This is a genomic window from Thermotalea metallivorans (genome assembly GCF_001562415.1).
Taxonomy (GTDB): domain Bacteria; phylum Bacillota; class Clostridia; order Peptostreptococcales; family Thermotaleaceae; genus Thermotalea; species Thermotalea metallivorans.
Map to the genome: position 1 here is coordinate 1 of NZ_LOEE01000021.1, position 112,350 is coordinate 112,350.

Genomic DNA, 112,350 nt, shown 5'->3' on the forward strand with positions numbered 1-112,350 from the left:
AAAGAATTAATATTTGATACTTTCGTATCCAGCTTCGAAAGTGCCAAAATTTATTCAACCGTTAAAGAAGCTGTGCAGAGCTTCCTTGACAAAGATCAGGTAGCTTAGTCAAACTTGTAAAGTGGTAAATTTGGTATATAATAAATGTAAATGATCAATTCTGGAGGAATCGCCTTGAGAGTAACCATTAATGGAGAATTGTTGGAAGCAGTATTTATCAAAAGATTAAATCGTTTTCTGGCAGAGATAGAAGTACAGGGCAATTTGCATAAAGCCCATGTGCCCAATACAGGGCGAATGAAGGAATTGCTTGTGGAAGGAGCAAGGGTTATCGTCAGATGCATAAGCGATGGGAACAGAAAAACAAAATATGACCTGATCATGGTATATAAGGGTCAAGATTTGGTGGCGATAGATGCTAAGCTTCCCAATGTGCTCCTTGAAAAAGCTTTGAAAGAAAACGGCATTCATCCGCTGGAAGGCTTCTCCCATGTTCAACGGGAAGTACGTTTTGGAAAGAGCCGGTTTGATTTAGCCCTGAGCAATGGCAGCAATCTGGCTTTTGTAGAAGCAAAATGTGTAACCTATGTGGGGGAGGATCAAGCAGCTTCTTTCCCTGATGCTCCCACGGAAAGGGGAAGAAAACATGTATTGGAATTAATAGATGTTGTAAAGGAGAATATGCGTGGGGCCGTTGTTTTTATCGTCCAAAGGGAAGATGCCTTATATTTTACACCCAATAGAAACATAGATCCTAAATTTGCCGATGCCGTAACAGAGGCGGCAAAGGCGGGGGTTGAGTTTTATGCCTTTCTTTGCAAAGTTGCGCCAAGGGAGATAAAGCTTTGGAAACCCATCCCCGTCATCCTGTAATCATTGACAATAGAAAAATAAAATGTTAGCATATAATTGAGAATAAATGTCACTCTAAATTAGGAGGACCAAGGTATGGAACGGAAAGAGAAAAAGGTGAGTATAATTTGCAAAACTTGTGGCAATAAAATAGAAGATCCTCATGTTCAAAGATGCCCAAGATGCTATTCAATGCTGAAAGAGCTGCCAAAATGTGAAAACTGTAAAGGATGTGGCTTAAAGACGACATCTTGCAATAAATAATAGATATTGCAAAATTTCTATCTATCCGTGATAGTTTCTACAGATTATTCCTTGACTTTACTGTTTTTTACAATTAAACTATTAATAAAAAGAATTTATTCATTGAAAAAGAAGGTGTTATCGTGACGGATATGATGGAAAATTTAAAAGATAAGCTCAAGGAAAAAGGCTATAAGCTCACACCTCAAAGACGGGCCACCTTAGACACCATTATGGAAAATCAGGGAAAGCATATGAGCACGGAAGAAATTTACGATTTGGTAAAGGAAAAGTGCCCGGAGATTGGTTTGGCCACTGTCTATAGAACGTTACAGCTTCTTGATGAATTAGGTGTAATTTCAAAAATTAATTTTGACGATGGCTGCAGCAGATACGAGCTAAACACCCATGAAGATGACCATCAGCATCATCATTTGATTTGCTTAAAATGCGGAAAAGTGATTGAGGTTGAAATGGACTTGTTGGAAGTGCTGGAGGAAGAAATCGAAAAAAATTACAATTTTGAAATTGAAGATCACAAAGTTAAATTTTTTGGATATTGTGATGCCTGCAAAAAAATCCTGTAACACGGTGTTCAGGATTTTTTTATTTAGACATATAGAAATTTCAATAAGAAAATCAAATCATATTTTCCTCCAAACCAGGTTTACTTATAATAAAAATAGTCATAATAAATGATAAAGGCATGAAGGTAGCTTGTGAAACGGTTATATGTTGCTAAGATATACCAAATGCAGTATAATAAACTTAATGCAACTTGTTCGTATGAATTGGTTTGTGGGATTATGCTTGGGTCGGATTAACATATACAGTAAAAATAGGGAGAGTGATCATGTGGCAAGAAAGCTTGCAAAAATCAAGGTAATTCCTTTAGGAGGACTAAACGAAATCGGAAAAAATATGATGGCCTTTGAATATAAAGATGATATCATCGTAATAGATTGCGGTTTAAGTTTCCCGGAGGATGAAATGTTGGGAATTGATATTGTGATTCCTGACATAACATACTTAATGAAAAACAAAGAAAAAGTGAGAGGAATTGTACTTACCCATGGACATGAAGATCATATTGGCGCATTGCCTTATGTTCTGAAAAAACTCAATGTTCCTGTCTATGGAACCAAATTAACATTAGGCCTGGTAGAAAACAAACTGAAAGAACATAAGATGAACGGCAGTGTGCACATGCAGGTAGTGAAACCTGGTGATGTGATCAAGTTGGGAGAATTCAAGGTAGAAATTATTAGAACCAGCCATAGCATTGCAGATTCTGTTTGTTTGGCAATCCATACATCCTTAGGCACCATTGTGCATACGGGCGATTTTAAAATTGATTATACACCTATCGATGGAGATGTCATCGATTTTCACAGGCTGGCAGAGTTGGGGCAAAAAGGTGTGCTGCTGCTGTTGGCCGATAGTACCAATGTGGAGCGACAGGGGTATACCATGTCTGAACGGACGGTTGGTGCTACTTTTGAAAATATTTTTCGAAATGCGACCCAGAGAATTATTGTTGCTACCTTTGCATCCAATGTGCACAGGGTTCAGCAGGTTGTCAATGCAGCCCACAAATTCAATCGAAAAGTATCTTTTTCAGGCAGAAGCATGGTGAATGTTGTCAACGTAGCCATGGAGTTGGGATATTTAAATGTTCCGGAGGATATATTGATCGATATCAATGATATCAATAAGTACCCGGATCATGAAATTGTGATTGTAACTACCGGAAGTCAGGGGGAACCCATGTCTGCCCTAGCTAGGATGGCTACTTCTGAGCATAAGAAACTGGAAATACAGCCGGGAGATATGGTCATTCTTTCTGCTACTCCGATACCGGGCAATGAAAAAACCGTGGCCCGCGTAGTAAATCAACTCTTTGAAAAAGGGGCCAATGTTATTTATGAGGCATTAGCCGATGTGCATGTGTCAGGCCATGCTTGCCAGGAAGAATTAAAGCTGATGCATTCCTTGATCAAGCCCCAGTTTTTTATACCTGTTCATGGGGAATACAGGCATTTAAAACAGCATGCAAAGTTGGCACAAAGCCTAGGAATGAACAGTGAGAACATTTTTACCATAGAAAACGGCCAAGTTGTTGAAATTTCTAAAGAAGGTGCCAAAATAGCAGGCAACGTCACTGCCGGCAACATTCTTGTAGACGGTTTGGGTGTTGGCGATGTGGGCAATATTGTCTTGAGAGATCGAAAACATTTGTCGGAAGATGGTTTGATGGTAGTAGTAGTAACCATCACCAAGGAAAATGGCCAAGTCATTGCAGGACCGGATATTATCTCCAGGGGCTTTGTGTATGTAAGAGAATCTGAGGATTTAATGGAAGAAGCAAAAACTGTTGTAAAAAATGCATTACAAACATGTCAAGTAAATAATGTACGGGAATGGGCTTCTTTAAAATCTGCCATTAAAGATAGTCTAAAATCTTTCCTGTACGAAAAGACAAAGAGAAGCCCTATGATTTTGCCGATTATTATGGAGATATAGTAAAAAAGATTATGCTGATCTGGCATAATCTTTTTTATGAAACTCTTTGCATTTTATATGAGGGGGGATACCATGCGCATCTTACTTTATATTTTTATAATTTCTATAGGCATCATCATTGGATATAAAGATATTTTGACAGAAAAATGGATGAGGAGCATATCAAAAATTCAAATGCTATGCTTGCTTTTTCTATTGTTTGTCATGGGATTGAACATCGGGGTAAACCGCAACATCGTCAATATTTTCATGAAATTAGGATACCAAGCTTTGGTTTTATCCACTTTTTCAATTATATTCAGTATCATAGGCGTCAAGTTGGTTTCGAAGAGACTGGGAAATATAAAAAGGGGAGAACGGGGACATGACAATTAGTATTTTATTATCGGTGATATCGGGAATCGCATTTGGATTGTTTATTTTTCCTCAAGCATATGTATCTTCCATAGGAATTATTGTTGATATCGGCCTTTGTGCACTCTTGTTTTTTGTAGGAATCGACATTGGCAGGAACAAAGATATTTTGCATCAGATCAAGCAAACGGGCATCAAAGTACTGCTGGTGCCTTTGATGGTTGCCGGGGGCAGTATTTTAGGCAGCATTGTAGGAGGAGAATTGCTCAACCTGCCTTTCAATGAGTCCAGTGCCGTTGGTGCAGGATTTGGCTGGTACAGTCTGTCCGCCATAGAGCTGTCAAAATATAGTGCGGAAACAGGCGCCTTGGCGTTTATTACAAATGTATGCAGAGAAATTATTGCCATTTTGACGATACCTTTTGTAGCAAAATATATCGGAACTTTAGAGGCGATTGCCCCTGCGGGCGCTACGGCAATGGATACCTCGCTGCCTGTGATTTCAAAATCAACCGATGGAAATACGGCCATCATCTCTTTTATTACAGGTTTAACCCTTTCGGTGTTGGTGCCGATTTTGGTACCACTGTTGATTGCCATGGGATAAAATATAAATTTTCAGGATTGTTGTAAAGTCCTGTTGAGAATTGTATAATTATATCATAAAATTTATTTTCGGAGGCAGTATGATGAAAACAACGATATCCAAGGAAAGTTTTGCGAAAAAAGCAACAAGAGGATTTGTCGTCACCATCGCTGCCCTAGCCATCTTTGCTATGGCTGCCGCCTTCTATTATCAACAATCTATAGGTCCTGTCAATGTACAAGAGAGCAAAACTATTCTTGTGGAGATCCCTAAAGGGGCTTCTACAATAAAGATTGCCCAAATTCTGAAGGAAAAAGGTTTGATAAAAAATAATTTGAGCTTTCGAATGCTTAGCAAACTTTCAAAGGTCGAAGGGAAAATGCAGGCCGGCATATATCAGCTAAAAAACAGCATGGATGCTAGGGAGATTATAAAAGTTTTAACCAGCGGGGATGTGGTAAAGGATACAGTGAAATTTACAATTCCGGAAGGCTTTGAGTTGCGCCAGATTGTAGATCGATTAGAAGGCATGGGGCTCATTGATAGGAAAAGATTCATAGAGCTGGTTCAACACGGAGAGTTTCATTATAAATTTCTGGAGGGTGTCCCCCAAGGGGAGAACAGGCTAGAGGGCTTTTTATTTCCAGATACCTATGAAATTTCAAAAAATGCCTTTGAAGAAGAAATTATTAAAAAAATGTTGGAGCGATTTGATGCCGTATTTAAGGAAGAATACTACCAGAGAGCAAAACAATTGAATATGTCGGTGCATGAAGTAGTGACATTGGCATCCATTATTGAAAGGGAAGCAAAATTGGACAAAGAAAGACCCTTGGTTTCCAGTGTATTTCATAACAGGCTTAAAAAGGGTATGCTGCTGCAGTCCTGCGCTACAGTTCAGTATGTACTGGGCGAAAGAAAAGAAAATCTGAGTCTTAAAGATATTGATATTGATTCACCTTATAATACCTATAAAAATATCGGCCTGCCGCCGGCTCCCATTGCATCACCGGGGAAGGCATCCATAGAAGCTGCATTATATCCTGCGCAAACAGATTATTATTATTTTGTAGCAAAAACCAATGGAGAACATGCTTTTAGCAAGACTTATGAAGAACATTTGAGGGCAAAGAATGCGAATGACCCCATAGGGAAAAAATAATACGTGGATAGATGCCACGTATTCATTTTTGTGTTATAGACTTGATAAAAGGAGTTGCTGGGTTTGAATAATATTGTAAATCAAGCTGTTGAAGCCTATATCAGGGATGTGTTGCCCAAAAACGAAGGACTGCTGGCAGAAATGGAAAATTTTGCAGCCCTCCATCATATTCCCATTGTTCATCGGGAAGTAGCAAAATTATTGGAGGTAATCACGAAAATCAATCATACAAAGGCAGTTTTAGAAGTAGGGACAGCCATCGGATATTCTTCCATCATTATGTGTAATGCCATGGAAGATGGCAGGGTTTTGACCATAGAAAAAAGAAAGGATATGGTGGAAAAAGCAAGGGATTATATTCAAAAGGCAGGTTTGGAGGAACGAATTGATATTTTGCATGGAAACGCCGAAGAAATACTGCCCCAACTTCATAGAAAATTTGATTTAATTTTTTTAGATGCTGCAAAAGGTCAGTACATGGAATTTTTGTCATCTTGTATTCATCTTTTGGAAGAAGAGGGCGTTTTGATATCGGACAATGTATTATATAAAGGAATGGTTGCCTCCAATGCGTATGTGATCAGAAGAAAAAAGACGATTGTAAAAAGAATGAGGACCTATTTAGACCATATTATGCACCATCCCAGTCTTACGTCTTGTTTGTTGCCTATAGGAGATGGTGTAGCCATCAGTTATAAAGGCAAGGAGGTAAAAACGTGGAAAAAGTAGAGTTATTGGCACCGGCAGGAGATCTGGAAAAATTAAAAATGGCCATTATTTATGGTGCAGATGCAGTCTATGTGGGAGGCCAGACTTTTGGATTGCGGGCAAGCGCAAAAAATTTTTCTTTTGAAGATATGAAAGAAGGAATCAGCTTTGCCCACGGACGGGGGAAAAAGGTATATGTTACGTTAAATATTATTCCCCACAATGAAGATTTAAAAGAACTGCCTCACTACCTCAAAAAATTGAAGGAAATAAACGTTGATGCAGTGATTTTATCGGATCCTGGAACCCTTCTGTATGTGAAAGAGTATGCGCCGGAGCTGGAAGTACATTTGAGTACGCAAGCAAACAATACAAATTTCGCTAGTGCTCAATTTTGGTACAGGCAGGGAATTAAAAGGATTATTCTGGCCAGAGAGCTTTCTTTTCAAGAAATTAGAGAGATCAGGGAAAATACTCCCGAAGACTTAGAACTGGAAGCCTTTGTTCATGGAGCCATGTGCATCTCCTATTCCGGAAGATGTCTTCTGAGCAATTATATGGTAAACAGGGATGCAAATCGGGGAGAATGTGCCCATCCTTGCCGGTGGAAATATTATTTGATGGAGGAAAAAAGACCCGGTGAATATATGCCTGTTTTTGAGGACGAAAAAGGCACTTATTTCTTTAATTCAAAGGATTTGTGCATGATTGAATATATTTCTGAATTGATTGAATCCGGATTATCCAGCTTAAAAATAGAAGGCAGAATGAAGAGTGTTTACTATGTAGCCAATATTGTGAGGGTGTATCGCAAGGCAATTGATACCTATTATGAAAAGGGAAAAGATTATCAATTTCACCCGGAGTGGATGGAGGAAATACGAAAGGCAAGTCATAGAGACTTTACCACCGGTTTTTATTTGGGGAAACCGGGACACCAGGAACAGATTTATTCAACCAGCGCCTATGTGCGGGAGTATGATTTTGTAGGGATTGTTTTGGATTATGATGCCCATCGACAAATTGCAACCGTTGAGCAGAGAAGCAGGATTTTTCAAGGCGATGTGATTGAAGTAATTGGACCGGACATGAAGATGTTCACACAAAAAATTGATCAGATGTGGAATGAAAATGATGAAGAAATCGAAGTGGCACCCCATGCCCAACAGGTTATTAAAATCAAGATGTCCAATCCCGTAAAAAAATATGATATATTCAGAAAAGATAGGAAGGATGATCGGGTTGAGTAAACCTATTTTGATTGGAATTACCGGCGGTACAGGCTCGGGAAAAAGCACCATTGCAAAAGCAATATTCGAATGCCTTCCCGAAAAGAACATTACCATCATTGAACAAGACTCTTATTATAAAAACCAAAATCATATGACCTTGGAGGAAAGGGTCCGTATCAACTATGATCATCCTTTAGCCTTTGATACGGAATTGTTGATTTCCCATCTAAAAGACTTATTGTCAGGAAAAAGCATACAAAAACCGATTTATAATTTTTCCATACATACAAGGGAACAAGAAACCGTCTTGGTGGAGCCCAAAGACATCATTATCCTGGAAGGAATTATGATTTTGGATGATGAAAGACTGAGAGATTTGATGGATATAAAAATATTTGTTGATACCGATGCGGATGTGAGAATCATCAGAAGGATTTTGAGAGATATAAAGGAAAGGGGTAGAACGCTGGATTCTGTGATTGAACAATATTTAAATACCGTCAGACCTGCCCATCAACAATTCATCGAGCCCTATAAAAAATATGCAGATATCATTATACCCGAAGGGGGCTACAACAAAGTTGCTATTGATATCATGGTGGCGAAGGTAAAATCCATTATATATGAGAAACAAAAGGGCGGCATCATCAATATCTTATAATCTATCATGTATATACCTTCCTGAAATTGGAGAAAATGAAGACATCCAATGGATTCAGGGAAGGTGTTTTTTTTGCAAACGAGAGCGGAGAGAAAAAAACGGGAGCTTTGGCCGGAGTTGCAGGATCACTATCAAAAAAGACTGATGCTGATGGGTGTCAGTTTTACATGCATTCTTTTTTTGCTAATCGGCAGATTGGCCTACATCCAGCTAATGAAGGGGCATGATTACAAGAATCGGGCCATGCGGCAATGGTTCAAGGAATTGCCCGCAGGGATCAATAGGGGAAAAATCTATGATAGAAATATGATTCCTTTGACCAATAGAAATAAATCAAGTTATCTTATCCTATATCCCGATATTTTTCAAAGATCCCAAGAAAACCTTGAAATCATCAGCGAATTAACGAAAATATCTCCTTATGTTTTAAAGTACGAAGTCTTGGCAAGCCATCGACCTATTCAGCTGGAAGTAAAGAATTATGATATCAACTTCATAAAAAAAGTTTTCACAATGAGAGGCGTATATCCCATCGACAGGGAAGAACGTTATAGTCGGAATGGATTGGCTTCCCATGTCATCGGATATATTAATAAAATTGATAATGTGGGGAGCAAAGGAATTGAAAAGCAATTGGATGATATATTAACTGAAAATCAATCCGATATGTTGGGTGCCATCGTAGACGCCCAGAAGCGAATGATCCCCGGCTTGGGGTATAAGACCATTGAAAGTAATCCGGGAAAAATAAAAAAGAATATTGTGCTTACCATCGATTACAGAGTTCAGAGAATTATAGAAGAAGCGTTTGATAAATATCATCAAAAGGGCAGTGTGGTTGTATTGGATGCACAAAATGGCGATATTTTGGGAATGGTGAGTAGACCTAATTATGATCAAAACAACGTAGCTGCCTATTTGGAAAGCAATAATAAAGAATTGTATAATAGAGCCGTTCAGATGGCATATCCTCCTGGATCTGTTTTTAAGATCGTTGTTGCAGCTGCTGCCCTTGAATATGGTTTGGTAGATCTGAAGGACACTTTTTATTGTAAAGGTTATGAAAAAATAGACGGTGTTGTCATGAAATGCAACAGCTATGAAGACGGAGGACACGGAGAAATCAATTTGGAAAAGGCATTTGCAGTCTCTTGCAATTCAGCTTTCATACAACTGGGCCAGCAGGTCGGCGGTAAAAAGGTGATGGAAATGGCTAAAAATTTAGGATTCGGTTCTCCAACGAATATAGAATTGCCGGAGGAAACAAAGGGTAATCTTCCTTCGGAAGATTACATGAAGGGTGCAGGAATCGGAAATATATCCATAGGTCAGGGAACGCTGGAAGCAACGCCCCTGCAGATTGCAAAATTAACTTCGGTGATTGCAAATGACGGCGTCATGAGAGATATACGGCTTTTAAAGAAAATTGTAGATGAAAAGGGAAATGTATTACAAGAGAATTTCCCTGAGAAATCCTCCCGTGTACTATCGGAAGGTACAGCCCGAAAAATTCAACAGATGATGGAAAAGGTTGTAAAAGAGGGAACGGGATCTAAGATACATTTAGATGATTTTGGCGGTGCTGCAGGAAAAACTGGATCTGCGGAGGCATTCTCCGAAGGCAGACCTGTGGTTCATGCATGGTTTACCGGCTACTTTCCTTTAAAGACACCCAAATATATTATCACCATTATCATAGAAGGTGGCGGTGGTGGCGGAAAGGTGGCCGCCCCCTTGTTTCACGAAATAGGAGAAAGAATCGCCTTATTAGAAAAATAATAGAGATATGGTTTTTATTTAGAGAGATATGGTTTTTATTTAGAGAGATGGGCATCTTTTGCAAAGACATGCACATTTCTCTTTTTTTTTACATATAATTTTAAATGACCTGAAAAAGGAGGTGGGCATTTTCATGTGGACTACCGTATTCACATTGTCAGTAGTACTCGCCAAGCCTATATTATCACTTGTATCCTATGTTTCTACAAATAACTCGTTTCCCAAACCCCTTACACCGGAGGAAGAAAATTACTACTTGGAATTGTATGAGCAAGGGGACGAGGAAGCAAAAAATATTCTGGTTGAAAGAAATCTAAGACTTGTTGCCCATATTGTAAAAAAATATCATAATACAGGAAGAGAAGTGGACGACTTGATATCCATAGGAACCATTGGCTTGATTAAAGCCATTACAACCTTTGACCGGCATAAGGGTACCAGACTGGCCACCTATGCGGCTCGATGTATTGAAAATGAAATTCTCATGACAATTCGTTCCAGTAAAAAAATCAAGAGTGAAGTATCCCTGCAGGATCCTATCGGTGTGGACAAAGAAGGAAATGAGATATCCCTGATTGATATTTTGGGTACGGAAGCGGATGAAGTTTTGGATGAGGTGGAATTAAAGATTCAAGTGAAAAAGTTATATCAAAAGATGGCCAAAATACTGAAGAATAGAGAACGGACGGTCCTTGAGCTAAGATATGGCCTTGCCAGCGGAGGAAGCAAGACCCAGAGGGAAATCGCCAAATTATTGGGAATATCTCGCTCCTATGTATCAAGAATAGAAAAAAGAGCCATCAGCAAATTGAGCAAAGCATTTAATGCAAACATCAAAATGGACATAGACGATGAAGAGGATCAGGAAGAGGATCAAGAAGAATAAAGAAATGCAAATGAATGGAATTATTCTTGACTACATTTACAATGCCTGCGAAATCGTGTATCATTAAAGCTAGACAATTTGCGAAAAATACAAAATTGGGAGGATTTCGATGAAAAAATATCTTATAGTGGCAGGCAATATATTCAAATATACTTTCATATACTTGGTCTTGCAAATGGCAGCCGGTATCATCATGGGAATTGTCTATACAATAAAATATATCGACACGTTAACAGAAGCCCAAATACAGGAAAAACTGATGGAGGATATATTTATTGGCGTAGGAATCTCTGCCATATGCGCACTGTTGATTTATATGCTGCTGTTCAGAAACAAAGAAGAAAATTTATGGGAACGGTGTAAATTTAAAAAAATACATCTTCGGCAATTCTTTTTTACAATGTTGGCGGCCTTGGGATTATCGGCAATCTCCAGCAGTTTTGTGCTAATCACTTATGAAAAATTTGAAAGTTACGCAGAAGTATCGAGGAATATTCATGCAGGGTTAAATACCCTTATCGGGACCATCTGCATTATTGTATTGATACCGATTTTTGAGGAAATTTTATTTAGAGGCCTAGTCCTAAATGAGTTAAAAAGATGCTTTGGCATTGCCATCAGTGTAGGGATTCAATCTGCCATTTTTGCTTTATATCATGGCAACCTGCTCCAAGGCATCTATACTTTTGCATTGGGAATTATGCTAGGATTGGTTTATATCTGGTTTGAAAATATCTGGATTCCTGTTTTAATGCATGTAAGTTATAATTTTTTAGGAACCCTTGTTTTCCCTGTACTTCTTTATTATACAGAAAAGTTTGTGGCTTTCTATATTTTGACGGGTATTTTGGCGCTCAGCTTATCTCTGTTCTACTTATATCGCAGAAGAATGCATGATCTATGGTCTGAAGAAGCCAATGCATAAAACAGTATCCTGTCTCTTGGTGACGACGAAGGTTGGAAAATGTTGAAACTTCACTATTTCCAAGGAAATAATCTATATAGAGAATACAGCAGGATGCATCTTTCTTTCATATAAAATAATTTTTTCAAGCAGTCAAATGATTTCTAGAAGGATTTTACAACTTATCGTCGAATTTTTCCTATAAAATAATAGGACAAAAGTCACAAAAATAGATATTTGTTAGGGCAGGAGAAGCATGACTATATGTGGACGCTTACGTCATGTGGATGCAGTGGCGTAACCGACTAACTATGGCGATTGTAGTTAGTTTTTTTATGTTTTTTTACGTTGAATGGAATTCTTATATGACAGAATGGGAGAAATCATATATGCTCAACCAAAATAGAAAAAGACTGGGAGATTTACTTGTTGATGCTGGTTTAATCACCAAAGAACAATTAAATATTGCCTTAGAGCTTCAAAAAAAGACAGGAAAAAAACTGGGTGAACTGCTGATAGAAGAAAACTATGTACAGGAAAAAGAGATCATCGAAGTATTGGAATTTCAGTTGGGAATCCCCCATATGGATTTGGAAAAATATTATATTGATCCGGATATACCAAAGCTGATCAGCGAAGTATTAGCCCGAAGACATGTTTTAATTCCTATTAAAAAAGATAGAGGCAAAATTGTCGTCGCAATGGCAGATCCATTAAATATATTTGCCATGGATGACATAAAAATCGCAACGGGATTAGATGTTGAACCTGTCATTGCTTCCAAGAAAGATATCTTAAATGCAATCGAGCAGTACTATGGTCAGCAGTATGCTGAAAAAGCCATTGAAGATTTTAAAAAACAATATAATATGGATGATATTTCTGTTCTGGATGATGATGTGCTGAATGAGATCAATAACGCACCCATTGTGAGATTGATAAATTCTATTATACAGCAGGCAGTGAAGGCAAAAGCCAGTGATATTCATATTGAACCCTTTGAAGAAATTGTAAGGGTACGATTTCGTGTGGATGGCGAGCTGCAAGAGATCATGACTCCTTCAAAATCTGCTCATTCCGCCATCATTACCAGAATCAAAATCATGGGAAAAATGAATATTGCTGAAAAAAGAGTTCCACAGGATGGCCGGATAGAAACCGTAGTAGATGGAAAAGAAGTAGATCTGCGTATTTCTATACTTCCCACCGTACATGGCGAAAAAATCGTTATTCGTCTTTTGGATCGGAGTGGGTTTTTGGTTAGCAAAAGCCAATTAGGATTTACCGATGATAATTTGGCCTTATTTGATAAAATTATTAGAAATCCAAGTGGAATGATCCTTGTAACAGGTCCTACAGGCAGTGGAAAAACAACAACTTTATATACAATTTTAAGTGAACTGAATAAACCCAATATAAATGTGATTACCATAGAAGATCCTGTGGAGTATAGATTGCACGGAACAAATCAAGTTCAAGTAAATATCAAGGCAGGGTTGACATTTGCCTCTGGACTGCGATCCATTCTTCGACAAGACCCAGACGTAATTATGATCGGTGAAATTAGGGATGCTGAGACCGCTCAGATTGCCACCCGTGCTGCTATCACAGGACATTTGGTGCTGAGTACCATGCATACCAATGATACGGCTTCTACTGTAGCCAGATTAGTAGATATGGGCATTGAACCTTACCTTGTTTCTTCTTCTGTAGTGGGCGTCGTTGCCCAGCGGCTAGTGAAAAGGGTCTGTCCCCAATGTGCCGTCCCTTATGAACCAACAAATGCCGAAAGAAAGCTTTTAGAGCTAACCTATGAAGTCACTTTATATAAGGGGAAAGGATGCAGTGCTTGTAATTTTACCGGATATAAAGGCAGAACGGCTATTCATGAAGTGATGCCTGTCCAACGTGAGATTAGGGCATTGATTGACAGTAGAGCAGCCATTGATGAAATTCGAAGGACAGCCATAAAGCATGGAACGACCCCTTTGAAGGAAAACTGTAAACAATTGATTTTTCATGGCATTACTACTACGGAAGAATTATTAAGAGTAGCATACAGCATTGACTAGGCGGTGACATAATGATGAATTTATTGGAGTTGCTTGATACAACCGTAAAAGCGAAAGCATCTGACCTACATATTACTGTAGCAGTACCTCCCGTTTTGCGTATCAATGGAAAATTGGAGCAATTGGATTTTCCTTCATTAACCCCTAAGGACACGGATGCCCTCGTTCAACAGCTGCTTACCGAAAAACAGTTGTGGGAACTGGACGAAAATGGAGAGATAGATTTATCCTATTCTAATGCAGGTTTGGGAAGGTTTCGCGTAAATGTGTACAAACAGCGGGGAAGTTATGGTATGGCTTTTCGTGTCGTTGCATTAACCATTCCTACCATGGAGTCTCTGGGACTTCCGCTTGTCCTTCAGGATTTGGCCCTTAAAAAACGAGGGATGGTTTTGGTTACCGGTCCCACGGGCAGTGGGAAATCAACCACATTGGCAACGATGATTGATTATATCAACAGGACAAGAAAATGCCACATTTTGACCTTAGAAGATCCTATTGAATATTTACATAAACATAATCAAAGTATTGTAAACCAAAGAGAAATCGGAAATGATTCAAAAAGCTTTGCAAAGGCCCTTCGGGCAGCACTAAGACAAGACCCCGATGTTATTTTGGTAGGAGAAATGCGTGATCTCGAAACCATCAGCATTGCTTTAACTGCAGCAGAAACAGGTCATCTTGTACTATCTACGCTGCATACCTTAGGAGCTGCGAAAACTGTTGACAGAATTATTGATGTGTTTCCGCCGGAGCAACAGCAGCAGATTAGGATACAACTGGCAACAGTTTTAGAAGGCATCATATCTCAGCAGTTATTGCCTAACATTTCAGGGAAAGGCCGTGTAGCCGCTTTGGAAATCATGATAGCGACGCCCGCTATCCGAAATCTAATCCGTGAGGGAAAAACCTATCAGATCAACACATCCATTCAAACCGGCATGAAGTTTGGCATGCAAACCATGGACAATGCCCTAAAAGATTTGTATATCAAAGGGGTTATCTCGAGGGACACAGCATTAAGCAGTGCTATCGATCGGGAAATGCTGGAAAGATTCATAAGCTTTTAGTACGGGGATAAGATGTACATCCTTTGCCACCAATATTCTTGAATCTGATGATAGAGGTGATTGATTTGCCGGTATATAAATATAAGGCAGTAGCCGGTACAACGGGAGAGAGCATTGAAGGTGTTTATACTGGAAAATCAAAAGAAGAAGTTATCCAAATGCTCCGTGAAAGACAGCATTATCCTGTTTTCGTCAAAAACCTGGACGAAAGAAAGGATATTCAGATAACTCAACTGCTTCACCGAGTTACGTCAAAGGATATTGCTGTGTTTTGCAGGCAGTTTTATACCATGCTGAATGCCGGAATATCTATTGTCAACTGTTTAGATATACTTTGCCGCCAGACGGAAAATAAAAAATTGAAGAAAGCTGTAGAGGATGTATATGAAGAAGTACAAAAAGGGATGGGATTGTCAGAAACCCTGAGAAAACAAAAAAATATTTTTCCAGATCTGCTGATCAATATGGTGGAAGCAGGGGAAATTAGCGGAACTCTGGATGTCATTATGGATCGCATGGCAACCCACTATGAAAAGGAAAACAAAATTAACAATAAGATCAAGGGGGCCATGATTTATCCTATTGTGCTGAGTATCGTAGCCATGGGCGTTGTGGCATTTTTATTGACTTTTGTTATGCCAACCTTTGTCGGTATGTTTCAATCCGGCGGCGTGGAACTTCCTTTCCCAACGAGAATACTGCTCTTCATCAGCGACAGCATTCGAAAATATTGGTATCTGTTGATATTGGCCTTCTTAGGCGTGGTATATGGATTAATATCCTTTGTCAGATCCGACAAAGGCAAATGGCTGATTGATAATTTCTTGTTTCGTATTCCTGTTGTAAAAGGCACAATACAGAAAATTGTAACTGCCCGTTTTACCAGGACGCTATCCACTTTATTGTCCAGCGGCATACCCCTTTTGCAGGCATTGGATGTGGTAGCCAAGATTGTTGGCAATAAAGTAGTAGAAAAGGGTATCCAAACGGCAAAAGAAGAAGTAAGGAAAGGCACAGGCTTAGCAGGGCCTATAAAAAAAATCGGTATATTTCCACCTATGGTGGATTCTATGATTGCTGTAGGGGAAGAATCCGGTTTCTTAGATGAGATCTTGGAGAAGACAGCTAATTTTTATGATGAGGAAGTGGAAGCAGCATTGACAAAAATGACTGCATTGATAGAACCGCTGATGATTGTTGTCATGGCATTCATTGTTGGCGCAATTGTGATCGCCATGGTATTGCCAATGTTTGATATGATGAATACGATAAAAATCTAGCCTTGGTTATTCAAGCAAAGTTAATCTACGGCTTATGAAGTCTTTATATAGCATTTTAGACTTTAAAGCTGTATGAGGATAATGCATGTTCATTTGAAATAAAGGGGGTATGGGAGATATAAGGAAGATGTTTTCTATCTTTAATCTTTATCTTTTAAAATTTTTATAAAAAGGAGGACACGAAATGATTGGAAAAATTAGTAAATTATTGAGAAGCAGAAAAGGCTTTACGCTCATTGAACTTATCGTTGTGATGGCTATTCTGGGGATTTTAGCAGCGATTGCCGTACCTAAATTTAGTGGATTTACTGACAGAGCCAAAAAAGCTGCCGATGAGCAACTGGCCTCAATTATAGGCAATGCTATAAATCTTGCGTTATCTACAAATGAGTTTAAACATATTACGACTGGTCAGTCTACTATTGTTGTCACAAATGATACAACGAATAACGTATTGAATTTTGATGGTACAGGTATTAAGGATAGTGATGGAATTACAGATTTATCTGATGCCAATTTAGGTAATAAAATGAAAAACTATGTAGATAATAAAAAGCTATTGCAATATTACAAAAAGATAACTTATACCATTGAATCTAATGGAGATGTTAGCTTTACCTTTTCTACTACACTACCATAATCCACAAAAATGCTTCTCTTGTTCTGTTTCAAAAACATTCAATGAATTTACTAAAGGGGAATTTGTTCATGACAGCATTATGGCATAGCACAATTTTATTATTTGGAATACTGATTGGCTCTTTTTTGAACGTATGCATTTATCGCATACCCAGGGGGGCATCTGTGGCATTCCCCCCTTCCCATTGCACAAAATGCAATCACCCATTGAAAATACGAGATATAATTCCAATGATCAGTTATATAATTCTTCAGGGCAAATGCAGATACTGCGGAGAAACCATTTCTCCACAGTATCCCTTGATTGAGGTTTTGAACGGTTTGTTTTATGTTTTTCTTTTTAATATATTTAGTTTTTCTTTTCTTTTTATCAGTTATGCCATATTAATCAGCTTACTTATTGTAGTTACGTGGATTGATTTACGGCATCAAGTGATTCCTGATGAAGTGATGATTTTCGGATTTATTTTTTCTTTATTTCTTCACTTGTTTCATGAGGCCCGTTTCATTTTTAACCACGGAATCCCTGGTTTCTTTATAGGAGGAGGAGTTCTTTTACTGATTGCACTGCTGACCAATGGTGCCATGGGTGGGGGAGATATCAAACTGATGGCGATGCTAGGCTTTTGGTTGGGGTGGAAGAATATTATCCTGATCATTTTTTTCTCTTTTTTTATCGGAGCAGTAGTATCTGTAACGTTGATCCTTACGAAAACAAAAAGGAGAAAGGACTATATCCCTTTTGGTCCCTTTATTGCTTTAGCAACCGTAACTACCGTATTTTGGGGTGAGTCTATGGTGAAGTGGTACTTTCATGCTTTTTAGCTTTTGAACAATAAAGACATAAACAATACAATGAACATTGAAAATAAGCTTCTCTTAAGATAAAAATAGATGGGGTGAAAGGAATGGGCAAGCAGCAGGTATTATCGATGGATATAGGTTCCGATACCATCAAGTTTGTTATGGGCAAAATCTCTAAAAAGTATGTGGAAATTGATGATTTCTTTATGATTAAGACACCGAAAGAATCTTATCAGGATGGAAGGATACTGGATATGCACAGGTTGAGTACAGCTATTCGTCATATATTGAATGACAAAAAGCGAAGGGGCAAAGATGCCGTGATTACCATCCAGAGTACTTCTGTCATTACAAGGGAAATTATTCTTCCTTCCGTACATGAAGAGGAATTGAAGGGCATGATACAGTTTGAAATCCAACAATATTTTCCCATTCATCTTGAGGATTATATTGTGGAATATAAGATCATAGAAGAATATTGGCAAGAGGGTGTGCAAAAGGTAAAAATTTTAGCGGCTGCATTGCCAAAAACCATTGCAGAAGATTTTTTAGCAATGATGAAAGAATTGAAATTGAAGCCATTGGCATTAGATATTCATTCCAATGCCATCGCAAAACTTTTTTATCCGGACACCATCATCAATGATGAAAAATCCTGTGCTCAAAAAACTATTTCAGTCATTGATATCGGCAATGAGCAGATGAATGTAAACATCATTTCAAATGGCGTCGTCCAATTCAGCAGGTTGGTTCCTATGGGCGGAAGGCTTATGAATATAAATCTGGTCAATGCCTTGAATCTGTCTTATGAAGAGGCAGAAAAGAAAAAGACGGCCTATGGATTACAGAAAGATGAACATTCTGAGCAAATAGCCGATGACATAATCCAAAGCATGATCTGGACCAGTGTAGATAGCTGGATACAGGAAATCCAGAGAATCTTCCAGTACTATACTACAAGGGGATTAGGCAATCGCGTGGATGAAGTATATATATGCGGTGGAAGCTCTCATTTGCACGGCATTGACCAGTATTTGGAGAAAGCGTTGAATATTCCTACTGCAAGAATCCATGCATTAAACAATATAAAAATAAAACAGCATGCAGTGCCGGCAGCGCTTCATCTTTATTTAAATGCTGCGGGTGCTCTGATTAGGAAGTAGGAGGCTGAAAATATGCGGGACTTCAACTTTTTTTCGCCATATATGACGGTGGAGAAAGCATCGAAGGGAAAGGAGCGGATGATTGCTGCAGTTGTTTGTACTATTGCTGCAGTTGTCATCAGTTTTTCCATCAGCAATATAACAAAAGTAAAAAAACTGGAAAATGAAATTGCTCAGCTGGAATCCTTTATGACGGCCCCTGCCACTACAAAAAAGCTAAAAGAATTAAATAACAAGAAGGAAAAAATCATCGTTATGGAAAAGTACCATCAAGGCATCAAACAGTTGAATGAACAAATCGAAGGAACGAATCCAATCGACAGTTTATTATTGGAACAGATTGCCTTATCTTTTCCTCAAGATATTTTTATCGACATGATGTCGATATCCCAAAATGATGTTCAACTCCGGGGCGTATCAAGAAGCCATACTGCCATAGCGGAATTAGTATATAATCTGAAACAATTAGATGTGTTCAAGAGCGTACACGTTTATATGATGAATGCAGAAAGTGCGGAATCAGAAAATCAAATCTATATGTTGAAATGTATATTAAAGTAAGGGTGTGAATTTTCATGAAGCTGATATTAAACAAAAAATCTGGGACAAGTTCATTGAAAGGATCTATTGTGCAGATTGTAGAGAAGTTTCGTTCCAGCCTTACCAAAAGAGAAAAAATACTATTAGGAATCCTTGCTGTATCTATATTTTTTTTAGGATATTACTATTTGATTCTAAAACCGGATTTGGAAAAAATCAGCTTTCTGCAGGAAAAAGCTGAAAAATATAAACAGCAGTATAATCAAATCATGATGGACACTTCCTCAGATAATCCTATCCATAAAGAATTCAAAATTTTAAAAGCAAAAATTCTTATGGCTGCAGAGAGATTGTTTCCAGAAATGAAACAGGAAAAAATCATCGTCGTATTAGATCATATGATAAAAGAGAGCAATATTCGTGTATCCAGTATAAGCTTTACAGAGCCTGCCATAGATACTGTTGAAACCGTAAAAGAAAATCAAACAAATCCCCCGTATATTTTATATGATTTAGCAAAGCAGTATCGGGGAGAAATCGATCCTGTACCTCCATCCCAAGAAAAACCTGGAGGAGAAAATGGGCCGGATCAGAGTCAAAACAAAGGGAACAGCGTACAAGCTGAAAAAATGGAAGCAACTCTTCAATTTGAAGGTTCTTATTCTAATCTTATGAAATTCATCAAAGCCCTTGAGAACTATGAAAAAAATATTATTATTAAGAATTTGTCTGTTATTGGTAAAAACGATGATCATACATTAAAAGGAAACATTACCATTGTTTTTTATGCAATACCAAAACTGTTTCATGAAGATGATGCTTTCTTAAATTGGAATTTTGATAATTTCTATGGGAAAGAAAATCCTTTTGATCCTTTTGGCGGATACGAAGTCCATGCTGCCACTAAATCTGATAAAAGTGAAAATGCAACAGCCGTTGCAGTAGACTTTTTCTTAGCAGTCAATGCAATTACTTCCGATATTCCTACCGTAGTAATGGGAAAATCTGATGACAATAGGGCTGAGACCTATGTATATGCCGATAATGCAGACTTTGAAGACGTAGAATTGCAGATTTATAAAGTTGATCATACATATTATTATAAATATAAAACTCAAAGAGAAAGTTATCCGAAAGACTATGAAAATAATGGAGTAGAATTTCAGCCAAAGGGAAGTAAAATTTATTTCAAAATTTATTCAAATAAACGGAACAGTGATAATGATAAAAACGGCGTTTATTTAAAGCTGATAAATAAGACCGATATGGAGTTGATTGTGGATATTGATGAGGATGATATAGAAAGGCCGAGAGTTTCCGTAAAAGAAAAATTAGGCCATGTTCTTATAAAGAAATGATATGGAGGAATTGCTTTGTTGAAATATGTAAAAAACACAAAGGGCATGACATTGGTAGAAGTAATTGCAAGTATAGCAATACTCAGTATCATTGTCATTCCCATATCCAATATGTTTCTGACAACCGTAAAGATCAACCGTCATTCTCAAGATTTGCTTATTGCCAACAAATACGCTCAAAAAATCATAGAAGAACAGCGGCTTTCTGGCAATGGGAGCGGTAACGTCTCCTTTTCTTTTCCCGACGGGGGACATGTGAACGTAAATTATGTTTCTGTGGATGACCCTTCTCCCATGCCTCACCTTTTAGAAGAGCAAAATATGCCTCTGTTTCATGCATTCATGGTCCTCGAAAAAAACAGCAACTATGGCCAGGTGGAATTATATCAGTTGGATGCCAGCAATAATTACCAATTGGCAGCAATATTCAATAATGTTGCCAATCTCAAAGTCGATGTATTTTCTGACCCTGATTCCATCATTACAGTTACAGACGGTACTTTTGTTTGGGATATTCCCTATTCAAAAAATGCCGGTGAACCTGTATTGATTGGTATTGAGTGTTATCATAACTTAAACATTGCTGTAAATATTTATAATCATATTGAAGATTATACTCAAATTTATACAATCAGCCGCATCGATTCTGCTACCGGTAATTTTGCTACCAGCAATGTAGAAGTCATAAATCGATACGGTAAAGTGGGGATTATCAAAAAAGAAAATGATCAAGCAGAATATATCGACAAATATTTATACAAACGAAACAGCAAAGAATCTTTGCTAAAAAAGATCGATGTTACTTCTCAAAAAAATAATCAATCAACAAACCTGACAACTTATAAGTTGAAAGATTAGAGGGATATTAATGAGAAAAATTTTAAAGTCCAACAAAGGCTCGATATTCATGATGGTTTTAATCGTTTTTTCCGTACTGTCTATACTTGGTATGGCCATGATTCCCTTAGCTGTTGCAAATTATAAAATGAAGGTAATAGATAAACGGGAAACCATGGCATTTTATAAGGCGGAAGGAATTCTGGAAGAAGTCCATGCCGTTATCTTAAAAGAGGTGCAAAAAGCGGTTGCAAAAGCTAATCAGCATGTGGCAGATAATTTAGATACTTTGATCACTCAACATAAAAATCCCAACACTGGAAAGATAGATGACAAAAATCTGCAAGATGCCATGGGAAGAATCTTTGTACAGAAATATAAAGAATATATAAACACCCAACTGAAAGACGCTATAAAAAATAATACTTATAAAATCAGTGGAACGTATCTTTATGATTCTGCAATTGATATTATAGACGTGTTTGATACCAATGACTATACGGATAATGACGTTTTTTCTGTTGTCATTACCGGTTCCTATGTGGAAAATCATATAACCAAAGCTGTGTGTAAGAAGTTTACCATTAAAGCAGACAGGAACCTTATCAAAACAGATAATTTCAAATATGAATATCCCGAGCCCTATTTCATCAATACTGCCAATTATAACTTAAAAGAAAATACTTTGTTAAATACAAAGGCAATAACAGCAGAGAATGGAATTGAAATCAACGGCAACGTTGGCATCTACGGCAATATATTTTCAGGTGCTGCCATTCAAATAAAACAAGGTGCAACTGTAAATATACAGGATGGTGCAATTGCAACGAAAGGTGATATTATTATTGAAAGCAATACAGTCTTCAACAGTAAAGGAGATGTTTATTGTGACTCTTTTCTCGTTCCAAAGAGTACAAGTTATGCAAACATAACTATCGGAGAAGAGACAGGAGATCCGAATACAAGATTCCGGCTAATTACCAAGGACGATTTAGAGCTGAACGGGACTAAGTCCCATATCACCATTCATGGTAGCTATTATGGTTTTACTTCAGACGATGGCGGTGTTGCGAATACGGGTAATCCTAAAAATAAAAGGAGCAGTGCGATCATTATTAATAGTCGAGACATTGGAAATGGGTCAAGTTTGTTTATTTCAGGCAAACCCTCAGCAAATGATTTTGAAATAACGTATGAAGACGGCACGCCGATGTTCAAAAAGTCCAATGGTATCTATGTAGGAGGAACATCCTATATCGATGTAGAAGAAGAAAAGGACGGGGTGTACATTGGCAGCGAATATCAGACGGGAGAAAGTGTATCACTTCCGGGGAATTATATCGCATATACGGATCAGGTAGAACTTGACGGTGACTATGCTGAGCTTGATTACAAGAAACACAGATATTCCATAGACGGGAGTTATTATGGTTTTCACCTTGCCACCAATAAGCGTGGCGAATCTGCGGAATTGTCTTTGGCAGATAAAAAGAAAATGCTTTCGAATGCTTATTCAAAGTACAAAGATATACTTTTTTTCAATACAGCCAATGCCACTGCCCTTCGGTTAGAAAATTTTGAATATTCTACAGGCAACTTTGTATCGGAAGGGTTGATCAAGGATGCAATTGGGGGCATTGAAAAATATCTTAACGTGAAAAGAATAATAAAAAAAGATTACGAGGAAAAAACATATTCTGTTGATATATCGACCGTAAAACCTACGCCTCCTGTAAAAATAGGGCGAGGAAACGCAGTCGCAAGCAGGAATGAAATTTGTTATATTGGAGACAAAGTGGGAGATAAGGGCGTTGTCATCAGGGGGCCTCACGCTCCTGCAATATCGGGCGATTACTATGTATTTGATTTCAATACAAGTCCATATGATACATTCCACGGCATCATTGTTACCGATGGAGATGTAATCTTGGCAGGAAAAATTGATTTTAAAGGAATTATTGCATCCGGTGGAAAAGTAGTATTTTATAATGATGGAGAAAGAAAAACCGTAAAACATGAAAATATTGAGATTTATGATGATCAATCGGCTTCCATCGACGGCATTGTTTTGGATTATCGCAAATATCAGCATTTGGTGGAGGTATCCGATTGGAAGATTAAAAGATAGATGCAAGGGTATATAATGAACGTTAGAAATTCATAAAATCTGCATAGGAAAACTACTTTACGCTAAGCAGTTTATACATGCTAACATGACAAGAATAATAAAGGATATGCCTTAATAGACATAATCATCTGTTTAAAAGGGAGGGTGTGTTGAATGAAAAGAAACTCATGTCAAAAAAGATTTATTTTAAAATTTCTTGTATTCCTGATGATTTTTGCACTTTTATTTCATTCTTTTGAACTAAGTGCCCTTGCAGGAAATGAGAACAAAAATAATGACTTTGACTTTCAAAGCGCGTGGAACAGTGCCCATGATATGTCCCAAAATTTTTTTACGGTACTGCCGCCCATATACAACAATGGTAATACGATTATTAAAATTCAATGGAAAAATAATGGAAAAAACCACAAAGAAGCCTGGTTTTCTCTTGATAAAAACAACATTAAGCATTATAAAGAACGGACACACGGAAATTCCGATACTGATTTCACAGATGAAATCCTTTTGACAAGTGCAGAAGTGCGCAACTATCCTTATCTTTATATATTATTAAAAGAAGGGAACGGAAATGGAAGCAGTTACAAAAAAGCACAAATTACAATTGAAGAATTCATCTTGGAAAATAGTACAAAAGCACCTTTGAATATGCTAAAGACAGTTTCGAAGAATCAATTTTTAGTGAATGAAGAATTTACAATCAACTATAAAATTCAACCCCTTCCCATACCGATAGAAAAAATCATCCCCGAGTCATATTTGAAAGATAAGGAAATCGTCTTAGTGATCGATGTCTCCGGCAGTATGAATTGGGATCTTTCAGGTCATGCTACCAATAATCATGCTTCCAAGAGAATGACCATCACAAAAAACGCAGTAAAGCTTTTTGTTGACAAGTTAAAAAACGACCCTAGGGTAAAAATTGGAGTGGTTGCATACAGTTCAAAAGCAGATGGTATGAAAGTATCAGGAAATGATTTTATTCGTCTTACAAACCAAAGCCATTATAACGGATTAATCAATACTATCAATGGATTGACTGCTGAAGGTGGTACAAATATTGGAGACGGTTTAAGACGAGCTTATTATTTATTGAAAAATTCAAGTGATCATCAAGCAAGGAAGTATATTGTTTTAATGACAGACGGACAACCTACCGCTTTTTCCTATGATCAAATCAATAAAGCAAATGCCTGGTGGAACTGGGAAGTTATAGGATACACCAAAGAAGGATATTCTACGTCATATGTAAGGGATATATATTCTACAACTTTTAAGACTGCCGATGGAGATGGGAATAAATATTATGTAAATTATGGTGACTATGATCATAAGGGGCTTGCCTTGGATTATGCCTGTGAATTAGGCAAAAAAATATCATCGGAGGATTTCCGCATAGATTCATTCATCGTGGGATTCAGCAATGATATTCATAAGAATAAGCTGCAAAAAATTGCTGATGTTACAAAAGGCTTTTATAGAGAAGCAAAAACAGCCGAAGATATCAATTTTGTGTATGAGCAGCTGGCTGATCAGATACAAAGTGATCTTCCGATACACGGCATCAAATTTCAAGAGACTTTTCCAGACGGTATTCAAATTGTGGAAGTATCTAACGGTCTTGCGTTGAATGGACAGACCGTTACCGGTGATATCGGAAACATTTTATATAAATTAAATAAGCAAACAAATCAGTTTGAAGCTCAGCCTTTTGAATTTTCCATTAAAGTGAAAGGAATGAAAGCCGGTAATTATATTTTGGGAAGGGATACATCCTATATTGATTATATTGATATTGACGGAACAGAAAGTAAAAAAGCATTTCCCGAGATTGCAGTATCAATCTATGGCGGTCAACCATTAATTACACTAACGAATATTATGGGAGAAAAAGACGTATTTCGGATTGGAAGGGCCAATCCCAAGTTTACATTTGATATTACGGAAGCGGATGCCGAAAGAGTGGAGTTTGTATTTGAAATCGACGAAATTGCCCAGTCCATACTTGAAGGATATTATCAAATTCAAACAATACCTAGCTCTGCTGTTTTAAGAAAAAATAATATTGTACTGAGAAGCAGCAATACTGCACAGCCCATCATTATTCATCCTATCACATCAAATCGTTTTTCTATTGTTATACCCGACGGATTGCCTTTGGGAAATAATTATCAAATAGAATTTGGACTAAAAATTAACGCAAGCAATCCGGGCAGTATAAAGGTAAAAGTTATACAGTATCGAGTTGTAAAAGCATCGGAAGTCTATGTTGAATATGGTACACCGGAAGTGTATGATATAAATTTAGTGGATATGCCTGTATTACAATAATATACGGTGAAGCAAGGAAGGCATTTGTTTCATCAAATGTCTTCTTTCTTCAAATTTTTATTTGCAGGTGATTGCTTATGAAAGGAAAATGAACAATAAAGGTTTTACATTCATAGAAATCATTATCGTCAGCGCTTTCATTGCTTTACTTTTCAGCATTGCAATCAGCAAGGGAGATTATTCAAATTACCATTTGCGAATCCAGTCACAACAGCTATGCGCAGATATTCGAAATATCCGGATTTTAAAAATGACCGAAGGCGGTTTGTATAATATTTTGTTGAGCAATGATCATTATAAAGTTTTAAACGGTTCGAAAATATTAAAAACTGTTCAACTGTTATCCCAGCATGAATTGCTTTACGGAAAAAATGAAATCATCTTTAGTTATCAAGGAGTGCCGGTTCATGGGGGGGATACAATTCGGGTGAGAAATAAGAAAAATAATAGGTATATGGAAATCACAATTGTTCCGGCCAGTGGGAGAGTGTTGTTGAAAGATGAGATATATTCACCTTGACAATAAAGGTTATACGCTGATGGAATTGCTTTTGGTTCTGGCCCTCGTGGGAATCATCATGATCCCCATCGGTTCTTTTCTGATCATGCATGTGAAAACTTTTCACCAGTCAAATCAACAAATGGAAGTACAATATCAAGCCCAGATTGCCATGAATGAATTGATCAATAAGGCCATAGAGGCAAAAAAAATTGTGGCAGTCTATGACAAAAATAATAACAATGTGATCAACTCGTCTCAAATCCATGAAATTAGCAAAATTATTTTCGAAAGAAACGGTGATAAATTATGCATTGAGCATAAAACGTCACAGGAAGGCGATAGGGCTCTATATTATGGCACGGGAAATTGGAACAGCGGGCAATATTCCACTGCCTATGCCAATGTAGTCTATGCCAATTATATTGAATCATTGAAGATAAAACCCACCGACGGAACCTATAGTTCCTGCAGAGGCATTGAAATTATCATTCAAAGCAAAAAAGGGAATGCTGAAATCACCATAAAAAACCAGATCTACTTTAGAAATTAAAGAATCGTCCTCGACGATTTTTCAGTCTGTAGAAAAAGTAATAGAATAACTAAGAACCCTTGAGATTTAGGCTTCGTCGCGAATCAGCAAGCCGCTTTTTTCCTTGTTTTTTTATTTTTTAGAAAAGCAGCACAGGTCTGAGCAGGAAGCCAAATCTCAAGGATTTGTCTATAGGCTAAAAAATCATCCTTGACGATTCTTTTTTCCAATGCAGGAATTTAGCATATCATGTTGAATTGTATAAGTATTAGCCTTAAAAAGGAGGTTTCGTTATGTTAAAAAACTTTATGGAGATTGTGGTGGATCACGTGTTGCCAAACATGTTGAAGGCATTTCCCCATACATGCCAGTGCGAACAATGTCTAAACGATATCAGGGCCATTGCTTTAAATCACCTAAAACCCCATTATATTGTAACGGAAAAGGGAGAACTTTTCTCAAGAATTCAAGAAATGGATATTCAATTTGAAACGGACGTAATGAAAGCCATTATCGATGCCATTGCCATTGTTTCGAAAAACCCAAGACACAAGTAGCTGCAAGCAAAAAGAAGAATATGGATATAATAATTTAGGAATCAATAAAAATTCTATCCAAATGCATCAAATTATGATATCATATTAAAGGATTGGCATTAGCATGGTTTGGCAGTTATGGAAACATATGAACGCTATGATTTGGAGGGAATCTTTCGTGGATACAAGAATTGTTAGACTTCGGGAAATACTCAAAAAAAAAGGAATGGACGGAGCTATTATCTATAAACCTGAAAACCGGAGATATATCAGCGGATTTACTGGAAGCTCCGGATATGCGGTGATTACTTTAGAACATGCCTATTTTATAACGGATTTTCGATATGTAGAGCAGGCTTCAAAGCAGTGTACGGAATATGAGATTCTTGAGTATACCAACGAAAAACCCCTTCATGCTGTTTTGAAGGGGTTGCCTCTAAAAACCCTTGGTTTTGAGGAAGATTTTGTTACATATGCCCAATATAGAGAATTTTCAGAAAAGCTTGATGATGTAAAAATGCTGCCTTTGGAAGGGGCCATAAGTACTCTCAGAAAAATTAAATACCCGGATGAAATTGAAAATATCGAAAAGGCAGCAAGTATCGCCGATGATGCTTTCCGGTATATTTGCCAATATATTAAACCCGGCGTTACGGAACGGGAAGTTGCTTTGGAAATAGAAAATTTTATGAAAAAGAAAGGTGCTGCCGGCACTTCCTTTGAGAGCATTGTGGCTTCAGGTGTCCGTTCTTCTTTGCCCCATGGCGTGGCCTCCGACAAGGTGATTGAAGAGGGCGATTTTGTAACATTGGACTTTGGCTGCATCTATAACGGCTACTGTTCGGATATGACAAGGACAGTTGTGGTAGGGAAAGCTAGTGAAAAACAAAAAGAAATTTATTGTATTGTATTGGAAGCCCAAAAGCAAGCCTTGGAAGCGATCAAACCGGGTGTAGCCGGCTTGGAAGTTGACAAAGTTGCCAGGGACTTTATCGGAGAAAAGGGTTATGGTAAATATTTCGGCCATGGATTGGGCCATGGTGTAGGATTGGAAGTCCACGAAGCACCTAGGCTTTCTCCCTTAGGACATGACCTACTGCAACCAGGCATGGTTGTTACCGATGAACCGGGCATTTATATTCCCGGTTTTGGTGGAGTAAGGATAGAAGACCTGGTGCTGGTAACCGAAACGGGTTATAAGGTGCTTTCCCAATCACCAAAGGAACTGATAGAGCTATAGTATGTATACAACTACTGGCTATACACCAATACTACCAGTAGACGAAATAAATTTTTAAATATTAATGGAGGGATATCAATGATTTCAGCATCAGATTTTAGAAAAGGTGTTACATTTGAAATAAATGGTGAGCCTTTCGTTGTAGTGGACTTTCAGCATGTGAAGCCCGGTAAAGGCGCAGCATTTGTTAGAACAAAGTATAAGAGCATTACCACAGGAGCCATTCGGGAGGAGGCCTTCAATCCCAATGACAAATTCCCGAAAGCCCATATTGAAACAAAGCAAATGCAATACTTATACAATGATGGAGATCTATACTATTTTATGGATAATGAAACTTATGAGCAAATTCCTTTGAGCAAAGAACAAGTTGAGGATGCCATCATTTACTTAAGAGAAAATGATACAGCCACTGTAAAATTTTTCAAAGGGAAAGCCTTCCAAGTGGATCCGCCAAATTTTGTAGAATTGGTAGTAACATACACAGAGCCTGGAATCAAGGGCGATACTGCCACAAACGTGACGAAGCCTGCAACAGTGGAAACCGGCGCTGTGGTGCAAGTGCCTATTTTTATCAACGAAGGCGACAAAATTAAAATTGACACCCGAACTGGTGAGTATTTATCAAGAGCTTAGGCAATAATACTAAGGTATATTAAATATAAAGGAGGGTTTCACCATGAATTATCTTTATGAAAGAGTGGCTTATTTAAGAGGTTTAGCTGAAGGGATGGGCCTCAGCGAGGAATCAAAGGAAGGCAAAATTCTTCTCAATATGATTGATATTTTAGAAGATTTTGCAGATGCAATTGATGAATTGAACCAAGAAGTAAAGGATTTAGACGAATATGTAGAGACAGTAGATGAGGATTTGGCTGCTGTAGAAGATGAGCTGTATGGTGAAATGGAAGATGATGATTATGATGACGAAGAAGATGAAGATATTGACTTTATAGAAATAGAGTGTCCAAATTGCCATGAAACCATCTATTTGGATGAAGACTTGGTATACGACACAGAGGATGAGTCGGAAGTAATTTGTCCAAGCTGTCATGAAAAAATACATTTTGAAGACCCATGCAGTCATGAAAACGGATGTTGCGGACATCACCATCATGATGAGGAATAAATATTGAAGTAGAAGCCTGATACAAAGCGTATCAGGCTTTTTTATATGCATAAAATTTCCCATAGGGCTTTCTTATAAAAAATTTAATCATAATATGGTCCCTCCGAAAATAAATATTTATATAAAGGAGGGACAGGTTATGGATTTGCCGGCAGATGTGAATTTTTTTAGAAAAAACACGGAGGACCATTCTATGAAAAAGGAAATATTGGAATCCCTTCCCTTCAATCTTAGGTCAGCAATGATGGGACTTTCTCCCGATATTTGGAGTGGCATGGAAGAAATCAGACTAAGAGTAAACCAGCCCCTCATGATCTATGTTTTGAATAGGGACTTGCTGCTTGATGGGAAAGGAGCCATATGCTTTGATGCAGCCAAAGCATATAAAGTTACAAAGACGGATATAGAAAAGACATTTCAACTCATTGTGGATTATTCTCCATATGCCCTTGAGGAAGAAATCAGAAATGGTTTCATTACCATCCGAGGAGGCCATCGGATAGGAATCAGCGGAAGCATTGTGATGCAAGGTTCTTCTATCAAAACCATCAAAGATATCTGTGGATTAAATATCCGAATCGCGAGACAAAAAATCGGAATTTCTGACCCGTTCATGGAATACATTGTCTCCAGTTCCAACGGTTTTTACAATACACTGATTGTATCCCCTCCCCAGTGCGGGAAAACAACGTTGCTGCGAGATATAATAAGAAACTTGAGTAATGGAATGAAACGCCCAAACTTTGTGGGATTTAAAGTAGGTGTCGTAGATGAACGTTCCGAAATTTGCGGGATGTACCAAGGGGTACCTCAAAATGATGTAGGCATGCGAACAGATGTCTTGGATGCATGCCCTAAGGCAGAAGGGATTATGATGTTGATCAGGTCTATGTCGCCCCAGATTATCGCTACGGATGAAATTGGAAAAACAGAAGATGTATTAGCAGTGAAAGAAGCCTTAAACGCAGGAATTAAGCTGATTACCACAGTACACGGTCGGGACATGGAGGAGATCTGCAGGCGACCCAGCCTAAGACCTTTGATGCATCAAGATATATTTGAAAGAATTATTATACTTTCAAATATTCCCCGGGTAGGTACAGTACAGTCTATCCTTGATGGAAAATCAAAGTCATCTGTTCTTTCCCAGTTTGCGAAAGGCAGGAGGTGTGAAGGGGTTGGTTAAATTGATGATTTCTGCTGTAATTGTGCTATCGGCATCTTTGATCGGCTATATACTTTCATACAATTACGTGCAACGACCAAAACAGATTAAAAATTTAATCTTATCTTTGCAACTGCTGGAGACAGAAATTTTGTATATGTTGACACCCTTGCCCCAAGCATTAAAAAAAATCGGCAGCAAAGGAAATACCGAATTGGCTGGTATTTTTAAGGAGGCCGGTTCCCTTTTAGAAACTAGAAGGGGCTATGACATAGAAGATGCATGGCAGCAAGCCATAGAACAGAAAATTCGATTCACCTCCCTCAGTGAAGAAGACAAAGAAATATTGATCGATTTTGGAAAAAATTTAGGCTCCATAGATAGGGAAAACCAAATAAAAAATTTTAATTTTATATATGCACAACTGAAAAAACAGCAGCAGACGGCAGAAGAGTTGCGAGCAAAAAATGAGAAAATGTATCGAAGTTTAGGTGTTTTATTAGGGTTAGCCATTGTGATTTTATTTTTATAAAAATGTGACGCAAAACAAGGAGGATTTTCTTATGGGGATGAATGTAGATTTAATCTTTAAAATTGCAGGCATCGGCATACTATTGGCTGTACTCAATCAAGTTTTGACCCGCTCTGGGAGAGATGAAATGGCTACCATGACTACCTTGGCAGGTATTGTGGTGGTATTGTTCATGGTCATTCAACTGGTAAGCAATCTTTTCACAACAGTAAAAACAATGTTCCAACTGTACTAATATAAAAGGTGTGATCAAAATGGAAATATTTAAAATTGTAGGCTTAGGTCTCATTGCAGCAATACTATCGGTGGTTTTAAGGAACCAGAAACCGGAAATTTCTTTGCAAATTAGTATTGTTACCGGATTGATTATTTTTATTTTTATAGCAGCCAGATTAACTTATGTGATAGAAGTGTTGAATTTGGTTGCCCGTAAGATTGATGTGGATTTGGTCTACATTACAACGATTTTTAAAATTGTAGGCATTGCTTATGTAGCTGAATTTGGGGCGCAGATTTGCCGTGATGCCGGAGAAAGTGCCATTGCTTCTAAAATAGAATTTGCCGGAAAAGTACTTATCATGGTTTTGGCTGTGCCAATTTTAGTAGCTGCATTAAATCTGCTTGTGAAATTGATGCCATAGGATGTGAGGAAAATGAAAAGATTCATATATATATGGATGATCTTATATATTTTTTGTTTGCAGGTATCGTATGCGGCTGACACAACAAATGAAATCAACGGAATCACCGATGAATTTATTATGGAGCAGCTGGAAAAGATCGATACGGGAGATTTAAACAAAATCATTGAAAGCATAAACAAGGATGTAAGCCAATATCTCCCCTCTTTTCATTTAAAGTCCCTGGTACAAGGGTTGATACGAGGAGAAAATATATTTTCCATCAAGGATGTATTTCAGGGTTTGCTGAAATATCTTTTCAAGGAAGTTGTAGCCAATTCTGTGTTATTGGTGAAATTGATTGTCTTTGCCGTGTTATGCGCATTTTTAAATAATCTTTCCGATGCCTTTGAAAGTGATGGAGTAGGAAAACTGGCCTACATGACGTGCTACATCGTAATTATTGCCATTGCCATTCAGAGCTTTGCCATTGCAACCCAGATAGGCGTAGATGCCATTGATGAAATGGTAATGCTTATGCAGGCATTGCTGCCTGTCCTGCTCACTTTATTGATGTCCATGGGTGGAATCGCATCGTCGGCACTCTTCCAGCCCATGATTATTGCCTCCGTAGGGATCATCAGCACCCTGATGAAAAATATAGTTATGCCTTTAATATTTTTTTCTGTCATTTTGACTATTGTGAACTATTTGTCTTCCAAAATACAGGTTTCAAAGCTGGCATCCTTTCTAAAGCAGATTTGTATTATTCTGATAGGATTTATGTTGACAATTTTCATTGGTGTCATTACCATACAAGGGCTAGCTGCATCTGCCACAGATGGCGTGACCATACGGACAGCCAAATTTGCCGTAGGACTTATACCTATCGTAGGCGGCTTTATATCCGATGCGGCAGATGCTATATTCGGATGCTCTTTGGTATTAAAAAATGCCCTCGGAGGATTGGGTTTGTTTCTATTGACATTGATGGTCATGATGCCTCTGTTGAAAATTCTCTCTTTAATTCTAATCTATAAACTAGCAAGCGCTTTGATTGAACCTATGATGGATAATGCTCTCCCCGATTGTCTGAACGATCTGAGTAATTCTTTAATGATGGTATTTGGCACGGTTCTTTCTGTAGCCATGATGTTTTTTATGGCAGTAACCATCATGATAGGAGCAGGAAATATAAGCATGATGATGAGGTAGGTGGTGATATGGTTCCATTTTTGAGAACATGGACATTGAATATTGTCACGGTAGTTATATTTATCGCATTTGTTGAAATGCTGCTTCCCAATAGCAGTATGAAAAAATATATAAAAATGGTTGTGGGATTACTAGTGATTTTAGTAATATTAAATCCTATTCTGGAGTTGGTCCGTGGAAAAATGAACATACAGGATGAAATTTTTAAATCCTCTGCCATCGTTGAAAGACAAGCTTTATCTCAGCGTATCGATAAATTTCAAAACTTTCAGGATCAACAAATACTTTCCGTATATAAATTGAAAATTTTGGAACATCTGAAAGAAAAAATGAAATATGAATTCGGCAGGCAGGTTGTCCATGCAACAATAGAGATTGAAGAGAATCGGGGGAGCAAAGAATTTGGAAAGATAAAAAAAATATCTATGGTGATTTCCCATATGGATGCAAAGACCGACGGACGATCTGAAAATGGAATAAAACCCGTGGAAAAAATAACCGTCCAGGTAAACGGAACCCAGGAAAAAGTTACCTCTGCCGCTTCCTATGAAGATGATCTGGTTTCTGATATAAAAAATAACATTTCTAAGTTCTATGATATAGACAAAGATAATATTAATATTAGTGTATATAAGACAAGTCGTTAAAAGATCAAGGGGGAAAAGACAATGAGAGGGTTTGAAAAGTTTAAGGATATGATCAACAATTCCAACTATAAAAAAATAATATATAATCTCATTGCATTGATGATTCTATGTATGATTGCCTTGTTGTCATGGGATGTTTTTTTTCCAAAAAGTAAAAATACATCGGAAAGCAAACTGGTAGGTACCGTCAATCAAGAAGAAATTGAAAAATCGGCATATCAAGACAGTGTAGAACAGCAGCTAAAACATATTTTAAGTCAAATCAGGGGCGTAGGAGAAGTTGAAGTCATGATTACTTATGAAAGCACTTCGGAAGTGGTGCCTGCCATTAATACCACCCGATCCAGCCAATTGACAGAAGAAAAAGATGCCCAAGGAGGGACTAGGACGACAAAGCAGGAAGATCAGAGTGAAAGCATCATAACCTCATCCAATGGCACCGCAGGTCAGGTGATTGTTTTGAAGGAAATAAAACCGCAAATCCGTGGTGTCGTCGTTGTGGCAGAAGGTGCAGGGGATATTGCGGTAAAAACCGAATTAATCGAAGCAGTAAAAACAATTTTTCAAATTCCTGCTCATAAAGTAATGGTGTACGAAAAAAAATAGTTTGAGGGGGAAACCGTTATGTTAAAATTGAAAAGAAGAAATTATTTCATTTTATCTTTGGTGGCAGTATTGTGTTTTGTCAGCTATCTTAATTATGCGATCAATAAATATTCTTTGTTGGAAACGTCCTCAGAATTTGCCCGATATGAAGAAATAAAGTTATCCGAGGTTCACTTAGAAAATGAAACAGACGGAAAAAATGAGGAAACCGGTGAGCAGTTGCAAAATACGCAGAGTGCAGATCCATCGGATGCTGGTGTGGCAGTGATTGACAGTACCCAAAATCAAGCAAAGGATCTCGTCTCCATGACAAGTGCCAATATTGAAAGTTCCATAACCAGCAGTAAAAATATAAAAAGGACCAATTATTTTATGGAAGCCCGATTGAATACTTCAATCGAAAGGGAAAAAATTGTAGGCCTGCTCAATGAAATGATCAACAATGAAATGACCGATGAAGATAATAGAAAAGCAGCCAACGACCAAAAACTAAAATTAATTGACATTATGAACAAAGAAAAAATTATTGAAAATCTCATCAAGGCAAAAGGCTTTGAGGAAGCCCTTGTATTTATTACGGACAATTCCGTCAATGTAATCGTAGAAGCTGAAAAGCTGACAGATTCAGATGTAGCAAAAATTTTAGATATCGTTATGCGGGAAACAAAAGTTCCTTTCGATAATATAAAAATATTAAATAAATTCTAGTTGGATTTGTAAATCAAATATGCATTTGGTATAATATTCTATAGATATTTGCATTCATAGATGCTGGGGGTGTAGCAATGGTCAATCATAATCTAGAGAACCCGGAATACGGTCAAATAAAAATAGCAGATGAAGTGGTAGGAATTATCGCTGGGCTTGCTGCTACAGAAGTGCCGGGTGTTGCAGGCATGAGCGGCGGCATCGCCGGTGGCATTGCAGAGATGCTGGGAAGAAAGAATTTATCAAAAGGAGTAAAGGTTGAAGTCGGAGAAAAAGAAGCGGCTGTCGACTTATTTATCATCGTGGAATATGGCGTAAAGATTCCAGATGTCTCCTGGCAAATCCAAGAAAGTGTAAAAAAGGCAGTTGAAACCATGACCGGATTGAAGGTTGTAGAAGTAAATATTCATGTGCAGGGTGTAAATCTTGAGAAAGACAACAAAGACGAAGAAATTATACAAAGAGTAAAATAAACATTGAAACTAACCCTCTGATTGCTCAGAGGGTTAGTTTCAATGTTTTAAGAAAGGGGTTTTTGTATGAACATGCTGGATCGAATCTTTTTGACCATATACAGCCTGATTATTGGTATATTTTCCTTTTTTCTTCTGTTTGTGCCCTTTTATGAAGATGCCTATTGGTGGACAAGCCACATATTAAACATTTACAAGTTTGACTGGAAATATGTGATAATTCCTGGAATTTTTCTAGCCGTCAGTGCCCGATTTCTTATCTCCGGCTTGCGGGTAAACACATCAAAAAATAAAGGGATCATAAGGCATACATCCTATGGTGAGATAAAAATTTCTTTGCATACGATCGAAAGTATGGCCCAAAGATCTGCCAGAGAAATATCAGGTCTTCGGGATATTCGTGCCGCCGTGTATCCCCTTGCCGAAGGAATTATGATCCATATTACCGCTTTTGCGGCACCGGATGCCAACATTCCTGAAACAACGGTAAAAGTGCAGCAAACCATCAAAAATTATATCGAGCAATATACAGGCATTGAGGTAAGAGAAATAAAAGTAAGCATAGAGGATATTGCTTCAATCAGTAAGGGAAGGGTAGAATAGAGATATGAGGGGTATGATAATCAATAAAGAAAAAATCATGGACGTGCTGTGGCACCATTGGGGAAAGATGGTGGGCATGCTTACAGGTTTGGTATTTAGCTTATTGGTGATTTTTATCGGCATCCTCAAGACTATATTTATAGGCGTGTGTATCTATATAGGCTATGTTATTGGCAAAAAGATTGATAATAAAGAAGATTTATGGGAGTTTCTGGATAGAATATTGCCACCGGGAAATTTAAAATAAATTTTACATACATATACATATCCTATTTTGAGTCACAATATTGAAAAGAACATCAAGCATCAATAAAGAGATTTGTACAACTAGGAGGATATCAATGAGTAGAAAATTAGCCCGAGAAATGACTATGAAATTAATTTATCAAATGGATATACAGGGAGATTTTTCCGAAGAAATCATTGATCGCTTTATTGGCGAATTGCCCGATGATGAACAACAAAATACATATATCCGGGATGTAGCAGGAAAATACCTGGAACATAAAGCAGCAATTGATCAAAAAATTGAGCAGCATGCCTTTGAATGGAAATTAGATAGGATGCCCAAGGTGGATGCGGCTATATTAAGACTGGCCGTTGCGGAAATATTTTATCGAGAGGATATTCCCGAGAGTGTTGCTATTAACGAAGCCGTAGAATTGGCCAAAAAGTATAGTACAGACCATTCGGGTAGCTTTATTAATGGAATTTTAGGCAGTCTTGTGGAGAAGAAGTGATCATTATGAAACAATATTATTTAGGGATTGATACGAGCAATTATACAACATCCGTTGCGATTATTGATGAAAAGGAAAAATTAATTTATGAAAACAGAAAACTGCTGGAAGTGAAGAAAGGGGAGAGGGGATTAAGACAGTCGGATGCCCTCTTTCAACATGTTTTGACCATCCCCGCCTTATTTGAGAATATTTCGAAATATATCGATTGCCGGCACATAAAAAAAGTCAGCGCCAGCAGCAGGCCCAGACCTGTGGAAGGTTCATACATGCCGGTTTTTAGCGTAGGAGTGTCCTTTGGAAAAACCTTAGCCCATGTTCTCAATTGCCCCTATGTGGAATTCAGTCATCAGGAAAATCATATCAAAGCAGCAGAGTGGTCCATTGGAGAATCCTTAGGAGAAAGGTTTATTGCTGTTCATACTTCCGGTGGAACCACGGAGATATTGGGAGTAGAAAAAAAACATGGCAGGGGCTATCATATTCAAATCTTAGGCGGAACCAAAGATATCAGCGCTGGACAACTAATTGATCGTATCGGCGTAAAGCTGGGGCTCAATTTCCCTGCCGGAAAATATTTGGACGGTATGGCGGAAGCAGCAGAAGAAAATGATTTTAGCCTCCCTGTATCTGTGAAAGGCAGCCATATCAACTTCTCCGGGCCTGAAACAATGGCCGCAAGATCCATTGAAAAGCATATGGATGCAGGTAAGGTTGCAAAGGCGGTGTTTCAATGTATATCCGTATCTTTGGAAAAGGCTGTTGCCCATACATGTGCAATGACCGGTTTGAAACAAGTATTGATGATAGGCGGTGTGGCTTCCAGCACCTATCTGCGGAAGCATTTGAACAAAAGCCTTAGAAAAAAAAATATTCAGATCTATTTTGGAGATGCAAAGTATTGTACTGACCATGCCATTGGAACAGCATTGTTGGGATTGGAAAACAATCTATAACTGGAGGGTGATTTTATGACTGCTAAAATATTGGATGGTAAAAAACTTTCTAAGGAAATAAAAGAAAAAATAGCCAATGACATCAAGGCCTTGCAGAAAAGCAAGGGAATCATACCGGGTTTGGCAGTAATTATTGCAGGAGATGATGAAGCCTCCCATGTATATGTATCCATGAAGGAAAAGGCCTGCGAAAGTGTAGGAATGTACTCTAAATCATTTAAATTGCCAGGAACAATTACCCAAGAAGAACTGCTGAAAATTATAGACGAACTAAACGATGATGAAAAAATCCATGGTATATTGGTGCAGTTGCCCCTTCCTCCGGGCATCGATGAGAGAATGGTCAACGAACGGATATTGCCTTCCAAGGATATTGACGGATTTCATGCCATCAATCACGGGCGTCTTTTTTTAGGAGAAGATAGTTTGATTCCATGTACCCCAAAAGGAATCATTGAATTAATCAAATATACGGGTGTCCCCATATCTGGCAAACATGCCGTTGTAATCGGCAGGAGCAATATTGTAGGAAAACCGACGGCCATGCTGCTTTTGAGGGAAAATGCTACTGTCACCATATGTCATTCCAAGACAAAGGATTTGACCTCCCATGTAAGATCGGCTGATATCCTTGTTTCTGCCGCAGGAATTCCTAATCTTGTCCGAGGGAACATGGTAAAAGAAGGAGCTATCGTTATCGATGCTGGTACAAGGGTAGTGGAGGATAAGCTGGTAGGAGACGTGAATTTTAATGAAGTAGAAAAAATTGCTTCATGGCTTACCCCCGTGCCTGGCGGCGTCGGGCCCATGACCATTGCCATGCTGTTGCAAAATACATTAAAGGCGGCAATGATGAAATGAAAATAAGGGCTTTAAGTGTTTCTGAGTTAAATCAATATGTGAAAAGAATTTTATCCTCAGATCCTATATTAAGCAATATCCATCTTCGGGGAGAGGTTTCCAATTTCAAGGTACACAACAGCGGCCATGCGTATTTTTCTTTGAAAGACGAAAAAAGTAAAGTGAACTGCATCATGTTTAGAGAGAATTTCTCTAAATTAAAATACACCATCACAGAAGGGTTAAACGTGATTGTCAAAGGATATATTTCTGTCTATGAAAGAGATGGCCAATATCAGATGTATATCCGTGAAATGGAACCCGATGGCATCGGATCTCTCTATCTGGCATTTCAACAGTTGAAGCGCAGACTGGAGCAAGAGGGTCTTTTTGACATCTCCCATAAGAAAAAAATTTCACGGTTCCCTAAAAAGATTGCTGTAATTACATCCCCTACGGGAGCAGCCATTCGCGACATCATTTCTGTGATTCAAAGAAGAAATCCTACGGTGGATATTCTGATATATCCTGTTTTGGTGCAAGGGGAAACTGCCAGTGGAGAAATCTCCCAGGCCATTCATCGATTAAATTGTTTAAAAAATATCGATATCATTATTCTTGGCAGAGGTGGAGGCTCCATAGAAGAACTATGGGCTTTCAACGAAGAAATTGTTGCACGAAGTATTTTCGCCTCACGAATACCCATTATTTCTGCCGTAGGCCATGAAACAGATTTTACAATTAGTGATTTTGTAGCAGATTTAAGAGCGCCTACCCCTTCTGCTGCAGCAGAGATGGCCGTACCCTATTATGGAGAACTGAAAAATACATTGGAAGGATATCGAAACTACCTAAACCTAACCCTTTTGCATCAAATAAAAGAAAAGAAAAACTATCTTCAAAATTTTGGGAAGGACAGAATGGATAATTTACTTGACAGCAGACTGAGGGAAGAACAACAGCACCTGGATGCATTATGCAGGGATTTGCAGAATAACGTGGAGAATATATTCGAAAAAAAGAAAAACAGACTCATGGCTAGTGGATATAAGCTGGAAGTACTAAATCCTCTTTCTACTTTGTTTAGAGGATATGCCATTGCCTATGATGGGAAAAACAAAAATAACCTTTGTTCAGTAGATCAAGTAAAATTAGGTGACGATATTCATATTATGTTAACTGACGGCAAATTATTATGTACAGTTGCGGACATTCATAAGGGGGAAGAAGGCATTGAAAATTTCAGAAAACAAATGCAAGGAAAAAGATGTATCCTTTGAAGATGCAATCAAGCGTCTTGAGGAAATCGTAAATCTTTTAGACGAAGGAAGCTTGACCTTGAATGAAACTTTGTCTTTATATGAAGAAGGAATTCGTTTATATAAATGCTGTAATGAAATATTAGAAAAAACGGAGCAAAAAATAACCATACTGATCAAGGGAGATGGGGAAAAGTACGAAGAAGTAGACTTTAAGGATTTTAAGGGGGAATAATATGGACTTAAAAGATATATTAGATGCCAAACTAAAAATTATTGACGACGCCTTGGAACAGTACCTGCCGAAAGAAAAAAACTGCCAGGATATTATTTTTGAATCCATGCGATACAGTGTATTTGCTGGAGGAAAAAGATTAAGACCGATTCTTATGTTGGCAGCATGCGAATTTGCTGATGGAAAGATAGAAGATGTATTGCCCTTTTGCTGTGCAATTGAAATGATTCATACGTATTCTTTAATTCATGATGACTTGCCGGCCATGGACAACGATGATTTCCGAAGGGGCAAGCTAACAAACCATAAAGTATATGGGGAAGGGATTGCAATTCTTGCCGGCGACGGACTCTTAAACTATGCTTATGAGCTTATGTTGAAGGCTATATTGCAAAATCCGGTGAACTGGGAACGAAAGGTTGCAGCCATGTATGAAATTGCTTCAGCCTCAGGAATTTACGGCATGATTGGCGGGCAAGTAATCGATTTGCTATCAGAAAACAAACAGATTGATGGTGAAACTTTGGATTTCATACATCTTCATAAAACTGCCGCCCTCATCATTGCCTCCATTCGAGCAGGGGCGATGATTGGAGGAGCTGACGAAACCATGATGGCCTGCCTTACGGAATATGGAAAAAATGTAGGCTTAGGCTTTCAAATCACCGACGATATATTAGATATCGTTGGCAACGAAGAGAAGCTAGGCAAAAAAGTGGGCAGTGATATAGAAAACCAAAAAGCTACTTATCCATCTATCCATGGTATGGAAAAGTCCGTACAGAAAGTTCAGGAGCTTTTTCATAAGAGTGTATCAGCAATGGAACAATATCATGAAAAGGCAGAATTTTTTATTCGACTTGCCGATTATTTGGTAAAAAGGGACTATTAGATGGAGGAGGTAGAAAAGTGCTGTTTTTAGAGCAAATGGCAAAGAACCAAGTTTTTATTGTGGCCTTGGTATCTTGGTTTGTCGCACAAACATTGAAGGTAATTTATACCCTCATAAAAGATAAAAAGCTAAATCTGTACAGGTTTGTGGGATCAGGGGGCATGCCCAGTTCCCATTCGTCTTTAGTAATGGGTTTGTCAACAGCCGTAGGGTTAAAAAGCGGGTGGGATTCCATTCCCTATGCCATCGCATTATCTTTTGCATTAATTATCATGTACGATGCATCCGGTGTTAGAAGAGCCGTAGGCAAACAAGCAATTATATTAAACAAAATCATTGAAGATCGACATCATCATAAACCCATTGGGGAACAGCGATTGAAAGAATTGATAGGACATACTCCTTTCGAAGTTTTTGCCGGTGCTATTCTCGGGATCATTATCGCCAACCTGATGATTTGAATTCATATGTAAACTATGCTATAATATTATCTGGCTTATAAAGACCATGGCAGAGACAGGAAGTGGCGCAGTATTCTAGTCAGTACTGCCATTTCTGAAGGCGGGGCTAAAAATCCGTCGAAGGGCACATCGATGAAGTTCCTGGTTTCGGCTGCCGACGCCCAGTCGGGGGTCGGTGCTGGGAGTAAGGTGAAGGGGGCGATCCACAATGGCATGTGGGCGATGACCCTCTCACCGTGGAGACCTAAAAGAAGGACCCTGTCCGTATTTTAGGATAAACCTGCAGGGTGGTACCAATTCTTGACGATTGTGTGCTACATGCAGCGTAGCCTGCCTTGAGTGGGATTTGGTGGATAATAGATTGCAGGTATGATGCCTATCGGCCAATGGGTATGATACTATTGCTATTCGAAACCTTTTCTGCAAAAGAGGCTAGGAAATGGTTTGGCTGTCGAGGAAAACTCCTAGACTGTTCCTTTGGAGGCATATTGGGGATTACAGTGCGGACTCAGTGGCAATCTAGTCTTACCTTTGGCGACAGGGTAAAAATGGATTTAAAGGGAAACCGCTGATTTGGCGACAAACCAGTACCCATTTGGGAAAGCCTACTAGACCTAAGCCGCAAAATTTACTCAATATGCTGCCACTTCCTGCATCATAAGATAGATTTGCATAAGAAAAAATTTTATTGTTCATCATTTTCATGGATTATAGAAAAGCCGATGCTGATGCAATCAGTTCAGACGAAAGATAAGACAATCATGCTGATGAACCCTTGAGATTTAGGCTTCGCCGAGAATTAGCAAGGCGCTTTTTTCTTTTTTTTAAAAAAGCGGTGCAGCTCTGAGCGGAAAGCCAAATCTCAAGGGTTTGTCTGCAGACTCTAGCTGTATGCTATCAGCCTTTATAAAGATTTATTATCTTATTGAATGTTTTATAGGTGAGAATATACATGAAAATACAAACCAAGAAAATATCCCATAGAAAAAATAGAAATTTTAGAACCGGGTTCCGTTTATATAATATCAGATGGGTAATACTCATCAGTGTATGGACATTTTTTTTAGCGGTGGGCATGAGCTTTGTCTCTGAAACTATATTGCGGAATGTAAACATATTCATTGCTTTTGCCATACTGATTATCATCGTTTTTACAGGTATCATTTTTGACTTGATTGGTATTGCCGTGGCATCAGCCAGGGAGACACCCTTTCACTCCATGGCAGCGAATAAAATGACGGGTGCAAAATTTGCAGTTAAATTAGTCAGAAATGCCGGTCCTGTAGCAAATTTCTGTAATGACGTGATTGGTGATATTTGCGGTATCATCAGTGGGGCTGCCAGTGCCATTATTATCATCAAACTGAGTACCACCAGCACAATCAACATGTCCTTGCTTTCTGTATTTCTTAGCGGCATAGTGGCGGCTTTTACCGTGGGAGGAAAAGCCATTGCCAAAGAAATTGCACTGCGGAAGTCAAAAGAGATCGTTTTCTATGTAGGAAAGTTATTATATTATATTCATTTTAGGTTTGGTGTGGATTTTCTGCCCGATAGAAAACGAAATTGCAACCCAAAGAGAAAGAGAGATGAATAAGGTGAGAGAACTTATTGCACAAATTAATTCACCTGCAGATATAAAAAAATTAAGTGATTTAGAATTACAGCGTTTGGCAAAGGAAATCAGAAGTTTTTTAATTGAAAGCGTGTCAAAAACCGGTGGTCATTTGGCCTCAAATCTAGGGGTTGTAGAGCTTACCTTAGCCATTCATCGCGTTTTTAATAGTCCAAAGGACAAAATCATATGGGACGTAGGTCATCAAGCTTATGTACATAAACTGCTGACAGGAAGAAAGTATTTATTTCATACCCTGAGAAAATATAAAGGATTAAGCGGATTCCCAAAGCGGAGCGAAAGCGAACATGATGTATTTGAAACAGGACACAGCAGCACATCTATTTCCGCAGGATTAGGTATGGCAAAGGCTCGGGACCTATTGGGTGAAAAATATGCCGTTGTTTCCGTCATAGGGGATGGCGCCCTTACGGGAGGAATGGCCTTTGAGGCATTAAATCATGCAGGACATTCCCATACGGATTTCATCGTTATATTAAATGATAATGAAATGTCCATTTCCCAAAACGTAGGTGGACTTTCAAAGTATTTAAACCGTCTAAGATCAGATCCCACCTATTTTAAAGTAAAAGATGACGTAGAAAACTTTTTAAATAAAATTCCTGCCGTGGGAAAAGCCGTATTTAAAACAGCAGAAAAAGCTAAGGATAGTCTGAAATATTTCCTTGTTCCCGGCGTAATCTTTGAAGAACTTGGCTTTACTTATTTAGGACCGGTGAATGGCCATGATATCAAAGAATTGAGCATTGTCCTCAATAGAGCCAAAAACATCAAGGGTCCTGTCTTTATCCATGTATTGACGAAAAAAGGAAAAGGTTATGATTTTGCCGAGAAAAATCCGGATCAGTTTCATGGAGTAAGTCCTTTTAAAATTGAAACGGGGAAAGTATTGTCAACCCATGGGAATATCAGTTATTCACTGATCTTTGGAAATACTTTATGTGAAATGGCTGAAAAAAATGATCGCATTGTAGCAATTACTGCAGCAATGCCTTCCGGAACCGGGTTGAATGCGTTTGCTGCAAGATACCCAGAACGATTTTTTGATGTAGGAATCGCCGAACAACATGCTGTTACTTTTGCGGCAGGCCTGGCCACTAGGGGATTAAGACCTGTATTTGCTGTATATTCAACTTTTCTTCAGCGGGCCTATGACCAGATTGTCCATGACGTTTGCATGCAAAATTTGCCTGTAGTCTTTTGTATAGACCGGGGTGGCTTGGTGGGGAATGACGGAGAAACCCATCACGGAATTTTTGATTTATCCTTCCTAAGCCATATACCCAACATTACGATTATGGCCCCGAAGGATGGCAAAGAGTTGCAAAGCATGATGCACTTTGCCATAAATCATAATGGGCCTGTGGCAATTCGCTATCCCAGGGGGGAAAGTGACGATTTTTCATCTATATCTTCAGATTATGATGTATCTAATTTGCAGTCCGAAGTATTGATCAGAGGTAAAGATGTATGTATCATTGCCATCGGCAATATGGTAAAAGCCGCCTATGAAGCCGTCGTCAGGCTAAAGGCGGAGGGCATAGATTGTACTGTGATTAACGGCAGGTTTGCAAAACCTTTAGATGAAAATACAATTATATCCGAATGTTTAAATGTAGAAAATATTATCACCCTTGAAGATAACCTAATAAAAGGTGGATTTGGCAGTCAGATCCTTGAATTGCTTAGTAGAAAAAAAATGAACCATAAGAATTTTAAGATGCTGGGCTTACCGGATAAGTTTATTGAACATGGAGACACGGAGGATCTTATGAGGGCTTATGGTTTGGATATTAACGGAATCATAGGACATATCCGCGAAATGATGAAAAAATAGGAGAGAAGATACATGGGAGAAAAAAATAGAATCGATATCCTCTTAGTAGAAAAAGGGTTTTTCGATTCCCGTGAAAAAGCCCGTAAATCAATTATGGCAGGCTTAGTATTTGCAGATAATCAGCGTATTGATAAATGCGGTACAAAGGTAGATGGAGATGCAAAGATTGAAATCAAAGGAAATGCAATACCCTATGTAAGCAGGGGAGGATTCAAACTTGAAAAAGCAATCCATGAATTTGGCATCAGCCTGACAGGTCTGGTTGCTTTGGATATTGGTGCCTCTACGGGTGGCTTTACCGACTGCATGCTAAAAAACGGAGCAAAAAAAGTATATGCTATTGATGTGGGATATGGACAGCTTGCATGGGAACTGCGACAGGATCATCGGGTTGTTGTAATGGAGCGTACCAATATTCGCCATGTCAAAAAAGAAGATTTTTCAGAAACCATTGATTTTGCATCTATTGATGTTTCATTCATATCTTTAAAGCTTGTACTGCCTGTGGTCAACGCCTTGGTGAAGCCCGGAGGAGAAGTTGTTTGCCTAATCAAACCCCAATTTGAAGCGGGGAGAGAAAAGGTAGGAAAAAAAGGTGTCGTAAAAGATATTAAAGTCCACAAGGAAGTAATCTCCAATATTTTAAATTTTGCCATAGAAAATACATATTCAGTAAAAGGCTTATCCTATTCCCCTATTAAGGGGCCGGAAGGAAACATAGAATACCTCGCCTATCTGATCAACGGCACCGTTGACGAAATGAAAAATTCAATAGAACTGGAACCTTTCATAGAGAATGTTGTTCATGCATCCCATAAACATCTATAAAGATAACCTTTCGGAGGTTATCTCAGACTATAGAAAAAACAATGGGACAAGAAAGAACCCTTGAAATTTAGGCTTCGTCGCGAATCAGCAAGCTGCCTTTTTCCTTATAACCCATAGGAAATTATGTACTTTCCTAAATTGTAGATAAGTCATAATTTCCGTCATGGGTTTCAACAAAGTCTTCCTTTCAATCTTCCAACGGAAGACTTTGTTGTTTTTTTATTTTAGAAAAGCAGCCCAGATCTGAGCAGGAAGCCAAATCTCAAGGGTTTGTCTATAAATTAAGATAACCTTTCGGAGCTTATCTTCGCTTGACATTGGCTGTATTTTTGCGTAAAAAATTTTTTTTGCCTATAAAGGATAAAATAGAATTGTGTAGAATAATGTTATTACGTGCCAATGATAAATTATTCATAAATATAATAAAAAATTTAATATTCTTTTCAGGAGGTTTCTTATGAAATATTCAAGGCATGCAAAAATATTAGAAATTATTGAAGATCATGAAATCGAGACCCAGGAAGAATTGGCTGAATATCTGAAAAAAAACGGTATTCATGTGACCCAAGCTACTGTTTCTAGAGATATTAAAGAATTAAGGCTGATTAAGGTACTGGCAAAGAGCGGCCGATATAAGTATGCATCTTTAAAACAACAGGAAAGTGCGATTTCGGATCGGCTGGTCAAAATATTTAAGGATTCCATCTTATCCATTGATAGTGCGGGCAATATTGTAGTTCTTAAAACATTGGCCGGCGCTGCCAATGCGGCAGGTGCAGCGGTAGATGCATTGGACATCAAAGAAATTGTCGGTACAATTGCCGGAGACGATACCATCTTCATACTTGTTCGAGAACAAGAGGCCGTGGGCATGGTGGTTGATAGATTTAAAAAGCTCATAAAATAAACCGGAGGTATAGGAATGCTCTTGGATGTATTCATAGAAAATTTTGCCTTGATAGAAAAACTGAGAATAAGTTTTTCCGAAGGATTGAATGTTCTTACCGGCGAAACAGGTGCAGGTAAATCAATACTCATTGATGCCGTAAACATGGCAATCGGGTTAAGAGCAGATAAAAACTATATAAGAACCGGTGCCGATAAGGCAATGATTCAGCTGATTTTCCAATGCAATCATCCTTGCCTAAAAAATTTATTCAAGGAACATGGGATTGATTTGGAAGATGATGGACTCCTGATATTGACGCGAGAAATTTATAGCAATGGTAGAAGCATTTCTAGGATGAATGATAAAATTGTCACCGTTGCCCTGGTTCGGGAAATCAGCAAATACTTGATAGATATTCACGGACAGCATGAGCATCAGTCTCTCCTTTATCCTGAAAATCATATGAATATCCTCGATTCTTTTGGTGAAAAGGAAATATCTCCCTTGAAAATGGATGTAGCCAATAAGTTTCAAACGTTAAAATCCTTAGAAAAAAAGCTGTTTTCCCTTTATGGAAATGAAACGGAAAGAGAAAGAAAAATCGATTTATTGAAATTTCAGTTAAAGGAAATTGATGATTGCCATTTAAAAAAAGGAGAAGAAGAAGCTCTTTTGGCAGAAAAAAATTTGCTGTCCAATAGTGAAAAGATTTTTTCTATTATCTCCAGGTCCTATGAGATACTGTATCATGGTAATGAACAGTATCAACCTGTCTTGGACGGCGTTGGGCATATTGTCAACGAACTGAACCATATAAAAGACCTTGATCCGACACTGTCGGATATGTATCAGATATTGGAAGATTCTTTATGGAAACTGCAAGACGTTGCAAGGGATATGCGCCTTTATAAAGATCGTATCGAATTTGATCCTGCTGCGTTGGAAAACATTGAAAAAAGATTGGATATTATCAATCACTTAAAAAGAAAATACGGGAAGACAATCGAAGAGATTTTAACCTATCGTCAACTGATTTTCGAAGAATTGGAAGAAATCATCAACAGCGAACAGATTGCAAAGGAGCTTATCTCTAAAATTGATGAAACAAAAAAAGAATTGTGTATTTTATCTGAAAAATTAAGTGAGATCAGAAAAAAAGCGGCACGCCGTTTACAAGATAAAATTACAGAAGAATTAACCAGTTTAAACATGTCGAATGTGGTTTTCAAGGTGGACTTTTCCTATTCCTTGGATAAATCCAACCAGTATATTTTCACATCCAAGGGAATCGATCGGATAGAATTTTTGATATCTACCAATCCCGGTGAGCCATTGAAACCTTTATCAAAGATTGTCTCTGGTGGGGAAATGTCCAGAATCATGCTTGCCTTTAAAACAATTTTAGCAAAAATCGATAATATTCCTACCCTTATTTTTGACGAAATCGATGCAGGGATTAGTGGTCGGACAGCAACGATTGTGGGTGAAAAATTAGCTAGAATTTCTCGCACTCATCAAATCCTATGCATCACCCATTTGCCACAAATTGCCCTTATGGCAGACAAGCACTTTTATATAGAAAAAAACACCGGAGAAGGAAGCACAAAAACTGTGGTAAAACAATTAAAGGATCAAGACCGCATCATGGAGCTGGCAAGATTGCTAGGCGGCGTCTCTTTGACAGATTTGACCGTAGAGCATGCAAAAGAAATGCTGCAGCTTGGCAAAGATTATAAAAGCAAAATCCAGGAGAAAAAAGAAAAAATAGGTTGATTGCAGCCTATTTTTTTCTGCTTTTCTAAGGGGTCAATGACAATATTTATCAAGCATAATAAATTTGAAAACAGGCTACGCTAACTATAGAATCACAAAATTTTAATCCATGGAGGTGAAGAAAAGTATAAGGGGAAAAGAGGAGTGTGATCTTTGTTGCAAATTGACAGAAAAAAGCGCCTCATTTCGCTTTGCCTGGCTGCAGTTTTCATGACTGCATTTTACGTTTTTGTAGTAAAAGAAATTGTTCAATTCCCCAATGAGTTGAAAATCTTCGAAGGAGAGAGTCAATCTTTAAATATTAAATTTCCTTTAAAAATAATGAGCGAAGATGATAAAAATCATATCCTTCGATTGGTAGATTTAGACAAAAAAGATACAAATTCCATTCAGCTAAGTCCGCTGAAATTAGGAAAAACAAATATTCAACTGAAATTTTTAGGCATCGTGCCTATTAAAAATTTAACGGTAGAAGTTATTCCCAAGGTAAAAGTAATTCCTGGAGGACAATCCATCGGTGTGCGTTTGAATACAAAGGGTGTTTTAATTGTAGGATTGGAGGAGATAGAGGGAATTGATGGAAAAAAATATAACCCTGGTTATCATGCAGGCTTAAATATCGGTGACAGCATCCTTGAAATTAATAATGAAAAGGTCAGAGATGCTGAACATGTAACAAACATTATCAATAGCAATAAAAATAAGAAGCTATATTTAAAAATCAAACGTGGAGAAAGATTCATCAATGTTGAAATAACTCCGGTCAAATCAGCAGAAGACGGAGAATATCGATTGGGATTATGGGTAAGGGATAAAACAGCAGGGGTAGGAACCCTTACTTTTTATCATCCTGATACAATGAAGTTTGGTGCATTGGGGCATGCAATCACAGATATTGACACAGGACTTTTGCTTTCTGTGAACAGCGGTGAGGTGATTAAATCAAGGGTAGCCTCTGTTCAGCAGGGCAAACGAGGAAAACCTGGTGAAATCAAGGGAATCTTTTATGAAACAAGCAAGCCCATTGGGAACCTTGAAAAAAATACCCACTTTGGCATATATGGAAGGGCATACGAGGAAATTCAAAATCCTATTTATCGCCAACCAATTGACATTGGATTCCAAAGTCAAGTGAAAGAAGGAAAAGCTACGATTTTAACGACTGTAGACAGCGACGAAGTCCAAGAATATGAGGTGTATATAGAAAAGGTGAATTATCAAAAAAATCCGGGAATAAAAAGTATGATTATTCGGGTGACTGATCAAAGGCTTCTTGAAAAAAGCGGAGGAATTGTCCAAGGAATGAGCGGCAGCCCTATTATCCAGGATGGAAAATTAGTTGGTGCTGTCACCCATGTATTTGTTCATGATCCCACAAAAGGATACGGTCTTTTTATTGAATGGATGTTGCATGAATGTGGGATAGAGTTATATAATCATCGCCAAATCGCAAATAATGCCCAATAAAAAGAGTGCCAACAGGGCACTCTCAGTTTGTAGAAAAAGTAATGGGCCCTTCAGATTTAGGCTTCGTCGCGAATCAGCAAGCCGCTTTTTTCCTTATCACCCATAGGAAATTAGGTGCTTTCCTAAATTGTAGATAAGTCATAATTTCCGTCATGGGTTTCAACAAAGTCTTCCTTTCAATCTTCCAACGGAAGGCTTTCTTTTTTATTTAGAAAAGGGGCGCAGGTCTGAACAGAAAGTCAAATCTCAAGGGTTTGTCTACAAGCTAAGAGTGCCAACAGGGCAATCTTTGTATGTTATTACTTTAAAAGAATTTACATAAAAAAATTTGCTATTCTTTGCCAGATGGGAAGGAAATTTTGTATCTTTGTCGAATAGATTAAAGCAAAAGATATATAAAATATATAGAAAGATTTTCAGGGGGGTAATTCAGTGAAAAACATTAAAGTATTACTTGCAGATGACAATAAGGATTTTTGTGACATTCTCAGTGCATATTTGGGAAAACAGGAAGATTTAGAGATTATAGGAATAGCAAAAGATGGATTGGAAGCCCTAGAGCTGGTATCCAGAAAGACACCGGATGTGTTGGTGTTGGATATCATCATGCCCCATCTTGACGGCTTAGGCGTTTTAGAAAAATTAAATGAAATGAATCTGGAGAAATTTCCTAAGGTAATTGTATTATCTGCAGTGGGCCAGGATAAAATTACACAGAAGGCCATTAGTTTAGGTGCAGACTATTACGTGGTAAAGCCCTTTGATTTCGAAGTTTTTCTTACAAGAATCAGGCAATTAATGGGCAATCATGTTTCAGTAACAGAAAGAAAGAAAAGCTATAGCGATCTTCTCATCAATACTTCTGTGCCTGCATCAAGCAAAAATAGAAGCTTGGAAGCAGAAATCACCAACATCATCCATGAAATTGGCGTGCCTGCCCACATCAAAGGATATCTATATCTTAGGGAAGCCATTACCATGGTGGTAGAGAATATTGAAATGTTAAATGGCGTTACAAAAGAATTATATCCATCTATTGCCAAAAAGTTCAATACAACACCAAGCAGAGTAGAAAGGGCCATCCGCCATGCCATAGAAGTTGCTTGGAGCAGGGGAAAAGTGGACACGATCAATAATTTGTTTGGATATACGGTACATAATGATAAAGGTAAGCCGACAAACAGCGAATTTATTGCCATGGTGGCCGATAAATTGAGAATTGAACAAAAAGCTGTATAGGCAAAAAATCAAAAAAAGGAACACTGAATTTATTTCAGCGTTCCTTTTTTTACATGGGCATAGAGTTGTGTTATAATAAGCAATAGTGTAAGATAGTATCAATTCGTATGTTTTTTTATGCAAGAGTAATACTACGAATGAAAAGCCAGTTGGAGGTTATTATGTTAATAAAATCAATTGCAAGAAAAGATAGGAAAACAAAAAACCTTGTCAAAAGGCTTCTTCCGGGAGAAATTGCCGTAATCAACCACAGAGATATAGATGAGGTGGCTGCCCATTCTTTGGTCCAGTGCAAACCAAAGCTTATCATCAATGCAGATCAGTCCATCAGCGGCAGATACCCCAACCTAGGCCCCGGCATTTTGCAGGCCGCCGGAATTCCCATATTAGATCATGTGGGGCAAGAGATATTTGATTTTATCAACGAAGGAGATATTTTAGAAATTATTGACAACGAAATTTACCATGACGGCCACTTTATCGGCACAGGAGAAATCTTGACGGAAGAGCTTATTCAGTTGAAATTGGCGGAAACAGAAAAAAATTTTGAAAAGGAATTGGAGAAATTTATTGAAAATACCTTAGAGTATGCCAAAAAAGAAAAGGATTTTATCCTAGGGAATTTGAAAGTTCCTGAATTTAAGACCTCTTTTCAGGGAAGACATGTGTTGGTAGTGGTAAGAGGGCAAAATTATAAAGAAGATTTGCATGCCATAAAATCCTATATAGATGAATTTAATCCTATTCTCATAGGGGTTGACGGCGGAGGGGATGCCCTACTGGAATTTGGGTATGTTCCCGATATGATTGTGGGAGATATGGACAGTGTTTCTGACAAGTGTCTCCTTATATGCAAAGAAATCGTCGTCCATGCCTATCCTGACGGTAGGGCTCCCGGTTTAAAAAGGGTTGAAGCCTTGAATAAAAAAGCAGTTGTTTTCCCGGCTCCCGGGACAAGCGAAGACATTGCCATGCTCCTTGCTTTCGATAAAGGTGCTGATCTGATTGTGGCTCTGGGAACCCATTCCAATATGGTGGATTTTTTGGAAAAAGGAAGAAAGGGAATGGCCAGTACTTTCCTTGTAAGGTTGAAGGTGGGTTCTAAATTGATTGATGCAAAAGGCGTAAGCAAATTATATAAAGAAAGTGTTAAAATTAAACATCTGATAGGACTACTGATCGGGGCCATGATCCCTACATTGATTGTGGCCATCATGTCTCCACCGGTGCAACAACTTTTGAAGCTGCTTCAAATTAAACTGAAATTTATTTTTGGAATGTAAAATTGTAGAAGGGGTGATGATAGGATGATTATTAATTTAAAATATTATGTTATCACCATTGTGGCTATATTTTTAGCCATAGGGGTAGGAATTTTTATCGGAATCATGCTTGACGGCCAAGAATTGATTGTAGAACAGCAACAACAGCTCGTTAGCCAATTGGAGGCTAAATTTGACGAATTCAAAACGAAACAGGATGAGTTGCAGCAGAGAATTGACTTTCTCAATGCTGAAAGGGAAAAAACTTTAAAGTTCATGGATATAGCTTATCCCGAAATGGTGAAAAATAAATTAAAAGATCTGGATGTTATTATTATTGAAACCAGTGAAGATTATGCTTATTCCGGTATCACAGAACCTTTTGAAAAAGCAGGGGTACACAGTGTCACCAATATTCTCATCAAAAACTCCTTTATGCTCCGTGATGACCAAGTTGCCTTTGAAATAGCAAAGGATTTGAAGCTGAAGGGAACAACCAGGGAAGAAATTCAGAAACAATTGATAAAAAATTTTTGTGATGCCCTTATCAGCGGCAATAATTTTCAACTGATTCAATATTTAAAAGATAAAAAGATGATAGATGATACGGGGGGACTTACCTTTCCAGCAGACTATATCGTGATCGCTGGGGGAAGCCTTACGGAAAACAAAGAAATTTTAAGTACAATCGAGATCCCAATGATTCATTTTATTAAAAACAGAAATATTCCCGTCATTGGAGTAGAAAAATTAAGTGTAGCCTACTCCAACATACCGGAATATAAGAAGCTAAGAATCTCAACCGTAGATAATGTGGATACCATCATAGGAAAAGTATCCATGTTGATGGTGGTAAGCGGCAAAGAAGGCCATTTTGGTGAAAAAGAAACTGCAGAGCAATTGATGCCTGAAGAATTTATGTCTATTGAATAGGAGATGAGTTTGTGTCAGAATGGATTACTGTGATTTTACCGGCAAAAAATGAAGAGGATAGAATTGGTGATACAATTCAATCGATTCAAGCTTCAAAATATGTAAATAAAATTATTGTGGTGGATGATGGCTCTACCGATGAAACAGCCCAGATTGCTGCCAAAGCTGGAGCTGATGTTTACCGGTTGCTTAAAAATTATGGAAAGGGCTATGCCGTAAACTATGGCATCAGCAAGTCTATTCATCAGAGCAAAATTATCGTATTGCTGGATGCGGATCTGGGAAATACGGCCCTGGAAGTAGATAAATTGATTGTACCCGTACTCAATAACGAAGCAGATGTTACAATTGCAAAATTTCCTCCAGCCAAAAGAAAAGGAGGATTTGGCCTGGTAAAGGGTTTGGCCAAATATGGAGTGAAATTTTATACAGGCCATACCATCCATGGTGCACTTTCGGGGCAAAGAGCATTTAAATCTGAGGTCTTACTACATTTAGGCAATTTGCCTGCCGACTATGGCATTGAAATAGGAATGACTATTGATATTTTGAGGAAAGGCTATAGGATTCAAGAGATTGAAGTAAACATGACCCATCGGGAAACGGGAAGAGATCTGAAAGGATTTATCCATAGAGGAAAGCAATTCTATCAGATTCTAAAAGTTTTATTAAAGAAATCAAGAGAGGGAATGAAATCATGATAAAGATTATTTTATATTTTATCTCTTCTTTTATAATCACAAAGTTTTTCATACCCTTTTTTCTGCATTTGCTCATCGATGCCCAGTGTATACGGAATAATTATAAAGGAGAACCAATTCCTGTCAGCATGGGACTGGTGTTTATACCGGCAGCAGCAGTCAACACACTTATCTTGATCATCTTTGCAAAACAAAGCTCTTTGCTGGATTATTTGATTCTACTCACAGGGGTATTTGCCATGGGCATTGCAGGACTGCTGGATGATCTGTTGGGAAACAGAAATGTTACAGGGTTAAAAGGACATGTGAAATCGTTAATGCAAAACAAATTGACAACGGGGGGATTCAAAGCTGCTTTTGGAGGGCTTATAGCTTTCACCGTCAGCATCATTGTCAGCGGTAATTTGTTAGACATCATGATCAATACTTTGATCATAGCTCTATTCACTAATTTCATCAATTTACTGGACTTAAGACCGGGCAGAGCCATCAAGGGATTTATTTTGAGTGCTTTACTTCTATTGCTATACTCTTTTTCCGACGCCCATCGTCTTTTTATCATTGGCTTATTGGGGGTCCTCTTTGCTTATTTTCCCTATGATTTAAAAGCAAAGGCCATGATGGGAGATGTAGGTTCTAACATACTAGGCATTTCTCTAGGAATCACCAGTGTCTATGCAAACTTTTCAACGAGAGTGGTTATTTTATCTTTTTTGATACTGTTACATCTCTATACGGAAAAATATTCCCTGACAGCAGCTATAGAAAGAAATAAATTGTTAAGGTTTTTAGATCAGTTAGGAAGATGAGAATGGTTGTGATCTTATCAATTGAATCATGAAAAGAGGTTGTGAAATGATTAGTGTAAGATATGGAAAGGCCGTAGAAATTATCTCACAAAAAGAGACAACCATGGAAGTGATGGTTGAGATAGACAATGAGAGATATAAAGCTATCAACTATAATCGATTAACAGGTTTCGTGGAAATAGGAGATACTTTGCTGTTGAATACAACAGCCGTAGATTTAAATTTAGGAACAGGGGGATACCATTTTGTCATCTCAAATATAACTAAAGCAGAAAGAACTTTTCCCCCCGGGGGACATATTATGAAATTAAGGTATACTCCTTTCCAACTGAAGGTATTTGCTGCTGAAGAACAGGAAAGCAAATATCATGACATTTTTAATAAATTTCAATCCTTAGACTCCATGCCGGTCATTGTCGGAACCCTCCACAGCATGCTGCCGGCAATCGTTGAAGTCCTAAAATTTTTCCATGGGGATCTTAAAATCGCCTACGTCATGACGGATGCTGCTGCATTGCCCTTGGATTTCAGCAACTTGGTTTACCAATTAAAGAGAGATCAAAAAATAGCTGGAACGATCACCATCGGACATGCCTTTGGCGGAGATATAGAATGTATCAATATCTATAATGGATTAATTGCCGCCAAAGAGATTATCAATGCCCATGTGGCCGTTGTCACCATGGGGCCGGGCATCGTGGGAACTGGAACAAAGTTTGGATTTACAGGGATTGAACAGGGAAATATTATCGATGCCGTCAATGATTTGGGAGGTATACCCATTGCTGTTCCCAGAATTAGTTTTGCAGACCGGCGGCAACGGCATTACGGCATCAGTCATCATACACTGACAGTATTGGACACAATATGTAAAACCGCTGCCTTGGTAGGCATACCTATTTTTGATGAAGGAAAGCATGCCTTTATCCTCCATCAGCTCGAGGGAACGGGTATTAAAAAAAAGCATAGGCTAATATTTCAGGCATGTAATGACATCGAAGACATCCTTGAAAATTCACCTATTCAATTAAAAACCATGGGCAGAAATTTTGAACAGGAAAAGGAATTTTTTATGGCCGCCGGTCTCAGTGGGAAAATAGCTATCGACATGCTAAATGATCATCAATCATCGATTGCAGAGTAGTATATTGATTGGACAGGTCTTCTAGCATTTCCAACAGATCAGATATTTTTCCGATAAAATAAATTTGTTTTTTCATTATGACCCTATACATGTTTACATCTCACCTTTCTTATATGATTTCATATAGATTTACAACTTCAAGTCACCAGCTGCCAGTACTGGTGACTGGCAACTGGCAACAAAACATTTGCTGCATAAAAAGCTTATCTTCATAAAGGCATAAATCAAACTTTAGCGTTGTATGACTATATTATCCTATGACTTGTCCTATAGAATTATGCAAATTGGGAGGTAAAAATATGATCATCCGAGAAAATACAATAAACTCTAAAAGAATATACGAGGGAAGGATGATATCCCTTAGGGTGGATACGGTGGAATTGCCTGATAAGAAATATTCCACAAGGGAAATTGTTGAACATCCGGGAGCTGCCGTTGTCGTGCCAATGACAGATGATGGAAAAATCATCATGGTAAAGCAGTTTCGCAAAGCCGTAGAAGATTCTTTGCTGGAAGTACCTGCAGGAAAACTGGATAAAGGAGAAAATCCCGCCATATGTGCCCATAGAGAATTGCAAGAAGAAACAGGTTATGTCAGCGCCAATATGCAATATTTATTTAGCTTCTATTCCTCTCCGGGATTCTCCAATGAAATTATGCATCTTTTTATAGCAACAGATTTGACACAGGGAGAAGCCCACCCCGACGAAGACGAATATATTGAGATTGTCAGTTATGAATTAGGGCAACTCATAGAAATGATATTCCAAGGAAAAATTAAGGACAGTAAAAGCATCATTGCCATTTTTGCTGCCAGTCAATATCTTGGGCATAATCACCTTGGACAGCAATAAATTGGACAAAATCATCCTGACAAGTCATAATATCCTCTGATCCGGCATAGTATTTTATAAGAAGTGGACAGGAAAAGGGGGTATTTTTTTGTTGAGGAAATTGAGAGAAATTGCACTGAAGCATATTCAAGGCAATCTTATTATATATTTTATTGTGATCATGTTTTTATTGATCGGTATTTCCGCAGGGGCCTTTACGGTAAAAGCCTTATCTGATGGGAAAAAACAAGAACTTATTCATTATCTGAGAAGTTTTTTTCAATTCATCACGGAAAATCATGTAGAATCCTTTTCTATATTGAAACAATCCCTGTTCAATAACCTGCAGACAGGCATATTGATTTGGCTGTTAGGTGTTACAATTGTAGGTATTCCCTTCATACTTTTGTTGATTGCTTTAAGAGGCTTTATTATCGGATTTACAGTAGGTTTTTTCATTGAACAGATGGGTTTGAAGGGTTTGCTTTTCTCATTTTGTTCCATTCTGCCCCAAAATATATTGATCATCCCTTGCTTTATCGTGATTGCCGTGATTGGTATCAGCTTTTCTATGATGATTATAAAAAATAAATTAAATAAAACCTATAAAAGTGATATCTTGAGACAATTTGTCATCTATAGCTCAGTCATTGCTGCCCTTTTCATAATGATTGTGTTGGGTGGTATTGTTGAAGCCTACATCACCCCTGTTTTCATGAAACTATTGTCAGGTTATATGTAAAATTTCGCCTCGGAGGAAACGATTATGTTTTTGAAAATACTGAAAATAAGGGTAAAACATTTTTCTTTGTTTATGCTCATATTCATAATGCTCATCATTTTTTCCATGATATTGCCTTCGATGATCAATCATTTTTTAAAATTATTGATCTATGAGGAAAAGCATGAAAAACCAAAAAGAAATAGTGTATTTGTAATGAGCCCCAGGATTGATGCAGAGGAAGATTTAAAAAAAATTTTACAGCAGGTCCTCAGATGTTTTGTAAAATAAAAATAAATAATTTCCTGTGATTTAAGAAAAATTTTGAAGGAATTTTGATAGATGTGTTGAATAGTAGTTAAAGATGGATATAGGGAACGAAGGGGACAAATTTATGAATATTTTGCTTGATGCTTTTATTGATTATTTGGCAAATGTAAAGGAATTATCCCAAAATACATTAGATTCTTATAAAAGGGACATTTCCCAATATATTGCTTTTCTGGCTGAGAAAAAGGTAGATGATATCAAACATACCAATAAAACAACAATCATTACATACTTGTTATATTTGCAGAAAAGGGGCCGGGCTACCTCTACAATTTCAAGAAATCTTGCATCGATCCGTTCTTTTTATCAATTTCTGTTAAATGAAAAATACATTGACAGGGACCCGACAATTAATCTGGAATCGCCAAAATCAGAGAAAAAACTGCCCAGTGTTTTAAGTTTGAAAGAAGTAGAGTTATTATTGGCGCAGCCTGACGATAGCAGCGAAAAAGGAATCAGAGATAAGGCAATGCTTGAATTGTTATATGCTACAGGCATTCGCGTATCTGAGCTGGTGGCTTTAAACTATTGTGATTTAAATTTGGAAATGGGATATATTCAATGCAAAGGCAATAATTCATCAAAAGAAAGAATTATCCCCATAGGCAGTATGGCAAAAAAGGCCATAGAAAGATTTATTAAAGAATGTAGAGTAAACTTAGTTCGTGATAATGCTGAACAAGCCCTATTTGTAAATTATCACGGAACTCGATTGACAAGGCAAGGTTTTTGGAAAATTATAAAGATGTATACCCAGAAAGCAAAAATTAATAAGAAAATTACTCCCCATACATTGCGACATTCTTTTGCAACCCATCTGTTGCAAAACGGAGCTGACCTAAGATCTGTTCAAGAGATGCTTGGTCACTCAGATATCTCTACAACACAAATATATACACAAATCACCAAAAATAAGATTAAGGAAATTTACAATAAAACGCATCCCAGGGCCTGAGCGGCTCTTTATTTTTCTTTGTTCGACAACAACCCTATCTTAATTTGCTGATATTCTTCATATGGAAATGCCTCCATAGGGTATTGGCTTTTTTAAAATTTGTTTTGAAGGAGAGGATCTTATGAAAAATTTGCCGGATAAGATTCAAGAAGCTTCTGCTTATATAAAAAAGCAATTCCATATCAGGCCCAAAATTGGCCTGATTTTGGGATCCGGGTTGGGAATGATGGCCGATGAAATACAGCATGCCATGTATATCAACTATGCAGATATTCCTAATTTTCCTGTTTCCACAGTACAAGGGCATGCGGGAAGACTGGTAATTGGAGAATTGGAAGGACTTCAGGTGGTTGCCATGCAGGGACGATTTCATTACTATGAAGGTTATTCCATGGAAGAGGTTACCTTTCCTGTTCGAATCATGAAAGAACTGGGAACAGAAACTTTAATTGTTACGAATGCCGCTGGAGGAGTAAATGAAAATTTTAAACCGGGAGATCTTATGGTGATTGATGACCATATCAACTGGAGTTTTGACAACCCTTTGATCGGCAAAAATTACGATGCATTGGGCGTAAGATTTCCCGATACATCCCAAGCATATGACAAGGAACTCATTCATATTGCACAGGAAGCTGCCAGGGAAGAGGGTATTCGATTGCAGCAGGGAGTTTATGCAATGTTCAGTGGTCCCACCTATGAAACGCCGGCAGAAATACGAATGGCCAGATTTTTAGGCGCAGATGCCGTAGGGATGTCCACGGTTCCCGAGGTAATTGTGGCAGCCCACAGCAGAATGAAAGTATTGGGCATTTCCTGCATCACCAATATGGCAGCGGGCATTTTGAATCAACCGTTGGATCATCATGAAGTCATCGATACCGCCAATAAAGTCAGAGAATCCTTTATTATGCTGATAAAGAAAATTTTAACCAAAATGAGGGAGGAATATTAATGCGCAAGAAGATTTTTGAAGCCAGCAGTTTTATTCAAAGCAGAATAAATACTACACCGGAAATAGGCTTAATTCTAGGCTCCGGGCTAGGAAGCTTAGCCAACGAAATCGAAGAGGCAGTGCGTATTCCTTATGAGATTATTCCCCATTTTCCCGTTTCAACGGTAGAGGGTCACGAAGGCCAACTGGTGATCGGGACTTTAGAAGGAAAAAAAGTGATTGCCATGCAGGGAAGATTCCACTATTATGAAGGCTATTCCATGCAAGAAGTAACTTTTCCTGTCCGTGTCATGAAAGAGCTTGGCGTAAAAATGCTCCTTGTGACCAATGCCTGCGGGGGAATGAATCCCGAATTATATCCCGGAGCACTCATGTTCATCGAAGACCATATTAATTTTACCGGTGATAATCCATTGATAGGACCTAATGATGATACACTGGGACCCAGATTTCCCGATATGTCCACAGCCTACGATAAAGCATTGATTGCTTTAGGCCAAAAAGTAGGGGAAAAACTGGGTATCGATACAAAAAAAGGCGTATATGTGGCAATTAGCGGGCCCAATTATATGTCAGCTGCTGAGCTGAAAATGCTTAGAAAATTCGGTGCAGACACCTTAGGCATGTCAACGGTTCCTGAAGTTATTGTAGCTAGGCATGCAGGATTAAAAGTCCTCGGCATATCCTGTGTGACAGACATGGCCATCGCCGATACTTTAGAACCCTTAGAACATGAAAGGGTTGTAGAGATCGCAAATCAAACCCGCCCTAAATTCATTCGTCTGGTGAAGGGTATCCTTCAAGAGGTGAACATGGAATGAGAGTCTACGATATTATCTTGAAAAAAAGAGAAGGATATTCTTTAACAAAGGATGAGATTTATTATTTTGTCAATGAATATACGAAAGGAAATATCCCTGATTATCAGGCAGCTGCACTGCTTATGGCCATTTTCTTTCAGAAGATGAATAAAGAAGAAACGGCCTACCTGACAGAAGCAATGATGTATTCCGGTGATGTGCTGGATCTATCGAAAATCGAAGGCATTAAAGTCGATAAGCACAGCACCGGCGGCGTAGGAGATACTACGACTCTCGTTGTTGCTCCCTTGGTGGCCTCCTGCAACGTGCCTGTTGCAAAAATGTCAGGGAGGGGTTTGGGCCATACGGGAGGAACGATTGATAAACTGGAATCTATTCAGGGTTTTCATGTGGAGCTGTCCAATGAGCAATTTATCAATAATGTAAATCAATTCAAAATTGCCGTTATCGGCCAATCGGCAAATCTTGCTCCTGCCGATAAGAAATTATATGCCCTAAGGGATGTAACGGCCACAGTAGATAATCTGTCTCTTATCGCCAGCAGTATCATGAGCAAAAAACTGGCTGCCGGTTCCAATGCCATCGTACTGGATGTAAAGGTGGGTAGCGGTGCTTTCATGAAGGATTTAGACAGCGGAATTGAACTGGCAAAGGAGATGGTGGATATAGGCCATCATATGCATCGTGAAACCATTGCCATTCTAACTAGCATGGAACAACCTTTAGGTTTTGCAATCGGAAACAGTCTTGAGGTTGAAGAAGCAATTCAAACCCTTAAAAACAGGGGACCAGAAGACCTAAAAGAATTAAGTATTACTTTAGCAAGCTATATGGTTTTCTTGGCAAAAGAAGCTCCTTCCATTGCGGAAGCCCGTACAATGGTTATAAACCATTTGGAATCGGGCAAAGCTCTCAGCAAATTTAAAGAATTTGTTCAAGCACAAGGCGGTGATCCGGCAGTTGTTGAAGATACAAATCTTCTTCCCAAGGCAGCCTATACAAGAGAGGTGATTGCATTAGAAGATGGGTATATTCAATCGATTCAAACTGACAATATCGGTATAGCTGCCCTTATTTTAGGAGCTGGAAGAGAAAATAAAAATTCACCCATTGACTTATCTGCGGGGATTGTTATGAATAAAAAAATTGGTGATACAGTCCATAAGGGTGACTCTATTGCAACACTATATACCAATAAAGCAGAGGTATTGGAACAGGCAGGCAGCATCATTCGAAAGGCCATCCATTTATCAGAAGGACCTGTTCAAAAACCAAGGCTTATAAAAGCCATTGTCTCAAAGGATCATGTGCAGATCATGTAATATTTTACATAAATCTGAGAATGTCCCTCCTGTGCATAACAACAGGAATTGCTGGAAAAGATAAGATTAAATCACAATGCAAGGAGGGCATCAGATGAAAGAAATATTCAATAAATTCGTCTCAGTTATGATCTGCTTTACTCTGTTACTCGGTTCATTTTCGATCGCAGCCCATGCTGAAGAATTTGACGTGGATGCGAGAGCAGCAATTTTGATGGATGCTTCCACCGGTACAATTCTATATGAAAAAAACATTCATGATAAACTGCCGCCGGCCAGTGTTACAAAAATTATGACAATGCTGCTGGCCATGGAGGCTTTAGAACAAAAAAAGATTTCTCTGGATGACAAAGTTTTGATCAGTGATCGCGCCTCCAAAATGGGAGGCAGTCAGCTTTATCTGGAACCAGGGGAGGAAAAAACGGTAGAACAGCTTTTAAAGGGCGTAGCAGTTGCCTCCGCCAATGATGCATGTGTGGCCCTAGCCGAGCATATAAGCGGCACGGAGGAAATGTTCGTCAAAAGGATGAACGAAAGAGCCAAAGAATTAGGGATGCATGATACACAATTTATGAATACCAACGGCCTGCCTCAAGAAGGTCACTATACCAGTGCCTATGATATTGCCATTATGTCAAAGGAATTATTAAAATATCCTAAAGTCCATGAATGGTTGACAATTTGGATGTCTACAATGAAAGTTGGACTGCCTAACAAGAAAATAACTACCCTTGAATTAACAAACACAAATAAATTAATTAGAATTTATCCGGGTGCCAATGGTATAAAAACAGGTTTTACCGCTGATGCAAAATATTGCCTGTCTGCCTCAGCTACCCGCAACGGTCTTACTTTGATTGCTGTCATATTGGGGAGCCCCACCTCGCAAATTCGATTTGAAGAGGCCAAAAAATTATTGAATTACGGATTTGCATCCTACAGTTCTGTTCCTATTGTCAAGAAAAATCAGATTGTAGATGAAATCACCGTTGAAAAAGGAAAACAAGAAAAAATAAAGGTCATTGCCAAGGAAGATCTCAGTGCTTTGGTGAAAAAAGGCGAAGAAAATAAAGTACAAAAAGAGATTATCCTCCCCCAAAACATTAAAGCACCTTTGGCTGCAGGACAGAAAATCGGTGAAATTTTGTTGACCGTTGATGGCAAAGAAATCAATAGGGTAGATCTTATTGCAGAAAAGGCTGTGGAGACAGCTTCTGCCATCGACATATTCGGAAAGATGATTCGCAGAACCCTCAAATCCAGCCAATAATGTGAAAATAAGCGATAAAAAGTCTTCCTTTAACTCTTCCAACGGAAGACTTTTTTTATGATGTGATTCCTATCTCTTCATATGTTATAATAAAAGATGCATCTAACAAATATAAGGATGCATATTGAAAAAAAGCAGGTGATGCAATGTCATATAATGTAAAACTTGAGAGCTTTGAAGGTCCTTTTGACTTATTATTTCACCTTATTGAAAAAGCAGAGGTGGATATATACAATATCCCCATTGCCCAGATCACAGACCAGTATATCCAATACATTCATGACATGCAAAAATTTGATTTGGAAGTAACCAGTGAGTTTTTGGTAATGGCTGCTACCCTTGTTGAAATAAAATCGAAAATGCTGCTACCCCATAAACATGAGGAACAATTGACTATGGCCATGGATGAGATGGACCCAAGGCAGGAGTTGATTACCAGGCTTATTGAATACAAAAAATATAAATCTGCCGCAGATGAATTTAAAAAGAGGGAAGAGGTTTTTAAAAAAGTATTTTATAGACCTCAGGAGCAGTTGGATCAGTTTATCCGGTATGATGACATAGAATTGGTCGACTTGGATATTCGTACACTGCTTGATGCATTCAACAATTTGCTAAGAAAGAAAAAAAGCCATGGAGAAGATAAAATATATGCCAGTGAAATTCACAGAGATGAAATTACAATAGAGGATAAAATTCATCAAATCAAGGAGCATTTGCATCAAAACGGGGCAGTAAGGTTTGATCATTTATTTTCTGATCCTTATAATAAGAGCGAGATTGTTGTGACCTTTTTAGCACTGTTGGAGCTGATTAAGCTAAGGTTTTTGATCGTACAGCAAGATAAAATATTTGGTCATATCATTGTAAAAAAATTGCGCCAATGAACGAGGTGTACTCTAATGAAAGAAAAAGAAATTCAATCGGTTATTGAATCCATGTTATTCATTTGGGGAGACCCTTTACATGTAAAGACCATTGCCGAAGTTTTGGAACTCCCTCCCGAATTTATAAGAAAAGTCATATTAGATTTAAAAAAGGAATATGAAAGGGAAGAAAGGGGCATACAAATCATTGAAGTGAATAACAGCTTTCAATTATGCACAAATACAAAGAATTATGAATATATACAAAAGCTGTGTACACCACCACAAAACAAAGGGCTCACCCAGGCAGCTTTAGAAGTCCTTGCAATTATCGCTTACAAACAACCGATAACCAGACACGAAATCGAAGGAATACGGGGGGTAAAAAGTGATAAAGCGATCCATACTTTGCTGGAAAAGGAATTAATTTATGAACAGGGTCGTCTTGAAAAAACAGGTCGTCCCATCTTATACGGAACTACAGAAACCTTTTTGAAGGCCTTTGGTCTGAGCTCCCTGGAAGAGCTGCCGGCTATTGAAAACTTCGAAAAACTAGACTTTGATGAAAATGAAATCAATAAAACCGATGAATAATTCATCGGTTTTATTGATTTTGTCTTTACAGGATTAGCATGAGTTCTCTCAGCACTTTCGATGCAACGGCTGTAGATACCCCGGTAGGATCATAGTCCGGTGCCAATTCAACCACATCTGCCCCTATGATATTGAGCCCATCTAATGTTTTGAGTATATTCAACATATCATGGAAACTGATTCCCCCCGGTTCCGGCGTCCCAGTTCCTGGAAATATGGAAGGATCCAGTATATCAAGGTCAATGGTTACATACACAGGCTTATTTTTTATCTTTTCCACAATATCTTTTAATTTTTCATAACCATATTTATTGATAAAGGTATGGCCTTCCTTTTCCGCCCAGTAAAATTCTTCTTTCAAACCTGAACGTATACCGAATTGATAAATACGCCCGTCACCAAGAAAATTCCATATTTGCTTTATCACCGTTGCATGGGATAATTCTTCACCCATATAGTGACCCCGAAGATCCGTATGGGCATCAAAATGCAGCACCACTACATCCTGATAGCTTTCATAAACAGCAGATACCACCGGAAGGGTTACCAAATGTTCCCCTCCAATCATCAGGGGCTTTTTACCGTTGCGCAACAGGTGATCGGCATATCCTTTGATAGCGTCTAATACTGCATATTTATTTCCAAAAGTTAAATCAATATCCCCGGCATCATGAACAAAGTGATCCTCCAGATCCCTATCCAAATAAGGGCTGTAAGTTTCCAAACCGTAGGAGTCAATCCGAATCTTATTCGGTGCAAATCTAGAGCCTGGCCTGTAGGAACATGTGCCGTCAAAGGGAGCACCGAAGAGCACAATTTTGCTTTCCTCAAAGGATTTGTTGCATCCGATAAAACAATATTTATTAAAGAGTTCCATCTTCTATCTTCTCCTTTACATGGTTGGGTAGAGCAAAGCATCCTTTGTGCAGTTCGGTGTTATAATATTTTGTTTTGATGTTGGCTTGATTCCACTCTTTCTCCTTTAAATCATGGATCGGATGAAATTCCTTGGATGCAAAGTTAAACAACCAATAACCGCCGGGGTAGGTTGGGATATTTGCCTGATATACTTGTACAATAGGAAACATCTTTTTCAACTTTTTATTGGAACTGATGCCTACTTCAAAAAAACTTTCATAAACAGGAGTTTCATTTTGATTAATCAATATTCCTTTTTCCGTAAGAGCCTGATAGCAATTGTGATAAAATTCTGTAGTAAACAGACCTTCCCCTGGTCCAATGGGGTCTGTGGAATCGATCAAAATGAGATCATATACATTTTCTTTTCCCTGTATAAATTTGATTCCATCTTCATAAAGGACGGTTACCCTCGGATTATCCAATTCACAGGACACCCCGGGAAAATATTTTCGTGCAGCGTCAACCACCAGTTTGTCTATTTCCACCATATCCACATGGACAATCTGGGGATACTTCATTAGCTCCCTTACGGTACCGCCATCGCCGCCTCCAATGACCAAAACATTTTTAATATCAGGATTTACAGCCATGGGGATATGTACAATCATATCATGATAAACAAATTCATCCTTCTCTGTTACCATGACCAGTCCGTCGAGGGTCATAAGTTTTCCATATTCATAGGTATCCAGGATATCCAATTTTTGAAATTCACTCTCTCCAGAGAACAGATGCTCCTTTACCCTCAAAGAAAATCTTACATTTTCGGTATGCTCTTCTGTATACCATAATTCCATGTTTTATTCCTCCTTAATTGTATTACATAAATAAAGATGGGAATGCTTATCCCACCTTCATATTTAATTTTAAAAGTTACGCACCCGCTTTCAATCGTCATGCTTTTGATTGTATCATTCCCAAATCTTCTTATTTTATCCACTACACTTCTTGGAATCTCATTACTTAATTTTCAAAAGGATCCACCTTCTTTTAAAATGATGGTGGACTGGCTACCCAAAGAATTGTAGCCGGCTTATGATATGGATTTTCTAAAAAATGTGTTTTATTGGATTTGAAATAAAAGCTTTCACCTTTCTTCACCTTAAATTTGTTTTTCCCTACACATACGTTTATGTTGCCTTTCAGTACATAGCCGAACTCCTCACCCTTATGGGGAGACTCAATATTGCTTGTACTATGGGGATTTAAAGTAATCAGTATAGGCTCCATTATATTTTTTTGAGCATTGGGAATGAGCCACGAAATCTTATAACCCAAGTCTTCATTTTCACTGGAATAAATATCTTCTTCCGTAAAAACAATCTTGTCCTCTAATTCTTCATTAAAGAAATTTTTGATATCTGTTCCCAATGCCTCCAGAATATCAATGAGTGTAGCAATAGAAGGAGAAGTCAAATCCCGTTCAATTTGTGAGATAAAACCTTTCGTCAAATCACAGCGCTGTGCCAATTCATCTTGTGTTAACTCATTTAAAATTCTCAATCTTTTTAGTTTTTCTCCTATTTTCAAACACATCACCTCGATCGAAAGCCAGAAAGATTGAAAACTCCCGTGATTTACTATGATTAAACTCAGGGTTTAACTATAGCGGCATTTAGTCTTATTAAACTTTCAGTTTACATATATTAAATATAAACTAATTTTTCAAAATGTCAATATATTTTTTTTTATTTTGCTGATGCCATTCCCTTTAGCTTTTAAAAATCAAAGATCGATTAGGTTTAATTTTTATGCTGGTTGGAAAAAATATACTCTGTCACAGTTAGAGTGAGGTGAACACTTTGTATATATTGATAGTTGTTTTCATAATTGCCTTTGTTCTATTCCTAATACTTTCGCTGATGCCCATTGTCATTGAGATCAAAATGCTCAAAGACAAGACCAATGATGCAGTGATATGCCGTTTCAAGACCTTTTTTGGACTGATACAATACAAGATTGAAATTCCTCTCATCCGCTGGATCAATAGAAAAAACAATTCATCGGTTTTAGAAATAGATACAGAAGTAGAATCAGGGAAGACAGAAAATTTTATAAAGGACGACAAGAAACTTCTTAACTTTGCTGAAATAGAAGAAATTCAAGATCAGCTGGCCCATCTATACCATGGATATTACAACATTTTCTCCTACATACGAAAGAAAATTGTGCTGGAAAGCTTATCCTGGAAAACTGAATTTGGTATCGGCGATGCAGCCGTTACAGGAATATTGTCCGGAATGTTATGGGGAATCAAAGGAACTCTGTTTGCAATCATTCAGAAACATATCCATCCCAAAAATATTTCTTTCCATGTAGTACCATATTTTGACCAAGAAATCTTTCAGACCCGCATACATTGTATAATTACACTGAAAATAGGCTATGCTATAATTGCATCGATAAAATTTGTCCATGTATATTGGAAACGAGGTGAGAAACAAAATGTCGAATCATCCTATTGAAGCTTTAATGAAAACTACCATGGAAAGTCTAAAGGATATGGTAGACGTAAATACAATCGTTGGGGATCCAGTGGAGACTCCCGACGGAACAGTCATCATCCCCATTTCCCGTGTCTCCTTCGGTTTTGCTTCCGGTGGGGGGGAGTATAAAGTGAAAAATGACAGAAAGACACAAGAGGATGATGAAGGAAGCGAAAAGCTTCCATTTGCAGGAGGTACAGGTGCTGGTGTCTCCGTACAGCCCGTGGCATTCATGGTGGTAGGAAATGGAAATATGAAGCTTATGCCTGTAGATCAAAATGCTACTATGATAGACAGTATTATTAATTTTGCACCAAAATTATTGGACAAGATTCAAGCCATGGGTGAAAAAAAGGGTGAAAACAAAGTAAAAAAAATTGAAATATCACAGGAAACTATCACAGAATAAGGAGCGGGATAAAATCGCTCCTTATTATATGTTTTGCCATTTTGAAGGGAAAAAGTATAGAATATAGAATATTATAGTTAGCCGAAAATTTTTTATACTTGCATATGCGGGACTGGATGAAGGGGGAGAAATCATGGAGCTTAAAGAAGCTGTAGAACTTATTTGGAATAATAGAAAGTATATCACCGATGATCCAAAAAAAACCATCAGTCACCTCAATGAAGAAGTTGCTGAATCCATGAAGGCCCTAATGAAGGGTGAAATGGACAAGGCGAGGAGAGAGCTGGAAGATGCCCTTTCCTGTTTGTTTATTGCTTTAAAGATTATGGATGTAGATATAGAAAAGGCCGTTCACAATCAAATACAGCAAATGAAAAAAAGAAATGAAAAGATTATGATTCTCAAAAAAGATAAGGTTGAAATATTTGTCAACGGAACACTCAAGGGCGGCTGGTCGATTTGGAGTGAAGAAGATTTAAAGGAAGCTGAAAAAATAGCAAAGGAATTCGGATGCGAAATCATTAGGGAATAGCCAAATCCATCTGAATCCAGTAAATCCATTTGAATCCATTTATTATGACATTCTTTTGCATGTTTTATTGAAATATTGAAAATACTAAAAAAGAATGAACATAATCAATGGAGTGATCAGCTTGAAGAAAAAATTTGCGTTTATATTATTGCCCCTAACCCTTTTATTTTCAACATTCAGCATAGCATTTTCATACGCCGATGATTTCAATATATCTGCTTTTAGTGCCATTGTCATGGATGTAAAAACCGGTAGGATATTGTATAAAAAAAATATCCACGCAAAAAAACCCATGGCCAGCACAACAAAAATTATGACGGCATTGTTGGCCCTGGAGAAATCCTCTCTGGATTCGGTGGTAAAGGTGCCTAGGCAGGCAGTGGGCGTTGAAGGATCTTCCATATATTTGCAATATGATGAAAAAATAAAAATGGAAGACTTGCTTTACGGTCTTATGCTGCGTTCCGGAAATGATGCGGCCGTAGCCATTGCCACCCATATCGCCGGTTCCGTTGATGGATTTAGTCAACTGATGAATAGGAAAGCAAAAGAAATAGGAGCAAACAACACAAATTTCATGAATCCCCATGGATTACATCACGATCAGCATTATACCACCGCTTATGACTTGGCACTGATTACAAGACAGGCCCTGCTCAATGAAAATTTCAAAAAGATTGTCAGTACAAAGCTGTGGACTGCCCAGCGAGAAGGGCATCGATACTTTTATAATAAAAATAAGACCCTAACACAATTGGAAGGGGGAGACGGTGTAAAAACGGGATACACCAAAGCAGCGGGCAGATGCTTGGTTACTTCCGCTACAAGGAATGGCATGCAGTTGGTGGCCGTGGTGCTGGATGCTCCCAACTGGTTTGAAGATTCCTATCTATTGCTGAATTACGCCTTCAAAAGGTATCAACCCTATCATGTGATCCATCGGGATACTTATTTGAAATCCATTTCTGTTTTCAATGGAGAAAAATCTCATACGGGAATTGTGGCAAAGGAAGACGTCATCATTCCTGTTTCAGAAGAAGAAAAAAACAAGATATTGTCTGTATTAGAAGCCAATGAGACGATCCATGCGCCCATTGCCAGAGGGATGAAGATCGGCAAAGCAAAAATATATTTGGATGGCAGATTGCTATATACAACCGATCTGTTTACCCGGGAGGATATAGACCAAAAACATCTGAAAGATAAAATCATTGATTTCATTCAAAGACGTTCATACAAGGAATGATCTAGCTTGTAGACAAACCCTTGAGATTTGGCTTCCTGCTCAGACCTGCGCCGCTTTTCTAAATAAAAAAACAAGGGAAAAATCGGCTTGCTGATTCGCGACGAAGCCTAAATCTCAAGGATTCTTACTTATCCCGTTACTTTTTCTACAGACTGGATCATCCTTTTTGTGGATGATTATTTTTTCGTCTGCCTCTACCTATGTAACACTTTTTCTGACTGCAAAATACCCTATTAGTATAGGGTCTTTTTATGCCTAAAAAGGAGGGGTGAGGCTTGGGTCAGAAAAATATCGTCACTTGCATTGATGCAGGAAGTGAATATTGTCCCTGTTATTTGGCAGAGAACAATGAATGTATCACATGCTCTCATCTGCAGGGAAAGAGTTTTTGTGATTGCAACTGGAGTGGTGTCTGCATTTACCAGGAATTTTCCTGGTGCGGCAATATGAAGAAAAATCCGAGAGAAACCATAGAATCGAAAATTATTGAAAAAAAGCAATTTGGAGAGAATGTGTTTGTATTTAAATTTCATGTATCTAAAACCTTAGCAAGACAACTAAAGCAACCCGGATCTTACATTTTTGTAAGGGATATGGAAAAACCGCTTTATTTTGATGTCCCCATGTCTATTATGTATGCTGATGAACAAAGGGGAGAAATTCACATAGCCGTACAGATTTTGGGCGTAAAAACAAAAGCTCTTCTTGATTGCCAAGAGAAGATGTTCATCAAAGGCCCATACTGGAATGGCCTGATTGGGTTGAAAGATTTAAAAGGCACCGAGGATAAGGACGTCCTTGTGGTGGGAAGGGGAATTGCCTTGGCACCTGCTATGCTTGCAGTAGAATATTTGCTTCATCATCACAATCGGATTACTTTTGTAATTGATCCTGGCAAAACCGGTTCTGCATTTATAGAAGATTACTTCAACGGTTTGGAAATGGATAAAGTATATTTAAACTTGCGGACAGAAGAAGGTTTGAAACAACTTTCCCATCTGTTCAGACAAAAAAGCTACAGCCTTGTTTACAGCGGCGGCTCTGATTTACTTCATCAATCTTTAAAAGATCTAATAGCAAAAAGCGATGAAAACATAAAACTCGTTGCAACCAATAACCATGAAATTTGTTGCGGCGAAGGAGTTTGTGGTTCTTGCACAGCCCATACAATCAACGGAAAAAGGATCAAAATGTGTAAAGCCCAGGTAGATGTTGAAGAAATCATAGAAAGGGGGAATATCCATGGTTAAAGTTGTCGTCATCGGTGGAGGTTGGGCCGGAGTTGCAGCAGCTATTACTGCAAGAAAAGCAGGAGCACAAGTGACAATCTTAGAAAGAATGGATATTTTACTTGGTCTTGGCAATGTGGGAGGAATTATGCGAAATAATGGACGATATACTGCCACGGAAGAATGTACATTGTTAGGCGCCGGGGAATTATTTGAAATCACAGATAAGACAGCCAGGCACGTAAATGTTGATTTTCCAGGCCATTCCCACGCAAGCCTATATGATGTATGCAAAGTTGAACCTATCGTCAGAAAGCTACTGGCAGACAGGGGCATCGATTTTAAATTAAGATCCAGAGCTGTGGATGTAAAAATGAACAACGACAGTGTCAGGGGCATCGTCCTCCATGGAGGGGAAGTCATAGAAGGAGATGTTTTTGTAGAAGCTACCGGATCCACAGGTCCCATGGGCAACTGTTTGAAATATGGAAACGGCTGCGCCATGTGCATTTTGAGATGTCCATCCTTCGGTCCACGGATAAGTCTTAGTCAAAAAGCAGGTGTGGAAGATATTTTAGGAAAGAGAAGCGACGGTTCTTATGGAGCCTTTAGCGGTTCTTGCAAATTGAACAAGGACTCTTTAAGCCCTGAGATTGTTGAGGAATTAAACCAGAAAGGAGTCGTGATATTGCCCGTTCCCAAGGAAGATATTCATGTAAAAAAGCTGGAAATGAAAGTATGTCAGCAATATGCCTTAAAAGAATATGCGGAAAATCTAATTTTGCTGGATACAGGCCATGCAAAACTCATGGCGCCATTTTATCCTCTGGATAAATTAAGAAGGATCAAAGGATTAGAAAATGCAAGATATGAGGATCCTTATTCAGGAGGAATAGGAAACTCCGTAAGATATCTTTCTATCGCTCCCAGGGATAACAAAATGAAAATTACAGGGGTCGATAATATGCTTTGTGCAGGTGAGAAGTCAGGATTATTTGTGGGGCATACAGAAGCCATTGTCACAGGTAGCTTGGCCGGTCATAACAGCGTAAGATTAGGGAAAGGCATGTCCCTCTTGGAATTGCCAGTAAATCTTGCTTGTGGAGATTTGATTGCCTTTGCAAATGACAGGATCAAAACAGAGGAAGGCTTAAAAACAAGATATACCTTTGCAGGAGCAGATTATTTTCAGCGAATGAAGGATTTAAACCTCTATACCACAGACAAAACAGAACTGAAGTCAAAAATTGAACGAATGAACTTATTGAATATATTTGAAGAAAAGTTAGTATAGAATATATAATATAGCTAGCAAAAGATAAAGGAGTTGTTTGTGTGAGACTGCAAAAATATATTGCCCAATCCGGTATAGCATCAAGAAGAAAGGCGGAGGAACTGATACGTTCGGGCAAGGTGAAAGTAAACGGCGTGGTGATTGAAAATATGGGCGCAGTGATTGATCCGTCCTCTGATGTGATCACCGTTGATGATAAAATTGTTAAAATTGAAGAAAAAAAAGTCTATATTATGCTCCATAAGCCTGAGGGTTTTGTAACAACAGTATCCGATGAATTTAACCGTCCTGCGGTTATTGATTTGGTCAAAGATATAAAAGAGAGAATATATCCTGTAGGACGATTAGACTATGATACATCGGGACTGCTGCTCATGACCAATGACGGAGATTTAACCTATCGGCTTACCCATCCGAAACATGAGATTCCCAAAACATACATTGCAAAAGTAAGGGGCCATCTTGCACAAAGTGCACAAAAAAAGTTTCGGCAGGGAATTGATATTGGGGGATATATTACTGCGCCAGCCTCTTTAGAGGTGCTAAAACTTGAAAGAGATACATCTGTTGTAAAAGTCGTTATTCATGAAGGAAAAAACAGACAGATAAGAAGGATGTTTGATCATCTGGGGCATCCTGTTGTTTCTTTGAAACGAGTTGCCATAGGCAAACTAAATATAGATCAATTGCCAAGGGGAAAATGGAGATGTTTATCTCCTAAAGAAGTAGCCTATTTAAAATCTCTTTCCAGATGATTGAAAAAGTCTGTCAAATTTGATAGACTCAGACTGAAGGAAAAGCAATACAATGTTCATAAATCCTTGAGATTTCGGCTTCGCCACCATTGGATACTAGCTACTGGCTGATAGGGAATAGATGATCGTTCATGGTTGTTAATAGTTTTTGACTGCTTACTGCGAACTGACAGCTGTCAGCTGGCGACTGGAGAAAAGGGGCATAGGTCTGAGCAGGAAGCCGAACCTTAAGGATTTATCTGGTTTCTGCTATGAGATCAGTGGGTATAATAACCCGTAAAGGAGCGTGAAAAATGCTGACGATAAAAATTGCAAATCAAAAAGATATGTCAAATATTCAAGATCTTATCAACAATCACCATTTGGATGAAATAAACTTGGAAGCAATGGCAGATCACTGTATGATTGCCTATGACAATGAAATACCTGTAGCTGCGGCAGGTTACGAATCCTTTGGCTCCATAGGGATTTTGCGCTTTGTGGTAGTGCGAAGGGACCGCCAAAGAGAATATTTGGGGGATGGTATCCTAAAAGCAGTTTTAAACTTGGCAGATAAAAAAGGAATTCGGCGTATGATTGTAGGAACGCAACAACATGGGAAATTTTTTAAAAAAGTAGGGTTTTGTAAATTAAATATACAACAACATGAGGATGAAGCCATAAAGACGTTCATAGAAAAGAATTTTAGACAGGATGTTTCTCTTTGGGAAGCCATGCTGCCGGATTTTTTCCAAAAATCCTGCAGATCGAATCAATAGAGATGGTAAGGTGTGTCAATGATGGGTGCAAAATACTTAACAAAAGCCACAAATCTTGCAAAACACATCATATCTGCTGTTGTTCAGGAAGGAGATACCGTTATCGATGCCACCATGGGCAATGGAAATGATACGCTGTATCTAAGAAAAATGGTTGGCAATACAGGAAAAGTAATCGCGTTCGACATCCAGGAAAAAGCCATTGAAAACACTAAAAAATTGCTGCAATCCTTCCATATGGCGGATGCTGTAGAATTGATTCACGATGGCCATGAAAACATGGATCTTTATGTATTCCAAGAGGTTTCAGCCGTTATGTTTAATCTGGGATATCTTCCCAAAGGCGATCACCATATTGTCACCAAACCTGATACGACCATCATCGCCATCGAAAAGGCCTTGAGCCTTCTAAAAAGGAATGGCATCATCACCATAGCCGTATATCATGGGCATGAGGAAGGTATGATTGAAAAAGATCAGGTGCTGGCTTATGCAACAACCCTTGATCAAAACCAATTTCATGTCCTAAGATTGGATTTTATCAATCAGAAAAATAATCCCCCTTTTTTACTTGTCATCGAAAAAAAATAATCCCTAAAATCTATGGATACTTTTCATACCCCCATATACAGATAAAAGGAAGGATTCATATTTTTTCTATAGAATATCATGCATCATCTATCGTTGGATCTTTGTATACAGTTGCTTTATGATGAAAAAATACGCAAGGAGGAATAGAATGGCGAAAGTAAAAATAACGGAAACGGTTTTGCGGGATGCCCATCAATCGCTGATCGCCACACGAATGAAGACGGAAGAGATGGTTCCCATTCTGGAGGCTCTGGATAAAGTTGGATATCACTCCTTGGAAATGTGGGGTGGAGCCACCTTTGATGCTTCTTTAAGATTTTTAAATGAGGATCCTTGGGAAAGACTAAGAATCATTCGCAAAGCCGTAAAAAGCACAAAACTGCAAATGCTTTTAAGAGGACAAAATTTGTTGGGATACAGACATTATGCCGATGACGTTGTGTCAGAATTTGTGAAAAGATCTATTTCCAATGGCATAGATATCATTAGAATTTTTGATGCTTTAAATGATGTAAGAAACTTGGAAGTAGCTTTAAAAACTACAAAACAGGAAGGCGGTCATGCCCAGGCGGCAATTTCTTATACCATTAGCCCTGTACATAGCACAGAGCATTATTTAAAAGTTGCAAAACAAATGGAAGACATGGGCGCCGATTCCATATGTGTCAAAGATATGTCGGGAATTTTAACACCCTATACTGCCTATGAGTTAATTTCCATGTTGAAACAAAGGGTGAAGGTCCCCATTCAACTGCATACCCATTATACCAGCGGAATGGCATCCATGACTTATATAAAAGCCATAGAAGCAGGGGTTGATGTGGTCGATTGTGCAATTTCTCCCATGGCGTTGGGCACCTCTCAGCCACCGACGGAGCCCTTTGTAGCAGCCCTAAAAAATACGGAATATGATACAGGTTTAAGTCTTGAGCAATTAAATGAGATTGCCGAGTATTTTCGTCCCATAAGGGATCAATACCTGGAAAGCGGACAGTTAAATCCCAAGGTATTGGGCGTTGATGTAAATGCCCTTGTATATCAGGTGCCAGGAGGAATGCTTTCCAACTTGGTTTCACAACTAAAAATGCAACATGCCCTGGACAAATATGAAGAAGTGCTCAAAGAAGTGCCTAGGGTAAGGGAGGATTTGGGATATCCCCCTCTGGTAACTCCCATGAGCCAAATGGTAGGCACCCAAGCCGTATTCAATGTAGTTTTAGGAGAGAGGTACAAGATGGTGCCCAAAGAAATCAAGGCATATGTGAAAGGCGAATACGGCAAACCCACGGTTGAGATTTCCCAAGAAATCAGAAAGAAAATTATTGGTGATGAGGAAGTAATTACTTGCAGGCCTGCTGATTTAATTCCTCCACAATTGGAAAGTATTCGAAATGAAATGAAAGAATACCTAGAGCAAGAGGAGGATGTGTTGTCCTATGCTTTATTTCCCCAAGTGGCTATGGAATATTTTAAATACCGTCAGGCGCAAAAGTACAAAATTGATAGCGAATATGCGGATAAGGATCAAAAAACGTATCCTGTATAAAATTCTTAGAAAACTCCTCCATCCGGGAGCTTTGTTCCTTTAGCATTGGTCGTGCAAGTATATGATATTCGGTCGATTGCTGATATATTTCAATACCTTTGCTGTGCTGTCCTTTTCAATGGGTTGTCCGCATTTTAGGCATCTGTAATTGGATTTCTTCAATACCCGATAGCTAGTCGATACAGGCAAAGCACCATATTTCTTCCAGCTTTTCCATCCGGTTTTGCATAAGATATATCTGTTCTCATAATCGGCATAAACCCATCTGAGCAATCGATGAAAATGAAAAGGATATTTTGTATAGCTTAAAAACTGCTTTGGCAGCCCTAGGCTGACAGCATAGCTCTCAAAGGTTGATTCTACGACAGTTTGCAAGGGTTCTCCTATGGAAGTACTGATAAAATGATAATGGTAGTCTTTTAACCAAAGCCGTACTTTATCAAACATATACCCTCTGCATATTTCAATTTTTTCTTCTTTGGAGACATTCAGTTTTTCCAGCAAGGATTTAGAAATTTCCACTGCATGGTCCAAGTAAACTTTTTTGTCAAATATGTCGGGTCTATATAGTTCCATGGGAATGATTTCATAATGATATTCACCTGTTTCTTTTCTCATAGCACCAATGCACGTTCCTCCGATTAAGCTGCCGCTTCCTGAATCGTCAATCTGAATCAAAACCATCACTCCTAATCATCATTCTAAAAAAATAAGTAATAATAGTATTTGTTTTATGATACATTACTATTAGAGCATCCTGCCATTTATCTTGCTGAACATTGAGGAGGTATATAAATTGAGAATATTAGTAACCAATGATGATGGCATCTATGCAGAAGGAATTTATAAATTAGCCTGCGCACTGGAAAAATTGGGAGAAGTTTGGGTTGTAGCACCGGATCGACAAAGAAGTGCTACTGGCCACGCCATTACCATGCATCATCCTCTGCGAGCTGAAAAAGTCAAACTGCTTCATACATCATTTCAGGCTTGGTCTGTGAACGGAACCCCTACAGATTGCGTAAAGCTTGCTGTTGAGGCCCTTATGGATCACAAGCCCGATATCGTTTTTTCCGGTATTAATAAGGGACCAAACCTTGGAACGGATGTACTATATTCTGGAACTGTATCTGCCGCCATTGAAGGCGCTATTCTAGGAATACCCGCTGTAGCTGTATCTTTGGCAGATTATCAGAACGTCTGCTACGATTATGCCGCCGAATTCTGTACCCTATTGGCAGATAAGGTCATAAACCATAGCCTTCCCCCCGATACGCTATTGAACGTAAATATTCCTAACACCACGAAAGAAAAAATAAAGGGTGTAAAAATTACCACTTTGGGTGTAAGAAAATATAAAAATTCCTTTATAGAGAGAATTGACCCCAGAGGGCAAATCTACTACTGGTTAGGCGGAGAAATTGTAGATCATGAAAATGGAGAAGGCACTGACATCCATAGCATACAAAATCAATACATATCCATTACACCGATTCACTTCGATTTAACAAAATTTGATCTCATTGATCAATTGCATCAGTGGAATATACAAAAGGCATAAAAATTCTATGCCTTTTATTTTTTTGAACAATAAAATTGCATAATAGAATACATATATAATGATAGACTTGAATGCTATCCTGCAAGTATATAATTTGAAAGAATTATTGCATCATCTCAAAGTTTTAGCAAAAAATGAATTATTTGTTGCATTATTTGCACATTTTTGGTATGATGGGAGAGAAAAGAAGATATATTTTTGTGAAGGGAGCAGACGATCATGGGGATCCAAAAGGAGAATCTTACTTTAAAGATAAAAAAAGAGTGGTGTAAAGGATGCGGTATCTGTGTTGCATTCTGCCCTAAAAATGTACTTGCGCTAAAAGACGAGAAAATAGAAATCGTAGATCCGGAAAAATGTATAAAATGCGGCTTGTGTGAATTACGCTGTCCCGATTATGCAATCTTTTTAGGAGGTAACGAAGATGAAGAAAAGTAATGTAAAGTTAATGCAAGGCAATGAAGCCTGTGTAGAAGGCGCCATTGCTGCCGGAATGAGATTCTATGCCGGTTATCCTATTACTCCTTCCACCGAAATCGCCGAAGTTTCTGCTCAGAAGTTACCTAGAATAGGTGGAAAATTTATACAAATGGAAGACGAAATTGCAGGTATTGCTGCTGCCATCGGCGCATCCCTGGCTGGTCTGAAATCCATGACTGCTACCAGTGGTCCGGGCTTTTCATTGAAACAAGAAAACATAGGATATGCAGCCCTTGCGGAAATTCCTATCGTCATCGTAGATGTGCAGAGAGGAGGCCCAAGTACAGGATTGCCTACTGCGCCTTCCCAAGGCGATATTATGCAGGCAAAATGGGGAACCCATGGAGATCATCCCGTCATTGCATTATCTCCATCTTCTGTAAAAGAAACCTTTGATTTGACCATTCGATGTTTTAACCTGGCTGAAAAATATAGAACCCCGGTATTTTTAATGTTGGATGAAGTTGTGGGACATATGAGGGAAAAAATTGAGATCCCAGATGCCAGTGAAATTGAAGTAATAGATCGATTAAAACCTGCTCCCGGAGATAAAAACTACTTACCCTATAAGGTTGAAGAAGGCCAAATCGTTCCTCCTATGGCGGCCTACGGGGACGGTTTTCGATTCCATGTAACCGGTCTAATGCATGATGAAAGTGGTTTCCCAAGCAATAGTTCGGAAGTGGCACATCATTTGATGACAAGACTGATGAAAAAGGTTGAGGATCATCTGGATGACATCATTACTTATGAGGAAAACAATATAGAAGATGCGGAAATCGTTTTATTGTCTTATGGCGGAACAGCCCGTTCTGCAAAAAGCGCCATGAAAAAAGCCCGTGAGAAAGGATTAAAAGTAGGACTGTTTAGGCCGATCACCATATGGCCTTTCCCTGAGAAACGAGTGAAAGAGATTGCAAAGAATGTAAAGGCCATTATCGTAGCGGAAATGAATTACGGTCAATTGGTATTAGAAGTAGAGAGGGTCGTCAAAGGAGCTACGGAAGTTTACCATGTTGGAAAAATTAATGGTGAAGTAATCACTCCTGATGAGATATTATCTAAAGTGGAGGAGGTAAAATAAAGTGTCAAGTCAATTGGTGAAGCAGTATTACAGAGGAAATAAATTACCCCATATTTGGTGTCCGGGATGCGGGCATGGAATATTGATGCGAGCAGTCACACAGGCAATTCACAATTTAGGTTTAGATAAGGATAAAGTATGCGTCGTATCCGGTATCGGATGTTCTTCTAGAGCTCCAGGATATATGGACTTTAATACCCTTCATACTACCCATGGCAGGGCCTTGGCTTTTGCTACCGGTGTAAAAATGGCCAGACCGGAGCTGGAAGTCATTGTGGTTACGGGAGATGGAGATGCAGCAGCCATTGGCGGCAATCATTTAATACATGCTGCAAGAAGAAATATCAATATTACAACGATCGTCTTCAACAATAATATTTACGGCATGACGGGAGGACAATATTCCCCAACGACACCAACAGGAGATTTGGGTACGACAGCTCCCTATGGAAATATCGATAAAAGCTTTGATATTGCAGCATTGGCTGCAGCAGCCGGTGCTACCTATACAGCAAGGGGAACAGCTTATCACGTCCAGCAGTTAATTAAACTTGTTGAAAATGCAATTCAAAATAAAGGATTTTCTTTGGTTGAGGCAATTAGCATATGTCCTACTTACTACGGCAGAAAAAATAAAAAGGGCAGTGTCGTTGATATGATGCATTGGTTAAAGGATCACGCCGTCGATGTGAAAGCAGCGCAAAAACTTCCTCCTGAAAAACTGGAAGGCAAATTTCTAATTGGTGAATTTAAAAATGTGACTGAACCTGAGTACACAGAGGAGTATCAGAAAATCATAGATAGATTTCAAAAGGAGAGATAGTATGGAAAGACAGATTGAAATAAGACTAACCGGTTCAGGCGGACAGGGACTTATTTTAGGTGGAATCATACTGGCTGAAGCGGCTTTGCTGGATGGAAAAAATGCCATACAATCCCAATCCTACGGTCCGGAAGCCAGGGGCGGCGCAAGCAAAGCCGAAGTGATTATTAGTAATGATGAAATCGATTATCCCAAGGTGGAGACGGCAGATCTTTTGTTAGCATTGACACAGGTTGCTTGCGATAAATATGCCGTTACAGTAAAAAAAGACGGTATACTGTTGGTGGACAGCACAGTAAATATCCCTGAAGGCATCAAGGCAGGAAAGATTGTTCAAGTTCCAATTTTGCAAACAGCAACAGAAGTTGTGGGTAAATCCATGGTTGCAAATATCGTTGCCATAGGAGCGATCCAACAACTGTTGAATATCGTCACCAAGGAATCTCTTGAAACCGCTGTTCTGAATAGAGTACCCAAAGGAACGGAAGATTTAAACCGCAAGGCACTGGCAGAAGGCTATAAACTAGTGGAAAAATATTAGTTGAAAAAAGCAAAAGGGGTAATTGTCATGAATGATGATGGGAAGGATTTAATAAAAACAATTCAAAGAAGTTATCCCAGATTAAGCAAAGGACAAAAACTGATCGCTGAATTCATTACAAAAAATTATGACAAAGCAGCTTTTATGACAGCAAGTAAGCTGGGTAGCAAAGTGGGAGTAAGTGAGTCGACTGTAGTGCGGTTTGCAAACGCTTTGGGATATGACGGGTATCCCAAATTGCAAAGGGAATTGCAAGAACTCATAAAAACCAAGTTGACAACTGTTCAAAGATTGGAGATGTCCAAGGATTACACCAATGAAGGAGCTGCTTTGAAGAAAGTCTTAAAAGCAGACATGGATAATATTCGGGCGACCATCGAAGAAATAGATTATGAAGTGTTTCAAAAAGTAATCAATTGCATATTTAATGCAAAAAGAATCTACATCATTGGTTTGAGAAGCTCTACTGCCCTAGCGGAATATTTAGGCTTTTATTTGAATTTGATTCTTGACAATGTAAGGGTAGTTACGTCCGGAGTCAGTGATGTGTTTGAGCAACTGCTGAGGGTAGGAAAAGATGATTTGGTCATCGGCATAAGCTTTCCCCGGTATTCTTCCACGACACTAGATGCTTTGTTATATACGAAGGAACAAGGAGCCTTGGTTGTAGGGATCACAGACAGTCAAGTATCTCCTATCGCATCCATAGCAGATTACACCTTAACTGCCAGAAGCAATATGGCATCTTTTGTTGATTCACTGGTTGCACCTTTAAGTTTGATCAACGCTTTGGTTGTTGCTGTTGGAATGCGGGAAAAAGATGAAATCAGTAGTACCTTCAACAAGCTGGAAAGCATATGGGAAAAACATCATATATACAATAACAAAAATAAACCCTAGACTTGATAAACTACGAAATGATCCCTAGTTTTAACTTGTAGACAACCCCTTGAGATTTGGCTTCCTACTCAGACCTGCGCCGCTTTTCTAAATAAAAAAATGAGGAAAAAAGCGGCTTGCTGATTCGCGACGAAGCCTAAATCTCAAGGGGTTCTTACTTATCCCATTACTTTTTCTACAGACTGAAACTACGGAATGATCCGTAGTTTATTTCTATGTGATCCCACTGGCATATCGAATGAAATTCGAAAAGATTGCGTTTTATCTTGTGAGAATATGGGGAAAATGTATATAAAGATTCTTGTTTTGTCCATTTAATGATATAATAAATATGTTATGCAAAGGGGGGAATTGATGCACATGACAAAACTATATTTGATCCGGCATGGTGAAACTGCGTGGAATGCCGCATCGAGGGCTCAAGGATCTCAAAATATTGCCTTGAGCGAAAATGGCAGAATGCAGGCAAAATTACTTGCAAATCGCATGAAAAATTATCCTATAGATCATATTTACAGCAGCGATTTAGACAGAGCCTACGAGACTGCAAAAATTATGGCCGAACCCTTGGGGCTGCCAGTAGAAAAAATAGAAGGATTTCGGGAAATGTGTTTTGGAGAATGGGAAGGGTTGACCCATCATGAAATCCAATCCAAATATGATGAACATTACAGTGTATGGCGAAGCAAACCCCATGAAGCCTATATTCCCGGGGGAGAGAAGTTGATTGATGTTCAAAAAAGAGGTCTTAGGGCCTTGCATCAGCTTGTAGAAACCCATAAGGATGAAAACATTGCAGTAATTTCCCATGGTGTTGCTATAAAAGCAATTTTATTAGGGTTGATGGATATAGATCTTTCTTATTTTTATAGAATCAGACAAGACAATACATGCATCAATCTCGTTGAATTTACGGATTACGGGCCTGTCATTGTCACTTTAAACGATACCTCTCATATTGAAAGTATGAAACCATAGAAGGTGATGGACCAATGGAAAAGATTGTTGTTATCGGCGGCGGTGCTGCCGGTATGATTGCGGCCGGTACTGCCGCATCCAGGGGAAAAAAAGTAATCTTATTAGAAAAAAACGACAGACTGGGAAAAAAGATTTATATTACGGGAAAAGGCAGATGCAATGTAACCAACACGGGTGATATTGAGGATCTCCTCAATCATGTTACGGAAAATAAAAACTTTTTGTATAGTGCATTCTATAGTTTTTCCAATGATGACATCATCCGTCTGTTGCATCAATATGGGACGCAAACAAAAGTAGAAAGGGGAAATCGTGTATTTCCTCTATCGGATAAATCCAGTGATGTCATCAAAGCCTTAACAAAATATATGGAATCCAATCAAGTGGAGATCAAGCTAAATACCGAAGTAAAGGATATCATCGTAAACAACGGTGCCATTGCAGGAGTTGTATTGCAAGATCATAGGATTCTTTCTTGTGACAAGGTGGTCATTGCAACAGGCGGTCTGTCTTATCCTTCCACAGGGGCCACAGGAGATGGATATCGTTTTGCGGAGAAAACAGGCCATGCTGTTACTCCTCTAAGACCCGCTTTAGTCCCTTTAGAAATTGAAGAAGAGTGGGTAAAGGATTTACAGGGCCTGTCTCTGAAAAATGTTCGTCTGAAGGCTTATATAAACAACAAGGAAATTCATACCGAATTCGGTGAAATGCTCTTTACTCATTTTGGTATTTCCGGCCCCATTGTATTATCTATGAGCAATTATATCCATAAATTCCTCGAAAAGGATAAAGTTCTACTGACACTGAACATGAAACCAGCATTAGATGAAGATACTTTGCATAAGAGGGTGCAGAGGGATTTTGAAAAGTATTCTAGAAAACAATTGAAAAACGCATTAGATGATTTGCTTCCCAGCAAAATGATTCCTGTGATTGTCCGCTTATCCCAGATTCCTCCGGAAAAATTTGTACATCAAATAACAAAGGAAGAAAGAAAAAGATTAATTTCTTTGTTGACGGACTTAAAGATGCATGTCCTTCAGACAAGACCTATCAAAGAAGCCATTATTACATCCGGCGGTGTCAGTGTAAAAGAAATTCATCCGTCCACGATGGAATCTAAAAAAGTTTCCGGATTATACTTTGCAGGTGAAGTGATCGATGTGGCAGCTTTGACCGGAGGCTACAATTTGCAAATTGCTTTTTCAACGGGGTATTTGGCAGGAATCAATGTATAAGGTTAGGAGGAATCCTTGGAGGTGGTTGGATGTCAACAAATGTAAATCATACGGTCAAGAAAATAGAAAAGCTATTTTTTTATTTGGCCATCGTAAGCTTTTTTTTGCTTCTCATATTTCAAATCCTTCATATTGCCAATGACCGTTTAATTCCTTTGAATGATAAATCACTTCGAAAGGATAACATCTATAGTACAAAACCTGTTTTTTCTGCAGCTATGCTCACGTTGCAAATTGATGGCGACAAGGACAACCCTTCCCTAAGTGTTTTTGTGAATGGGGAAGAGTACGGCAGGTTCATCCACAATAAAATTGATCTTATTGTAAGGGATGGAGATGTAATTTCCATCAAAGCACCCCATATTTCCAGACCGCTGAAGATACAGGTATTGAATACAACCAAAAATTTGATAACCCCTCGGATCAATGATGCATTGATGATAAAAAAAGACTGGAATCATCTATGGACAATCCGGTTAGACACTGATTTTTAAAAGTATGAAAGTGGAGGATTTAAAGGATGAATTTGAAGAACATCAGTATAGCAATCGATGGCCCGGCTGGAGCAGGCAAAAGTACAATCGCAAAGCTGATTGCAAAGGCCATCCATTTTACATATATCGATACCGGTGCAATGTATCGGGCGATTACTTTAAAAATTTTGCAGGAGCATATTGATTGGAAAGACGAGATACAGCTCAAAAAACTTCTGGATCATACAAAAATTGATATCATTCAAGGCAACGTTTTTTTAGACAATCGGTTGGTTACAGAGGAATTACGAAGTCCAATGATCAATCGTTGTGTTTCAGATGTAGCAAAAATACCGTTAATTCGTGAAAAAATGGTAGAGCTTCAGAGAAAAATTGCCTCCGATAAAAATGTGATTATGGACGGGAGAGATATCGGAACCACTGTGCTTCCGAATGCCACATATAAATTTTTTGTTACTGCCTCCTTGGAGGAAAGGGCAAAAAGAAGGTACAATGAATTACAAGAGAAAGGTTTTCCTCAGTCTTTGGAAGAAGTAAAGCTAGAAATCCAACAAAGGGACAAAATCGATTCTGAAAGAAAAGTTTCCCCCCTACGGAAGCATGAGGACGCTATTTTCATCGACACAACAGGTATGACCGTAGAAGAAGTAATCGACAAGATATTATCTTATATAAAAATAGCATAATTCCCACAGCTTCCTATAAATTTGCATCAAATTGTATGGTCTGTACAAATTCATAGATTGGAAAGGCAGGAATTTCATCATACGATGTAGAATTTAAATAAAACCCCAGATAGGAGGTATACTAATATTGGAAATCATCATCGCAAAGAAAGCAGGTTTTTGCTTTGGCGTAAAAGAAGCCATGAATAAAGCTTTTGCTGCAGCCAATCAAATAAAAGATCGGCCTATCTATACCTATGGTCCTCTGATACATAATTCGCAAACAATCGATAAATTAGAGTCCATGGGCATCCGATCTATAGAGGATATTGAAAAACATCCCAATAGCACTATCATTGTCCGATCCCATGGCGTTCCTCTATCTTTCTATGATCTGGCTGATCGATATGGTATTGAAATCATTGATGCCACCTGTCCCTTTGTCAGAAAGGTGCAAAAAATAGCCCGGGAATATTATTTGAAGGGATATGCCATCGTAATTGTGGGTGATCCAAACCATCCGGAAGTTATTGGCATTCACGGCTGGTGTGAAAATAAGGCATCTATTGTACAAAGGGAGGAGGACATAGACCAGCTTCCCCATCATGATAAAGTTTGCGTGGTCGCCCAAACAACCATTACTCAGGAATTATGGGATGCAATCACAAAAAAACTCGAAGAAAAGGCCAAAATCCTAGAAAAATTTAATACCATCTGCATTGCCACAAAGGATCGGCAAACGTCCTGTGCTGAACTGGCAAAAGCGGTTGATGCTATGATCGTTATTGGTGGTCATCACAGTTCCAATACACAAAAGCTTGTTCAAATCAGCAAAAAGTATTGCAAAAATACTTTTGCCATAGAAACTGTTGAAGAATTGCCAATGGAGGAAATAAAAAATTTGAATAAAATTGGAATAACAGCCGGAGCTTCTACACCGGACTGGATCATTAAGGAGGTTATTGATAAAATGAGCAACACAGATCAACACAACAATGAAATGATGCATATGATGGAGGAAATTGAAAATTCCTTGAAAGTGCCCCGCAGAGGTCAAACCGTAAAGGGCAAGGTAATCCATGTGACGGACAATGAGATCATGGTAAATATAGGTTACAAATCCGATGGGATTATCCCTAAAGAAGAAATTTCCAATGACCCTTCTGTGAATCCTCAAGATATTGTAAAGGAAGGGGATGAAATAGAAGTATATGTGTTAAAAACGGACGATGGAGAAGGCAACCTGCTTTTATCGAAAAAAAGGATTGATGCGGTAAAGGGATTGGAAAACCTGGAACAAGCCTATCGTGATGGACAAATCCTAACAGTGAGAGTCGTGGAGGTTGTTAAAGGTGGCGTCATTGCCGTATATAAAGAAATCCGAGGGTTTATCCCGGCTTCTCAGCTGTCCGACAGTTATGTGGAAGATATGCAAACCTTTATAGGAAAAACATTGGATGTAAAGATCATCGATTTCAATAAGAGTAAGAAAAAAGTTGTTTTCTCCCGCAGGGTAGTCATACAAGAAGAAAACGAGAGAAAGAGAAAGCTCTTATGGCAAAATATTGACAAAGGCAGCGTTATCGAAGGTGAAGTAAAAAGAATTACGAATTTTGGTGTCTTTGTAGACATCGGGGGCATCGACGGATTGATTCATATCTCTGATCTTTCATGGGGAAGAGTGAACCATCCCAAGGAAGTAGTGCAGATTGGAGATAAAGTAAAGGTAAAAGTCATTGATTTGGATCAAGATAAAAATAAAGTATCATTAAGCTTGAAATTAATGACGCCGGAGCCATGGACCACCGTGGAGGAAAAATATCATGTGGGTGACATTGTTTCAGGAAAAGTTGTAAGACTCGCTGATTTCGGCGCCTTTGTGGAACTTGAACCTGGTTTGGACGGATTGGTGCATATATCTCAAATTTCCGACAAACATATTGCCAAGCCTTCTCAAGAGGTACATGTGGGTCAAAATGTATTAGTAAAAATACTAGAAGTGAATAGAGAGGCGAAACGCATCAGTTTGAGCATCAAAGAAGCAAATGCAGAAACATTAAATGAACAAGTGGTGTTGCCGCAAAATGATGAACCGGTTACCATCGGAGAGATTTTAGAAGAAAGAACTCTTCCGCTGGAAGATTAATCGAAGGATTTGTTGATATATAACCAAAGGAATAGGAAAACCAAACTTTTCCTATTCTTTTTTCTTGCATAATAATTCTAATTTTGCAAACAATAAAATTGACCTCACATAATACGTTGAGACCCCCTTTACATTCTTTAGACTGTGAAATTTCACGGTCTTTTTTTTTATCTTGGTTTATGCTAAAATAGTAATTATTATTGGTAAATTTTGCAGTTGAAAAGCTCTTAATACCATCAAAATAAATTTTATTTAAAGGGGACTCCATATGCAGAATTACGAAAGATTTAAAGAACAAATTTATCGAAAAACAGGGATTAATCTTTCATGTTACAAAGAAAGACAAATGAAGAGGAGAATAGATTCTCTCATCAAGAGAAATAATTTTGATACCTATGATGACTATTTTCAAGCCATCAGCAGAGATAAAGCCTTATTCGATGAGTTCATCAATTATTTGACCATTAATGTTTCTGAATTCTACAGAAATGCCAATCAATGGGATATTTTAAAGAATGATATTTTTCCCGAACTGCTGAAACACTCAAAACATCTGAAGATATGGAGCGCTGCATGTTCCACAGGTGAAGAGCCTTATTCCCTCGTTTTGGTCTTAAGTCAACTGCTTCCACTGAATTCTATTAAAGTATTGGCGACAGACATTGATAAGGAAGCCATCAATAAAGCCCAAATCGGAATCTACTCTGCCAAAAGTATTGAAAATATCCCCAAGGATTTGGCACATAAATACTTTGTAAAAATCGGCGATTCCTATAAGATATCTGACGATATTAAAAAATGTGTGGAGTTTAAACAACATAATCTTTTAAGCGACAAATATCCGGATCAATGTGATTTAATTGTATGCCGAAATGTAATGATCTATTTCACAGAAGAAGCAAAAGAAGAAATGTACAGAAAATTTCACGATGCATTAAAGGATCATGGAGTATTATTTGTAGGCAGTACGGAACAAATCATTTTGCCTAATCGTTATAATTTGACAGCATTAAAAACCTTCTTCTATAAAAAAAGCCGATGAACAAAAGTATATAACCTTTTTACATAAAAAAATAAACAATGATCGGTATTCGACAGGGAATCGATCATTGTTTATTTTTGTTTTTTTGTTATATATTTTTGCGCATTTCACATATATGCGTAGAATAATGACCGAATTTGCTATGAAAAGTTTTGATTCAAGAGAGGATTTAGAGAATACAATAAAGAATTAAATAGAAACAAGGGAGGGGTGTAAGTGATTGATATAGATAGAGAAAAACATTATTCCATCGCTGAGGTAAGCAAAATTACCGGTTATGACAAACATGTATTAAGATTTTACGAAAATGAGTTTAATTTTCAAATACCAAGGACAAGCTCCAATCGCAGATATTATACATACAAAGAAATTGAAAAGCTCTTATACCTGAGGGAACTTCAAAATAAAGGACTGACCAATAAACAAATCAAACTGATTTTTGAATCTCCGGAAATATTCATTCGCCCCAACGCAGAAACGGCATTAGCTGCAAAGGAAAATATGCCTGCTGCCCAAGAAAGCACCACCTTTTATCCGAATATCGTGAATGAATTATGCCAGAGGATCAACGAAGCTATTCACTTTAGCCTGCATACGCAGCTTGCAGAGGCAAAATCAGAGATTATTCATCATTTTGATGAAGTTATGAACAAAACCGAACAGGAGGATGGGCAAGTTTATAGAAAGGAAAAGGATATTTTAATTTGTGAAAATGCACGATTAAAAATGAAACTCAAAGAAAAATCTTATGAAGTAGCTGAACTAAAGGAAAAAATTAAGAGATTAAATCATCAAAATCAGCCTTTTTGGAAGAGGATATTTTCTTTTAAAAAAGACATGGCATTATAATGGATGCCATGTCTTCGTTTTTAGACCAACCCTTGAGATTTGGCTTCCTGCTCAGACCTGCGCCCCATTTCTCCAGTCACCAGCTGCCAGTTAGCGGTTAGCAGTTGGCAGTAAGCTGTCAAAAGCTATTAACAATCATTCACTGTCAGCTATAAACTATAAGCTATTCGCCAGCAGCTAGGGCTATTGGCGAAGAAGCCGAAATCCCAAGGATTGTTTGTACAATCATCTTCATTCCCCAATGCAATTATTAGAAAATTTATTGTATACAATTGACAAGTTTGTATACTGGTATTATAATATGTATATATACTATTTTGCAGACAATAGGGGGAATTGAACATGAGAGAGCACAATCACAATGTGGAAGTAATGAATAATTTGAAAGAGTGTGGAATGATTACCTGTATTCATTGTATCGGCGGATACTGCAGCAACACCATCGGATGTGAATTGTACGAGAGACATTTGAAGCAAGAAGATTAATAGGAATGATAACGGCAAATAAAAATAACAAAGTCTTCCATTGGAAGATGTAAAGGAAGACTTTGTTGAAACCCATGACGGAAATTATGACTTATACACAATTTATAAAAGTACATTATTTCCTATGTGTTATAAAAGCTTCCGATTTGTTTGATCGAAAGCTTTTTTTTATTTACTTTTTCTTAGGATATTTTTCTAAAGCTGTCTTTAAAATTTCCATAGATTTTCTTAAATCATGCTCATTTAGAATATATGCGATTCTGGCTTCATCTTTTCCTAATCCCGGCGTTGCATAGAAACCTTCTGCAGGAGCCAGCATGACGGTTTCTCCATTTAAATCAAAATCTTTTAGCAGCCAAATCACAAACTCTTCTGCATCTTCCACAGGAAGTTTTGCAATCACATAAAATGCCCCTGTAGGTTTCTCACAGATGACACCGGGGATAGAAGTAAGCCCTTCATATACAATATCCCTTCTCTTTTGATATTCTTCCAGCACTGCTTTAAAATAATCATCGGAAACTTTGTATAGTTCAACAGCCCCAATTTGATCTAAGGTTGGGCAGCATAGCCTGCCTTGACACAGTTTCAGAATTTGCTTCATCAATTCTTTGTTCTTGCTTAAAATAGCGCCAATTCTTGCCCCACAGGCACTAAATCTCTTAGAAACGCTGTCTACAATAATCACACGGTCCTCAATTTCTTTTATGTTGCCGAAGCTTATATATTCAAGATTATCGTAAACGAATTCTCTATATACCTCATCGGCAATCACGAAAAGATTATGTTTTTTGGCAATATCTGCAATCAAGTTTACTTCTTCTTTTGTATAAACAACCCCAGTAGGATTGCCCGGGTTTGAAAGAAGAATTGCCCTTGTTCTCGGAGTAATCACCTTTTCGATTGTTTCCCTAGACGGCAGATGGAAGCCTTCCGATGCATAGGTAGTCACTGGGACAACGTTTACTCCTACGGCTGCCCCAAATCCGTTATAATTTGTGTAGAACGGCTCGGGAACAATAACTTCATCTCCATCGTCAGCCACTGCGATTAGGGCAAATAACAGGGCTTCGCTACCGCCATTGGTAATTAAGACTTCATCCTTTTCAAAGGTCATATTGTATTTTTTATAGTATGTAATTAATGCATCAATGAGTTCAGGAATTCCTTGAGAAAATGTATATGCCAGCACCTTCTCATCGAATTTTCTGACTGCATTCATAAAGTTTTCCGGCGTCTCAATATCCGGTTGTCCGATATTCAGATGATAAACTTTTTTGCCTTGTTTCTTTGCATTTTCAGCAAAAGGAACTAATTTTCGAATCGGTGATTCCTGCATGGCCACGATTCTTTTCGAAAAGTTCATGGAAACTACCCCCTACTTTTTAAATGTTATAAAAATTACATCTTTATCATACCACAAAACATTATAATTATGTAGTATATTTGTATTCAAAGTTGTGAATTATTTATCATGTGTTTTTCTTGGATTTTTCCCTTTTTTTTAGTATTTTGACGAGAATTAGCAATATATTTTTTTGTTATTTTGACATACTATTGTTAAGAGGTGATAGTATATGGCAAAAAATAAAAGTATCGTGCCGGAAGCAAGAGTTGCCCTAGATTCCTTTAAAGAAGAAATTGCTCGTGAATTGGGCCTCGAGAATTTTACCTATGCGGGCTATGTAGGCGGCAATATGGTTAGGAAAATGATAGAAACTGCTGAAAAAGAACTGGCTGAAAAGAATAGGCAATAAAATAGTCCTGATTTATCAGGATTATTTTATTGCCTATTCTCTTTATGATGTATACACCAATAAATAAATATTTGATATAATAAAGCTTGTATGATGGCAGAATAATAGTAAAAAACCTTTCTAAGGAGGAATTATTTTGAGCAAGCGAAAGCAAGTTGAAGTATCTACAGATGATTTATTAAAACAACAAATTTATATAAATGAAATACGTCAAGAAAGTGATGAATACTATGCTTCCACTGGAAGAAAAAAAACCTACCATATCGTTACCTACGGCTGTCAGATGAATGAGCATGATTCTGAGAAACTGGCGGGCATGTTGGACAAAATGGGCTATGAAGAAACCAATTGCCTTGAAAAAACAGATTTAGTCATTTATAACACCTGTTGCGTAAGAGAAAATGCCGAATTGAAAGTCTATGGCAATTTGGGACAACTCAAACCGTTAAAAAAAGAAAACCCTGATATGGTCATTGCCGTATGCGGTTGCATGATGCAGCAGGCCCATGTAGTAGAAGAGATAAAAAGAAAATATAGCCATGTAGATTTGGTATTCGGTACCCATAACCTGCATAATTTTCCACAGCTCTTAGCCAACTGCAAACAATCGGACAGCATGCTGGTAGAGATATGGGATGAAGAAGGGAAGGTTGTAGAAGGCATTCCTGTAATCAGAAAGTTTGGCCTAAAATCTTTTGTCAATATCATGTACGGATGCAATAATTTTTGCACATATTGCATTGTCCCCTATACACGGGGCAGGGAAAGAAGCAGAAAACCGGAAGATATTATTCGTGAAATAAAAGAACTGGTAGCAACGGGAACAAAAGAGGTAACTCTATTGGGGCAAAATGTAAACTCTTACGGAAAGACCCTGGACGAAGTTATAGAATTTGCAGATCTTTTGTATAAAATCAATGAAATCGATGGCTTAAAAAGAATACGTTTTATGACATCCCACCCGAAAGATTTATCTCCCCGTCTCATCGAAGCCATGAGAGATTGTGAGAATATCTGCGAACATATTCATTTGCCTGTCCAAGCAGGCAGCAGTCGTATTCTGAAGAAAATGAACCGGCATTATACGAAGGAACAGTATTTGGATCTAGTATATAAATTAAAATCTGAAATTCCCGGCATCACTATTACTACAGATTTCATCGTAGGGTTTCCCGGAGAAACAGAGGAAGATTTTTTAGAAACATTAGATCTAGTAAAAAAAGTTGAGTATGATGCGGCCTTTACATTCTTATACTCTATCCGTGAAGGCACACCGGCCGCAAAGTACGAAGATCAAATTCCAGAGGAAGTAAAACATGCCCGTTTCAACAGGCTTTTGGAAGTATTGAATGCAATCGTAGGAAGAAAGAACGCCCAACTGAAAGACACTATCGTGGAAGTACTGGTAGAAGGGGAAAGTAAAACCGACAGCAGCAAGTTAATGGGTAGAACAAGAACCAATAAGCTAGTGAACTTTTCAGGCCCCAAGGATACGATAGGGCAACTGGTTCAGGTAAGAATTACGGAGCCAAAAACCTTTAGCTTGAACGGCATTTATATAAAACCATAGGTTAGTGGTTAGCAGTTAGCAGTAAGCCGTCAGAAACTATTCACAACCATGAACTATAAGCTATTGGCCAGGAACCATTGACGATGAAGGCGAAATCTCAGGGCTTTATGAACATTGAACATCGTATTGCTTTGTCTTCAGTCTGAAACCAAGGTTGCCCTTGGTTTTATAGGGTTTATGGTATAATAAAAATATAGAAATACGATTCTAAAAATCAATCTATACTTTTTTGAGGAAAAAATTTTTGTGCAGTAAGCACCTTGTTGCCAGTTAGCAGCCATCCGGTGTCAGTACTGGTAACTGGCAACTGGTAGCTGTTCCAGAAATATAGCTTTTGCACAGATTGAATTCTAAAGTTGCAAGCCTATAGCATCACATGATTAGGGGGAGAAAGAATCAATGGAAAATCTAACTCCAATGATGAGACAATATCTAGATTTAAAAGAGCTATACAAAGACTGCATATTATTTTTTCGCCTGGGGGATTTTTATGAAATGTTTTTCGAGGATGCAATCACTGCATCAAAGGAGTTAGAAATTACCTTGACGGGTAGAGATTGCGGTCTTAAAGAAAGAGCGCCCATGTGCGGCGTTCCTTATCATTCTGCCGACAGCTATATTGCAAAACTCATTGACAGAGGGTATAAGGTGGCCATATGTGAGCAAATTGAAGATCCTTCCGCAGCCAAGGGAATTGTGAAAAGGGATGTGGTAAGAATCATTACCCCCGGTACTGTCATCGATCCCCATTTGCTGCAGGAAAAAGAAAATAATTATATTATGGCCATATACTGTAGCAAGGAAGGAATTGGCGTCTCCTTTGGAGATATATCCACAGGAGAAATGAGAACTACAGAATTTTTCGGCCCCAAAGCACCATGCAGCTTGCTTGATGAGATCGCTAAAATTAGTCCCAGGGAAATCATCTTCAACAGTCTTACATATTTGGATCATCCACTGGAATCTGAAATAGTAGCCGTTGTCAATACAAATCTGTATCTTTTCGATGCATGGGCTTTTGAAAAAGATTATGCCCAAAAAAAAATCAAGGATCATTTCCATCTTCTTGCCTTGGACGGATTAGGCCTGGCAGACAAGGAACTCAGCGTTGCAGCCACAGGAGCTCTTCTGGAATATTTGCAACAGACGCAAAAGAATAGTTTAAAGCATATCCATCAGGTACGTTATTATACCATAGAGCAATTTATGATCCTCGACAAATTTACCCGGAGGAATCTGGAACTGACGGAAACCATAAGGGATAAAAGCAAAAAAGGGTCCTTGCTTTGGGTAATGGACAAGACCAATACGGCCATGGGGGCCAGGATGTTAAGAAGGTGGATAGAAGAACCCTTGCAAGATGTAGCGTCCATTCAATCAAGATTGGATGCAGTAGAAGAATTAAAGGTAAATTTATTAGCCCGGGAAGACTTAAAGGAACTGCTGGGTCAAGTATATGATTTGGAACGTTTAGTTGCCAGAATATCCTATGGCAATGCCAACGGCAGGGATTTAATTTCATTAAAACTTTCTCTTGAAGTCCTGCCTGAGATTAGGAAAATCTTAAGCAATTTAAGCACTTCCAGATTAAAAAATATATTGGATCATATAGATCCTTTGGAGGAAGTTAGAAATCTAATTGATGAGGCGATTGTCGATGATCCCCCCCTTACCATCAAAGAAGGAGGGATCATCAAGGATTCATACCATCCTGAAATAGCATCGCTGCGAGAGGCAATCACCAACGGAAAATCATGGATTGCTAGCCTTGAAAGCAAAGAACGGCAGCTAACGGGTATTAAATCCTTAAAGATCAGTTATAATAAGGTGTTTGGTTATTTTATTGAAGTTACCAAATCCAATCTCAGTGCTGTTCCCCAACATTATATGCGGAAGCAAACCTTGGCAAATGCAGAGAGGTATATTACACCCGAGCTGAAGGAAGTGGAATCCAGAATTTTAGGCGCAGAAGAGAAGATAGTTGAGCTTGAATATCAGGTTTTTATTCAGATTAGGGAGGAAATCGGAAAGCATACAAAGAAGATTCAAGATACCGCCACGGCTTTGGCTGCACTGGACGTTCTTGTTTCCTTTGCTGAAATCAGCGATAAATTCGGCTATACAAAGCCCGTCATCACAGAAAAGGAGGAGATTCATATCATCAACGGCCGACATCCTGTGGTGGAAAGAACCATGCCTTTGGGTATGTTTGTAGCCAACGATACATTGCTGGATTGTAATGAAAACCGCTTTGCCATCATCACAGGACCCAATATGGCGGGAAAGTCCACTTACATGCGGCAGGTTGCCCTGATCGTTCTTATGGCACAAATAGGTTGTTTTGTTCCTGCGGACAAAGCTGCCATAGGAATCGTGGATCGAATATTTACCCGGGTAGGTGCTTCCGATGACCTTTCCCAGGGCCAAAGCACATTTATGGTAGAAATGAGCGAACTGGCAAATATCCTGAACAATGCCACAAGAAAAAGCTTGATTATTCTCGATGAAATCGGACGGGGAACCAGCACTTATGATGGCCTAAGTATTGCCTGGGCTGTCGTGGAGCATATCAGCAATTATGAAAATATCGGTGCGCGGACGCTCTTTGCCACCCATTATCACGAACTGACGGAACTGGAAGGTATATTGGATGGTGTAAAGAATTATTGCATTTCTGTGAAGGAACACGGAGATGATATTATTTTTCTGCGTAAAATTATACGGGGTGGAGCAGACCAGAGTTACGGAATCCAAGTTGCAAAGCTGGCCGGGATTTCCGAAACAGTTATCCACCGAGCAAAGCAAATTCTTGAAGATTTGGAAGCCCATGATATCAATCGGTCAAAACCAACCCTATGGAAAAAAAAGCATCCGGAAAAAAACAGTCAAGAGCAACAGTTGGATCTGTTTACTTATCAGTATGAAGGTGTTATCAATGCACTGAAAAAAGTCGATATTATGAATATGACACCCATGGAAGCCATGAATTGTTTGTATAAGCTGATCAATATGATGAAAAATTGAAGGTGAAGCCTATGATAAATCCTATTATGAGGTTAGACCAACTGACTGCCAATAAAATTGCCGCAGGCGAAGTGGTAGACAGGCCTGCATCTGTTGTGAAAGAATTGGTAGAAAACTCCATTGATGCCCAGGCTACATCCATCATTGTAGAAATAAAAGATGGAGGAAAAACATATATTCGCGTTACCGATAATGGCACTGGCATCAACGAATCGGATATTGAACTGGCCTTTGAAAGGCATGCCACTAGTAAGATCAGGAATATTGAGGATCTGGATGCTATCCTGTCCTTAGGCTTTAGGGGTGAAGCCCTTGCCAGCATTTCAGCCGTTGCACAGATTGAACTCATGACAAAGACAGAGGAGATGGAAACCGGGGTATATCTTGAAGTCCACGGTGGGAAAATTATATCCCATAAAAAAATCGGCACTTCCAGAGGAACAACCATGATTGTAAAAAATTTATTTTTTAATACTCCTGCCCGCTTAAAATTCATGAAATCACAGACAACGGAAACAGGCTATATCAGTGATATTTTAAACAAACTGGCCATGGCTCACCCCAATATAGCCATGCGCTTTATCAATAATGGCAATATTGTTTTTACCACCCCCGGTTCGGGAAACGTTATACACAACATCACCAATATTTATGGAAAAGAATTGGGAAAAAGTATGTATCATGTAAAAAAAGAATACCAGCATATTGTATTGGAGGCCTTTATTTCAAAGCCTTCTATCCATAGAGGTAATAGACAACTGCAAGCCTTTTTTGTAAACGGACGATATGTGAAAAGTACCCTATTGCAAAATTGCGTAGAAGAGGCTTATAAAACCCTTCTTCCAATCAACAAATATCCTATCTGCTTTTTATACTTATGGATTCCCCCTGAATCCATCGATGTAAATATTCATCCTGCAAAAATGGAAATAAAATTCAGCAATGAAGAATTGTTGAAACAATTTATGATAAAATCTATTAAGGAAGCATTATACAGGCAAAATTTAATTCCTGAAATATCCTTTGAAAAAAAGGAACACAAGGAAACTCTCCCCAGCATTCCTATGGATATGCCACCCATAGAAAATGCCGATGCCAGCCCTCCTGCAGCAGTAAAAGAAGTCATGACATCTATCGCATATCATGAGGATAATTTGCCTGTTTATACAAATAATAATGGAAGGAAAGATTTGGCTGTTCATAGACAAGAAGAACAAATACGAGTGCCTGACTTCCAGCATCAAGTTTCACCTGCGTCTGTCTCTGCATCCAATGGAATCAATCCCATGGAAATCAGGATTATCGGCCAGATTTTTCATACTTATTTCATCGGTGAAAATGGTCAACATATGTTTTTGATTGATCAACATGCAGCCCATGAAAGAATCTTATACGAGTGGATGTCCGAAAAGTTTAAAAATCATGCCGTAGCCATGCAGCAATTGCTGGTCCCCATGGTCATAGAATTTTCTTTTGGTGAGTGGTCATGCATTAAAGAAAATATGGAGTTTTTTCATCGGCTTGGTTTTCAGATTGAAGAGTTTGGGCAGCATTCCATTTTGATTCGTGCCGTTCCCATGGTCATGGGGGAACCGGAAGCAAAAAGCTTTTTTATGGAGGTTGTGGATCATCTTGGGAAGGATGTGGAACATCCTTCGGATTTCAAAATGGATCGAATTATTTCTATGGCATGTAAAGAAGCGATAAAAGCAAAGGATAAACTGGATATCATAGAAATAAATGAAGTGATGAAACAATTGAGTCGCCTTGAAAATCCTTTTACCTGTCCCCATGGACGACCTATTATCATTTCCATGTCAAAGTATGAAATTGAGAAAAAATTTAAAAGGGTATAAAGGAGGAAAAGTATGGGGAAACCTCTTTTAGTCATTGTAGGCCCTACGGCCGTCGGCAAAACGGAAACCTCTATTGCCGTTGCCAAAAAACTAAATGGGGAAATCATATCTGCCGATTCCATACAGGTTTACAAACATATGGATATCGGAAGTGCAAAACCAACCCTGGCAGAACGGGAAGGTATTCCCCATTATCTAATGGATGAAATAGATCCAAGGGAAAATTTTTCCGTAGCTGAATTCCAAAGCAAGGCAAAGGAATATATCCGCATGATTCATGAAAAAAATAAACTTCCCATCATTGTGGGAGGCACAGGCTTATATGTAAATGCCATTTTGTATCAAATGGATTTTACAGGTACTGCATCCAATTGGGCCCTAAGAAAAAAACTGGAACAGGAAGCGGCCATGTACGGAAATGAATTTTTGCATGACAAACTCAAGGAAATCGATCCCAATGCCGCTGCAAGAATTCATCCGAATAATGTGAAAAGGGTTATCCGTGCCCTGGAGGTATATTACGAAGGGGGAGAAAGAGTTCACGATTTTCAGAATACATTTGTAGAAAATCCTGAATATGATTATGTCCTCATCGGATTAAATCGAGATAGAAAAGAACTGTATGAGCGAATCAACAAGAGGGTAGATCTTCTCATTGAAAATGGCCTTGTGGAAGAAGTAAAATATCTGATGAATTTGGGTTTGGATGAAGAAAATATTTCCATGAAAGGATTAGGCTACAAAGAAATCATCGGGTACTTAAAAGGCAAATACAGCTTTGATGAGGCCGTGGAAATATTAAAAAGAGATACCCGACGCTATGCAAAACGTCAACTAACCTGGTTCAGAAGATATGAAAAGATTCGGTGGTTTGATATAGGCCATTATATATCCAAAGATGCCTTCGTGGAGGATATTGTAAAATATGTTGAAGGAAAATTAAACTTGGTATAGAATATTCTAGTAATTAGACATTTGATTATCTAGGAGGGGTATTGATGAAAAATGCAATCAATCTGCAAGACGTTTTTTTAAATCAAGTAAGAAAGGAACATGTTCATATAACAATATATTTGGTCAATGGTTTTCAAATCAAGGGAATGGTAAAAGGATTTGACAGCTATACCATTGTATTGGAGAGCGAGGGGAAACAACACCTCATCTATAAACATGCCATTTCTACAATTACGCCTTTAAAATCAGTGAATTTTGTCACCGCCAGCAAAAAACAAGATCAAGATGAAGAATAACAAAAAAAGTTTAAAAAAGGACGACATTTTGTCGTCCTTTTTTAAACTTTTTTTGCCTTTGATGCATATGATGTTATAGCAACCATTTTTGAGGTGATAGCATTGAGAGCAGGAAACAGGCATGGAGAATTGGAAGAAATATTATTGAGACTGGAGAAGGGGAAAATCTCCACGGAAGATGCCATAGAAAAAATAACTGTCCAAGCGCCTATATCATACAATGAGATAAATCACAGGGAAAGTCTGGAAGAATTGATCAAGGAACTGGATCGCATGATCGGACTGGAAAAAGTAAAAAAGCTGGTGAAAGAAATTTATGCCTACATAGAAATTCAGAAAAAACGTAAAGAAGAGGGATTGATCGCCGAGCCCCTGGTAATGCATATGATCTTTAAAGGTAACCCCGGTACCGGCAAAACAACGGTAGCTCGTTTGTTGGGCAAAATTTTTTGGAAGATGGGTATCTTAGAAAAAGGTCATTTGGTTGAAGTAGAAAGGGCTGATCTGGTAGGAGAATATATTGGACATACAGCAATAAAGGTTCGGGAACAAATCAAAAAATCCTTGGGCGGTATTTTATTTATAGACGAAGCTTATTCTTTGGCAAGGGGAGGCGAGAAGGATTTCGGAAAAGAGGCAATTGATGCTTTGGTAAAGGGAATGGAGGATTATAAAGAAAATTTAATCCTTATCCTCGCCGGCTATCAGGAAGAAATGGATTGCTTTCTAAAGAGCAATCCGGGTTTAAAATCACGTTTTCCAATCCATATCGATTTCCCCGATTATGAATTGGACGAACTTATACGAATCGCAGAAAGCATAGTAGAAAAAAGACAATATAAACTTTCCATATCAGCAAAAGCAAAACTGTCCAAGCTCATCACACAAAAAAGAATGGAAGATCATGTCCTCAGTGGAAATGCCCGCCTCGTCCGAAATCTTATCGAAAGGGCTATCCGCAAACAGGCCGTTAGGCTGCAAAAAACCGGCAGCTTTTCAAGGGAAGATTTGCTCACTATTAAAGGAGAAGACATTGCAGAGGGGGATGTTTAATGAAAAAATGCCTTATTGTGGGAAAGCCAAATGTGGGAAAGACATTATTTTTGATTCGTTTCGGAGAATACCTGGGGTTACAGAATATAAAAATAAATCATATGGATAGCAGTGGTAGAATTCAACAAAGACAATATACCATAGAAAGCGCAAAAAAAGCTTTATCCTCCAGTGAACCTTTCCAAACGGAAAGTTTGCAATCTATAGAATTAGAAATTCCTATACTGAAGGGAAAAAAGAAAGTAGAAATCATCGACAGCAGCGGTCTGATTGACGGAATTCATCAAAATGTCATAATCAGAAGGGGCATGGCTCAAACCTTAAGCGCCATGAAAGAAAGCGATATCATTTTGCATATGATCGACATATCCAGTTATGGAACCCATCATCTCATCAACGGATTGGGAAAAACCGATTATCAGTTGGCCCAGTATGGCCTGCGAAAGGAAGGATATGTCATTTTGGCCAATAAAACAGATCTCCTTGAAAGCAAATCAAAAATTATTCAATTGCAGAAAGAGTTTCCACAACATTATGTTATACCTGTATCTGCATTGACAGGACAGGGTTTTGATGAGGTGAAGACATATGTTAGCCGCCGAATATAGTGTTCTTCATAAAATCATCGCCTCCCTATTGGTAGGTTTTTCTATTAAACTGATGGATGATTATATTGATGAAGAGAAAGAAATGCAATCCTCCCACAGCCTCGTAAAGCAAATGGGAAAAGGCACTCTCCCTTATGCCATGATACTGACCGCTTTGGCGGCGGGTTTCCATGGGGAATATGCAGTGACCCTCACCAGTGCCTGTTATATTGTAGGCATGTTTCATCACTTGAATACAAAGCTCCTTTCCGGGCTGCGCAGTTACCAAGAGAGTTTATTGGTGATGCTGATCAATGTATATTTCTTTTCATTTCAGGCCATATTTTCTTCCATCATCATTATTTTATTGATTCAAATCGCAGATGATATTTTAGATGTAGAATGGGACAGAAAATATGGTTTTAAAAACTATGCCAATCAATTTGGAAAAGGGGAAGCAATCATTGTCACTTTGATTCTTGGCGTCATTTCCATCATGTTCTATTTGAGCAAATTTCTGATCGTTGTTTCCTCTGCCATATGGATCGAATGGGCATATAAAAAAATCCATCGATAGTCTTTCCGGAGCAGTGATTTTTTATGGGAAGGGGGGATTTCCCGTGATATATGGATATTTTATAGTGATCGGGTTAGTGATATTTTTGTGTGCCTATGGTCTCGGACGCAGAATCGGCATCAAAGAAGGCTTTGCGAAGGGAATTCATTATGCTCCCATCGCTTTTAGGGAAGAAGCATACAAAACCAACCGCTGCCCTGTATGCAATAAGTTCAATTGATAATCCCATGGTAATATGTTAAAATACAAAAGAATGAAAATTGGAAGGTGATCATATGCTCAATCATACAAAAGACTTGCTGAAAAATACCTTTGCAATACAAGATAAAATTATTCAAATTGGCCTGGAAACGGAGGAAGAGATCCGAAAGGAATTGAAACGGGTTGAAGATATTCGAGAATACAATCAATATAAGGTGCTTTCTGCCATGCAGGAATGCAGGGTGAGCGATATGCATTTTCATTGGCATACCGGCTATGGTTATAACGATCCCGGTAGGGAAGCCGTGGAACGGGTATATGCGAAATTATTTAAAACGGAAGATGCCATTGTACGTCCCACCATCGTTTCAGGAACCCATGCCCTTACCTTATGCTTAACGGGTATATTAAGGCCGGGAGATGAATTGATTTCTGCCACGGGAAAACCCTACGACACCCTAGAGGAAGTCATTGGAATCCGCGGGGAAAAAAACAACGGATCCTTAAAAGACTTTGGCATCACATATAAGCAAATTGATTTCACAGAGAACGGGGACGTGGACTTGATCCGGTTGAAAAACGCCATTACAGCCAAAACGAAAATGGTATTTATTCAAAGATCCACAGGATACAGTTGGAGAAAGGCTTTAGCCATTGGTCACATCAAAGAAATCGTGGACACCGTGAAATCCGTCAACCCATCCATTGTTTGCATGGTAGATAACTGTTATGGAGAATTTTTAGAAATGTTGGAACCTACAGAGGTAGGTGCAGATATCATGGCCGGTTCCCTGATCAAAAATCCGGGCGGGGGGCTTGCACTCACAGGGGGTTACATCGTAGGAAAAGAAGAACTGATACGGCTTGTTTCTTATCGTTTGACTTCTCCCGGCGTGGGGAAAGAAGTGGGATTAACCTTCGGCATGACAAGGAGTATGCTGCAAGGACTGTTCATGGCACCCCATGTGGTAGGTGAAGCAATTAAAGGAGCTATTTTTTGCGCTAGGCTCTTTGAAAAATTAGGTTATGAGGTTTCTCCAAAATATAACGATATCAGAAGTGATATCATTCAATCAATTAAATTAGGAGATGCCGCATCGGTCATTGCATTTTGTCAGGGAATACAGGCCGCAGCTCCTGTAGATTCCTTTGTAAAGCCGGAGCCTTGGGACATGCCCGGATATGATTGCCCCGTAATTATGGCAGCAGGTGCTTTTGTACAAGGATCATCCATTGAATTGAGCGCCGATGCTCCCATAAAAGCACCCTATATCGTATATTACCAGGGAGGGCTAACCTACGAACATGCCAAAATTGGCGCTTTAAAGGCCTTGCAGTTCCTAGCAGCTGCCAATTGCATAGGATTCGATACAGTTTAAAATAAAGACTTCACCATCATATGGGATATTGCCATAAAAGTTAACATAATAATATTACGTTAACAAAATTATAGAAAAAGTACCTGAACATGAAATCAGGTACTTTTTTGACTCCCCATAAATTTAATTATAGCTTCCGAAAGACACCTTTCACCGATCCCAAGATTTTCACATGAGATACCAGAATAGGATTCATATGAGAATTTTCCGGCTGCAGGCGAATGTGGTCCTTTTCTTTATAAAATCTCTTCACCGTAGCTTCATCTTCAATCAACGCAACCACAATTTCTCCATTTTTAGCAGTTTCCTGTTGCTTGACAAGGACATAATCTCCGTCGAGGATACCGGCTTCGACCATACTTTCTCCCTTTATTTTCAACATAAAATAATTGCTGTTATCTACAAAATCTATGGGTACAGGAAAAGTATCCTCAATGTTTTCTACAGCCAAAATAGGCTGGCCGGCGGTAACCTTTCCTACAATAGGGATTTCCACAATTTCTTTTTTGCTAATCAAGTTGCTGCCATCACTATCCAAAAGCTCAATGGCCCTTGGCTTCGTCGGATCCCTTCGAATGTATCCGTTTTTTTCCAGCTTCGCCAGATGCCCGTGTACCGTCGATGTTGATTTTAAACCTACGGCTTCGCAGATTTCTCTGACAGAAGGGGGATAGCCTTTTGTATATACCTCGCGTTTTATATAATCAAGTATTTTTTGCTGTTGTTCTGTTATATCATAAACCATGGATAGCACCTCACTGCGTTTTTTTTCATTATAACATAGTTTTTGAAAAATATCAAACATTTGTTCGTTATTTTTCAAAAAAGTGTTTACTTTGAACATCTGTTCTGCTAAAATAAGAATAAGAACATTTGTTTGGGAGGTTGTGAAAATGAAAAAGTCCAAGCTTTATATTGCTGATAAAGGGAGATTTGCATTATTTATGATTGTTATGACGATAATTTTTACCTCAAGCATGAATCTTGTTTTCCGAACGGATATTGCAGAAGGAGCAGTGGAGCCGCAATATGATGAAATATGTATTAAACCGGGTGATACTCTTTGGGCCTTAGCGAAAAAATATACGCCTAATCACAAGGATGTACGGGAAACGATCTATGAAATTACTCAAATCAACAACCTGAAAACATCGGATATTTTTCCTAATCAAGTCATAAAAATACCCATACATGAATGACCCTTTTTACTTACATATCGATCTATTTATTTTTATCGTATTCCTCCAACCATTCAAAGTTATTTACAATTTCCCTTTTCACATTCTTCTTATGGGCAGCATACAATTGTGTTGTGGTTACATTGTCATGATCTAAGAGATTTTGTACATCATAAATTGAAAAACCATACTGTATTAAAGAAGTAGCTGCCGTTGCCCTCAGCTTATGGGGGCTATAGCCATTTTCCTTTGTAGTGCCCAGTGCAATGGAAGTATATTTTTTCACCAGCTCCCGGATGGCTTTTTCAGTCATCCTTGTCTTTTGTAAGGAAAGGAAAAGGGCATCCTTATGTTCCTCGGGAATCAAGTCCTCGGAAGGTCGTTCTTTTTCAATATAATCCTGAATGACTTTTTCAACGGATTTGTTTAAAGGCATACTGACTTCCTTCCCCCGTTTACGGTATATCTTGAAATCACCCCTGCCAAAGTTGAATGAACTTACATTTAGCTGCTGCAATTCTTTCAGCCTTAAACCATAGGTAACAAATAACATCAATATGGCCTTATCCCTTAATTTCGTCTTTTCCCAGTAGGCCAATTCTTTTTCTGTGAGACCATCACCATTTTCAACGGCATCCAACATTCTTGCCACCTCGTCAATTTCCAAACGTTTTATGGCATCGGGCTGAGGCTTGGGAAGCCTTATGGGATTAAAACCGTCGGTGATATTCTCCTGAATTAATTCATCCCTGTATAAAAATTTGAATAAAACAGCCAGGGAAGATTTTTTTCGAGCCAAAGATCTGTTGTGATTTTCCATTATAGTAACGGCATTTTCCTTCTCCACGGTATAGCGAGTACAATATTCGCCTAAAAAACGGTTTACGTCCCGGGCTTTTATCCGGTTAAATTCCTCCAAGGTAATCTCTTTCACCACTTCGGCCTTTGTAATTATTTTTTCGTTTACAAGGTACTTGCAAAAGAAATAAATATCTTGCAAATAGGCAAGTCTTGTTGTCAGGGCTACACCAGATTTCAAATATAAAAAGAAGTCCTTCATAAAATCAGGCAAAGCATTTTCCAGTTCTATGCAGCTTTCTATGATTTCGTTTTCCTTTTGTACAATATTGTCGGGTCTGTCGGATTTATTATGTATCCTGATCATTTTTTTAGCCATCATATCACTCCCAATATCAACATGGTGATGAAGCATAAAAGATATCTTTTCAAGCAAAAGTATACTTTGAATTTTCTCCTCTGTCAAATTTGCCTTAATCAACAAATTGATCATCTGTGATGAAAATAAAAACATATATGCATCCCATGGTGCACCATGAACATCTTATAAAAATAATTCAGGATTGTGAGACTACTTGTGAACACATGACTACCCATTTAAAACATAGACAATTAGCGTTTATAAATCTTATTTTAGAATATGTTAGGGTTCACGCACCCTACTTTGCATTGTATAATCAAATTATAAAATTTGGAATAAGTGTTGACAACTCCCAATAAAATATATAATATGTAATTGTGTATTAAAAAATATTATTTTATATTTTTATTATGTCATAATACAATAAAAATATTTTAAATTATTATCTGAAAAATATATATGTATGATTTACTTTTATTCAACGCTACATATGATACCCAGACATATTCCAAAATCTCTGTCCCAATACAAGTAGTAAGATCTGCCGGGATGAATTGCAGTACATTGAGGAAAACCTTTAAGGTTTAAGGCTGAAAGCCTTGAAATAAAAGGGGTTGCAAATTTTGTAACTGCTTAATAGTAACATATGAAAGGAGGGTAATGATATGTTCATAAGGGGTACAGGGTAATAAATTATCACAAGGAGTTTGGGATCAATTGTGTTTAATTTAAAAAACTAGGGGGAATGAAATTCAAATATCATAAACTTAACAAAACTCTATAATTAATAAGGAGATGGAAATTATGAATCTAAAAGTTAAAAAGGTGGTTATTACTTCATCAGCATTAGCAAATCATATTTCAAAATCACATGGCCATTAAATTGATAAGAGAGGTAACCTTTTGGCGTTACCTCTCTAGCTTATTCATATTATGCAGGAGGCTATAAATTAATATGATAAAGAGTCTACATAATGATGAAAGAAAATGGTATAACATATTTAACTCATATTATAATTTAAAAATAAGAGAGTTGTATAAAAAGGAAATAAAGTATCCTTTTAATCCAATATATGTTGGTTTGAAAATAACTGAGAAATGTAATCAACGTTGTAAACACTGCTGGTCAGGGAAGTCATCGTTTGAACCATCATATGAGCAAATAGAAAAAGCTATACAAAAGATTAAGAGTTTTGATATTTATCATTTTACAATAACTGGTGGGGAACCTTTCTTAAGAGAAGATTGTTTTGATATTATTGAACTAGCTAAGAGAAATTTCCCGGTTGTTGAGGTTTTTACTAATGCAGAGTTATTAACAAGTAAGGACATCGATAAATTGTCTTTAATACTAGGGAAAGATGATTTTCTTCAAGTTAGCTTAGATGGTTTAGAGCAAACATATAAAGCCCAAAGGGGTGTTGATGGCTATGAGAAGGTTATAAAAAATGTAGAATTGCTAATTAAGAAAGGGATTAATGTAAGAGTTCACATGACTGTTAGCAAGTATAATGAGTCAGATATTTTTCCAGTATATAAAAAATGTTTATTATTAGACTGTCATACATTTTCTATCACATTTGTATACCCTCTTCGCAAAGGTTGTATTATAAGAGATGAAACTTCATTTGATATATATGAACAATCAATAAAAAATATTAGTAATCATCATAATGCAGGAAATTACAAAATGTTTATTAGACCATTTGTTCCAATTGAGATACAGAGTAAATATGCTAGGTATAAAGTTAACAAAGATTTTATATTTTTTAATGAAAATATTTTGCATTGGGTTATTGATGCAAACGGAGAAATTTATAATTTTATGGATCATATCAAACACAAAGATTTAAGGATTGGAAATATATATAATGATGATATAGAAACTATAAAAAAAACAAATTTAAATGTCCAAAGGAAGATTTTATTTAGAAATTTGAATAATGAAAAATGTTCTAAATGTAGTTTACTAGATAGTTGTCATGGGGGAAACTATATTGATAACTATCCTGACATGAATAAACCAGACAGGAGGTGTAAAGCAGATGTATAATGGTATATATGAAAAACAAAAGTATTTAAATAATATTGATAATTATATGAACGAGTGCAGAAAGAAACAACCATTTGATATAAATTATTATATATATAATCGTTTGAAAGAAGAAAAAAAAATCGAAAAAACTATATTACCATTAAAGATAGGATTGAAAATCACCAATTATTGTTATTTTAATTGTTCTTATTGCTTTTCAAAAAAAGGTAAAAACTACATGACATTAGAAACAGTTCAAAATGTTATAAATAATTTGGAACAATATCCATATATTATATATTTAACGGGAGGAGAACCTTTTTTAAATCCTCAAGTATTTGATATGATTGATTATTTGTATGATAAAAATATACTAATAAAAATACATACATCTGGTGTAATACAAAATAAAGAATTAATTTCACAATTAACGCATAGAAAAGAGAAGATTGATACTATCCAGATTAGTATAGATTCAATAGTTAATTTTGAACAACTTCGTCCATCACATTTTGATAATCCTGTAAAAATTATAAGAAATTTTATAAGTGAGTTTAATAATAGAGAAAAAATTCATGTTAATTGTGTTTTATCTAAATTGAATATTAATGATGTATATAGTGTTATAGATTTTTGTTATGAAGAAAAAATATCATTTTTAAGATTATCAACTATTTTTACTAAAGACAATAAATTAAAACTTAAAGATTTAGAAAATGTTTATTATTACTCTAAAATAATTGACTATGCTCGAAAGAAAAATATTATTTTGCTAAGTGATCCTATATGCCACCCTTGGTCAGTAAAAATGCTGAATGGTTTACATGATAATAAGCCTCTTTTTTGTCCAGCACAAAAGACAGAATTAGAAATAGATCCAGAAGGAAATGTTTATCCTTGTCCATTTTTATATGACGATTTACATAAAATGGGCAATGTTAATAATATGTCAATTTCTGAAATTTGGGAAAAAGGTAAAGTTGAATTAAATAGCACTATATGGACAAAAAATGATATTTGCAGAGACTGCACTAATTTGGAGAATTGCGGTGGGGGATGTTATGCTAACGCATATTTACATAAACAAAATTATGATCCGAGGTGTTGTAAGGTTGAAAAAGAATAGCAGGGATTGTCTTTTAACTTAAGGGCATAGCGAACAAGCCATCTTGCGGTGGCCTAAAAATTGAATATGTAGACAAAATTAAGGTTATTCTGTAGCTGACTTAATTCTATAACCTTGGAATCTTGCTAATTGTAGCGCCTGCTCCACAGTAATCTCACGCGCAGCAAGAAGAACGTCAGATTTCCTATAAAGTTCAGCATTTTTTTAAAGCCATAGGGACTCCTTGCTGAACTGAGAAGTTCCAAAAAATTATAGGGAGATACGGCATTGACTGAACGCCTAGAATTTAAACGAAATTGTTTAAACAAAGATAAGGTTACATGCTCGAAGACATACTTATTTGTGCTTGAAAAGGCGGACTACACATATATAAATGCAGTCACTCTGTAAACAGAGTAGCCCACTCACCTCCCCGTGGTTTGTAGTATACCGAAATCCCTATGACTAATAATAAAAAAATAATCGCTCAAAGCCAACCCTTTTTCATTACGTTTTGTGCCTTGAGCGAAGCGAAAGGAATGATTATATAAATGAAAGAAATTAGCAATAGAGTATTTTATAGATTTGAGCCCAATTTAGAAGAAAATGGTTTGTTAATAGTTTTTTTTAGGGATACTGAAGAAATATATGAAATGACAGAGCCTTATTACTTATTTTTAAAATGTCTTGAGAAAAATATGGATAGAGAAGAACAAGTAATATTTTTTAATAAAAAGTATCCCAATTTACATGTTTCTGAAATTGAAGAAAACTTAATGGTTATCGAAAAAGATCTTAAGGAGTTAGGGGTTATTGTATGATTAAATTAAAAAATGTCATAAAAATATATAAAAATATACCAGTGCTAAATGTGAAGGAATTGACAATAGAGGATAAAACAATAAATTGTTTCATAGGAAGCAATGGAGCGGGGAAGTCTACCCTTATATTTATTATATGTGGTTTTGTTTATCAAACAAAAGGGGAAATTTTAATTGATGGATTTTCCAATAAAAGCAGCTATATGCGAAAAAACAGCCATATTGTATTAGAAAGTGGAAAAGGTTTTTATGAATACTTAACAGCCAAAGAAAACATACAGTATATGTTGGGAATTAATAAAATAAAGTATAAAACTAAAGAAGAAGAATTACAGCGTTATATTGATGATTTTGAGTTTCGTGAACACATAGATAAAAAAGTCAGTGAGCTATCACAGGGGAACAGGCAGAAGCTTTCGTTGATACTTGCTATACTATTAAGGCCTAAGTATCTTGCCATGGACGAGCCAACCAATGGTTTGGATGAGAATGCAAAAAGAGTGTTATTTAAAAAGCTTTGTGAATTGAGAGAAAATGGTAGCACCATATTAATAACTACCCATGATTCTGATTTAATAAAGCATGATTTTTTTCAAATATATGAAATGAATAAAGGTGAAATTATTAGTTTAAAGAAAGGAAATGAATATGCTACATAATTATTATATAGAATTACGAAGGAGTATATTAGAATTTAAAAACTTTAAAATTAATATTATATTTGCTAATTTAGGATATGTTATACTGTTTATGGGACTAATTGACTTCTTTGATAATGAAAGAAAAAGTCTGTTTTTTCTGCTTTTCACATGGTATTGGTCTTTGCATGGTTTAGATAGTACCGCTTTTATATTGGAAGATGAGATTGAATATAGGACTTTGTTCAACATTCTTTCAAGTAAAGTAAGTATTTTTTCAATTATTGCTATGAGAAATCTTATTCAGATATTTATGGACTTTATTAAAGGTTGCATTATCTTTATTATAATAGCAATAGTATTGAATATGTCACTGAATGTTTCTTTAAGTCAATTTTTTTTAATATTTATTTTTATCAGTACTACAACTATCATTATGTATCTGATTGGAGGAATAATCGGAAGCTTTGCTTTAGTGTATAAAAGGATAAGTTCACTTTCTGGAGTTTTGTATTATGTAATATTATTTTTCTCGGGTATTTTTTATGAAGTAAAAGTATTTTCAGTTTTATTTCCTTTTACAGTATTGAATAACATAATTATATCCATATTAAACAACAACAAAATTCCAATGGCTTTAGTTGTAATAATATGTTTGCAATCAATTGGTTACTTAAGTTTAATGTTCCTATCGTTTAAAATAAATTGTAGAAGATTATATCGGGAGGGCAAAATTCTTCATGTGTGATAGTTTTTTTTCTTTAGTTAAAATAGATTTAGTGAAAAAAATACAACAGAACAAAAATTATTTCATAGATTATTTTCTAAGTGAAGCAACAGATATTTTTTTTCTTTTGGGAATAATTTTTGTGGAATATAATACTAATCATAATAATGATCGAATTGTCTCAGATAAGTATTTTATTTTTAGAATATTCATGTGGTTCATTTTAACTGGAGTTATTGGAAAGATTATTTCAGAAGTAGAGCGTGAAATTCGTATGGATTATTTAAAAAATATTTTGCATCACAAATATTCGTTTGCTGATATTTTTCTTTCAAGAGTAATTTCAACCTGCATAGAAATTATATTTGTTGTACTGATTCCTGTATTATTAGTATTGTTTGCTGCAGGTATGCATTTTACATTGTTTTCATTTCAAACATTATTATATTTTATTCTAATTTTAGTTATAACGGTTTTCTTGTCCTATTTATTTCTGTTAGTCGTTCTTCATGTTAAGAGAATAATGGCTGCTCATGGGCTATTTTCAAACTATCTATTATTTTTTAGTGGATTAGTTTTTTTAGACAGTAAAAATAAGATTGGATTATTTAGACGTTTAAACTTTTTTTTATTTAACAATATTAATTTGTTGTATTTAAGCATTTTTTATATATTTATTATCATTCTTATTTTCGGAATTGTTTTTCTGCAAAAAAGGATTTCACTAAAGATTCACATGCTATGAAAGTAAGCGTCTGGATCTATGTCAATAGTTTGGACACAAATTTAAGTTTTTTATTTCAACTACCGCCACCCTTGACAAACTATTCATAAATGCACCCTGACTTTTACCCGAAGGCGATAAACTCAAAGCAAGCTATATACAGCCTTCGGAACAAGCTATTTTAGCATTTATTCATTAGTTTATCAAGGGCAAGCCCTACGGGTTGGCTAGTATTCCCTCAGGCTTAAAATCTAAAGCAAGCTATGCTGCTCTACACATATTCTCATATTGCTCTGGGGTCATATAATCAATTGATGAATGGATTCGTTTTCTATTATAAAACCCTCCCTCTATAATCTAACGAATTCTCTTAATTGCTTGCTTTTTCTTAGAATTTCACATTTCTCAAAACTTGCCACATGGATATAATGCTCATTTATGTATAAAACTGGATGGGCAAGGGTGACCTG

General features: G+C 37.8%; 117 protein-coding genes and 1 riboswitch. Of the genes, 109 read left to right on the forward strand and 8 right to left on the reverse strand.

The window, feature by feature from the left end:
* Positions 1 to 174: 174 nt before the first annotated feature.
* The 68 genes from sfsA (at position 175) to scpB (ending at position 65,182) form a co-directional block, all read left to right on the forward strand.
* On the forward strand, positions 175 to 873 hold the full coding sequence (gene sfsA, locus AN619_RS03705; protein ID WP_068555139.1) for a DNA/RNA nuclease SfsA: 699 nt from the start codon (positions 175 to 177) through the stop codon (positions 871 to 873).
* Positions 874 to 1,238: 365 nt separating this feature from the next.
* Positions 1,239 to 1,682 (forward strand): Fur family transcriptional regulator, encoded by a 444-nt coding sequence (locus tag AN619_RS03710; RefSeq protein WP_334292191.1) that lies wholly within the window; start codon positions 1,239 to 1,241, stop codon positions 1,680 to 1,682.
* Positions 1,683 to 1,950: 268 nt separating this feature from the next.
* Positions 1,951 to 3,618 carry a ribonuclease J gene (locus AN619_RS03715; protein WP_068555140.1) on the forward strand — a complete coding sequence of 556 codons (1,668 nt, stop codon included), beginning with the start codon at positions 1,951 to 1,953 and terminating at the stop codon, positions 3,616 to 3,618.
* Between the two features lie 72 nt (positions 3,619 to 3,690).
* Positions 3,691 to 3,993 (forward strand): LysO family transporter, encoded by a 303-nt coding sequence (locus AN619_RS03720; RefSeq protein WP_068555141.1) that lies wholly within the window; start codon positions 3,691 to 3,693, stop codon positions 3,991 to 3,993.
* Positions 3,983 to 4,579: a lysine exporter LysO family protein gene (locus AN619_RS03725; protein ID WP_068555142.1), complete on the forward strand. Its 597-nt coding sequence runs from the start codon at positions 3,983 to 3,985 to the stop codon at positions 4,577 to 4,579. The genes AN619_RS03720 and AN619_RS03725 overlap by 11 nt, the downstream gene beginning before the upstream one ends.
* A gap of 82 nt (positions 4,580 to 4,661) precedes the next feature.
* Positions 4,662 to 5,720, forward strand: coding sequence for an endolytic transglycosylase MltG (gene mltG / locus AN619_RS03730; protein WP_068555143.1), 1,059 nt, complete (start codon positions 4,662 to 4,664; stop codon positions 5,718 to 5,720).
* A 63-nt stretch (positions 5,721 to 5,783) separates the two neighbouring features.
* Complete coding sequence (locus AN619_RS03735; protein WP_068555144.1) at positions 5,784 to 6,449, forward strand: O-methyltransferase; 666 nt, start codon at positions 5,784 to 5,786, stop codon at positions 6,447 to 6,449.
* Positions 6,437 to 7,678, forward strand: coding sequence for a peptidase U32 family protein (locus AN619_RS03740; protein ID WP_068555145.1), 1,242 nt, complete (start codon positions 6,437 to 6,439; stop codon positions 7,676 to 7,678). Before AN619_RS03735 ends, AN619_RS03740 begins: the two co-directional genes overlap by 13 nt.
* Positions 7,671 to 8,321, forward strand: coding sequence for a uridine kinase (gene udk, locus AN619_RS03745; RefSeq protein ID WP_198153230.1), 651 nt, complete (start codon positions 7,671 to 7,673; stop codon positions 8,319 to 8,321). Before AN619_RS03740 ends, udk begins: the two co-directional genes overlap by 8 nt.
* Positions 8,322 to 8,393: 72 nt before the next feature.
* Positions 8,394 to 10,100: a peptidoglycan D,D-transpeptidase FtsI family protein gene (locus AN619_RS03750; RefSeq protein ID WP_198153231.1), complete on the forward strand. Its 1,707-nt coding sequence runs from the start codon at positions 8,394 to 8,396 to the stop codon at positions 10,098 to 10,100.
* Positions 10,101 to 10,233: 133 nt separating this feature from the next.
* Positions 10,234 to 10,986: an RNA polymerase sporulation sigma factor SigK gene (sigK, locus tag AN619_RS03755; protein WP_068555148.1), complete on the forward strand. Its 753-nt coding sequence runs from the start codon at positions 10,234 to 10,236 to the stop codon at positions 10,984 to 10,986.
* A gap of 109 nt (positions 10,987 to 11,095) precedes the next feature.
* Positions 11,096 to 11,911, forward strand: coding sequence for a CPBP family intramembrane glutamic endopeptidase (locus AN619_RS03760; protein WP_068555149.1), 816 nt, complete (start codon positions 11,096 to 11,098; stop codon positions 11,909 to 11,911).
* A 212-nt stretch (positions 11,912 to 12,123) separates the two neighbouring features.
* Positions 12,124 to 12,206: riboswitch (cyclic di-GMP riboswitch) on the forward strand.
* Between the two features lie 73 nt (positions 12,207 to 12,279).
* Positions 12,280 to 13,962, forward strand: coding sequence for a GspE/PulE family protein (locus AN619_RS03765; RefSeq protein WP_068555150.1), 1,683 nt, complete (start codon positions 12,280 to 12,282; stop codon positions 13,960 to 13,962).
* A 14-nt stretch (positions 13,963 to 13,976) separates the two neighbouring features.
* Positions 13,977 to 15,032, forward strand: coding sequence for a type IV pilus twitching motility protein PilT (locus tag AN619_RS03770; RefSeq protein ID WP_068555241.1), 1,056 nt, complete (start codon positions 13,977 to 13,979; stop codon positions 15,030 to 15,032).
* Between the two features lie 23 nt (positions 15,033 to 15,055).
* Positions 15,056 to 16,312 (forward strand): type II secretion system F family protein, encoded by a 1,257-nt coding sequence (locus AN619_RS03775; RefSeq protein ID WP_242867309.1) that lies wholly within the window; start codon positions 15,056 to 15,058, stop codon positions 16,310 to 16,312.
* Positions 16,313 to 16,496: 184 nt separating this feature from the next.
* Positions 16,497 to 16,952 (forward strand): type II secretion system protein, encoded by a 456-nt coding sequence (locus AN619_RS03780; protein WP_068555152.1) that lies wholly within the window; start codon positions 16,497 to 16,499, stop codon positions 16,950 to 16,952.
* 68 nt (positions 16,953 to 17,020) lie between these two features.
* Positions 17,021 to 17,776 (forward strand): prepilin peptidase, encoded by a 756-nt coding sequence (locus AN619_RS03785; RefSeq protein ID WP_068555153.1) that lies wholly within the window; start codon positions 17,021 to 17,023, stop codon positions 17,774 to 17,776.
* An 83-nt stretch (positions 17,777 to 17,859) separates the two neighbouring features.
* Positions 17,860 to 18,918 (forward strand): type IV pilus assembly protein PilM, encoded by a 1,059-nt coding sequence (pilM, locus tag AN619_RS03790; protein WP_068555154.1) that lies wholly within the window; start codon positions 17,860 to 17,862, stop codon positions 18,916 to 18,918.
* A gap of 12 nt (positions 18,919 to 18,930) precedes the next feature.
* Complete coding sequence (locus AN619_RS03795; protein ID WP_068555155.1) at positions 18,931 to 19,479, forward strand: PilN domain-containing protein; 549 nt, start codon at positions 18,931 to 18,933, stop codon at positions 19,477 to 19,479.
* Positions 19,480 to 19,493: 14 nt separating this feature from the next.
* Positions 19,494 to 20,816, forward strand: coding sequence for a hypothetical protein (locus AN619_RS03800; protein ID WP_068555156.1), 1,323 nt, complete (start codon positions 19,494 to 19,496; stop codon positions 20,814 to 20,816).
* 15 nt (positions 20,817 to 20,831) lie between these two features.
* On the forward strand, positions 20,832 to 21,674 hold the full coding sequence (locus tag AN619_RS03805) for a prepilin-type N-terminal cleavage/methylation domain-containing protein (protein ID WP_068555157.1): 843 nt from the start codon (positions 20,832 to 20,834) through the stop codon (positions 21,672 to 21,674).
* A 10-nt stretch (positions 21,675 to 21,684) separates the two neighbouring features.
* On the forward strand, positions 21,685 to 23,781 hold the full coding sequence (locus AN619_RS03810; RefSeq protein WP_068555158.1) for a hypothetical protein: 2,097 nt from the start codon (positions 21,685 to 21,687) through the stop codon (positions 23,779 to 23,781).
* Positions 23,782 to 23,934: 153 nt separating this feature from the next.
* Positions 23,935 to 26,109 (forward strand): VWA domain-containing protein, encoded by a 2,175-nt coding sequence (locus AN619_RS03815; RefSeq protein ID WP_068555159.1) that lies wholly within the window; start codon positions 23,935 to 23,937, stop codon positions 26,107 to 26,109.
* Between the two features lie 88 nt (positions 26,110 to 26,197).
* Positions 26,198 to 26,629, forward strand: a complete 432-nt coding sequence (locus tag AN619_RS03820) for a pilus assembly FimT family protein (RefSeq protein ID WP_068555160.1) — start codon at positions 26,198 to 26,200, stop codon at positions 26,627 to 26,629.
* A complete protein-coding gene (locus AN619_RS03825) occupies positions 26,610 to 27,161 on the forward strand; it encodes a prepilin-type N-terminal cleavage/methylation domain-containing protein (protein ID WP_068555161.1) in 552 nt (183 codons plus the stop codon). The genes AN619_RS03820 and AN619_RS03825 overlap by 20 nt, the downstream gene beginning before the upstream one ends.
* A gap of 272 nt (positions 27,162 to 27,433) precedes the next feature.
* The gene (locus AN619_RS03830; protein ID WP_068555162.1) at positions 27,434 to 27,697 is read left to right on the forward strand and encodes a late competence development ComFB family protein; all 264 of its coding nucleotides are present in this window, start codon (positions 27,434 to 27,436) and stop codon (positions 27,695 to 27,697) included.
* 157 nt (positions 27,698 to 27,854) lie between these two features.
* Entirely contained in the window at positions 27,855 to 28,916 is a 1,062-nt protein-coding gene (locus AN619_RS03835) for a M24 family metallopeptidase (RefSeq protein WP_278279841.1), read from the forward strand.
* A gap of 78 nt (positions 28,917 to 28,994) precedes the next feature.
* Complete coding sequence (efp, locus tag AN619_RS03840; RefSeq protein ID WP_068555163.1) at positions 28,995 to 29,552, forward strand: elongation factor P; 558 nt, start codon at positions 28,995 to 28,997, stop codon at positions 29,550 to 29,552.
* 43 nt (positions 29,553 to 29,595) lie between these two features.
* Positions 29,596 to 30,045 carry a CD1247 N-terminal domain-containing protein gene (locus AN619_RS03845; protein WP_068555164.1) on the forward strand — a complete coding sequence of 150 codons (450 nt, stop codon included), beginning with the start codon at positions 29,596 to 29,598 and terminating at the stop codon, positions 30,043 to 30,045.
* A 139-nt stretch (positions 30,046 to 30,184) separates the two neighbouring features.
* On the forward strand, positions 30,185 to 31,231 hold the full coding sequence (gene spoIIIAA, locus AN619_RS03850) for a stage III sporulation protein AA (RefSeq protein WP_083524966.1): 1,047 nt from the start codon (positions 30,185 to 30,187) through the stop codon (positions 31,229 to 31,231).
* Positions 31,224 to 31,742 (forward strand): stage III sporulation protein SpoIIIAB, encoded by a 519-nt coding sequence (gene spoIIIAB / locus AN619_RS03855; protein ID WP_068555165.1) that lies wholly within the window; start codon positions 31,224 to 31,226, stop codon positions 31,740 to 31,742. The genes spoIIIAA and spoIIIAB overlap by 8 nt, the downstream gene beginning before the upstream one ends.
* A 31-nt stretch (positions 31,743 to 31,773) precedes the next feature.
* Positions 31,774 to 31,977, forward strand: coding sequence for a stage III sporulation protein AC (spoIIIAC, locus tag AN619_RS03860; RefSeq protein ID WP_330382018.1), 204 nt, complete (start codon positions 31,774 to 31,776; stop codon positions 31,975 to 31,977).
* A 19-nt stretch (positions 31,978 to 31,996) separates the two neighbouring features.
* Positions 31,997 to 32,383, forward strand: a complete 387-nt coding sequence (spoIIIAD, locus tag AN619_RS03865; protein WP_068555166.1) for a stage III sporulation protein AD — start codon at positions 31,997 to 31,999, stop codon at positions 32,381 to 32,383.
* 12 nt (positions 32,384 to 32,395) lie between these two features.
* Positions 32,396 to 33,577, forward strand: a complete 1,182-nt coding sequence (gene spoIIIAE / locus AN619_RS03870) for a stage III sporulation protein AE (protein ID WP_083524968.1) — start codon at positions 32,396 to 32,398, stop codon at positions 33,575 to 33,577.
* A gap of 8 nt (positions 33,578 to 33,585) precedes the next feature.
* Positions 33,586 to 34,224 (forward strand): stage III sporulation protein AF, encoded by a 639-nt coding sequence (gene spoIIIAF / locus AN619_RS03875; protein WP_068555167.1) that lies wholly within the window; start codon positions 33,586 to 33,588, stop codon positions 34,222 to 34,224.
* 21 nt (positions 34,225 to 34,245) lie between these two features.
* Positions 34,246 to 34,830 carry a stage III sporulation protein AG gene (gene spoIIIAG, locus AN619_RS03880; RefSeq protein WP_068555168.1) on the forward strand — a complete coding sequence of 195 codons (585 nt, stop codon included), beginning with the start codon at positions 34,246 to 34,248 and terminating at the stop codon, positions 34,828 to 34,830.
* Between the two features lie 18 nt (positions 34,831 to 34,848).
* On the forward strand, positions 34,849 to 35,538 hold the full coding sequence (locus AN619_RS03885; protein WP_068555169.1) for a SpoIIIAH-like family protein: 690 nt from the start codon (positions 34,849 to 34,851) through the stop codon (positions 35,536 to 35,538).
* A gap of 77 nt (positions 35,539 to 35,615) precedes the next feature.
* Positions 35,616 to 36,011 carry an Asp23/Gls24 family envelope stress response protein gene (locus tag AN619_RS03890; protein WP_068555170.1) on the forward strand — a complete coding sequence of 132 codons (396 nt, stop codon included), beginning with the start codon at positions 35,616 to 35,618 and terminating at the stop codon, positions 36,009 to 36,011.
* Positions 36,012 to 36,077: 66 nt separating this feature from the next.
* A complete protein-coding gene (amaP, locus tag AN619_RS03895; RefSeq protein ID WP_068555171.1) occupies positions 36,078 to 36,614 on the forward strand; it encodes an alkaline shock response membrane anchor protein AmaP in 537 nt (178 codons plus the stop codon).
* A gap of 4 nt (positions 36,615 to 36,618) precedes the next feature.
* Positions 36,619 to 36,861: a DUF2273 domain-containing protein gene (locus AN619_RS03900; RefSeq protein ID WP_242867312.1), complete on the forward strand. Its 243-nt coding sequence runs from the start codon at positions 36,619 to 36,621 to the stop codon at positions 36,859 to 36,861.
* 94 nt (positions 36,862 to 36,955) lie between these two features.
* Positions 36,956 to 37,354 carry a transcription antitermination factor NusB gene (nusB, locus tag AN619_RS03905; RefSeq protein WP_068555172.1) on the forward strand — a complete coding sequence of 133 codons (399 nt, stop codon included), beginning with the start codon at positions 36,956 to 36,958 and terminating at the stop codon, positions 37,352 to 37,354.
* Between the two features lie 5 nt (positions 37,355 to 37,359).
* Positions 37,360 to 38,310: a Kae1-like domain-containing protein gene (locus tag AN619_RS03910; RefSeq protein ID WP_157064895.1), complete on the forward strand. Its 951-nt coding sequence runs from the start codon at positions 37,360 to 37,362 to the stop codon at positions 38,308 to 38,310.
* A gap of 15 nt (positions 38,311 to 38,325) precedes the next feature.
* A complete protein-coding gene (gene folD / locus AN619_RS03915; RefSeq protein WP_068555174.1) occupies positions 38,326 to 39,171 on the forward strand; it encodes a bifunctional methylenetetrahydrofolate dehydrogenase/methenyltetrahydrofolate cyclohydrolase FolD in 846 nt (281 codons plus the stop codon).
* Positions 39,084 to 40,430 (forward strand): exodeoxyribonuclease VII large subunit, encoded by a 1,347-nt coding sequence (gene xseA, locus AN619_RS03920; protein WP_330382019.1) that lies wholly within the window; start codon positions 39,084 to 39,086, stop codon positions 40,428 to 40,430. Before folD ends, xseA begins: the two co-directional genes overlap by 88 nt.
* A complete protein-coding gene (locus AN619_RS03925; protein WP_242867314.1) occupies positions 40,384 to 40,644 on the forward strand; it encodes an exodeoxyribonuclease VII small subunit in 261 nt (86 codons plus the stop codon). The genes xseA and AN619_RS03925 overlap by 47 nt, the downstream gene beginning before the upstream one ends.
* A 1-nt stretch (position 40,645) precedes the next feature.
* Positions 40,646 to 41,536 (forward strand): polyprenyl synthetase family protein, encoded by an 891-nt coding sequence (locus AN619_RS03930; RefSeq protein WP_068555176.1) that lies wholly within the window; start codon positions 40,646 to 40,648, stop codon positions 41,534 to 41,536.
* Between the two features lie 17 nt (positions 41,537 to 41,553).
* The gene (locus AN619_RS03935) at positions 41,554 to 41,997 is read left to right on the forward strand and encodes a divergent PAP2 family protein (RefSeq protein WP_242867316.1); all 444 of its coding nucleotides are present in this window, start codon (positions 41,554 to 41,556) and stop codon (positions 41,995 to 41,997) included.
* A 952-nt stretch (positions 41,998 to 42,949) separates the two neighbouring features.
* Positions 42,950 to 43,594 carry a hypothetical protein gene (locus tag AN619_RS03945; RefSeq protein ID WP_198153232.1) on the forward strand — a complete coding sequence of 215 codons (645 nt, stop codon included), beginning with the start codon at positions 42,950 to 42,952 and terminating at the stop codon, positions 43,592 to 43,594.
* A complete protein-coding gene (gene dxs / locus AN619_RS03950; protein ID WP_068555178.1) occupies positions 43,587 to 45,470 on the forward strand; it encodes a 1-deoxy-D-xylulose-5-phosphate synthase in 1,884 nt (627 codons plus the stop codon). The genes AN619_RS03945 and dxs overlap by 8 nt, the downstream gene beginning before the upstream one ends.
* Before the next feature lie 12 nt (positions 45,471 to 45,482).
* A complete protein-coding gene (locus tag AN619_RS03955) occupies positions 45,483 to 46,298 on the forward strand; it encodes a TlyA family RNA methyltransferase (protein WP_068555179.1) in 816 nt (271 codons plus the stop codon).
* A 457-nt stretch (positions 46,299 to 46,755) separates the two neighbouring features.
* A complete protein-coding gene (locus AN619_RS03960) occupies positions 46,756 to 47,205 on the forward strand; it encodes an arginine repressor (protein WP_068555180.1) in 450 nt (149 codons plus the stop codon).
* Between the two features lie 15 nt (positions 47,206 to 47,220).
* The gene (gene recN / locus AN619_RS03965; RefSeq protein WP_068555181.1) at positions 47,221 to 48,960 is read left to right on the forward strand and encodes a DNA repair protein RecN; all 1,740 of its coding nucleotides are present in this window, start codon (positions 47,221 to 47,223) and stop codon (positions 48,958 to 48,960) included.
* A gap of 153 nt (positions 48,961 to 49,113) precedes the next feature.
* Entirely contained in the window at positions 49,114 to 50,427 is a 1,314-nt protein-coding gene (gene spoIVB, locus AN619_RS03970) for a SpoIVB peptidase (protein ID WP_242867318.1), read from the forward strand.
* A 432-nt stretch (positions 50,428 to 50,859) separates the two neighbouring features.
* On the forward strand, positions 50,860 to 51,666 hold the full coding sequence (spo0A, locus tag AN619_RS03975) for a sporulation transcription factor Spo0A (RefSeq protein WP_068555182.1): 807 nt from the start codon (positions 50,860 to 50,862) through the stop codon (positions 51,664 to 51,666).
* Between the two features lie 161 nt (positions 51,667 to 51,827).
* Positions 51,828 to 52,949, forward strand: coding sequence for a putative cytokinetic ring protein SteA (steA, locus tag AN619_RS03980; protein WP_068555183.1), 1,122 nt, complete (start codon positions 51,828 to 51,830; stop codon positions 52,947 to 52,949).
* Positions 52,950 to 52,973: 24 nt separating this feature from the next.
* Complete coding sequence (locus AN619_RS03985; RefSeq protein WP_068555184.1) at positions 52,974 to 53,861, forward strand: copper transporter; 888 nt, start codon at positions 52,974 to 52,976, stop codon at positions 53,859 to 53,861.
* Positions 53,862 to 53,872: 11 nt separating this feature from the next.
* Positions 53,873 to 54,562 (forward strand): glycosyltransferase family 2 protein, encoded by a 690-nt coding sequence (locus tag AN619_RS03990; RefSeq protein WP_068555185.1) that lies wholly within the window; start codon positions 53,873 to 53,875, stop codon positions 54,560 to 54,562.
* Positions 54,559 to 55,371, forward strand: coding sequence for an MraY family glycosyltransferase (locus tag AN619_RS03995; protein WP_068555186.1), 813 nt, complete (start codon positions 54,559 to 54,561; stop codon positions 55,369 to 55,371). The genes AN619_RS03990 and AN619_RS03995 overlap by 4 nt, the downstream gene beginning before the upstream one ends.
* A 46-nt stretch (positions 55,372 to 55,417) precedes the next feature.
* Positions 55,418 to 56,515, forward strand: a complete 1,098-nt coding sequence (locus AN619_RS04000; protein WP_068555187.1) for a DUF3866 family protein — start codon at positions 55,418 to 55,420, stop codon at positions 56,513 to 56,515.
* A gap of 299 nt (positions 56,516 to 56,814) precedes the next feature.
* Positions 56,815 to 57,369 (forward strand): NUDIX hydrolase, encoded by a 555-nt coding sequence (locus AN619_RS04005; RefSeq protein ID WP_068555188.1) that lies wholly within the window; start codon positions 56,815 to 56,817, stop codon positions 57,367 to 57,369.
* An 88-nt stretch (positions 57,370 to 57,457) separates the two neighbouring features.
* The gene (gene spoIIM, locus AN619_RS04010; RefSeq protein WP_068555189.1) at positions 57,458 to 58,090 is read left to right on the forward strand and encodes a stage II sporulation protein M; all 633 of its coding nucleotides are present in this window, start codon (positions 57,458 to 57,460) and stop codon (positions 58,088 to 58,090) included.
* 373 nt (positions 58,091 to 58,463) lie between these two features.
* Positions 58,464 to 59,354, forward strand: a complete 891-nt coding sequence (gene xerD / locus AN619_RS04020; RefSeq protein WP_068555191.1) for a site-specific tyrosine recombinase XerD — start codon at positions 58,464 to 58,466, stop codon at positions 59,352 to 59,354.
* A gap of 121 nt (positions 59,355 to 59,475) precedes the next feature.
* Positions 59,476 to 60,309: a purine-nucleoside phosphorylase gene (locus AN619_RS04025; RefSeq protein WP_068555192.1), complete on the forward strand. Its 834-nt coding sequence runs from the start codon at positions 59,476 to 59,478 to the stop codon at positions 60,307 to 60,309.
* Complete coding sequence (locus AN619_RS04030) at positions 60,309 to 61,130, forward strand: purine-nucleoside phosphorylase (protein ID WP_068555193.1); 822 nt, start codon at positions 60,309 to 60,311, stop codon at positions 61,128 to 61,130. Before AN619_RS04025 ends, AN619_RS04030 begins: the two co-directional genes overlap by 1 nt.
* Complete coding sequence (locus AN619_RS04035) at positions 61,127 to 62,452, forward strand: pyrimidine-nucleoside phosphorylase (RefSeq protein ID WP_068555194.1); 1,326 nt, start codon at positions 61,127 to 61,129, stop codon at positions 62,450 to 62,452. The genes AN619_RS04030 and AN619_RS04035 overlap by 4 nt, the downstream gene beginning before the upstream one ends.
* Positions 62,453 to 62,546: 94 nt before the next feature.
* Positions 62,547 to 63,722 carry a D-alanyl-D-alanine carboxypeptidase family protein gene (locus AN619_RS04040; protein WP_068555195.1) on the forward strand — a complete coding sequence of 392 codons (1,176 nt, stop codon included), beginning with the start codon at positions 62,547 to 62,549 and terminating at the stop codon, positions 63,720 to 63,722.
* A 146-nt stretch (positions 63,723 to 63,868) separates the two neighbouring features.
* A complete protein-coding gene (locus AN619_RS04045) occupies positions 63,869 to 64,609 on the forward strand; it encodes a segregation and condensation protein A (protein WP_068555196.1) in 741 nt (246 codons plus the stop codon).
* 15 nt (positions 64,610 to 64,624) lie between these two features.
* Entirely contained in the window at positions 64,625 to 65,182 is a 558-nt protein-coding gene (gene scpB, locus AN619_RS04050) for an SMC-Scp complex subunit ScpB (protein ID WP_068555197.1), read from the forward strand.
* 25 nt (positions 65,183 to 65,207) lie between these two features.
* Here scpB and speB read toward each other — a convergent pair whose 3' ends face one another.
* The 3 genes from speB to AN619_RS04065 form a co-directional block, all read right to left on the reverse strand.
* The gene (gene speB / locus AN619_RS04055) at positions 65,208 to 66,059 is read right to left on the reverse strand and encodes an agmatinase (protein WP_068555198.1); all 852 of its coding nucleotides are present in this window, start codon (positions 66,057 to 66,059) and stop codon (positions 65,208 to 65,210) included.
* Positions 66,046 to 66,900: a polyamine aminopropyltransferase gene (gene speE / locus AN619_RS04060; RefSeq protein ID WP_068555199.1), complete on the reverse strand. Its 855-nt coding sequence runs from the start codon at positions 66,898 to 66,900 to the stop codon at positions 66,046 to 66,048. The genes speB and speE overlap by 14 nt, the downstream gene beginning before the upstream one ends.
* A gap of 193 nt (positions 66,901 to 67,093) precedes the next feature.
* Positions 67,094 to 67,633 carry a helix-turn-helix domain-containing protein gene (locus tag AN619_RS04065; protein ID WP_068555200.1) on the reverse strand — a complete coding sequence of 180 codons (540 nt, stop codon included), beginning with the start codon at positions 67,631 to 67,633 and terminating at the stop codon, positions 67,094 to 67,096.
* A gap of 272 nt (positions 67,634 to 67,905) precedes the next feature.
* On the opposite strand from AN619_RS04065, the gene AN619_RS04070 reads away from it, so the two are divergent.
* From AN619_RS04070 to AN619_RS04115, 10 genes are all read left to right on the forward strand, one after another.
* On the forward strand, positions 67,906 to 68,568 hold the full coding sequence (locus AN619_RS04070; protein ID WP_068555201.1) for a DUF2953 domain-containing protein: 663 nt from the start codon (positions 67,906 to 67,908) through the stop codon (positions 68,566 to 68,568).
* On the forward strand, positions 68,549 to 68,998 hold the full coding sequence (gene ytfJ, locus AN619_RS04075; protein ID WP_068555202.1) for a GerW family sporulation protein: 450 nt from the start codon (positions 68,549 to 68,551) through the stop codon (positions 68,996 to 68,998). The genes AN619_RS04070 and ytfJ overlap by 20 nt, the downstream gene beginning before the upstream one ends.
* Positions 68,999 to 69,131: 133 nt before the next feature.
* On the forward strand, positions 69,132 to 69,530 hold the full coding sequence (locus tag AN619_RS04080; RefSeq protein WP_068555203.1) for a MazG nucleotide pyrophosphohydrolase domain-containing protein: 399 nt from the start codon (positions 69,132 to 69,134) through the stop codon (positions 69,528 to 69,530).
* Between the two features lie 121 nt (positions 69,531 to 69,651).
* Positions 69,652 to 70,776 (forward strand): D-alanyl-D-alanine carboxypeptidase family protein, encoded by a 1,125-nt coding sequence (locus tag AN619_RS04085; protein ID WP_068555204.1) that lies wholly within the window; start codon positions 69,652 to 69,654, stop codon positions 70,774 to 70,776.
* Positions 70,777 to 71,051: 275 nt separating this feature from the next.
* Positions 71,052 to 72,026 (forward strand): sulfide/dihydroorotate dehydrogenase-like FAD/NAD-binding protein, encoded by a 975-nt coding sequence (locus AN619_RS04090; RefSeq protein ID WP_068555205.1) that lies wholly within the window; start codon positions 71,052 to 71,054, stop codon positions 72,024 to 72,026.
* Positions 72,019 to 73,299, forward strand: a complete 1,281-nt coding sequence (locus AN619_RS04095; protein ID WP_068555206.1) for an FAD-dependent oxidoreductase — start codon at positions 72,019 to 72,021, stop codon at positions 73,297 to 73,299. Before AN619_RS04090 ends, AN619_RS04095 begins: the two co-directional genes overlap by 8 nt.
* Positions 73,300 to 73,340: 41 nt before the next feature.
* Positions 73,341 to 74,054 carry a pseudouridine synthase gene (locus tag AN619_RS04100; protein WP_068555207.1) on the forward strand — a complete coding sequence of 238 codons (714 nt, stop codon included), beginning with the start codon at positions 73,341 to 73,343 and terminating at the stop codon, positions 74,052 to 74,054.
* A gap of 293 nt (positions 74,055 to 74,347) precedes the next feature.
* Positions 74,348 to 74,812 carry a GNAT family N-acetyltransferase gene (locus tag AN619_RS04105; protein ID WP_068555208.1) on the forward strand — a complete coding sequence of 155 codons (465 nt, stop codon included), beginning with the start codon at positions 74,348 to 74,350 and terminating at the stop codon, positions 74,810 to 74,812.
* Positions 74,813 to 74,833: 21 nt separating this feature from the next.
* Complete coding sequence (locus AN619_RS04110; RefSeq protein ID WP_068555209.1) at positions 74,834 to 75,403, forward strand: class I SAM-dependent methyltransferase; 570 nt, start codon at positions 74,834 to 74,836, stop codon at positions 75,401 to 75,403.
* A gap of 148 nt (positions 75,404 to 75,551) precedes the next feature.
* Positions 75,552 to 76,949 (forward strand): oxaloacetate decarboxylase subunit alpha, encoded by a 1,398-nt coding sequence (locus AN619_RS04115; protein ID WP_068555210.1) that lies wholly within the window; start codon positions 75,552 to 75,554, stop codon positions 76,947 to 76,949.
* Positions 76,950 to 76,988: 39 nt separating this feature from the next.
* On the opposite strand, the gene AN619_RS04120 is transcribed toward AN619_RS04115, so the two are convergent.
* Positions 76,989 to 77,633 (reverse strand): hypothetical protein, encoded by a 645-nt coding sequence (locus AN619_RS04120; protein ID WP_408645599.1) that lies wholly within the window; start codon positions 77,631 to 77,633, stop codon positions 76,989 to 76,991.
* A 112-nt stretch (positions 77,634 to 77,745) separates the two neighbouring features.
* Here AN619_RS04120 and surE point away from each other — a divergent pair, with 112 nt between their 5' ends.
* The 14 genes from surE (at position 77,746) to AN619_RS15845 (ending at position 90,239) form a co-directional block, all read left to right on the forward strand.
* Positions 77,746 to 78,510: a 5'/3'-nucleotidase SurE gene (gene surE, locus AN619_RS04125; RefSeq protein ID WP_068555212.1), complete on the forward strand. Its 765-nt coding sequence runs from the start codon at positions 77,746 to 77,748 to the stop codon at positions 78,508 to 78,510.
* A gap of 219 nt (positions 78,511 to 78,729) precedes the next feature.
* Complete coding sequence (locus AN619_RS04130) at positions 78,730 to 78,948, forward strand: 4Fe-4S binding protein (protein ID WP_068555213.1); 219 nt, start codon at positions 78,730 to 78,732, stop codon at positions 78,946 to 78,948.
* Positions 78,935 to 80,074, forward strand: a complete 1,140-nt coding sequence (locus AN619_RS04135) for a 2-oxoacid:acceptor oxidoreductase subunit alpha (protein WP_068555214.1) — start codon at positions 78,935 to 78,937, stop codon at positions 80,072 to 80,074. Before AN619_RS04130 ends, AN619_RS04135 begins: the two co-directional genes overlap by 14 nt.
* A 1-nt stretch (position 80,075) precedes the next feature.
* Positions 80,076 to 80,897, forward strand: a complete 822-nt coding sequence (locus AN619_RS04140) for a 2-oxoacid:ferredoxin oxidoreductase subunit beta (RefSeq protein WP_068555215.1) — start codon at positions 80,076 to 80,078, stop codon at positions 80,895 to 80,897.
* A 1-nt stretch (position 80,898) separates the two neighbouring features.
* Positions 80,899 to 81,438, forward strand: coding sequence for a 2-oxoacid:acceptor oxidoreductase family protein (locus AN619_RS04145; protein WP_068555216.1), 540 nt, complete (start codon positions 80,899 to 80,901; stop codon positions 81,436 to 81,438).
* 27 nt (positions 81,439 to 81,465) lie between these two features.
* On the forward strand, positions 81,466 to 82,338 hold the full coding sequence (locus tag AN619_RS04150) for a MurR/RpiR family transcriptional regulator (RefSeq protein ID WP_068555251.1): 873 nt from the start codon (positions 81,466 to 81,468) through the stop codon (positions 82,336 to 82,338).
* A 354-nt stretch (positions 82,339 to 82,692) separates the two neighbouring features.
* Positions 82,693 to 83,316 carry a histidine phosphatase family protein gene (locus AN619_RS04155; RefSeq protein WP_198153233.1) on the forward strand — a complete coding sequence of 208 codons (624 nt, stop codon included), beginning with the start codon at positions 82,693 to 82,695 and terminating at the stop codon, positions 83,314 to 83,316.
* 14 nt (positions 83,317 to 83,330) lie between these two features.
* On the forward strand, positions 83,331 to 84,557 hold the full coding sequence (locus AN619_RS04160; RefSeq protein ID WP_068555217.1) for a BaiN/RdsA family NAD(P)/FAD-dependent oxidoreductase: 1,227 nt from the start codon (positions 83,331 to 83,333) through the stop codon (positions 84,555 to 84,557).
* A gap of 29 nt (positions 84,558 to 84,586) precedes the next feature.
* A complete protein-coding gene (locus AN619_RS04165) occupies positions 84,587 to 85,051 on the forward strand; it encodes a hypothetical protein (RefSeq protein ID WP_068555218.1) in 465 nt (154 codons plus the stop codon).
* 26 nt (positions 85,052 to 85,077) lie between these two features.
* Entirely contained in the window at positions 85,078 to 85,737 is a 660-nt protein-coding gene (cmk, locus tag AN619_RS04170; protein ID WP_083524971.1) for a (d)CMP kinase, read from the forward strand.
* Positions 85,738 to 85,864: 127 nt separating this feature from the next.
* Positions 85,865 to 87,862 carry a bifunctional 4-hydroxy-3-methylbut-2-enyl diphosphate reductase/30S ribosomal protein S1 gene (locus AN619_RS04175; protein ID WP_068555219.1) on the forward strand — a complete coding sequence of 666 codons (1,998 nt, stop codon included), beginning with the start codon at positions 85,865 to 85,867 and terminating at the stop codon, positions 87,860 to 87,862.
* A gap of 268 nt (positions 87,863 to 88,130) precedes the next feature.
* Entirely contained in the window at positions 88,131 to 88,904 is a 774-nt protein-coding gene (locus AN619_RS04180) for a CheR family methyltransferase (protein ID WP_068555220.1), read from the forward strand.
* A gap of 216 nt (positions 88,905 to 89,120) precedes the next feature.
* Complete coding sequence (locus AN619_RS04185) at positions 89,121 to 89,753, forward strand: MerR family transcriptional regulator (RefSeq protein WP_068555221.1); 633 nt, start codon at positions 89,121 to 89,123, stop codon at positions 89,751 to 89,753.
* A 342-nt stretch (positions 89,754 to 90,095) separates the two neighbouring features.
* Positions 90,096 to 90,239, forward strand: a complete 144-nt coding sequence (locus AN619_RS15845; RefSeq protein ID WP_157064896.1) for a hypothetical protein — start codon at positions 90,096 to 90,098, stop codon at positions 90,237 to 90,239.
* Positions 90,240 to 90,411: 172 nt separating this feature from the next.
* Here the strand turns inward: AN619_RS15845 and AN619_RS04190 are convergent, their stop codons facing one another.
* Positions 90,412 to 91,605 (reverse strand): pyridoxal phosphate-dependent aminotransferase, encoded by a 1,194-nt coding sequence (locus tag AN619_RS04190; RefSeq protein WP_068555222.1) that lies wholly within the window; start codon positions 91,603 to 91,605, stop codon positions 90,412 to 90,414.
* A gap of 211 nt (positions 91,606 to 91,816) precedes the next feature.
* On the opposite strand from AN619_RS04190, the gene AN619_RS04195 reads away from it, so the two are divergent.
* The 11 genes from AN619_RS04195 (at position 91,817) to AN619_RS04240 (ending at position 103,493) form a co-directional block, all read left to right on the forward strand.
* A complete protein-coding gene (locus AN619_RS04195) occupies positions 91,817 to 91,996 on the forward strand; it encodes an alpha/beta-type small acid-soluble spore protein (RefSeq protein WP_068555223.1) in 180 nt (59 codons plus the stop codon).
* A 136-nt stretch (positions 91,997 to 92,132) separates the two neighbouring features.
* Positions 92,133 to 93,566: a tRNA (N6-isopentenyl adenosine(37)-C2)-methylthiotransferase MiaB gene (gene miaB, locus AN619_RS04200; RefSeq protein ID WP_068555224.1), complete on the forward strand. Its 1,434-nt coding sequence runs from the start codon at positions 92,133 to 92,135 to the stop codon at positions 93,564 to 93,566.
* A gap of 399 nt (positions 93,567 to 93,965) precedes the next feature.
* Positions 93,966 to 96,590: a DNA mismatch repair protein MutS gene (gene mutS / locus AN619_RS04205; protein WP_068555225.1), complete on the forward strand. Its 2,625-nt coding sequence runs from the start codon at positions 93,966 to 93,968 to the stop codon at positions 96,588 to 96,590.
* 11 nt (positions 96,591 to 96,601) lie between these two features.
* A complete protein-coding gene (mutL, locus tag AN619_RS04210; RefSeq protein WP_068555226.1) occupies positions 96,602 to 98,446 on the forward strand; it encodes a DNA mismatch repair endonuclease MutL in 1,845 nt (614 codons plus the stop codon).
* A 12-nt stretch (positions 98,447 to 98,458) separates the two neighbouring features.
* Positions 98,459 to 99,400, forward strand: a complete 942-nt coding sequence (gene miaA, locus AN619_RS04215) for a tRNA (adenosine(37)-N6)-dimethylallyltransferase MiaA (RefSeq protein WP_068555227.1) — start codon at positions 98,459 to 98,461, stop codon at positions 99,398 to 99,400.
* A 44-nt stretch (positions 99,401 to 99,444) separates the two neighbouring features.
* Positions 99,445 to 99,696: an RNA chaperone Hfq gene (gene hfq / locus AN619_RS04220; protein WP_068555228.1), complete on the forward strand. Its 252-nt coding sequence runs from the start codon at positions 99,445 to 99,447 to the stop codon at positions 99,694 to 99,696.
* Between the two features lie 102 nt (positions 99,697 to 99,798).
* A complete protein-coding gene (locus tag AN619_RS04225; protein ID WP_330382021.1) occupies positions 99,799 to 100,749 on the forward strand; it encodes an AAA family ATPase in 951 nt (316 codons plus the stop codon).
* Entirely contained in the window at positions 100,749 to 101,357 is a 609-nt protein-coding gene (locus tag AN619_RS04230; protein WP_068555230.1) for a GTPase, read from the forward strand. Before AN619_RS04225 ends, AN619_RS04230 begins: the two co-directional genes overlap by 1 nt.
* Positions 101,338 to 101,913: a hypothetical protein gene (locus AN619_RS04235; RefSeq protein WP_068555231.1), complete on the forward strand. Its 576-nt coding sequence runs from the start codon at positions 101,338 to 101,340 to the stop codon at positions 101,911 to 101,913. The genes AN619_RS04230 and AN619_RS04235 overlap by 20 nt, the downstream gene beginning before the upstream one ends.
* Before the next feature lie 43 nt (positions 101,914 to 101,956).
* A complete protein-coding gene (locus AN619_RS15850) occupies positions 101,957 to 102,133 on the forward strand; it encodes a hypothetical protein (protein ID WP_157064897.1) in 177 nt (58 codons plus the stop codon).
* Positions 102,134 to 102,188: 55 nt separating this feature from the next.
* The gene (locus AN619_RS04240) at positions 102,189 to 103,493 is read left to right on the forward strand and encodes a methionine gamma-lyase family protein (RefSeq protein WP_068555232.1); all 1,305 of its coding nucleotides are present in this window, start codon (positions 102,189 to 102,191) and stop codon (positions 103,491 to 103,493) included.
* 127 nt (positions 103,494 to 103,620) lie between these two features.
* Here AN619_RS04240 and lexA read toward each other — a convergent pair whose 3' ends face one another.
* Complete coding sequence (lexA, locus tag AN619_RS04245; RefSeq protein WP_068555254.1) at positions 103,621 to 104,238, reverse strand: transcriptional repressor LexA; 618 nt, start codon at positions 104,236 to 104,238, stop codon at positions 103,621 to 103,623.
* Positions 104,239 to 104,386: 148 nt separating this feature from the next.
* On the opposite strand from lexA, the gene AN619_RS04250 reads away from it, so the two are divergent.
* On the forward strand, positions 104,387 to 104,692 hold the full coding sequence (locus tag AN619_RS04250; protein WP_068555233.1) for a LysM peptidoglycan-binding domain-containing protein: 306 nt from the start codon (positions 104,387 to 104,389) through the stop codon (positions 104,690 to 104,692).
* A gap of 22 nt (positions 104,693 to 104,714) precedes the next feature.
* On the opposite strand, the gene AN619_RS04255 is transcribed toward AN619_RS04250, so the two are convergent.
* Positions 104,715 to 105,848: a tyrosine-type recombinase/integrase gene (locus AN619_RS04255; RefSeq protein ID WP_083524975.1), complete on the reverse strand. Its 1,134-nt coding sequence runs from the start codon at positions 105,846 to 105,848 to the stop codon at positions 104,715 to 104,717.
* Between the two features lie 937 nt (positions 105,849 to 106,785).
* Between AN619_RS04255 and AN619_RS04260 the strand changes: the two genes are divergently transcribed.
* The 5 genes from AN619_RS04260 to AN619_RS04285 all read left to right on the forward strand — a co-directional run bounded on the left by AN619_RS04260 (position 106,786) and on the right by AN619_RS04285 (position 111,901).
* Positions 106,786 to 107,883, forward strand: a complete 1,098-nt coding sequence (locus AN619_RS04260; protein ID WP_068555234.1) for a radical SAM/SPASM domain-containing protein — start codon at positions 106,786 to 106,788, stop codon at positions 107,881 to 107,883.
* Positions 107,876 to 108,991 (forward strand): radical SAM/SPASM domain-containing protein, encoded by a 1,116-nt coding sequence (locus tag AN619_RS04265; RefSeq protein WP_068555235.1) that lies wholly within the window; start codon positions 107,876 to 107,878, stop codon positions 108,989 to 108,991. The genes AN619_RS04260 and AN619_RS04265 overlap by 8 nt, the downstream gene beginning before the upstream one ends.
* Before the next feature lie 530 nt (positions 108,992 to 109,521).
* Positions 109,522 to 109,791, forward strand: a complete 270-nt coding sequence (locus AN619_RS04270) for a hypothetical protein (protein ID WP_068555236.1) — start codon at positions 109,522 to 109,524, stop codon at positions 109,789 to 109,791.
* Positions 109,788 to 110,450 (forward strand): ATP-binding cassette domain-containing protein, encoded by a 663-nt coding sequence (locus AN619_RS04275; protein WP_068555237.1) that lies wholly within the window; start codon positions 109,788 to 109,790, stop codon positions 110,448 to 110,450. Before AN619_RS04270 ends, AN619_RS04275 begins: the two co-directional genes overlap by 4 nt.
* Before the next feature lie 719 nt (positions 110,451 to 111,169).
* Positions 111,170 to 111,901 (forward strand): hypothetical protein, encoded by a 732-nt coding sequence (locus AN619_RS04285; protein ID WP_068555239.1) that lies wholly within the window; start codon positions 111,170 to 111,172, stop codon positions 111,899 to 111,901.
* 240 nt (positions 111,902 to 112,141) lie between these two features.
* Here AN619_RS04285 and AN619_RS16675 read toward each other — a convergent pair whose 3' ends face one another.
* Positions 112,142 to 112,237, reverse strand: coding sequence for an IS3 family transposase (locus AN619_RS16675; protein ID WP_157064903.1), 96 nt, complete (start codon positions 112,235 to 112,237; stop codon positions 112,142 to 112,144).
* Positions 112,238 to 112,350 lie beyond the last annotated feature (113 nt).

Bases quoted from the DNA above. Each gene is read 5' to 3' on its own strand.
- AN619_RS03720 (WP_068555141.1), top strand. From the start codon at position 3,691: ATGCGCATCTTACTTTATATTTTTATAATTTCTATAGGCATCATCATT.
- AN619_RS03725 (WP_068555142.1), top strand. From the start codon at position 3,983: ATGACAATTAGTATTTTATTATCGGTGATATCGGGAATCGCATTTGGA.
- mltG (WP_068555143.1), top strand. From the start codon at position 4,662: ATGAAAACAACGATATCCAAGGAAAGTTTTGCGAAAAAAGCAACAAGA.
- sigK (WP_068555148.1), top strand. From the start codon at position 10,234: ATGTGGACTACCGTATTCACATTGTCAGTAGTACTCGCCAAGCCTATA.
- AN619_RS03760 (WP_068555149.1), top strand. From the start codon at position 11,096: ATGAAAAAATATCTTATAGTGGCAGGCAATATATTCAAATATACTTTC.
- AN619_RS03765 (WP_068555150.1), top strand. From the start codon at position 12,280: ATGCTCAACCAAAATAGAAAAAGACTGGGAGATTTACTTGTTGATGCT.
- AN619_RS03770 (WP_068555241.1), top strand. From the start codon at position 13,977: ATGAATTTATTGGAGTTGCTTGATACAACCGTAAAAGCGAAAGCATCT.
- AN619_RS03780 (WP_068555152.1), top strand. From the start codon at position 16,497: ATGATTGGAAAAATTAGTAAATTATTGAGAAGCAGAAAAGGCTTTACG.
- AN619_RS03785 (WP_068555153.1), top strand. From the start codon at position 17,021: ATGACAGCATTATGGCATAGCACAATTTTATTATTTGGAATACTGATT.
- pilM (WP_068555154.1), top strand. From the start codon at position 17,860: ATGGGCAAGCAGCAGGTATTATCGATGGATATAGGTTCCGATACCATC.
- AN619_RS03795 (WP_068555155.1), top strand. From the start codon at position 18,931: ATGCGGGACTTCAACTTTTTTTCGCCATATATGACGGTGGAGAAAGCA.
- AN619_RS03800 (WP_068555156.1), top strand. From the start codon at position 19,494: ATGAAGCTGATATTAAACAAAAAATCTGGGACAAGTTCATTGAAAGGA.
- AN619_RS03810 (WP_068555158.1), top strand. From the start codon at position 21,685: ATGAGAAAAATTTTAAAGTCCAACAAAGGCTCGATATTCATGATGGTT.
- AN619_RS03815 (WP_068555159.1), top strand. From the start codon at position 23,935: ATGAAAAGAAACTCATGTCAAAAAAGATTTATTTTAAAATTTCTTGTA.
- AN619_RS03820 (WP_068555160.1), top strand. From the start codon at position 26,198: ATGAACAATAAAGGTTTTACATTCATAGAAATCATTATCGTCAGCGCT.
- AN619_RS03825 (WP_068555161.1), top strand. From the start codon at position 26,610: ATGAGATATATTCACCTTGACAATAAAGGTTATACGCTGATGGAATTG.
- AN619_RS03830 (WP_068555162.1), top strand. From the start codon at position 27,434: ATGTTAAAAAACTTTATGGAGATTGTGGTGGATCACGTGTTGCCAAAC.
- efp (WP_068555163.1), top strand. From the start codon at position 28,995: ATGATTTCAGCATCAGATTTTAGAAAAGGTGTTACATTTGAAATAAAT.
- AN619_RS03845 (WP_068555164.1), top strand. From the start codon at position 29,596: ATGAATTATCTTTATGAAAGAGTGGCTTATTTAAGAGGTTTAGCTGAA.
- spoIIIAA (WP_083524966.1), top strand. From the start codon at position 30,185: ATGGATTTGCCGGCAGATGTGAATTTTTTTAGAAAAAACACGGAGGAC.
- spoIIIAC (WP_330382018.1), top strand. From the start codon at position 31,774: ATGGGGATGAATGTAGATTTAATCTTTAAAATTGCAGGCATCGGCATA.
- spoIIIAD (WP_068555166.1), top strand. From the start codon at position 31,997: ATGGAAATATTTAAAATTGTAGGCTTAGGTCTCATTGCAGCAATACTA.
- spoIIIAE (WP_083524968.1), top strand. From the start codon at position 32,396: ATGAAAAGATTCATATATATATGGATGATCTTATATATTTTTTGTTTG.
- spoIIIAF (WP_068555167.1), top strand. From the start codon at position 33,586: ATGGTTCCATTTTTGAGAACATGGACATTGAATATTGTCACGGTAGTT.
- spoIIIAG (WP_068555168.1), top strand. From the start codon at position 34,246: ATGAGAGGGTTTGAAAAGTTTAAGGATATGATCAACAATTCCAACTAT.
- AN619_RS03885 (WP_068555169.1), top strand. From the start codon at position 34,849: ATGTTAAAATTGAAAAGAAGAAATTATTTCATTTTATCTTTGGTGGCA.
- AN619_RS03890 (WP_068555170.1), top strand. From the start codon at position 35,616: ATGGTCAATCATAATCTAGAGAACCCGGAATACGGTCAAATAAAAATA.
- amaP (WP_068555171.1), top strand. From the start codon at position 36,078: ATGAACATGCTGGATCGAATCTTTTTGACCATATACAGCCTGATTATT.
- AN619_RS03900 (WP_242867312.1), top strand. From the start codon at position 36,619: ATGAGGGGTATGATAATCAATAAAGAAAAAATCATGGACGTGCTGTGG.
- nusB (WP_068555172.1), top strand. From the start codon at position 36,956: ATGAGTAGAAAATTAGCCCGAGAAATGACTATGAAATTAATTTATCAA.
- AN619_RS03910 (WP_157064895.1), top strand. From the start codon at position 37,360: ATGAAACAATATTATTTAGGGATTGATACGAGCAATTATACAACATCC.
- folD (WP_068555174.1), top strand. From the start codon at position 38,326: ATGACTGCTAAAATATTGGATGGTAAAAAACTTTCTAAGGAAATAAAA.
- xseA (WP_330382019.1), top strand. From the start codon at position 39,084: ATGGCTTACCCCCGTGCCTGGCGGCGTCGGGCCCATGACCATTGCCAT.
- AN619_RS03930 (WP_068555176.1), top strand. From the start codon at position 40,646: ATGGACTTAAAAGATATATTAGATGCCAAACTAAAAATTATTGACGAC.
- AN619_RS03945 (WP_198153232.1), top strand. From the start codon at position 42,950: ATGAAAATACAAACCAAGAAAATATCCCATAGAAAAAATAGAAATTTT.
- dxs (WP_068555178.1), top strand. From the start codon at position 43,587: ATGAATAAGGTGAGAGAACTTATTGCACAAATTAATTCACCTGCAGAT.
- AN619_RS03955 (WP_068555179.1), top strand. From the start codon at position 45,483: ATGGGAGAAAAAAATAGAATCGATATCCTCTTAGTAGAAAAAGGGTTT.
- AN619_RS03960 (WP_068555180.1), top strand. From the start codon at position 46,756: ATGAAATATTCAAGGCATGCAAAAATATTAGAAATTATTGAAGATCAT.
- recN (WP_068555181.1), top strand. From the start codon at position 47,221: ATGCTCTTGGATGTATTCATAGAAAATTTTGCCTTGATAGAAAAACTG.
- steA (WP_068555183.1), top strand. From the start codon at position 51,828: ATGTTAATAAAATCAATTGCAAGAAAAGATAGGAAAACAAAAAACCTT.
- AN619_RS03985 (WP_068555184.1), top strand. From the start codon at position 52,974: ATGATTATTAATTTAAAATATTATGTTATCACCATTGTGGCTATATTT.
- AN619_RS03995 (WP_068555186.1), top strand. From the start codon at position 54,559: ATGATAAAGATTATTTTATATTTTATCTCTTCTTTTATAATCACAAAG.
- AN619_RS04000 (WP_068555187.1), top strand. From the start codon at position 55,418: ATGATTAGTGTAAGATATGGAAAGGCCGTAGAAATTATCTCACAAAAA.
- AN619_RS04005 (WP_068555188.1), top strand. From the start codon at position 56,815: ATGATCATCCGAGAAAATACAATAAACTCTAAAAGAATATACGAGGGA.
- xerD (WP_068555191.1), top strand. From the start codon at position 58,464: ATGAATATTTTGCTTGATGCTTTTATTGATTATTTGGCAAATGTAAAG.
- AN619_RS04025 (WP_068555192.1), top strand. From the start codon at position 59,476: ATGAAAAATTTGCCGGATAAGATTCAAGAAGCTTCTGCTTATATAAAA.
- AN619_RS04030 (WP_068555193.1), top strand. From the start codon at position 60,309: ATGCGCAAGAAGATTTTTGAAGCCAGCAGTTTTATTCAAAGCAGAATA.
- AN619_RS04035 (WP_068555194.1), top strand. From the start codon at position 61,127: ATGAGAGTCTACGATATTATCTTGAAAAAAAGAGAAGGATATTCTTTA.
- AN619_RS04040 (WP_068555195.1), top strand. From the start codon at position 62,547: ATGAAAGAAATATTCAATAAATTCGTCTCAGTTATGATCTGCTTTACT.
- AN619_RS04045 (WP_068555196.1), top strand. From the start codon at position 63,869: ATGTCATATAATGTAAAACTTGAGAGCTTTGAAGGTCCTTTTGACTTA.
- scpB (WP_068555197.1), top strand. From the start codon at position 64,625: ATGAAAGAAAAAGAAATTCAATCGGTTATTGAATCCATGTTATTCATT.
- speB (WP_068555198.1), bottom strand. From the start codon at position 66,059: ATGGAACTCTTTAATAAATATTGTTTTATCGGATGCAACAAATCCTTT.
- speE (WP_068555199.1), bottom strand. From the start codon at position 66,900: ATGGAATTATGGTATACAGAAGAGCATACCGAAAATGTAAGATTTTCT.
- ytfJ (WP_068555202.1), top strand. From the start codon at position 68,549: ATGTCGAATCATCCTATTGAAGCTTTAATGAAAACTACCATGGAAAGT.
- AN619_RS04080 (WP_068555203.1), top strand. From the start codon at position 69,132: ATGGAGCTTAAAGAAGCTGTAGAACTTATTTGGAATAATAGAAAGTAT.
- AN619_RS04095 (WP_068555206.1), top strand. From the start codon at position 72,019: ATGGTTAAAGTTGTCGTCATCGGTGGAGGTTGGGCCGGAGTTGCAGCA.
- AN619_RS04105 (WP_068555208.1), top strand. From the start codon at position 74,348: ATGCTGACGATAAAAATTGCAAATCAAAAAGATATGTCAAATATTCAA.
- AN619_RS04110 (WP_068555209.1), top strand. From the start codon at position 74,834: ATGGGTGCAAAATACTTAACAAAAGCCACAAATCTTGCAAAACACATC.
- AN619_RS04115 (WP_068555210.1), top strand. From the start codon at position 75,552: ATGGCGAAAGTAAAAATAACGGAAACGGTTTTGCGGGATGCCCATCAA.
- AN619_RS04120 (WP_408645599.1), bottom strand. From the start codon at position 77,633: ATGGTTTTGATTCAGATTGACGATTCAGGAAGCGGCAGCTTAATCGGA.
- AN619_RS04130 (WP_068555213.1), top strand. From the start codon at position 78,730: ATGGGGATCCAAAAGGAGAATCTTACTTTAAAGATAAAAAAAGAGTGG.
- AN619_RS04135 (WP_068555214.1), top strand. From the start codon at position 78,935: ATGAAGAAAAGTAATGTAAAGTTAATGCAAGGCAATGAAGCCTGTGTA.
- AN619_RS04145 (WP_068555216.1), top strand. From the start codon at position 80,899: ATGGAAAGACAGATTGAAATAAGACTAACCGGTTCAGGCGGACAGGGA.
- AN619_RS04150 (WP_068555251.1), top strand. From the start codon at position 81,466: ATGAATGATGATGGGAAGGATTTAATAAAAACAATTCAAAGAAGTTAT.
- AN619_RS04155 (WP_198153233.1), top strand. From the start codon at position 82,693: ATGCACATGACAAAACTATATTTGATCCGGCATGGTGAAACTGCGTGG.
- AN619_RS04160 (WP_068555217.1), top strand. From the start codon at position 83,331: ATGGAAAAGATTGTTGTTATCGGCGGCGGTGCTGCCGGTATGATTGCG.
- AN619_RS04165 (WP_068555218.1), top strand. From the start codon at position 84,587: ATGTCAACAAATGTAAATCATACGGTCAAGAAAATAGAAAAGCTATTT.
- cmk (WP_083524971.1), top strand. From the start codon at position 85,078: ATGAATTTGAAGAACATCAGTATAGCAATCGATGGCCCGGCTGGAGCA.
- AN619_RS04180 (WP_068555220.1), top strand. From the start codon at position 88,131: ATGCAGAATTACGAAAGATTTAAAGAACAAATTTATCGAAAAACAGGG.
- AN619_RS15845 (WP_157064896.1), top strand. From the start codon at position 90,096: ATGAGAGAGCACAATCACAATGTGGAAGTAATGAATAATTTGAAAGAG.
- AN619_RS04190 (WP_068555222.1), bottom strand. From the start codon at position 91,605: ATGAACTTTTCGAAAAGAATCGTGGCCATGCAGGAATCACCGATTCGA.
- AN619_RS04195 (WP_068555223.1), top strand. From the start codon at position 91,817: ATGGCAAAAAATAAAAGTATCGTGCCGGAAGCAAGAGTTGCCCTAGAT.
- mutS (WP_068555225.1), top strand. From the start codon at position 93,966: ATGGAAAATCTAACTCCAATGATGAGACAATATCTAGATTTAAAAGAG.
- mutL (WP_068555226.1), top strand. From the start codon at position 96,602: ATGATAAATCCTATTATGAGGTTAGACCAACTGACTGCCAATAAAATT.
- miaA (WP_068555227.1), top strand. From the start codon at position 98,459: ATGGGGAAACCTCTTTTAGTCATTGTAGGCCCTACGGCCGTCGGCAAA.
- hfq (WP_068555228.1), top strand. From the start codon at position 99,445: ATGAAAAATGCAATCAATCTGCAAGACGTTTTTTTAAATCAAGTAAGA.
- AN619_RS04230 (WP_068555230.1), top strand. From the start codon at position 100,749: ATGAAAAAATGCCTTATTGTGGGAAAGCCAAATGTGGGAAAGACATTA.
- AN619_RS04235 (WP_068555231.1), top strand. From the start codon at position 101,338: ATGTTAGCCGCCGAATATAGTGTTCTTCATAAAATCATCGCCTCCCTA.
- AN619_RS04240 (WP_068555232.1), top strand. From the start codon at position 102,189: ATGCTCAATCATACAAAAGACTTGCTGAAAAATACCTTTGCAATACAA.
- lexA (WP_068555254.1), bottom strand. From the start codon at position 104,238: ATGGTTTATGATATAACAGAACAACAGCAAAAAATACTTGATTATATA.
- AN619_RS04250 (WP_068555233.1), top strand. From the start codon at position 104,387: ATGAAAAAGTCCAAGCTTTATATTGCTGATAAAGGGAGATTTGCATTA.
- AN619_RS04255 (WP_083524975.1), bottom strand. From the start codon at position 105,848: ATGGCTAAAAAAATGATCAGGATACATAATAAATCCGACAGACCCGAC.
- AN619_RS04260 (WP_068555234.1), top strand. From the start codon at position 106,786: ATGATAAAGAGTCTACATAATGATGAAAGAAAATGGTATAACATATTT.
- AN619_RS04265 (WP_068555235.1), top strand. From the start codon at position 107,876: ATGTATAATGGTATATATGAAAAACAAAAGTATTTAAATAATATTGAT.
- AN619_RS04270 (WP_068555236.1), top strand. From the start codon at position 109,522: ATGAAAGAAATTAGCAATAGAGTATTTTATAGATTTGAGCCCAATTTA.
- AN619_RS04275 (WP_068555237.1), top strand. From the start codon at position 109,788: ATGATTAAATTAAAAAATGTCATAAAAATATATAAAAATATACCAGTG.
- AN619_RS04285 (WP_068555239.1), top strand. From the start codon at position 111,170: ATGTGTGATAGTTTTTTTTCTTTAGTTAAAATAGATTTAGTGAAAAAA.